Below are 81,570 nucleotides of genomic sequence, written 5' to 3'. Positions count from 1 at the left end.
GGCTGCACACCTACAATCACCACCGCGGACACACAGCGCTCGCAGGCAAACCACCCGCCAGCCGCGTCCCCAACCTCACGGGTCAATACACCTAGCCCGGGCCCTCGGCCGCCACGGGCACCAGGGTGAGGTAGGCGAGCCCGAGGACGCCGCGGTAGGTGAGCCAGGCGGCTCGGTGCCGGTCGGCGCGCTCCCGGGTCTCGGCGGCCAGGGGGTGGCCGGGGTGCCGGGCGAGCCACACCTCGGTGTCCGCGAGGTACGCCGACTCGAACTCCTCCCATTCGTCGAGGCTCGCGGTCTGCGTCCACTCCGGCCGGAACCCCGCGTCGACGGCCAGGCCGACGAGGGTGGCGAGGTCGGGGTGGTCGTCGGCCTTGGCGTCCGGCCACATGCGGGCCAGTTCGGCCGGGGTCGGGGGGCGTTGCCAGAACCCCTCACCGAGCAGCACGCGACCGTCCTCGGAGACGAGCCTGCGGAGTTCTCCGAGGGCCTCGGGGAGTGTGCCGCCCAGGGCTTGGCTCGCGCCGACGCACAGGACGAGGTCGGCGGGGCCGTGCGGGGTGCCGGTGGCGGACTCCTCGAGGAAGCGGACCCGGGCCGTGAGGCCTCGTGCCTCGGCTGCCTTCCGGGCGCGGGCCAGGTCGTCGGCGTTGATGTCGATGCCGGTGCCGGTGGCGTCCGGGGTGGCGGCGAGGATGCGGAGCATGAGCTCGCCCCAGCCGCAGCCGATGTCCACGACGGTGGTCGGGGTGTTGGCGGCCAGGCGCGTCACGAGTTGGTCGGCACGTGCTTCGGACAGGGGGCCGTGGAAGGTGAGGCGGCTGTGGCGGGACGGGGTTGTCATGCGCAGGGACGGTACGTGGGGCGGGGCGTGAGCGGCATGGGGTTTTTGCCGTGCTGGGCGTTGGTGCTGGGGGCGGGTGGGTGCGCAGCTCGGCGCGGCGAGGTGCCGCTGCGCCCACCCGTGCCACCTGGGGGTACCGCCCAGGCCCTTGAGGCACTGGGGGAGGCACGACTGCCCGCAGCTGGGTTACTTGGTCACCGTGAAGTTGTGCAGGATCGCCGCCGTCAGTTCCGGGTCGCCCTCCGTCTTCAGGCGATCGGAGACCGACTCGGGTGTCACGCGGCCGCAGGCCAGGCGGACGTACGTCTCCCAGTCGAGGGTGAGGGTGGCGGCGGGGCCGAGGGCGGGGGCCGTTTCGAGGGTGCCGCGGCCCTGGATGTCGACGCGGATCGTGCGCAGGAACTCGACGGGGCCGTGGACGTCGAAGACGACGGCCGAGCTGCGCGGTGCCTGCGCGTCCTCGGCGACCACGCGCGGGAGTTCGCCGAGCAGCACGTCACGGGCGACGTGCGCGCCGGGGGAGTCGAGGTTGCCGGGCCGGCCGAGGGCCGTGCGCAGGTCCTGCTCGTGCACCCACACGTCGAAGGCGTGCCGGCGCATGGACTCCTCCAGGGTCAGCTCCGTGCCGAGCGGGCCGCGCACCTTGGTGCCCGGGTCGCGCGACTCGTTGCGCAGCTGGCGGTTGCGCCGGATGATCACGTACTCCAGCTCGGAGGTCATCTCCGGCGCCGTGTGGTGACGGCGGACGTCGACCTGCATCTCCATGTAGCGCTGGTGGTCGTTCGTCACGTGGAACAGGTCGCGCGGCAGCGTGTGGATGGGGCGCGGGTCGCCCAGCATCTCGCAGTCCAGGCCGATGACATGGGAGACGACGTCCCGCACCGACCACCCGGGGCACGGCGTCCGCCGGTTCCACTCGGCCTCCGCGAGCGGCTGGAGCAGCTCGGATATCGCTTCGATGGAGTGGGTCCAGGCGTCGGCGTAGGGCTGGAGGGTGGGATGCAGACTCACGGAACGGGACCCCTCGGCGGTCGGTGCACGGGCAGGTGGTGGCGGTTGCCAGTGGGAGGTGGCGGCTGTCGGCGGGTGTCTTGGCAGCTAAGTTACGCTGCTGTGAGGCACCCCGGCAGTGCTTTCGTGTGACGATCGTAGGCCCGTGGGGAACCCCATGTGGACGGGTCGAATGCCAGGACGGTGGTAGTGTGCGCGCCTCTGTGATCCAGATCGCCGTAGACGAGGGCGAATCGGTCGAATCGCGCCGTCGGCGGGTGGCCTCGATGGTGCGGGAGCAGGCCGGGGCCGATCTCGTCGTCCTGCCGGAGCTGTGGACCACGGGTGCCTTCGCCTACGAGGAGTTCGGGCAGGAGGCCGAGCCGCTCGAAGGGCCGACGTACGAGGCGATGGCGAAGGCCGCGAGCGACGCGGGCGTGTGGCTGCACGCGGGGTCCGTTCCCGAGCGTGATCCGGACGGGCCCCTCTACAACACCTCCCTCGTCTTCTCCCCCTCCGGCGACCTCGCCGCCGTCTACCGCAAGATCCACCGGTTCGGCTTCGACAAGGGAGAGGCCGTGCTGATGGGCGCGGGTGCCGAACTGGTGACGGTCCGTCTGCCGGCGACCACCCTGGGCCTCGGCACCTGTTACGACCTCCGTTTCCCCGAACTCTTCCGCGGTCTCGTCGACGCCGGTGCCGAGACGCTCGTGGTCCCGGCGGGCTGGCCCGAGCGCCGCCGGTCGCACTGGACGCTGCTGGCTCAGGCGCGGGCGGTGGAGAACCAGTCGTTCGTCGTCGCGTGTGGAACGGCCGGGACGCACGCCGGAGTTCCCCAGGCCGGTCACTCGATCGTGGTCGACCCGTGGGGCGAGGTGCTGGCCGAGGCGGGCGCCGGCGAAGAGGTGCTGACGGTGGAGTTCGACCCGGGCAAGGTCGCGACGACGCGGGAGCAGTTCCCGGCGCTGAAGGACCGGGTGCTGGGACTCCAGCCGCCTCGCCGGCCCTGAGGACGCCTCGCAGGCCCTGAGACGTCTCCGCCGGCCCTGAGGACGCGCCCTCAGCCCTCCCGCTCCTTCTCCGCCAGGTGGATCACACACACCGCCACCGCGATCAGCAGCGCCGGATCCGCGTCCTCACGGACGACGTCCACGCCGTAGGTGTCCCGTACGGTCAGCCACCGCCGGGAGATCACCGCCAGCAGCTCCCCGTCGTACTCGACGGCGAACTCCCGGTCGAGGATCTTGCCGCTGACGTCCAGTTCGTTGCCGTCGGCCAGGGACACCCGGTAGTGGTTGCGCAGCAGGGACAGCCGTTTGCGGCGGATCGTCGCCAGCGGCTCGCCGCCCCGCTGGAGCACCATCGTGTCGCGCAGGGCGAGCATCTTCTGGTGGATGTCCACCAGGACGCGTCCCTGGGTGTCCTTCAGCTCCCAGGTGTCGCGCAGGCGCAGCGCCTTGCCGTCGACGAGGAACACCTTGGAGCCGCGGTCGTCCTCGATCCAGTAGTCGTCGCCGAAGCCGAGGAGCCGGTCGTACACGAGGAATCTCATGACACCAGGGCTTCCCCGGCGCCGCTGCCGAAACGCCGCCGATAGGCCGACGGGCTGAGCCCGGTCACCCGCCGCAGCCGGTTGCGCAGGTTGGCGGCCGTGCCGAGCCCGCTGCGGGCCGCCACCACGTCCAGCCGTTCCTCGCCCCGCTCGATCAGCCGGCAGGCCAGCGCGACCCGCTCCCCGGTCAGCCACGCGAGCGGCGTCGTCCCGAGCTGGGCCCTGAAGCGCCGGTGGAGCGTGGCCGGGCTGACACGCGCGCGTGCGGCCAGGTCCGCCACCGTCAGCGGCTCGCCCAGCCGCTCCTGCGCCCATGCCAGCAGGGGCGCCAGGGACTCGTCCCGCACGTCCGGGACCGGCCGCTCCACGAACTGCCGCTGCCCGCCGTCCCGGTGCGAGGCGAACACCAGTCGGCGGGAGACGTGGTTGGCGATCTCGGCGCCGTGGTCACGCCGTACGACGTGCAGGCCCAGGTCCAGCGCCGAGGCGCTGCCGGAGGCGGTCAGGATGTCGCCGTCGTCCACGAACAGCACGTCCGGCTCCAGCCGCACCCGGGGGAACCTCGCCCTGAAGGACTCCGCCCACATCCAGTGGCAGGCCGCCCGCCGCCCGTCCAGCAGCCCGGCCTCCGCCATCGTGAAGGCACCCGAGCAGAACCCGATGAGCCGGGCGCCACGCGCGTGTGCCCGGCGTACGGTGTCCAGGACGCGCGGCGCGCGGGGCGTGCCGGTGTCGGGCCGGTTCGGCACGATCAGGGTGTCCGCCTCCTCGGCGGCCTCCAGCCCCGCCACCCCGGTGAGCGTGAAGAAGCCGTCCCGCATCCGCGTGTGCGGCGCGGCGGCGCACAGCCGGACGTCGTACAGCTCCCGCCCCAGTTCGGGCCTGCGCAGCCCGAAGACCTCGATGGCGCAGCTCATCTCGAAGGGGTTCGAGTTCTCGTCCACCATCAGGACGACCCGGTGCGGGCGATGCGAGGATCCTTGCGGCATGTGCGATTTCTAGCACTCGTGCGAGACGCCCGGCACCCCCGAAGATCACCTCATGACCCAGGAACCCGTCTCCCTCGCCCACGCGCTGGCCTCCTTCTCCGAGCAGTGGAGCCCGCGCATCGTCACCGCCGTCAACGACTACGACGTCCGCGTCGCGAAGGTCGAGGGCGAGCACGTCTGGCACGTCCACGACCACACCGACGAGTTCTTCCTCGTCCTCGACGGCGAGCTGCACATCGGCCTGCGCGAGCCGGCCGGGGAGCGGACGGTCGTGCTCCCCAGGGGCAGCGTCTTCACCGTCCCGCGCGGCACCGAGCACAAGCCGTACGCCCCCGTGCCGACCGCGATCCTGATGTTCGAACCCACCGGCACCCTCACGGTCGGCGACCGCCACGACGACGTGCCCGAGCACGTGGACGCCACCACCGGCCATGCCCTGGACCGGCTGTCAGTGCCGGATGACACCCTGGACGCATGAACCACTCCGCACCCTGACGGGCCCGCGTCCGCGCCCCCGAGCTGACCGGCAAGGGCGGCTGGCTGAACACGGGCGGGCAGCAGTACACCCTCGCCGACCTGCGAGGACGCATCGTCATCCTGGATTTCTGGACGTTCTGCTGCATCAACTGCCTCCACGTCCTGGACGAGCTGCGCGAGCTGGAGGACAGGCACCGGGACACGGTCGTGGTCATCGGGGTGCACTCGCCGAAGTTCGTGCACGAGGCGGAGCACCGGGCGGTGGTGGACGCCGTCGAGCGGTACGGCGTGGAGCACCCGGTGCTCGACGACCCCGAGCTGGCCACGTGGAAGCAGTACGCCGTGCGTGCCTGGCCGACGCTCGTCGTGATCGACCCCGAGGGGTACGTCGTCGCCCAGCACGCCGGTGAAGGGCATGTGCACGCCATCGAGCGGCTGGTGGCGGAGCTGGAGGCCGAGCACGGGGCCAAGGGGACGCTGCGGCGAGGGGACGGTCCCTACGTGCCGCCGGAGCCGGAGCCGACGGTGCTGCGGTTCCCGGGGAAGGCGCTGCTGCTGCCCTCGGGGAACTTCCTGGTGAGCGACACGACCCGGCATCAGCTGGTGGAGCTCGCCGAGGACGGGGAGAGCGTGGTGCGCAGGATCGGCCAGGGCGGTCGCGGGCTGACCGATGGCGATCCGGACCGGGCGCGTTTCCAGGAACCGCAGGGCCTCGCCCTGCTGCCCGACGGTTCGGTCGTGGTCGCGGACACGGTCAACCACGCTCTCAGGCGCTTCGACCCGGAGACGGGCCGGACCACCACCCTGGCCGGCACGGGATGGCAGTGGATGCAAGGTGAGGCCACCTCGGGACCGGGACGCGAGGTGAAGCTCTCCTCCCCCTGGGACGTCGCCCACTGGCAGGGCAAGGTCTGGATCGCCATGGCCGGTATCCACCAGTTGTGGGCGTACGACCCGGAGGACGGGACGGTCGCGGTCGCGGCCGGGACGACGAACGAGGGGCTGGTGGACGGCCCGGGGGCCGAGGCCTGGTTCGCGCAGCCCTCCGGCCTCGCCGCCACCCCCGACCGCCTCTGGCTCGCCGACTCCGAGACGTCCGCCCTGCGCTGGGTGGACCCGGACGGCTCCGTCCACACCGCCGTCGGCACCGGCCTGTTCGACTTCGGCCACCGGGACGGCGCCGCCGGACAGGCCCTGCTCCAGCACCCCCTGGGCGTCACCGCGCTGCCGGACGGGTCCGTCGCCGTAGCCGACACCTACAACCACGCCCTGCGGCGCTACGACCCCGCGACCGGCGAGGTCACCACCCTGGCCACGGACCTGCGCGAGCCCAGCGACGCGGTGCTGGCCGGCGACGACATCGTGGTCGTGGAGTCGGCCCGGCACCGGCTGACCCGGCTGCGACTGCCCGAAGAGGCGGTGAAGGTGCCCGAGGTCGCCCACCGCACGCAGCGGGAGGCCACCGAAGTCACCCCGGGGCGGCTCCGCTTGGACGTGATCTTCCAGGCCCCGGCGGGCCAGAAGCTCGACACCCGGTACGGCCCCTCCACGCGCCTGCTGGTCTCCTCCACCCCGCCGGACCTGCTGCGCGGCGGCGAGGGCGCGGGGACGGACCTGTCCCGCACCCTCGAACTCGACCCGTCCGTAAGGGACGGCGTGCTGCACGTGTCCGCGATGGCCGCCTCCTGCGACGACGACCCCGACAACGCCTACCCGGCCTGTCACGTCCACCAGCAGGACTGGGGCGTCCCCGTCCGCCTCACCGAGGCGGGGACGGACCGGCTTCCCCTGGTGCTGGCCGGGATGGACGAGGCGTAGGCCTCACACCCCGGCTTCCTCCGGGACCTCCTCGTCCTCCGGCACCGGCTCTTCCCGGGTGGCCTTCCGGCGCAGGTTCTCCACGTCCGTCTGCAGGCCGATGAGCAGCGTGTGCAGTTCGTCCAGGACGCTCACCGGGACGATGGGGGTGTGGCTGCCCACCTCGGGTTCGAGGAGGAGCAGCCGGTCGAGGGAGTCCCGCGCGGCCGTGATGTTCTGCCGCAGGACCTGCCGGTGTTCGGCGGCGCGCTGGCTGGCGGGCCGGTGTACCTCCCGCGGCCGGCCGTCTTGCGGTTGGTCTTCCTGTGGCCGGGCCTCCTGCGGCCGGCCGCCCAGGTCCGGGCCCGCGAGCCCGGCGGCTTCGCGGGTGCCCGCGTCCTTGCCGTCCGTCTCACCTGGGGGCGGGATCAGGACGGCCTTGGGCGGGTGCGCCTTGAGGGCTCGCTCAGGGTTGGAAGCCCAGACGACATCCCACTGGTGCAGCATCACGGGCACACCGTCGCCGTCACGCTCGATCCGGTCGGGACTGTCCAGGTCGACCTTGAAATGGACGTACGGCGTACTGTCCTGCCCTTCGGTCCTCTGTTTGTGGATGAGCTGGCGCATGGTCACGGCGTTCTCCGGCAGGGCGTCGCTGCGGAACCGGTTCGCGGCCAGCGCGAGGGTCCACAGCCCCAGCTCGTTGTGCTGCTGGGACAGGTCCTCGACGACCTGGTTGACGTCGGCGCGGAACGGGACGCCGCCCTTCTCCTTGGCGGCCATGAGCGCCGAACCGACGTTCCGGGTGAGGAGTTTGTCGGCGATCAGCGCCACGCCCCCTGCCACGGCGAGGGTGCAGCGCGCGTCGGTGTCACCGGCCAGGGCGGGCTCCACCAGGCTCGTGAAGTCGTCCGTGGGGCGGGGCTCCCACTCCTGGATGACGTCGGAGGTCAGGACACCGCCGTTGTTCCAGGCGTTGCGCGCCTGGGTGGTGACGTGCTTCTTGTACGAGCGCCAGGGGAGGTCGATCAGCGGACCGAGCAGTTCCGCGAACCCCTTCAGCCCCATGCGCTTTCCGCCCTTGATGGCCTTGGCCTGGTCCTTCAGGGGCTCCAGCAGCTCCGGGCGGGTCAGGGCGTGCACCAGGTAGACGCTGCGCCACAGGGCGGTGCCGGGCGGCGCCGTGACCGTATCGGTGGCGAAGACCCCGGGGAGCTCCTCGACGGGGATCCGGCCGACCGCCAGACCGTAGACCACCTGCAGATCGTCCTTGGGCACCAGGGAGTCGCCCAGCTGGATCACGCGCTTGAGGGCGCGGGTGGCGACCTCGACGTTCTGGGCGGCCGTGTCCCACTGCTTGAACTCGACGTGCACCGAGGCCAGTACGGAGCGGATGGCGTCGTCGAAGATGTCCTCGGCGGCCAGCAGATGCCCGGGGTGCCCCTCCGCCCCGACGGCGATCTGGGCCGGGAGGACGTAGGTCTGGGCGATCTGGGCGGTGCGGGTCCCGGGCTGCTCCTCGGTGATGCCCTGGGCGAACTCCTCCCGGAGCGTCCGGCGCCACCTCTCCCGGTTCGCGGCGAGTCGCTGCCCGAGCGGGCTGCCGCCCTGCGCGGCCGGTGCGGCGGAGGTCTTGCCGAAGAGGGAGTCCACCGCGAGCCCGGCCGTCTCCGCCGCGTCCGCGTCCGGCCCGGCGAGGACGGCCCAGGCGCTGGCGAGCCGGGTGATGCCGTCCCGTACGACCAGGGCGTGGAAGGGCTCGGTGCCGTCCTCGAAGGTGATCTCCACGGGGTGCGTGATGAGGTTGCGGGTGACCTTGCGGGCCAGGACGGAGGGCGCGTAGCTGTTGAGCGACAGCGTGCCGTGGATCGTCTGCCAGACGTGGTTCCGCAGGTGGGCGAGATCCTGGTACCGGTAGCGCACGATGGCGCAGGGGCGGTCGGCGTCCGTGATCCCCTGGACCTGGGGGTCCGGGATCTCCATGACCTCCATCCCGGTGCGGGGCTGGATGCCGGGCAGCATCTCGCTGAGGTGGACGCGGGTGACGACCGAGTGCAGGGTCGCGCCGTCGACGTTCTCCACCATCAGCAGTCCGGACGGCTCCGCGGCGGTGGGCCTCAGCTGTACGGCGACGCCGTCGGGGCTGGTCGTGGCCCGGGCGACGGCCTGCCAGGCGGCTTCCGGCAGCAGCGTCACCGGGTTGGCCCGGCCCGCCTCGACCACCTTCGCGAGGTCGGCGTCCGCGGTCGCGACCGGCAACTCGGGCTCGACATTGGACACCAGTACGGATTCGGAACCCCACTGCACGGTGAAGGAGCGGGGGGCGGCTTGAACGGGCATGGTGAGTCCTCCGGGACACGGGAGCGGAAAGGGCGGCCCGGCGCGGGGCCGGGAGACGGTGAGTGGCAGGGGCGGGGGGCGGAGGCCGGCGCCGGAGGGATCCCCGACGCCTGGTGGTGACCGGCGGCCGGGGAGGCCCGGCGCCTGGTGGTGACCGGCGGCCGGGGAGGCCCGGCGCCGGGTGCGGAGGCCGGTCGGAGGCCGGTCGGCCGGAAGACTCCGGCGCCGGGCGGTCGAAGCCGGCGCCGGTGAGGTCCGGCACCGGGCGGCCGAGCCCGGCGGCCGGAAGGGAACTCCGGCGCGGGCCCGGCGCTTGGCCGGTGGAGTTCGGTCGGTGGTACTCGTGCCGGTGGCGGTTGGCCGGTGATACTCGCGCCGGTGGTATCCGTGCCGATCATGCTCGGCCGGTGGTCTCGGCCGGTGGTCTCGGCCGGTGGTCTCGGCCGGTGGTCTCGGCCGGTGGTCTCGGACGGTGGTCTCGGACGGCGGTGCTCGGCGGATTCGGCGGGTGCCAGACCCGGCGGGACGCCGGATGCAGGGGGCGCGCCAGATCCGGAGGGGCGCCAGATCCCGACGGGCGCCAGACGCTGGCGAGGCGCTAGATCCGCAGGGGCCGCAGAGCGTCCGGGAGCAGCTCGGGAAGCCACTCCCACAGGAACCGGCGGTTGTGGAACCGGGCGTGGTGCTGGTAGGCGCAGTACGCGACGAACTCCGCCGCTTCCAGCAGGCCGCCCGCCGAGGCCAGGGCGTACGGCGGGCCCTGGACCAGGTCCGGGGCGGCCGGGGCCGGGCGGGGGGTGAGCTCGTACCACTGGGTGACGGCCGTGTTGGTGCGGATGAGTGCCAGGGCGGCGGAGCCGTCCCCGCGGTGGCGGGACGACAGCCCGTCGAGGAGGGCCTCGGTCGTCGCCGTGGCGCTCATCGCGGCTCCGCGGGCGGTGCCCGCCGTGGTCCCGGGCAGCCGGGCGACGACCTCCAGTCCGCGCCGCAGGACGTGCCGGTAGCCCCACTGTTCGGCCCGGCTCGGGCCACGCCGGGCCGACGTGAGGCGCGGTCTGCCCTGCCCGGCCGCGAGTTTCCTGGCGCGAAGCGTGTCACCGCGTCTGACGTTCAGCGCGGGGTCCGCGTACAGCTCCTCGTGGAACTCGGCCCAGGCGTTGACCGGGGCCTTGGACTCCAGGGCCTCGTAGGACAGGTGGAGCCACCCTGCGACGGCCATGTCCGGGCCGCCGGACAGGGCGGCGACGTAGACGCTCCGGGGCGGATGGTTCGCGTTCGCGAACAAAGGGGGTATGTGATCGGTCCCGCCGCCGGCGGCGGGGACGACGGGGTGCTTCTCGGAAGCGCTCAAGGCTCAACTCCGTTGCGTGGCAAGGGATGTCAGGGAGCCTCCGCTGCAACGGCGGTGCTCGCGCGTTGCAGGCGCCTCGCTTCGCGCGCCGATAAAACTACTGGCCCGAGGAGGCCTCACCAAGCCGATTCCGGTACCCGGTCGGACCTGGACCCCTATCGGTCGGAAACGATCCGATCAGGGCATCACGAGGTCAAGTGGGCGCGCGCTTCGGTGTAGTTGTCGAAGAGCCGGGGCAGCGGGCTCTGACCGAGCTTGTCGAGGGCGGCGAGGGTGGACGCGACGGTCACGGTCTGGCCGAGGGCGCTGTCCTTCTCGATCACGAACACGAACTCGTTCTCGGACGTCGGCAGTCGCCGGGGCAGCGTGATGAGCCCGAGCTTGTCGAGTTCCTTGGAGATCTCCTCGCAGAGCTCGGCGCTCAGCCGCTGCCGCTCCGGCGCCGCGTACTTCTTGATGAAGCGCATCGAGAGCCGCTTGATGCCGTGATCCACCTCTACGGCGTGCGCGATAACGGTGAAGTCCATAACTCAGCACATTACTGAGTTAGTTGCTGAGATGAGTGGGTGTTCCTTCGAAAGCCTTCCCAACCCTTGCCGACCCTTCCCGGGCTCGACGGCCCAGAAGGCGGGCCGGGGTGCGGGCCCCGTGGCCCTACACCCCGTACCCGTCGCTGTAGCCGTCACGCGTGTGGTGTCGTCCGTCGTCCACGACCGGCGTCGTGGGCGGCACCACCACGCGCCGCCGCCTGGCGATGCTGCTGAACGTCGTGACGCCGATCAGTCCGACGATCATCAGGATGATGCCGACGAGGTCGAGGTTGACCCCCTGCATGTCCCAGTCGGTCGCGAACGTGAGGATGGCTCCCACGGCGATGAGGATGATGCATCCGCCGAGGCCCATGAGTGTCGCCTCCCTGTACGGTCCGGTCGTTCCGGTCCGCACACCGGGTACCCCCGAGGGGAACACCCATGCGGTGACGGCCTGTTCTACCTCTCCAGGAACGCGGTGAGCGCGTTCGCGAGCAGGAACGGGTCGTCGGCGCCGCACAGTTCGCGTGCGCTGTGCATCGACAGGATGGCCACGCCGATGTCGACGGTCCTGATGCCGTGCCGGGCGGCGGTGATCGGGCCGATGGTGGTGCCGCAGGGCATGGAGTTGTTGGAGACGAAGGACTGGAAGGGCACGTCGGCCGCCTCGCAGGCCGCCGTGAACTCCGCGCGGCCCGAACCGTCCGTGGCGTAGCGGTTGTTGACGTTGACCTTGAGGATCGGGCCGCCGTTGACGCGCGGGTGGTGCGTCGGGTCGTGCCGCTCCGCGTAGTTGGGGTGGACGGCGTGACCCGTGTCGGAGGACAGGCAGACCGTACCGGCGAAGGCGCGGGCCCGGTCCTCGTAGGAGCCGCCGCGGGCGAACACCGAGCGTTCCAGCACGTTGCCGAGCAGCGGACCGTCCGCGCCCGTGTCCGACTGTGAGCCGTTCTCCTCGTGGTCGAAGGCGGCCAGGACCGGGATGGACGCCGGCTGGGACGCGCCGGAGGCCACGGCCGCCAGGGCCGCCGTGCCGGCGTGCACCGACAGCAGGTTGTCCATGCGCGGACCGGCCAGCAGTTCGCGGTCACGGCCCAGGTAGGCGGGCGGTTCCACGGAGTGCGTCATCAGGTCCCAGCCGGTGACCTCGCCCGCCGGGATGCCGGCCGTCTCCTCCAGGAAGGCGATCAGGTCGCCGTCCCGGACGTCATGGCCCAGGCCCCAGACCGGCTGCATGTGCCGCTGCTTGTCGAGCTTGAGGCCGTCGGCCGTCACCGAGCGGTCCAGGTGGATGGCGAGCTGCGGCACGCGCAGCAGCGGCCGGTCGACATCGACCAGGCGGGTCGAGCCGTCGCGCAGGGTGAGCCGGCCCGCGAGGCCCAGGTCGCGGTCCAGCCAGGAGTTGAGCAGCGGCCCGCCGTAGATCTCCACGGCCACCTGGCGCCAGCCGTGCGCCCCGCTGTCGGGGAGCGGCTTGACGCGCAGGTTGGGGGAGTCGGTGTGGGCGCCGACGATCCGGAACGGCGTGTGCGCAGCGGCGCCCTCCGGCACGTACCAGGCGACGATCGCGCCACCGCGCAGCACGTACTTGCCGCCGCTCGTCCCGTCCCAGGCGTCCGTCTCGGCGACCTGCCTGAAGCCTGCCTTCTCCAGCCGCTCGGCGGCGGTGGCCACGGCGTGGTACGGCGAGGGGCTCGCCGCCAGGAAGGTCATGAGGTCGTCGGTGTGGCCGCGGTCGAAGCGGGCTGCTTGGGTCATGGCTTCACCTTAACGACGGACGAGGGCCCGTTCCCCTGGGAAGGGAACAGGCCCTCGAACAGAGGACGTGAGAGATCTAGAACGCGGCCTCGTCCAGCTCCATCAGGTCCAGCTCGACGCCCTCGGCGACCTTGCGGGCCAGGGTGACGCCCGGCAGGACGTTGGCCGCGAAGAACTTCGCCGCGGCGATCTTGCCGGTGTAGAAGGCCCTGTCCTTGGCGGTGGCCGTCTCCAGCTTCTCGGCGGCGATCGCGGCGCCCTTGAGCAGCAGGTAGCCGACGACGACGTCACCGGAGGCCATCAGCAGGCGGGTGGTGTTGAGCCCGACCTTGTAGATGTTCTTGACGTCCTGCTCGGTGGCCGCGAGGTCGGTCAGCATCAGGCCGACGATGGCCTCCAGCTCGACGGCGGCCTTGGCGAGGTGCTCGCGGGCCCCGGCCAGCTCCTCGCCGCCCGTGCCGAGGGCGAGGAACTTCTTGATGTCCTCGGCGAGGGAGTTCAGCGCGGTGCCCTGGTTGCGGACGATCTTCCGGAAGAAGAAGTCCTGGCCCTGGATGGCCGTGGTGCCCTCGTAGAGGGTGTCGATCTTGGAGTCCCGGATGTACTGCTCGATCGGGTACTCCTGGAGGAAGCCGGAGCCGCCGAAGGTCTGCAGCGACTGGGCGAGCTGCTCGTAGCCCTTCTCGGAGCCGTAGCCCTTGACGATGGGCAGGAGCAGGTCGTTCAGCGCGTGCTCGGTGGCGGCGTCCTCGCCGGCGGCCTCCTTGATCTGGATCGCGTCCTGGATCGAGGCGGTGTACATCACCAGGGCGCGCATGCCCTCCGCGTACGCCTTCTGCGTGATCAGCGCGCGGCGGACGTCCGGGTGGTGGGTGATGGTGACCTTGGGCGCGGTCTTGTCCATGAAGTTCGCCAGGTCCGGGCCCTGGACGCGCTCCTTGGCGTACTCCAGCGCGTTCAGGTAGCCCGTGGACAGCGTGGAGATCGCCTTCGTGCCGACCATCATGCGGGCGAACTCGATGATGCGGAACATCTGGCGGATGCCGTCGTGCTTGTCGCCGATCAGCCAGCCCTTGGCGGGGTGCTGGTCGCCGAAGGTCATCTCGCACGTGTTGGAGGCCTTCAGGCCCATCTTGTGCTCGACGTTCGTGGCGTAGACGCCGTTGCGCTCGCCCAGCTCACCGGTCTCGAAGTCGAAGAGGTACTTCGGGACGAGGAAGAGGGACAGGCCCTTGGTGCCGGGGCCGGCACCCTCGGGGCGGGCCAGCACGTAGTGGAGGATGTTCTCCGACATGTCGTGCTCACCGGAGGTGATGAAGCGCTTCACGCCCTCGATGTGCCAGGAGCCGTCCTCCTGCTGCACGGCCTTGGTGCGGCCGGCGCCCACGTCGGAGCCCGCGTCGGGCTCCGTGAGCACCATCGTGGAGCCCCACTGCTTCTCCGTGGCGATCTTGGCTATGTGCTTCTGGACCTCGTTGCCCTCCTCGAAGAGGATGCCGGCGAAGGCCGGGCCCGAGGAGTACATCCACACGGCCGGGTTGGCGCCCAGGACGAGCTCGGCGTACGCCCAGATCAGGGAGCGGGGCGCGGTGGTGCCGCCGATCTCCTCGGGCAGGCCGAGACGCCAGTACTCGGAGTCCATGAAGGCCTGGTAGCTCTTCTTGAAGGAGGCCGGGACCGGCGCGGTGTTGGTCTCCGGGTCGAAGACCGGGGGGTTGCGGTCAGCCTCGGCGAAGGACTCGGCCAGCTCGTTCTCCGAGAGGCGGGTCAGCTCCTCCAGGATGCTCTTCGCGGTCTCGACGTCCATCTCCTCGAACGGGCCGGTGCCGTACACCTTGTCGCGGCCGAGTACTTCGAAGAGGTTGAACTCGATGTCGCGGAGATTCGACTTGTAGTGCCCCATGGCGACGGCTCCCGGCTCCGTAGAGAGATCGGCGAGGCACTGGATCCTCGCGCTAGTTCACGTACCAACAAGTAGCTACGATGATGCTACCCGCCAGTAATAAGTTGCAACCCCTTCCGGTCATCTGTGACAGGTCACACCGGAACGGTCAAGGTCGCGGTGTAGCCGTCCCCCGTACTGCCCGTCATCGTCGCCAGCTGCCGGTCGTGGCCGTCGCTGAAGACGCCGTCGTCCGCCAGGGAGAGGCCGCTCAGGTTCCGTACGCTCGCGCCGTAACCGTCCGTGGCGTACACCGCGTCGCAGACGTCCTTCGGGAAGGCGAGCTGAGAGGTGTTCTTGATCGCCGTGGCCGCCGTGGCGTCGGCCAGGCTGTCGTAGACCTCGAAGTGGACGTGCGGCCAGCGGCCCTGGTAGCAGCCGGGGAAGATGCTGGTGAACGTGACCCGGCCCTTCTCGTCCGTCTCCTGGACGCCGCGCAGGTAGTTCTCCTCGGTGACGCCGTCGGAGTAGAGGGAGTAGGCGCCGTCCCGGTCGCAGTGCCACACGTACACGGCGGCGCCCTGCTTCGGCGTGCCGCATCCGGAGGCCGCCTCCACCACCGTCAGCGTGATCGTGAGCGGGACGCCCTCGGCGGTGCCCCCGGCGAAGTCGCCGAAGCTCCGCGTGATGTCGCCGCGGACGACCCCGCTCTCCTTCAGGACGTTCACGCCGTTCGAGCCGTCTCCGGGGAAGGGCCCGGCCGTCTCCTCGGGGATCTCCGCGCACCCGGCGGCCGGCGAGGAGGTGGACGGGGACGCCGTGGGCGAGTCCTCGGCCGTGCAGCCCACCAGCGGGACCAGGCCCGCGCCCGCCATCAGCCGGATCATCCGGCGGCGGGCGAGGACGGGCAGGTCGTGGGAGAGGCCTCTGTCGTGTTCGTGCGGGCCGTCGTCATGGCGTCCGTTCATGGTCCGACGCTACGAGCGGGGGGCGCGGCGATCCACAGATCCGGCGCTGTCAAGTCGCTGTCGGTTCGCCGGGCCCGCCGTACCGGCCCGATCGCCCGGCCGCGCTCGGTACTCTTGCGCTCATGTACGGCTACGACCAGACAGCGGGCCCGCAAGGGCAGTACGCCCCTCCGCAGCAGCCGATGTCCGGCGGGTACGGACAGCAGCCGCCGCTGTACCCCGAGCCGTCCCCGCCCTCCCTGACGGACGCGGTGCGCGCGTTCACGACCGGGCAGATGTCCGCCGAGGACTTCCAGCAGGTCTTCGCGACGTCGAAGGTCTACTGCCCGCGCGGTGACAACCCGGGCTTCCTCGCCCTGCACAACACCCAGCAGCCGGTGATTCCGATGTTCAGCACGCTCAAGGAGCTGCGCCGGTACGCGGGCAAGGAGTCCAAGTACTTCGTGATCACCGGCGCGGAGGTCCTGGACCTGCTGCCGACCGGCTACGGCTTCGTGCTGGACATGGAGGGCGAGCACCGGATGGTGTTCGACGCGAAGGCCGTCGAACAGATGGTCGAGTTCGCGATGCGCCGGATGTACGGCTAGACGTCATCGCAGACGGCTAGGTGTGCTGCCCGGGCTTCGGCAGGCGCAGTGCCAGGCCGTCCAGGACGACCTCCAGGCCGTAGGCGAACTTCGCGTCGCGCAGGGCGACGGGGTCGGTGGTGGCCTCCTCGACCTCCGCGTGCGGAATGGCCAGGTGGGTGTGGTCGGCCGCGGCCCGCTGCGCTGCGGGCATGAGGCGGGCGATGAAGTCGGCCTCGGCCTCGCCGGACCGGGCGACCGTGGTGAGCCAGGCGGCCTCCGCGTTGCTCATGCCCATGACGTACGAGAAGACGGTCTCGATCGCGCGGCTCGGCTCGGGGAAGCCCGCCGCGGTGAACAGGGCCGCGAGGCGCTCGGAGAAGCTCATGTAGTTGGGCCCGAGGTAGGCGAGTCCGGCCTGGCCCAGGACCAGGGTCAGCCAGGGGTGCCGTAGGGCCGTCGTGCGGAAGGACGCCGCGGCCTCGGTCACCGCCGCGCGCCAGTCGGGGCTGTCGGCCGGCGGGACGTGGATCTCGGCGGCGACCTCGTCGACCGCGAGTTCCATCAGCTCGTCCTTCGTGGCGACGTGCCGGTACAGCGAGGTCGCGCCGGCGTTCAGGCGGGCGCCGAGCTTGCGCATGCTGAGCGCCTCGATGCCGTCCGCGTCGAGCATCGCGATCGCCTCGCGGACGATCGCCTCGCGGCTGAGCGCGGGCTGGTCGGTCCGGCGCTGCTCGCGGGCCCATACGGACGGGATCGGGTTCTTGTCCGTCGTCTTGCCCCGGCTCATCGGCTCCTCCTGCTGGATCTCCGGCACCGTCGTGATCTCCGGCACCTGCTGCGAACAGCGTGCGCAATCAGCGTACAGAACCTGAGTGTTGCGAACACTGTTCTGCTGTGCGTACAGTGTTCGCATCGAAGGAACGGTGTTCGCAGGAGGGGAAGCTGACATGGACACTCGCCATCCACGCCGCTGGTGGATCCTGATCGTGCTGTGCCTGAGCACGCTGGTGCTGGTCGTCGACAGCATGGCGCTCACGGTCGCGGTGCCCTCGCTGACCGAGGACATCGGGGCGAGCGCCCAGGACATGCAGTGGATCCTCGACTCCTACACGCTCGTCTTCGCCGGGCTGCTGCTGACCTCCGGGAGCCTCGGGGACCGGTTCGGGCGCCGGAGGGTGATGCTGATCGGCCTGCTGATGTTCGGGGCGGCCTCGCTGGGGGCGGTGTTCTGTTCCACCCCGGGTGAGCTGATCGCGGTGCGGATCGCGATGGGGGTCGGCGGGGCGCTGATCATGCCGTCGACGCTGTCGATCCTGATCACCGTCTTCGACGAGGACGAGCGGCCCAGGGCGATGGCGGCATGGGGTTCGGTGTCGATGCTGGGGCTGGTCGGCAGCCCGGTCCTCGGCGGTGTGCTGATCGACCACTTCGCCTGGCAGGCGATCTTCCTGATCAACGTGCCCATCGTCGCGCTGGCGCTGCTGGCCGGGGTGCTGCTGATGCCGGAGTCGAAGGCGCCCTGGCAGAAGCCGGACCCGCTGGGCGCGGTGCTGTCGGCGGTGGGCATGACGGCCCTGGTGTGGTGGATCATCGAGATTCCGCAGCACGGCGCGTTCGGCGGCCGTTCCCTGCTCGTCCTGGCCGTCGCGGTGGCCGCCCTGGCCGGTTTCGTGGTCTGGGAGAACGTCACCCGCTCGCCGATGGTCCCACTGGTCCTCTTCAGGCACCGCAACTTCAGCGGGGGCTCGCTCTCCCTGGCGCTCGTCCAGATCGGCAACGCCGGTCTGCTGCTGGTCCTGACCCAGTACCTCCAGTTCGTCCTCGGCTGGTCCGCGGTCAAGGCGGGCCTGGCCTTCCTGCCGCTGGCCGTGGCCGCGCTGGCGGGCAACGCGGCCGGGGCGCAGCTCGCCGTGAAGGCGGGCAACCGGATCGTCATCCTCGGCGGCATGCTGCTGATGGCCGCCTCCTTCGGGCTGCTGACCACGCTGGGCGCGGACAGCGGCTTCACCGTCCCGGCCGTGGCGCTCGGGATCCTGGGCCTGGGTGCCGGGCTGGCGATGCCGGCCGCGGTGGCCGCGCTGATGAGCACCATCCCTCAGGAGCAGGCGGGCGTCGGCTCCGCCCTCAACGACACCGTCCAGCAGTCCGGCACCGCCCTCGGCATCGCGATCCTCGGCTCCCTGCTCTCCGGCGGCTACGCGGACGAGATGCCGGCCGGTGCTCCCGAGCAGGCCAGGGAGTCCATCGGCGGGGCCCTGGCGGTCGCGGGCGGCGACCCGGGCCTGGTGCGGGCGGCCCGGGAGGCCTTCACGGCCTCGATGTCGACGACCTTCGCGATCAGCGCGGTCGGTGTCCTGGCCGCGGCGGCCGTGGCCACGGTGGTGATGCGGGACCGCGAGACCGGGCCGGCCGAGTCCGTCCGGGCCCGGAGCGAGGAGCCCGGGCTGGTCGCCTGACGCGGACCGTGGGAGAGGCCGGCACCCCGATGCGGGGAGCCGGCCTTTCGGCGTGTGCCCGTCCCGTGGTTCGCTGCGCCGTCGCCCGGGAATGCCCACCCGGTTTTCTCCGTTAAGGGTGGCAGAAAGTTCAACGCTCAACTAAACTGGGCGTACACGAGGAGGAACCGACATGCCTGCTGTGACCGTCGAGAACCCGTTGACGCTGCCCCGCGTGACCGCGCCGACCGATGCCGTGGCCCGTCCCGTGCTCGCCGTCACGACCGCCCCGAGCGGTTTCGAGGGCGAGGGCTTCCCGGTGCGCCGGGCGTTCGCGGGGATCAACTACCGCCACCTCGACCCGTTCATCATGATGGACCAGATGGGTGAGGTTGAGTATCAGCCTGGGGAGCCGAAAGGAACCCCGTGGCACCCGCACCGCGGCTTCGAGACCGTCACGTACATCATCGACGGGATCTTCGACCACCAGGACTCCAACGGCGGTGGCGGCACCATCACCAATGGCGACACCCAGTGGATGACCGCGGGCTCGGGTCTGCTGCACATCGAGGCGCCACCGGAGCATCTCGTCATGTCCGGCGGGCTCTTCCACGGCCTCCAGCTGTGGGTGAACCTCCCGGCCAAGGACAAGATGATGGCCCCGCGCTACCAGGACATCCGCGGCGGCTCGGTCCAGCTGCTCAGCACCCCCGACGGCGGCGCGCTGCTGCGGGTCATCGCCGGTGAGCTGGACGGGCACGCGGGCCCCGGCATCACGCACACGCCGATCACCATGATCCACGCGACACTGGCGCCGGGCGCGGAGCTCACCCTGCCGTGGCGCGAGGACTTCAACGGCCTGGCGTACGTCCTGGCCGGGCGCGGCAGCGTGGGCACGGAGCGGCGCCCGGTCCACATGGGCCAGACCGCCGTCTTCGGCGCCGGTTCCTCGCTGACCGTCCGCGCGGACGAGAAGCAGGACTCCCACACGCCGGACCTGGAGGTCGTCCTGCTCGGCGGGCAGCCGATCCGCGAGCCGATGGCCCACTACGGCCCGTTCGTGATGAACACCAAGGAAGAACTCATGCAGGCCTTCGAGGACTTCCAGAAGGGCCGGCTGGGGACGGTTCCGGCGGTGCACGGGATGACCGCGAGCGGCCCGCAGGACTGACGCGGGTGCGGTCCCGGGGCGTCGAACGCGTGGCGCCCCTCCGTCCGGCCTGATGCCGGGCGCTCTCGGGCCGCCCTGGACCGGGCGGTCTTGCGACGCGGGCCTGCGACTTGGCGACCGACGCCGAGGGCGGGCCCGGTCGGTCTGGTGGCGCGGTGGCCGGGTGTGGTCGGGTCGCCTCGGTGGCGCGGTGGCGCGGTGGCGCGGTGGCGCGGTGGCGCGGTGGCCCGGTGGCCCGGTGGTCGGGTGTGGTCGCCTCGGTGCCTCGGTGCCTCGGTGCCTCGGTGCCTCGGTGCGTCGGTGCGTCGGTGCGTCGGTGGCGCGGTGGTCTGGCGGCCCCGGTGGCGCGGTGGTCCGCTGTGGCCCGGTGCTCGTGTGTGGCCCGGTGGCCGCAGTGGTCCCGGGGTCTGGCGGCCCCGTCGTTCGCCGGGCAGAGCCCAGCCCGTGAGGTGGAGGCCGTGGCGTCCGTGACCCTGGCGGCCTGGCGGCCCGGCCTGGAGCGGCGGCCGGTCCCGTGGCGCTGACGCTCCGTCACCCGGGCGGGTCTTTCCGGCGGGACGGTCCGGCCCGGGAGTGGTCGGGTGGAGGGGTGCAGGACTCCGAACCGACCGCTTCCGGACCCGGCCCGGCCGCTTCCGGAGCCCGGCCGCTCCTCCCGGAGCCCCTCCGGCGGCTCGCCGCCTGGTGCGTGCTCGTGTTGCTCGTGTCCGGGGTCGTCTACGTCGGGATCCGGCTGTGTGACGAGTTCCGGGCCGCCGTCGTGCCCGTGCTGCTCGCGCTGCTGGGTACGGCGCTGCTCGGGCCCCTGCACCGGCGGCTGGTGAAGGCCGGGGTGCGGCGGTCGGTCGCCGCCGGGCTCACCTGTGTCGCCGTCGTGGCCGTGGTCGGCGGCGCCGTCTACATCGTGGTCGCCGCGCTCATCGACACGGGCGACGAGATCGTCGCCTCGCTCAGAGACGCCGCGCGGGGCATCTCCGCCCACTTCGGGGCGGCCGGGACCTCGCTGGACGACGTGGCCTCCAACGCCCGGAAGCTCCTCGGCAAGTTCGGCGGCTCCGCCGCGTCCGGCGTGATCAGCGGGGTCAGCGTGGTCGGCGAGACCATCGCCATGGCCGTGCTCGCGCTGCTGCTCGTCTTCTTCTTCCTGCGCGACTCCGACCAGGCCGCCGGGACGCTGCGGGCCCTCGCGCCGCGTGGCTCGGCCGACACCCTGGAAGCCATGGCACGGCGGGCCTTCCACGCCGTCGAGGGCTTCATGCGCGGCACCACCTTCATCGCGCTCATCGACTCGCTGTGCATCACCGTCGGACTGCTCGTCCTCGACGTGCCCGGGGCGGCCGGACTCGGGGCGCTGGTCTTCGTCGGCGCCTACATCCCCTACCTCGGCGCCTTCATCTCGGGAGCCGTGGCCGTGCTGGTCGCGCTCGCCGACCGGGGGTTCGTCATCGCGCTGTGGGCGCTCGGGATCGTGATCGCGGTGCAGGTGCTGGAGGGGCACGTGCTCCAGCCGGTGATCCAGAGCCGGACCGTGCAGATGCACCCGGCGGTGGTGATGGTGGCGATCACGGCCGGGGCCTCCGTCGCCGGAGTGCTCGGGATGCTGCTCGCCGTGCCGCTCACCGCGGCCGCCTTCGGCGTCCTCCGGGAACTCCGCAGCCGCTACGGGGAGCAGGAGCCGCCGGCGTCCGGGGAGTCGTGACCCGCTACGCCGGCCACGACCCGTCGCCCGCGCCGTCCACCGACTCGTAGAGCTCGAACCAGATGCTCTTGCCCTCGCCGCGCGGATCCACCCCCCAGGCGTGCGCGAGCAGTTCCATCAGCACCAGGCCGCGGCCGGAGGACGCCAGCTCCCCGGGGCTGCGCTTGTGCGGCAGGTCGTCGCCGGTGTCGGTGACCTCGATCCGCAGCCGCCGCTCACCCACCTCGCCGGTGATCTCGGCGACGAGCAGCGCGTCGGAGTCGGTGTGCACGAGGACGTTCGTCAGCAGCTCGGACAGCAGCAGCACCGCCGAGTCGCGCTGGTCGGGTGAGGCCCAGTCGTACAGCAGATCGCGCAGTTGCTGCCGGGCCACCGCGATCCGCTCCGGCTCGGCCTGCGCGACCGTCAGCATCGTGCGCCGCACGGGGGCCCGTACGAGCACGGTGTCGCCGCAGCCGCACCCTTCGTCCTCCCGGCTCAGCAGCAGCAGCGCGATGTCGTCCTCACGGCGGTCGATCAGCGGGCCGGTGGTGTGGTGCGACGACGGCCCGTGCACGGCCTGCACCAGGGTGTCGGCGAGTTCCTCCAGATCACCCTTGTGGTCCTCCAGGATCTCGCGCAGCCGCCGCCAGCCGGAGTCCAGGTCGTGGCCGCCGGTCTCGATCAGGCCGTCCGTGCAGATCAGCATGGTCTCGCCGGACTCCAGGGCGAGCCGGGTCGTGGGGTAGTCGGCGTCCGGGTCGATGCCCAGCGGCAGGCCCCCCGACGTCGGCCGCGTCAGCACCGTGCCGTCGGACATCCGGATCGCCGGGTCGGGATGCCCGGCCCGGGCGATGTCCAGCACGCCGTTCGCCGGGTCGACCTCGACGTACACACAGGTCGCGAAGCGCGGGTCGGCGGGGTCCTCGTCGCTGATGCCGTGCAGGAAGCGGGAGGCGCGGGAGAGGACGGCGTCGGGCCGGTGCCCCTCCGAGGCGTAGGCGCGCAGGGCGATGCGCAGCTGGCCCATCAGCCCCGCCGCTCGTACGTCATGTCCCTGCACATCACCGATGACCAGCGCGAACCGTCCGCTCGGCAGCGGGATCACGTCGTACCAGTCGCCGCCGACCTGGAGACCGCCGCCGGTGGGGACGTAGCGGGCGGCGACGCTCATACCCGGGATGCGCTGCGGGCCGAGCCTCGGCAGCATCGTGCGCTGGAGCCCGTCGGTCAGCGCCCGCTCGCTCTCGGCCACGCCCGCCCGGGTCAGCGCCTGGGCCAGCATCCGCGCCACGGTCCCCAGCACGGACCGCTCGTCCGGTGTGAAGGCGACCGGGTAGGTGAAGGCCGCCATCCACGCGCCCATCGTGCGGCCGGCCACGGTCAGCGGCAGGAACGCCCAGGACCGGCGGCCGAAGCGCCGGGCGAGCGGCCAGGTCAGCGGGTAGCGGGCCTTGTACTGCTCGGGGGAGGACAGGTACACCGCCCGGCCGGTGCGCACCACCTCGGCGGCCGGGTAGTCCGTGTCCAGCGCCATGTCGGAGAACGGGCTGTCGTCGCCCTGCTGCTGCCCGTGGTGCCCGATGATCGTCAGCCGGTCGCCCTCCACACCGAACACCGCCAGCCCGTCCGGCGAGAACCCGGGCATCGACAGATTGGCCGTGACCCGCAGGACCTCCTGCGTGGAGCGCGCCTCGGCCAGCGCCCGGCCCGCGTCCAGCAGGAACGCCTCCCGGGAGCGCCGCCAGTCGCCGGTGACCGCGCTGCGGCCGGCCGGCGTGCCCGGCGTCGGCTCGGTGACCTCCTGGAGGGTGCCGATCACCCGGTACGTCTTGCTGGCCCGGTCGAAGGACGGCTTGGAGCGGCTGCGGACGACCCGCACGATACGGCCCTGCTCGTCCATGATCCGGATCCGTACCTCGGCGAGGGTGCCCTCGGCGACGGCGAGCTGGGTCACGCCGGTGATCTCGTTCCAGTCGACCGGGTGCAGCCGGGCCCGAGCCTGGGCCTCCGTGAGGCTGACCTGCTCGGCGGGCAGCCCGAGCAACCGTGCCGCCTCGGCGTCGACCGTGACCAGCCCGGTGGCGGTGTCCCAGTGCCAGAGGCCGGTCGCGAGGGCTGCGAGAGCCTCCCCCACGGCGGGCAGGGGCTCGCCAGTGCGCATTGGCCTACTTTAAGAAGAGGCGCTCGAACGCTGCCACCGAAGAGTGAAGTGTGCTCGATCGTTAACTGAGGAGAGTCGATCTTCGCCTGGCCGGTACGCTGGGGGCCAGTTTCACGTGAAACACAGACCCCGATCAGCGAAGACTGGATGAACGACGATGCATCGGTACAGGTCCCACACCTGCGGCGAGCTCCGCTCCTCTGACGTCGGCACCGACGTCCGGCTGAGTGGCTGGCTGCACAATCGGCGCGACCTGGGCGGCATCCTCTTCATCGATCTGCGCGACCACTACGGCATCACGCAGCTCGTGGCCCGTCCCGGCACCCCCGCCTACGAGGCCCTCGACAAGCTGTCCAAGGAGTCGACCGTCCGAGTCGACGGCAAGGTCGTCTCCCGCGGTGCCGAGAACATCAACCCCGACCTGCCGACCGGTGAGGTCGAGGTCGAGGTCGGTGAGGTCGAGCTGCTCGGCGCCGCCGCCCCGCTGCCGTTCACGATCAACACCGAGGACGGGGTCAACGAGGAACGGCGCCTGGAGTACCGCTTCCTGGACCTGCGCCGCGAGCGCATGCACCGCAACATCATGCTGCGTACGGCGGTCATCTCGGCGATCCGGCACAAGATGACGGCCCTCGGCTTCAACGAGATGGCGACGCCGATCCTGTCCGCGACCTCCCCCGAGGGCGCCCGCGACTTCGTCGTCCCGTCCCGCCTGCACCCGGGCAAGTTCTACGCCCTCCCCCAGGCGCCCCAGCAGTTCAAGCAGCTGCTGATGATCTCCGGGTTCGACCGCTACTTCCAGATCGCGCCCTGCTTCCGTGACGAGGACGCGCGCGCCGACCGCTCGCCGGGCGAGTTCTACCAGCTCGACATCGAGATGAGCTTCGTCGAGCAGGAGGACGTCTTCCAGCCCGTCGAGAAGCTGATGACCGAGCTGTTCGAGGAGTTCGGCGGCGGCCGTCACGTCACCTCGCCGTTCCCGCGGATCCCGTTCCGCGAGGCGATGCTGAAGTACGGCTCCGACAAGCCCGACCTGCGCGCCCAGCTCGAACTCGTCGACATCACCGACATCTTCGAGGGCTCGGAGTTCAAGGCGTTCGCCGGCAAGCACGTCCGTGCCCTGCCGGTGCCGGACGTCTCGGGCCAGCCCCGCAAGTTCTTCGACCAGCTCGGCGACTACGCCGTCTCGCAGGGCGCCAAGGGCCTGGCCTGGGTCCGCGTCGCCGAGGACGGTTCGCTGTCGGGCCCGATCGCGAAGTTCCTGACGGAGGACAACGTCGCGGAGCTCACCAAGCGACTCTCCCTGTCCGCCGGCCACGCGGTGTTCTTCGGCGCGGGCGAGTTCGACGAGGTCTCCAAGATCATGGGCGCGGTGCGGGTGGAAGCCGCCAAGCGTGCCGGGCACTTCGAGGAGAACGTCTTCCGCTTCTGCTGGATCGTCGACTTCCCGATGTACGAGAAGGACGAGGAGACCGGCGCGATCGACTTCTCGCACAACCCCTTCTCCATGCCGCAGGGCGGTCTTGAGGCCTTGGAGAGCCAGGACCCGCTGGACATCCTCGGCTGGCAGTACGACATCGTCTGCAACGGCGTCGAGCTGTCCTCCGGCGCGATCCGGAACCACGAGCCGGAGATCATGCTCAAGGCCTTCGAGATCGCCGGGTACGACCGCGAGACCGTCGAGGAGAAGTTCGCCGGCATGCTGCGCGCCTTCCGCTTCGGCGCCCCGCCGCACGGCGGCATCGCCCCCGGCGTCGACCGCATCGTCATGCTGCTCGCCGACGAGCCCAACATCCGCGAGACCATCGCCTTCCCGCTCAACGGCAACGCCCAGGACCTGATGATGGGCGCGCCGACGGAGCTGGAGGAGGCGCGGCTGAAGGAACTGCACCTGTCGGTGCGCAAACCGCAGCCGAAGTAGGCGGACCTGGAGGGAGTGGCTCGGAACCGGCGTCGGTTCCGAGCCGCTTTCGTACCCAGGGCTCTTGCCCAGCTCTTACTCAGGTTCCTGACAGACGGGCTCCCTAACTTCCCTTCCCATGACCGAACAGGAAGCGGCCCAAGGGCCGAAGCACACCAGGGATCTGACACGCCGCAAGGTCGTCGCCGCGGGTGTCGGCGCGGTGGTCGCGGCGGGCGTCGGCGGTACGTTCGCGACGGGCGCGTTCGCCGACGCGGGGACGGAGGCCGCCCGCGCCGAGGCCACCGGGAGCGCGGGCGAGGCCTGCTACAAGCTGACCTCCGAGACCACCGAAGGCCCCTACTACATCGACGCGGACAAGCTCCGCCGGGACATCACCGAGGACCAGGAGGGCATCCCGCTCACCCTGCGCCTCAAGGTGATCGACGCCGAGACCTGCGAGCCCCTCGCGAACGCCGCCGTCGACGTCTGGCACTGCAACGCGCTGGGTGTGTACTCCGGGTACGAGGCGATGGGCAGTGGCGGGGACGGGGGCGGGGGTGGCGGGGGAGGCACGCCGCCCTCGGGTGCGCCGACCGGCACGCCCACGGGCGGACCCCCGGACGGGGGCGGTGGCGGTGGCGGGCACCAGGAGCCCACCGACGACGAGCGCTATCTGCGCGGGACCTGGCGGACGGACAAGCGGGGCTTCGTCGAGTTCCGTACGGTCTTCCCCGGCTGGTACCAGGGCCGCTGCGTGCACATCCACACCAAGGTGCATGTGAACGGCGCCTGGACCGACGCCGGTTACGAGGGCGGCACGACCTGCCACACCGGTCAGCTCTTCTTCGACGAGGAGGCCGTGCTGGCCTCCGCGAAGGTCGAGCCGTACTCCACCAACACCACGACCCGCACCACCCTCGACGAGGACACGATCTACCCGGGCAACGGCACCCAGGGCGGGCTGCTGAAGCTCCAGTACAGGAAGAACGCCATCGCCAAGGGCGTCGTCGCGAGTCTCACCATGGGCGTGGACCCCACGGCCTGACAGATGGGTGTGGGGCGGACGTGTGCGGTCGCCCGCCCCGCATTCACATATATGTACTTCTGCTCAACCCGTTGACCCGGAAGTTAGGCCTCCATAAAGTCCCTTCGAGAACGCGTACGTGACTGCTGTTCACGTATGTGCACATCGAGGGAGACAACGATGTCAGACGCCGCAACAGCCATACCCGAGGCCGAGCAGCGTGCGGTCGGCAAATTCCTGCGCCGCATGCTTCCGATCCTGGTCCTGATGCTGCTGGTCAACCAGATGGACCGGACGAACGTGGGGTTCGTCCAGAACGAACTGCGGGCCGATGTCGGGGTGAGCGCCACCGCCTACGGGCTCGGCGCGGGCCTGTTCTTCATCGGGTACGCCCTGTTCGAAGTGCCGAGCAACATGCTCCTGGAGCGGTTCGGGGCCCGGGTCTGGCTGACCCGGATCATGATCACCTGGGGTGCGGTGATCGTGGCGATGTGCTTCATCCACAACGTGTGGATGTTCTACGGCCTGCGCTTCCTGCTCGGTGTCGCGGAGGCCGGCTTCTTCCCCGGCGTGCTCCTCTACTTCACCCAGTGGCTGCCGGACTCCAGCCGGGGCCGGGCCAGTGCGATCTTCCTGGGCGGCTCGGCCACGGCGTACATCGTCACCGGCCCGATCACCGGCGCGCTGCTGGAGCTGCACGGTGCGGGCGGTGTCGCGGGCTGGCGGTGGATGTTCGGCCTGGAGGGTGCCTTCTCGATCCTGGTCGGCTTCATCGCCGGGTTCTTCCTCGTCTCCCGGATCCAGGACGCGAAGTGGCTGACGCAGGAGGAGAAGGACGCGCTGAGCGAGGCGGTGGCGCGGGACAAGGAGGCGCGTGACCGGGCGCCGTCGGTGTCGCGGCTGAAGCTGATCTTCCACCCCCAGGTCGCCGTCCTGACCGCGGTCTTCTTCGCGATGGCGCTCACCGGCTACGCGATCACGTTCTGGCTGCCGAGCCTGGTGGAGGAGATCGGCGGGCTGTCGTCCTTCCAGATCGGCCTGCTGTCGGCGATCCCCTGGATCTGCGCGGTGATCGCGATGTACACGATGGCCCACTTCACCGACCGGGCCCCGGACCGTCGCCCCTACCTGGCGATCGCCCTGGTCCTGTCTGCCATCGGCACCTTCCTCGCCACGCTCGGTTCGCCCTGGTTCGGCCTGGCCGCCCTGACTCTCGCCGCGGTGGGCGGCAAGTGCGCGGCCACACTGTTCTGGCCGATGGCCCAGTCGGGCCTCGACCTGAAGATCGCCGCGCCGGGTCTGGCCCTGGTCAACTCCCTCGGAAACCTGGGCGGTTTCGTGTCACCCACCCTCTTCGGCTACCTCAAGGACACGACGGGCAGCACGAACGGGGGGCTGTACACACTGTCGGCGGCGTCGATCCTGGCGGTGGTGGGGGTGGCGTTCGTACGGCACACCCACAGGGGGCCGCAGTCGGGAGCCCGGGACCGGGCGGGGGTGACGGGGAAGTCGGCGGTGAGCTAGACACGCCGCTCCGAGCCGACTGTGCGCCGGGGCCTGCTCCTTTTGTCGAGTGGGCCCCCGCCATTCGCACCAGTACTTCGCTGCGACCAGTGACGATGCGGCCGGCCGGTGTGCGTTCGCGGGTGCGGAGCAGGTAGCCGTGGGTCTCCAGCTCGCGCAGGGCGGCGGTGATACGGGTCGGGCCCTCCGGGAAGCGGGCGGCCAGAGTCTTGATGTCGAGGGGGGAGCCTGCGGGGAGGGACTGGATGTGGCAGGCGAGTCCGATCGCGAGGAGCGACAGGTCCGGGTCTGCGTGAGGTGGTTGCCGATCACCGTGAATCGGGTGGTGTGGCGGGTGTTGTCGTGGATGACGCCCCCGCCGGGGTGGGCGTGCCCGCCGGTGCGCCGGTGCGGGTGGTTTTTGCCGCCGTTACGGGACTGGGCGTGCGGGCGCACGCTAGTGTTTTGGGTGTCCATCGGGAAGGTGTCTGCTTCCTTGGTGGTCAGGCCCTCGCACTGGGATTGCCGTCCCGGCGAGGGCCGTTGCATGTCTGGGGTTGTGCCGTGCTTGGTGTTGCGCTGAGCGTAGGGCAGGCAACCGGGCACGAATCCAGCTCAGTTGGTGATGTTCACTCGGGGGAGTGAGCGTGCGCCGTGGGCGGGAGGGGTGGGGCTTGGTGCGGTTTCCTTCCCTCTCGTGTTCCTTGGAGAAGACCACCGACGGCACCGGAGCACACGCGGCCGGGTCACGGTGCGTGTGTCGTTTTCGCTGGTCAGAGGCTCGGTAGGTCGAGCTCCGCCCATACGGTCTTGCGGGGGGCGGGTTCGAGCCGCACGCCCCAGCGGTCGGCGAGGGCCTCGACGAGGGTGGGGCGGTTGCACAACGTCGTGCTTCAGGTGATGCCGATGAACTACTCCGGCCTGGATGGCCGGATCGAACTGCTGAAGTTCCCGGACGGCACGGCCGTGGGGCGTTCGGACGGCGCGTTCAACGGTCGGCCGATCTCCGAACCCAAGCACCTGCGGATCCTTGAGCTGCGGTATGGCACCATCCGGGCTCAGGCCCTCTCGCCACGGGAGTCGCTGGCCCTCATCGAGCAACTGCTGGGAGAGACATGATCCGCAAGACCACCGCCGGGGACGCCTCCGAGCTGGCGTGGTTCAAGAGCAGCTATAGCAGCGGCAACGACGGCAACTCCTGCGTCGAGCTTGCCATCACCCCCGGCACCGTGCACGTCCGTGACTCCAAGAACGTCGACGGTCCCCGGCTGGCGATCACACCCGGCGCGTGGGCAGCCTTCGTGGCCCACGCTCCGCCTCAGCGGACCGTTGCGCCCAGGTAGTCGAGGGCAGCGCGGGCGAACCCCGATGCGGTACGCGGGCACTGCCAGCGGGCGAGGATCTCGGGTCCGGTGAGGTTCGCGGGTTCGGCCTCCTGGTCTTCGAGTTCATCCAGGTAGCCCTCGGGAAGCAGGTCCTCGGGAAGCAGGTCGTCGAGGGCCTGGTTCACCGGGGAGCTCAGCACCTCGAGGTCGGCGGGAAGGCGCTCGAGCACATCGTCCACGTCGGCCTCGTACGGATGCCAGCTGTGCGCGCATGCCTTGCCGTCGTCACCGTGTGCGACCCGGCTCAGTACGGCGACGACGTTGTCCTCGACTCCCGGACCGGGGTTGCCGAAGGCCACGTAGGGGGCGACCGTGAGCAAACCCAGCGTCCAGAACAGCACGGGATCGCCCTCCGACCCCGGCAACGTCGCGTCGAGCCGGCGGGCGCAGCCTCGCACCGTCTCGTCCTTGTCCCCGGCGTGGTAGCCCTGGCGGAGTTCGTCCCAACTGTGGAAAAGAGGCCGCCAGTTGTCGGGCACAGGTATGACCGTCGACATGCCTTCGTGCTCCCCTCGCGAGGTGGTCCCGGCTCTGCGGCCATTGGATCACACGGGCATGCGCCATGGCCCACCACTCGATGCGGTGAACGGCGAGGGTGTCCCAGCCCCAGTCACACAGAGAGCGGCGACCATCGAATATCCCGATCGAGCACCGCACGCCTGAAGAGGGTCGACGCGGGCCCGCTCCCTCCTCGCCGGGCGGGCCCTGGCCTTCTGGGGCCGCTCACTCCTCGAGGAACAGGTCCTCCGCCGTGGTGGCTGTCAGGGAGCGGTCGAACCAGAGGGTGAGGGTGTCGAGGTCGGTGCAGGTGGTGATGCGGTCGCGGGTGGCTTCGGGGACGGCGATGCCGCGCTTGTCCAGCACGCTCAGGATGGATTCGGCCTTGCCTTCTGCCTTGCCTTCGGCCTTGCCCTCCAGGTAGGTCTCCTCAAAGAGCGTGCCCCTGCCCGGGAAATATGTGGCGACCATTTTCTCCAGTTCCCTCCATGTCTCCCGGACCGGAGTGTCCTCCAGCCCGACCTCAAGCCATTCGCACCAGTATTTCGCTGTTGCCTTGTCCAGCGCCCGCATGCCGCGGGCCACCATGCTCAGTGTGGCGGGGGCATTCGGGCTGTTGCTGTGCACGATGGCCGAGAGGGTGGCCAGGGCTGGCTCCCGGGCCACGGCGGACTCGTCGGTGATCTCCGGAACGTTGGCGGGACCCAGTACGAAAGGGCGGGTGCTCTGTGCCGACCAGGTGCCGACGCGGCACTCGAAGCACGGGCATACCGAACTTCGCGTGCAGGTACGCCACGTGCTAGGACCAACTGCATCCCTTGCCAGGGCCCGAGCAGGGCTCCTGCTCGGTGATGTAGCAAGCTAGGCCCATTGACCATGGCAGCCGGGGCTACCTCGCCACGAACTGGGTCAGGATCGCCTGGACTTCGTAGATGTCGACGCCCTTGGTGAAGGTCTTCTCGATGGGGGTCGGGGTGCCGGAGATCCAGATTTTCAGCTCGGCGTCCAGGTCGAAGGTGCCGGCCGTTTCCACCGCGAAGTGGGTGATGCTGCGGTAGGGGACGGAGTGGTACTCCACCTTCTTGCCGGTGATGCCCTGCTTGTCGATCAGGATCAGGCGGCGGTCGGTGAAAAGGATGGTGTCGCGGATGAGGAGGAACGCGGCGTGGACCTGTTCGCCGTGGCCGAGGAGGCGGGCGTAGTCGTGCTGGGCCGATGCCGGGTCGATGGTGTGGGCGTTGCCGAACAGTGCCATGGGAGTCCCCCGGGTGTGTGATGGCGGCCGGGTGGCCGGTCTCCCGCGATCTTCGCAAAGCGCGGGGCCCGGGAGAAGGTTCTCGTTCCCCCGGGCCCCGCGCTGTAGCGAGTGTGTTACGCCGGTTACGCCGTCGGCTTCTCCTCCAGGCGCGGGAAGAGGACCGCGCCCTTGGTGACCGTCGTGCCGGCCGGGAGCCTGCCCCATTCGCCGGCCTCGCCGGTCTTCTGGTCCGCGAGGGCGCCGAGGGAGGCCTCCGCACCGAGCGAATCCCAGAGCTTCTGGGACGTCTCCGGCATGACCGGGTTGAGGAGGACCGCCACGGCGCGCAGGGACTCCGCGGCCGTGTAGAGGATTGTGGCCAGGCGGGCCTTGCCCTCGGCGGAGGGGTCCTTGGCCACCTTCCACGGCTCCTGCTCCGTGATGTAGCCGTTGACCTGCTTGACGAAGTCGAACACCGCCAGGATGCCGCCCTGGAAGTCCAGCTCCTCGCCGATCCGGCGGTCCGCCTCCGTGACGGCCTTCGCCAGGCCCGCGTGGATCGCCTGCTCCGCCTCGCCGTCGGCCGCCGACGCCGGCAGCTCGCCGCCGAAGTACTTGCCGACCATCGCCGCGACGCGCGACGCCAGGTTGCCGTAGTCGTTCGCCAGCTCGCTGGTGTAGCGGGCGGAGAAGTCCTCCCAGGAGAAGGAGCCGTCCTGGCCGAAGGCGATCGCGCGCAGGAAGTACCAGCGGTACGCGTCCACGCCGAAGTGCGAGGTCAGGTCCTGCGGCTTGATGCCGGTCAGGTTCGACTTCGACATCTTCTCGCCGCCGACCATCAGCCAGCCGTTGGCCGCGATCCTGCCGGGCAGGGGCAGGCCCTGCGCCATCAGCATCGCCGGCCAGATCACCGCGTGGAAGCGGAGGATGTCCTTGCCGACCAGGTGGACGTCGGCCGGGAAGGTCTCCTCGAACTTGGCCTGGTTCTCGTTGTAGCCGACCGCCGTGGCGTAGTTCAGCAGGGCGTCGACCCACACGTAGATCACGTGCTTGTCGTCCCAGGGGACCGGGACGCCCCAGTCGAACGTCGAGCGCGAGATGGAGAGGTCCTGCAGGCCCTGGCGTACGAAGTTCACGACCTCGTTGCGCGCGGACTCGGGCTGGATGAAGCCGGGGTTGGCCTCGTAGTGGGCGAGGAGCTTCTCGCCGTACTCGCTCAGCTTGAAGAAGTAGTTCTCCTCGCTGAGGATCTCCACGGGCTTCTTGTGGATCGGGCAGAGCTTCTGGCCCGCGTACTCCCCCTCGCCGTCGAGGAGCTCGCCGGGGAGCTTGTACTCCTCGCAGCCGACGCAGTAAGGGCCCTCGTAGCCGCCCTTGTAGATCTCGCCCTTGTCGTACAGGTCCTGGACGAACTCCTGGACGCGGTCCGTGTGCCGCTTCTGCGTGGTGCGGATGAAGTCGTCGTTCGCGATCTCCAGGTGCTCCCAGAGAGGCTTCCACGCTTCGGTGACGAGCTTGTCGGCCCACTCCTGGGGGGTGACCCCGTTGGCCTCGGCCGTGCGCATGATCTTCTGACCGTGCTCGTCCGTGCCGGTGAGGTACCACACCTTCTCGCCGCGCTGGCGGTGCCAGCGGGTGAGCACGTCGCCTGCGACGGTCGTATAGGCGTGGCCCAGGTGAGGAGCGTCGTTGACGTAGTAGATGGGGGTCGAGACGTAGTACGCCTTCGCCCCCTGCTTCTCGGATCCAGTGGCCGCCATGGTCGAAATCCTACTGGTCCGTTGAAGATCGACTCACACGTGTTTCGGGGGGTGGACGGCTTGCCGTGTGCTGTCCACCCCCCGGGGGTCTACGGGCGCCAGTTCGCCAGTACGCCCTCGTAGAGCTCGTTGTCCGTGAGCTCGCGGGGGGTTTCGCCGGCGAGGAAGTGGGACGTGTTGGGGGTCTTGAGCTTGCGGAGGTAGTCGAAGGCCTTGTTCTCCGGGTCGCCGAAGGCGACGAAGGAGAAGAAGACGGTGGGATGGGTCTTGGCGGCCTCGGTGAGGGCCTGGGTGGCGGGGGTCTTGGCGTCGGGGGCGCCGTCCGTCTGGAAGATCACCAGGGCGGGGGTGCCGGGGGTTGCTTCCTTGTCGTGGTGGGCGAGGACGGCTTCGACGGCTGCGTGGTAGCTGGTGCGGCCCATGCGGCCGAGGCCGGCGTGCAGGTCGTCGATCTTGGTCTCGTGGTCGGTGAGGGTGATCTCGCCGGTGCCGTCGAGTTCGGTGGAGAAGAAGACGACCGGGACGGTGGCCTCGGGGTCGAGGTGGGCGGCGAGGGCGAGGGTCTGCTCGGCGAGGGCCTGGGCGGAGCCGTCCTTGTAGTACGGGCGCATGGAGGCGGAGCGGTCGAGGACGAGGTAGACCTTGGCCCGGGTGCCGGAGAGGTTGTGCTGCTTGAGGGTGGTGGCGGCGGCCTTGTAGGCGGTGGTGAGGCCTGGGGCGCGGGTCTTGACGCGGGTGAGGGGGACGGCGGGGGTGGGGGTGACGTCCGGTTCGGCCTCGCCTTCGGCTTCGGCCGTGTCGTTCCCACCCGCACCACCCGTGCTGCTTTCGTCGTCGGCTGCGGGTGGCCCCTGTGGGGCGGACTCGCCGCCGGCGGCTGCGGGAGCGTCCACGGCGGCGGCCGTCGGCTCCGCCTCGGCCGACGCGTCCGGCTGCGCTGACGCTTCCGCCTTGGCCTGCGGCTCCGTCTTGGCCGCCGGCTTCGTCTTGGCCTGCGGCTTCGCCTTGGCCGCTGGCTTCGCCTTGGCCGTCGGCTCGGACTCCGCCGTGGGTTCGGCTTCTGGCGTCGGCTCGGTCTCGGTGGTCGGCTCGGAGTCGGCCTTCGGAGCTGCGGGCTCGAGGTCCGGCTTCGCGGCGGTGGCCGGCTGCTGCTGCGGGGTGTCGGGCTCGGCCGTGGGCTGGGGCTCCGCCGCTGCCGGGGGCTCGGTGTCTGCCTGGGCCTCCGGGCCATCCTCGGTCGGCTCGGGGGCCGACGATGATGCGGGCCTCTCGGGCGCTGGGGACTCGGCGTCGGTCGCCTTCTCCGCCGTCGCCTCGTCCGATGCAGTCGGCTCCTCGGTGACCGGCTCCCCCGCCGGGGTCGACTCCGCGGTCTCCGTCGGCTGATCGGCGTCCGCCGACTCGGCCTCAGCCTCTGCCTCCCGCACCACCGCCGCGGGCTTCTCCGCGACCGTCTCCGGCTCCTCTGCGACCTGCGGCTTCTCCGCCACCGCAGGCTTCTGAACAGCCCTCTGCTCCTCCGCAGCCCTCGGCTCCTCCGAAGCCGCAGGCTTCTCAGCAGCCGCACGCTCCTCCGAAACCCCCCGCTCCCCGTCCGCCGGCCGCAGAGGCCCGGGGACCGTCACGCGGTCGAAGGCCAGGGACACGAGGTCGTGTTCGTTTCGGGGTTCGGGGACGTCCGCCGTCGGGGTCGTGGGGGTGGGTTCGGGGGAGGGGGACGGGACCTTCGGGTCCGTCGTCGCGGGCGTCGGGGTTTCGGGCGTCGTCGTCGCGGTCTGCGCCGCACCCTCCGCCTCGGCGGCCCGTGACTTGCGTGACCGTCCGAACGCGTTTCGCAAGAGAGTGAGAATGCCCATGTGCGCGCAACCCTTCGCGTGAGTTGAAGCCCGTCAATCCCTGGCCAGGACGGACACGTAAGGTTAGCGGCCCTCCTGAGTGATCTTGGGCAGGGTCGGGGATGGGTGGTCCGCGCTGTCAAGAGGGACATCCGGCCTGCGAAGGTGTCGCCGTGCTGAATCGCCGTAACTGCCGTAAGGCTGCCGCAGGTTCACCCGCTGTTCACCCCGGCGCCCGGCTGCCGCACATATGTGCCCCTACGGTCACGCTGACACCAAGGGCATCCAAGGAGAGAGCAAAGTGCGCAAGCTGCTGCCGTTGATCGGAACGCCGTCCGGATCGCACCCCGGCGGCCGGTCCGCCCTGACCTGTCGTTTCCGGTGTGGTGACGCCTGCTTCCACGAGGTGCCCAACACCAGCTCCAACGAGTACGTCGGTGACGTGATCGCCGGTGCGCTCAGCCGGCGGTCGATGATGCGGGCCGCGGCCGTGGTGACCGTGGCCGCGGCGGGCGCGGGAGCCGTGGGTGTCGCGCGGGCTCCGCAGGCCGGTGCCGCTCCGGCCAATGGCGCATCGGCCGGTGCCGCCGCCGAGGGCGCCGGGCGGAAGCACAAGGGGGCGCGCGGGCTGCGGTTCGCGCCCGTCGCGCCCAACACCGCCGACGCCGTGACCGTGCCGGAGGGGTACCGGCAGAACGTCGTCATCCGCTGGGGCGAGCCCATCCTGCGCGGTGCGCCCGCCTTCGATCCGGAGAAGCAGACCGCCAAGGCCCAGGCCGGGCAGTTCGGGTACAACTGCGACTTCCTCGCGCTGCTTCCGCTGCCGGGTGAGCGTGGCAGGCAGTTGCTCATCGCCAATCATGAGTACACCGACGAGGTGCTCATGTTCCGGGGGTACGACGCCGCCGACCCGACCCGGGAGCAGGTCGAGGTGGCGTGGGCCGCGCACGGGCTGTCCGCCGTCGTCGTGGAGGGGGACCGGAAGACCGGGAGGCTGACCGCCGTTCCCCGGCATCACCTCAACCGGCGCGTCACCGCCACCACCGAGTTCCGGCTGACCGGGCCCGTCGCCGGGTCCGAGCTCGTGAGGACCTCCGCCGACCCGACCGGCACCAAGGTGCTCGGCACCCTCAACAACTGCTCCGGCGGCGTGACCCCGTGGGGCACGACCCTGCACGGCGAGGAGAACTTCAACCAGTACTTCGCGGGCGGCAGCCGGGCGACCGACAAGCGGTACGGCATCGGGACCGGGGCCAGCGAGCGCAAGTGGGAACGGTTCGACAAGCGGTTCGACGTCGCCCGGGAGCCGAACGAGGCGCACCGGTTCGGGTACGTCGTGGAGTTCGACCCGTACGACCCGAGCTCCACGCCGCGCAAGCACACCGCCCTCGGGCGGTTCAAGCACGAGGCCGCGAACATCAGGATGACGGCGGACGGGCGGCCCGTCGTCTACACCGGCGACGACGAGCGGTTCGACTACTTCTACAAGTTCGTCGGCAGCAAGCGGATGCGGCACGGCAGCGGCAGGGCCGTGCGCGAGCACAACCTCTCCCTGCTCGACGAGGGGACGCTGTACGTCGCCAAGCTCACCGGTGACTCCCCCGCCGTCGAGATCGACGGCACGGGCAAGCTGCCGGCCGACGGCGAGTTCGACGGGAGCGGCGAGTGGATTCCGCTGGCCACCGCCACCGCCGAGGGCGCGGTCTCGCACGTGGACGGGATGAGCGCCGAGGAGGTGTTCGTCTTCACCCGTCTCGCCGGTGACAAGGTGGGCGCCACGAAGATGGACCGGCCCGAGGACATCGAGCCCAATCCCGTCACCGGCAAGGTGTACGTCGCCCTGACGAACAACTCCAACCGCGGTGTCGGCTCCAACGCCAAGGCGGACGAGGCCAATCCGCGCAACGCCAACAAGCACGGGCACGTGCTGGAGCTCACCGAGCGGTGGAACCGGCCCGAGAGCACGAGGTTCGCCTGGTCGCTGTTCCTCGTCGCCGGTGACCCGGACGACCCGGCGACCTACTTCGCCGGGTTCCCGAAGGACGGCGTCAGCCCGATCTCCTGCCCGGACAACGTCGCCTTCGACCCCTACGGCAACCTGTGGATCTCCACCGACGGCGCCCAGCTCGGCTCGCACGACGGCCTGTTCGGCGTGGCGACCCGGGGTGAGCGGCGCGGTGAGCTGAAGCAGTTCCTGACCGTGCCGACGGGTGCGGAGACCTGCGGTCCGATCATCCAGGACCGGCGTGTCCTGGTCGCCGTGCAGCACCCGGGCGAGATCGACGGCGCGTCCGTGGAGAAGCCGGCCAGCACCTGGCCCGACGGTCCCGGGACGTACGTCCGACCGGCGGTCGTGGCCGTGTGGCGTGCCGACGGCTGCGACATCGGCGTCTGAGCCGCAGACGTAGCCAGACGTATCCATGGGGGGCGCCCGCCGGGCGTCCCCCTTCTCGTCCGTGTGCGGCGTCTACTCCCGCGCGTGCAGTGTCAGGTCCGTCACCACCGCCCGGTGGTCCGTGTCGGCCAGGTCCAGGACGCGCGTGCGGTCGGCCGCGAAGTCCTTCGAGACCAGGACGTGGTCGATCTGCGCGCCGAACACCGGCGCGGTCCGGGCCGGCCAGGTGGGCGTGCGGTCGGCGTCGTCCAGGCGGGCGGCGTCGCTCAGGCCGGTGTCGAGGATGCGGCGGAAGGCGGCGTGGTCCTGGGAGGCGTTGAAGTCGCCGGCCAGGACGAGGGGCGTGCCGGGGTCGGTGGCGGCCGCGTCGCGCAGGGCGTCCAGTTCCTTGCGCCACAGGTCGATCTGGCCGGGCAGCGGGGGCATGGGGTGGGCGAGCTGGAGCCGTACGGGATGCCCGTCGACGTCGGCGATCGCCCCGGGCATGCCCATGGTGCCCGGGACGCCGTCGGTGGGCCGCAGCGGGAAGCGGCTGAGGATGACGGAGCCCTCGGAGCCGCCGCCCTCGACGGCCCGGCGGTGTGGATAGTCCTGCGCGAGGTCCTTCTTCAGGCGCGCGTCGCACGCGTAGTCGCACTCCTCCACGAAGAGCACGTCCGGTTCCTCGCGGCGGACGGCGGCGACCAGGGACCCGGTGCCCTGCCCGAACTCGACGTTCGAGGTGAGCACGCGCAGGTCGGCGACCGGGCGGCCGACGGGGTCGCCGACCTTGCCGTACGGCTCGATGAACCAGGCCAGCAGGCCGAGCAGGAGCACGCCCCAGACCGTCCCGAGCCACCACCGGGACAGCAGGGCGAGCAGCAGGGCCAGGCCGGTGGGGGCGAGCAGCCAGGGGAGGAAGGCGAGGATCTGCGGGATGGGCGTGATGCCGTCGCTGTCGGCGGTGCGGAAGCCGACGGGCACGCTGACCCCGGCGAGCAGCAGGGCGGCGCACCAGGCGCCTGCCCGCCGGCGGAGCGGACGGCGGTGCGGCCCGTCGGCGGCGGTCCACTCGGCAGCGGCGGTGTCCAAGGCCCGGCCTTCCGTTCGCGGGGTGGGTGCCCGAATCCTCCCTCAGGGACTCCCGCATCCTCCCTCAAAGACGGGGTGGTGCGGGGGAAGGTCGCCGGGCGTCGACGCGGTCCAGGAATTCCCCGAGTGCCTGGTCGAACTCCGCGGGGCGTTCGAGGTTCGGCATGTGGGCCGCGCCCTCGATGATGTGCAGGGCCGCGTCCGGGAGGGCCGCGTGCATGGCCCGGGCGTCGGAGACGGGGGTGTAGGTGTCGTCGGCTCCGACGACGACCAGGGCCGGGACACGGACCTGGGTCAGCAGGGCGGTGTAGTCGGGGCGCCGGGCGCGGGCGCGCAGGGCGGCGGCGGCGCCCTCGGGGGAGGTGGCCGTCATCATGTGGTGGACGTGGGCCTTGACCTCGGCGGGGGCGTGGGGGGCGACCATGCGCTCCAGGACCTCGTCGGCGTAGCCGCGCAGGCCCTCCCGCAGGAGACGGTCCGCCATGGCGTCGCGGGTGCGGACGCCCTCCGGGGTCTCCGCCGCCGGGAAGGTGTCCGCGAGGACGAGGCCGCGGACACGGCCGGGGAACTGCCGGTAGCAGTCCATCGCGATCTGGCCGCCCATGGAGAGCCCGGCGAGGACGAAGGACTCCACGCCCAGCTCGTCGAGCAGGGCCTCGATGTCCCGGGCGAACCCCGCGAAGTCCGTGAGGGTCGGTGCGGCCGGGGAGGCGCCGTAGCCGCGCAGGTCGGGGGTGACGACGCGGCGGTCCGCGGAGAACGTGCGCAGCTGCGGGGCCCACATGGTGTGGTCGAAGGGGTGGCCGTGGACGAGAACCAGGGGGACAAGGGACTGCCGAGCGGAGTCGGGTCTTTTGTCCTCGTATGCGAGGAAGGGTGCCATGGGACGACCCTAGGCAGCTCCAACTACTCGGTGCAATAAGATCTTTGCTCTCGGTGCAATCCAAGGGGGAGGCCGGCCGATGGGTGACTACCGCCGTATCGCGGACAGGATCGCCGACGACATCGCCGGCGGGCGGCTGAAACCCGGCCAGCGCCTGCCGCCGCAGCGGGCGTTCGCCCGGCGTCGGGGGATCGCCCCGTCGACGGCCGGGCGGGTGTACGGCGAGCTCGTACGGCGCGGGCTGGTCGTCGGCGAGGTCGGGCGCGGCACCTTCGTACGGGCCACGCCGGACGGGCCGACGGGGCAGGCGCTCGCCGAGCCCGGCCAGGCCGACGCCCTCGTCAACCTGGAGCTCAACTATCCCAGCGCCCCCGGCCAGCCGGAGCTCCTCGCCACCGTCCTCGCGCCGCTGCTGCGTCCCGACGTGCTGGCCGAGGCGCTGCTGCCGGCCGCCGCCACCGGTACCGGGCCGGCCCGGGAGGCCGTGGCCACGCTTCTCGCCACCCCCGGCTGGCGCCCCGCCCCGGACCGGCTGCTGTTCACCGGCAACGCCCGGCAGGCCATCGCCGCCGCGCTGGCCTCCCTGGTCCGGCCGGGCGGCCGGGTCGGGGTGGAGCAGCTGACGTATCCGCTGGTCAAGGAGATCGCGGCGCGGCTGGGCCTCACCCTGGTGCCGCTGGCCGGTGACGCGGCCGGGCTGCTCCCCCAGGCCGTCGTCGCCGCGCACCGTTCGGCGCCGCTGTCCGCGCTGTACGTGCAGCCGACGCTGCACAACCCGACGTCCCTGACGACGAGCCGCCCGCGCCTGCTGCAACTCGCCCGGCTGGTGCACGACCTGGACCTGCCGGTGGTGGAGGACCGCATCTGGTCCTTCCTGGACGAGCGGGGTGATCCGTTCGCCGCTCTCGCGCCCGCCCTCACCCATGTCGTCGACGGTCTCTCCAAGCGGGTCGCCCCGGGGCTCACCGCGGGTTTCCTCGTCGTGCCGCCGCACCGGGTCGGGGCCGTGGCCGCTGCCGTGCGGTCGGGAGGGTGGAGTGCGGGGCGGTTCGCGCTGGAGGCAGCCGCGCGGTGGGCCGGGGAGGGGATCGTGGCGCGGCTGGTGGCCGCCAAGCGGGCGGACGCGGCGCACAGGCAGCGGATCCTCGCCGAGGAACTCGCGGGCTTCGCCGTACGGTCCGAGCCGGGCGCCTACTTCGCCTGGTGGGAGCTGCCCGCCCCGTGGCGCGCCGACACCTTCACGGCGGCCGCCGCCGCGCACGGCATCGCCGTCACGCCCGGCCCCGCCTTCGCCGTCTCCCCCGCCCACACGCCCGACGCCGTCAGGATCGGGCTCGGGTCGGTTCCGGAGCCGGTGCTGCGGCGGGCGCTGCGGACGCTCGCGCACGTCGCCGCGCGGCGAGCCGGGGACCGTACCGGCCCGTGAGCCACGAGCCGAGCGCCACGGTCAGGCCGAAGGCGAGCAGCAGCCAGGACACCGCCGACAGGGTGGCCGTCAGGGCGTCGTAGACCGCGCCGGCGGCCGGGCGGTCGAGCGTGTCGGGCAGGTCGGCGAGGGTGAGGCGGCGGCCGATCGCGACGGCCAGGACGAGCAGCCCGCCGCCCAGGGCCGTGCCGAGGCCGAGCGCGGTGACCGCGCGGCGGCGGCACACGGCGAGGGCTGTCCCGGCCACGGCGCACACGGCGGCGGCGAGCGGCAGCCAGAAGGCGGCGGTGTCCAGCGCGTGGTATCCCTTGCGGAGCCGGTCCACGTCGTCGGCCGGGAGCACCGGGACCCGGGTGTCGGGGACCGGGATGCGGTGGGCGAACGACACGTGGTCGGCGGTGAGCCGGTGTTTGACGCGGGTGACGATCGGCGCGAGGTCGACGGTGACGGCAAGGGCCCGGGTGCCGTCGTCGCGCAGGGCGCGCAGCACGGCGTCGTGGACGGCCCGGTTCGCCGCGTCCCAGCCGGTGCGGAACGCCTCGGTCCGGGTGAAGGAGCGCGCCGCGTCGTGCACGAAGTGCCCGACCGTGCCGGGCGGCGGACCGGTGCCGAGCTCCTGCCCGGCCTCCCGCATGACCCCGTCCCCGAGGGCGTCCGCGACCGCCCGCCGCACGTCCGGGTCGGCGGCCAGCGGCGCCATCGTACGGACGTAGCGGCCGGTGTCGGTCAGCCCGTGCGCCGCCCAGGAGGCGAGCGTCGCGAACGGCACGAGCAGGCACGCCAGGGCCAGCAGAACGGCCGACAGGGCGTTCCGCGGCCGGAAGGGCGCCCGCTCGGGCAGGGGCGCACGGTCGCGCTCGGACACCCTTCAAGGCAAGGGCCCGCGGGCCCGTCCCGCGACCGGCGTGACTGCATTCGGCCCCGCGGGACGAGCCGAACGTGTCGTGCCGGTACCGAGTCAGTCGAGCGGCCGGCCGGCGGCGTCCTCGTGCGTGTAGTAGCGGTAGAACATCGCCACGAAGACGCCCACCCCGACCCCCACCCCCACCCCGGTGGACTGCAGCACGGACTCGCCGGTCTGGCTGTAGAGGAAGCCGATCGCGCAGCCGGTGAAGGCGAACCAGAGCAGCGCGTGCGCCTCGCGCCCCAGCCACGGGGAGAGGCGCCACACGGCGGCGAACAGCACGGCGAACACGAGCGCGGTGACGAAGCCGAACAGCAGGTTCCAACCGGTGACGGGCCCGGCGTCACGCCGGATGGCCGCGGCCCAGTAGCCGTAGACGAGCCCGAGGACGACGGGCACCGCGACCTTCGCCATCGCGTGGGTGCGCGGGCCGAAGACATCGGGTGTACGGCGTTGCCTGGTCATCCTGCGCGAGGCGGGTGCCGCATGAGCCATGAGAGCTCTCCTCTCTCTCCCTGCCCCTGCCTCCCAGGGCACACCGCCGGGAACCGCCTGGCAAGTCGGCGGACGCGACGCGCTGCCCGCCCTGTGCCGCCGGACCGTCGCCGAGGAGCGGGCGAAACCCTCGAAGGCGGACGTTTAGGGGCCTGGGGCCCCCCTTTGCAGCCGCAGCGGTTACCGTGCTGACGTACGTGATCGACAGGGGGAGGGACCAGATGCCCGGAACCGTGCTGCTGCTGGCGGCCTCGCCGGTGGGCAAGGGGCGCCTGGTCGACGCCGCGTCCGTGCTCCCCGTCCTGGCCGCCGTCCAGCCCGGCGTGCTGGCCGGCACGGACACCGCGAACGTCGTCGAACTCGCCGACCCGCTGGAGCCCCAGGCCGTCCTCACCCGGCTCCGCGCCGCCGCCGCGGCCCCCGGACCGCTCACCGTGTACGTCACCGGCCAGCTCCAGCTCGACCGCCGCCAGCGCCTGCCCCACCTGGCGCTGGCCCGCACCACCGCCTCCACCGCCCGCTACACGGCCTTCCCCTGGCACTGGTTCCGGGACGAACTGCGCCTCAGACCGGCCGGCGCCACGACCCTCCTGCTCGACCTGCACGCGGACGCCGAGACCTGGGAGCTGCTGCGCGGCACCCCGCTGGACTCGGGCCGCGGCAACGCCGTGTACGGCCGTATCGCACCCCCGCCGTCCAGGCGCACGGTCGCGGCACCGGCGTACATGAAGGCCGTCGCGACGATCCTGCGCAGCGGGTTCCGGCCGCCGCCGGAACAGTTGCACCAGCAGGCGCTGGCCCGGATCGCGCCGGAGAGCGCGGGCACCGACCTGGTGCTGAGCACGCCGGGCCCCGCGGCCGGTGACCCGCACGCCGCCATCACCGCCGCCGTCCAGTCCGGCCGCCACGCCGACGCCGACGCGCTCGCCGCCCGGCACGAGCAGGCGGCCGTCGCCGCGCACGGGCCGGCCTCCGAGGAGGCCCTGCACTGGGCCGAGGTCCGGGCCGACCTGGCGATGTTCGCGGGGGACGCGGGCCGCAGCTGCCACACCTGGCTGACGGTGGCCGCCGTCCGTCTGAACGCCGGTCAGGCACCGGACGCGCCCGCCGTCGAGGCCGCCGTGGACCGCGCCCACCACCAGTGGGGCCAGGTCCGCGACCCCGCCCGCGCCCGCGAACTGGGCGCGGCGCTCGCCGACTTGCGCGGCCGGGTCCCCGGGCGCCGTGAGGGGGCGCTCGACCATGTGCAGCGGCAGCTGAGGCAGTTGCAGACCCAGGCCTAGGGTCGCGTGCGCCGTCTGCGCCTGGCGTGACGGGGGCGTGCAATCGCTTGCTCATGTCGCGTCAAAGGTCTGCCGCCGAGGCCTGACCTGGTGTCATGATGTGGGGATGACAGAGGGGGACGAAGTGGCTGTCTTAGGCGTGCGCGTCCGGCTGGGCGCCGGCGGGACCGTGGACGATGTCAGAGCCCTGAAGACGTGGCTGGAGCGGGAAGAGCCGCTCGCGGAACTGCTGTCCGAGAAGAAGCTGAGCATCGAGGCGCAGACCAGCGCGGAGGCGACCAAGGGGCGGCTGGGACCCGACCTCGAACTCGTCCTCAAAGTGCTCGGTGACGTCGTCACGATCGCGTCACTGACCGAGTACACCGCACGCGCGGTGAAGACCTGGACGAACAACCGCCGCAGGCTCCAGGGCGGCGATCCCCAGCCGCAGATCCGCCCGCTGGACACCGACGGGGAGTAGGCCGGTGAGCCGCTTCGACCCGCGCGGCGAAGTGAACCGGGCGCTGCTGGTCGGTGTGTCCGAGTACGACCACACGGCACCGGATCCCCAGGGCGTCACCGGCCAGCTCCCCGCCGTGCGGCACAACCGGAGGACACTCGAGGACGCACTGCACCGGGGCAGCGTGTTCGATGCGCACGAGGTGCGGGCTCTGGCCTCGCCGACCCCGGACGAGTTCACGGGGGCACTGCGCCGCGCCTGCCAGGACGCCAGGGGACTGCTGCTGCTCTACTTCGCCGGGCACGCCGTCACCTCCACCTCCGGCAACGAACTGCACCTCCAACTGCGCACTGCCCGCGTGCTCACGGGCGACGGGCTGCCCGGCTCGGTGAGTTTCAGCGAGGTGCTGGGCGAACTCGTCGAGAGCCGCGCCCAGCAGGTGGTGGTGATCCTCGACTGCTGCTACGCGGGCAACGCCGCGGAGATCTGGCACCGCTTCGACGATCCGAAGCGGAAGAAGCACAAGGTGCTGCTGCTGATGAGCGTGCAGCCCAACCGCTGCATCCTGGGCGGCGACGCCGACGCCCCGACGCCCTTCACCCGGGAACTCGTGCACGTCCTCGACGAGGGCGGCGAGGTGTGGCTCTCCCGGCTGTACGCCGCGGTGAAGCAGCGGATGGCCGAGGCGAAGTACAAGGCGGAGGACGACGACTCGCAGCGGCCGCAGGCGCTGGCTCCCCCCTGGGACCCGGACGCGGACGTGCTGCTGGCGGCGGGCCCGGTGATCACGCCCGAGCCGGACCCCCCGCCTCCCCCCTGGGCCCTCTGGCTCCGGCGCATGCTCGGCCGTGCCCGAAAAGCCCTCCAACGGCTCGGACGTACCGGCCTGGCGGTGCTGCTGGCGCTGCTCGCCACCGGCGCCGGCGGCTACGGCGTCCTCGTCCTGACCGGCGACTCCGGCCCCTGCGCCCCGGCACTGGAGCTGCGTCTGCTCACCGACCCCGACCTGGAGCAGGCGATGAAGGCGGCCGCGGACGCCTACGTCGCCTCGGACGCCAACACCACGAAGGACGGCTGCCGGCGCAGCGGCGTCACCGTCTACAGCGCCGGTGCCGCCGGTGTCGTGACCGCGCTGGGCAAGCGGACCGACGCCTGGCAGCAGCCGCGCGACGACGACAACCCGCAGCGGGACATCGGCCCGCAGCCGGACGTGTGGATCCCCGGCACCCGCGCGGACGTCCGCCGGGCCACCGCGGCCCAGGAGGACCGCTTCTTCGCCCGGCTGTACCCGGACACCGGGCCGTTCGTGTACTCGCCGGTCGTCCTGGCCGTCCCGGAGGGCCTGGACGACGCCGTCGAGCCCACCGGGCAGTCGCTGTCGCAGCTGGTCACCGACCTCGAACAGGCGCCCGGCGAGGCCGAAGTGCACCGACCCGACCCGGAGTTCGCCGACGCGGCGCTGCTGGCGACGACGGGCCTGTACGGCGGCGGAGCAGACGCGCGCCGCGCGGAGCGGCTCCTCACACGGTCCGGCCGGCCCGAGCCCTCCGCCGCCCGGCTGCTGTGCACGCTGCCCGACGTCGACGCCGTCGACGACCGCAGCGCGGCCCTGGTCCCGGAGTTCCTGCTGCGCAGCGGCGTCGGCTGCCACCCGGCCACGCGCGCCCCGCGCACCGCCGTCTACCCCGACGACGTCCCCGGACTGGAGCCGACGTTCGTGCGGGTGCGCTGGGAGGACGGCGAGCGGGACGCCGACGCGCGGGACGCCGAGGTGGACCGCTTCCGCTCCTGGCTGACCGGCGACGAGGGCCGCGGGGTGCTCGGCGAGCAGGGCTTCCGGTCCGCGCACGGCGAGCGACGCCTGCTGGATGCGAAGTCGGCCCCCGAGGGACTGACCGACGAGGTCCCGCCCGCCCACTCCGCCGACCCGTCGGCCATGGACACGGCACTGGAGCGCTACGGCAACGCCCACGGCCCCGGCCGGGTCCTGTACCTCCTCGACAGCTCCGGCTCGATGGCCGGCCTGTGGGACGGACCCAGCGGCGGCCCGGGCATTCTCCGGCAGACCCTGACGGGCCTCGGCGGGGAGGACGAGTACGGGGTGTGGGCCGTGCACGGGCTCAAGGGCCGTACGCACACCGACCTCCTGGGCTTCGGCACGCACGCCCGCCGGGAGGCCGAGCGGTCCCTGGGCGCCGCCCGGGTGCGGGACGCGGAAGCCGATCCGTCCGCCGCCCTGCGGGACGCCCTGGCGTTCATGCGGGAACGCGGCGCCGACGGGCGGCCGCAGCTGATCGTGTACCTCACCGACGGCGAGGACGACAACCGCCTGACCGGTGACGGACTGCGGAAGGTGGTCGACAGTGCCGGGGCCGCCGGCGTGCCCGTGGCCATGGTGACGCTGAAGAACGGGGCCTGCGACCGGGACCGCCCCGGCACGCTGATCGCGGACGCCGGCCGGGGCCGCTGCCTGGACGCCGGGGACGACCTCGTGCCCGCCCTGCGCGACGAGGTCGCCCGCACCGGAACGGGGGAGGAATGATGGCCCGACGCCTGACGGCCGCCGCGCTGTCCCTGCTGTCGCTGCTGACGTTCACGGCCTGCACCGGCGGTGAAGCGCAGCAGCAGCCGGGCGTCGACCCCTCCCCCCGGATCGTGGTGGCCAGCGGCCAGGACGTCACCGGCAAGAACGGCATCCGCCAGCAGCTCATCGACGCCTGGAACGCCAAGGAGGGCGACCACGGCTATCGGGCCCGCCTGGTGGAACTGCCCGGCTCCGCCGACCAGCAGCGCAGCCAGCTGCTCGGCGCCCTCCAGTCCGGCAGCGCCGAGTACGACGTGGTGAACCTGGACGTGACGTGGATCCCGGAGTTCGCCGAAGCCGGCCTGATCCGCCCGCTGAGCGACTCGGCGGTCGAGGACCCCGAGGACATCGTCAAGTCCGTGGACAGCACGTCGTACTGGGACGGCAAGCGGTACGCGGTCCCCTTCAACAGTGACGCGGGCCTGCTGTATTACCGCAAGGACCACCTGGTGAAGGCGAGTGCCTCCCGCACCGACCTCGGCGAAGACGTCACCTGGGACGAACTGCGGGAACTGCTCGGCCCCCTCGACGAAGCCGGGATCAAGGACTACGAGGCGATCTGGACCACCCAGCTCGCCCCCTACGAGGGCCGCACCGTCAACGCGATCGAGGCCTTCGCCTCGGCCGTACCGGGCTTCCGGCTCACCGACGACGACGGCGAGTACGTCGCGACCGAGGAGCAGTTGACGGCCGGGGTGAGCGAACTGCGGGAGCGCACGGCCTCGCCGTACACCCTCGACGGGACCTCCGAGTCCCGCGAGGCCGAGTCGCTCAGCGCCTTCGCCGAGGGCCGCACGACGTTCCTGCGGCACTGGCCGTACGTCTACCCCACCCTGCACGAGACCTTCGGGGCCAACCTCGGGGTGGCCCGGCTGCCCGGCAAGTCCGTGCTCGGCGGCCAGAACCTCGCCGTCACCTCCTCCACGTCCGAGCAGCGCGCCGCGAAGGCCGCCGAACTGATCGCGTTCCTCACCGACCCCGACAGCGAACGCTGCCTGCTGCGCGCCGGGTTCGCCGCGACCCGCACCTCGGCCTACCAGGAGCCCGGCACGGCCCCGGCATGCGGGCACGCCCCCGCGTACGCCGAGGGCCCCTCGGCGTCGCCCGGCGGCGAGAGCACGGCCCGTCTGGCCCCCGACCGGATGGCCGACGGCACCAGCTACTCACGCGACATCCTGCTCCCGGCCCTGAGCGAGGCGGTGCACCGCCCCCGCACCCCGCTCTACGGCGCGGTGACCCACACCATCACCACCGAACTCGACGCCCTGTACGGCCCGCCGAAGGGGCCGGGCGGCAGCCGGCCGGGTGACGCGGAGGTAGCGAAAAGCCTTGACGAGGCACTGAGGAAGATTTTGCCCGGTTGAATCTCCTCCCGGTGATGTTCACATTTCCTCCATTGCTTACGTGTGCCCCCGTGGGTAGCGTCGTTTTCGCACTGACCATGCAATCCGGCCAAGCAATCCGGCCATGCAATTCAAAAAACGGGGATGGACTTCGTGACCATACGAAGCAAGGGAATTTCTGCTGTCATCACCTTCGCCATGACCGGCGCGCTGTGCGGCGTCGGGGCGCAGGCGGCACAGGCCGCTCCGGCACAGCCGGAACTGCGCGCCGGAGCGGACGAGATCTGCGCGGTCCTCGGGATCGGCAGCGGCGCGGCGGGCCTCACCAAGGCGCTGGCCAAGGGTGCCTCGTGGGTGGGCATCGGCGCCAGCATCGGGTGCTACGCGTACACGAAGGCCAAGGAGGCCACGCCGGCGGAGAGGCGGGCCGCGATGATCGCCTCCTACAAGAAGTACCAGGCGATGAGCGACATCAAGAAGCTCGATGCGCTGGGCTACTACTGCCGCAAGAAGAGCGGCGGTGGTGGCGGCGGCACCGATGTCGCGCCCGCCGACCCGACCGTGAAGGTGGGGTACCGCGACATCAGGATGAAGGGCGTGACGTACAAGTGCACGGCGACCGGGGACTGACCGGCCGGCGCGGCCCGGGCTATGGAGAACGCCTGCTGTTCTCCATAGCGCTGGTCGTGGTGAGCCTGCTGTGGATCACACGGGACATGGCGACGTGGGCGACGGCGACCTGTGCGGTCGGCGCCGCCGGTGGAGCGGTCGGGGTTTTTTATTTCGGCTGGCGTTATCTGCGTTCCCGTGAGAATTCGCATTGACTGAATCCGCGCGCTGAATTCACTCGCCGAATTCTTTGCTCACGTCGCACTCGAACCAGACGGTCTTGCCGGGCCGGTCGGGGAGGGGAGTCCATCCCCACCGGTCCGTGACGGCGTCGACGATCAGCACGCCGCGTCCGTCCTCGGCGAGTTCGTCCACAGCTGTGGACAGGGGCGGTCGCGGGCACGTGTCCGTGACCTCCACCCGCACCCCACGCCCGTCCGGCCGCCGCGTCATCAGCACCGCGGCGCGCCGGTCGGGCGTGTGGCGCACGACGTTGGCGACCAGCTCGGTGAGGGCGAGCGAGGCGGAGTCGCACAGTTCGGCCATCTCCCAGGCGGTGAGACAGACCCTGAGGATGCGGCGCAGGTGCCGGGCGGAGTGCTCACCCAGGGTGAAGTCCGTGCCATACCTGGTGCCAAGTCCGCCCGCCTGGTCGGCAGTTACATGATTCATGCCACCAGCGTGAAGTCAAGTGGTTACTCTCGGCTACAGACCGAAATGAACGCCGCGCGGCGTTCGGACCCAGGGGTGACCTCTCATGCCCAACATCCGCCGACTCGACCCCACCGCCTCGCCGTTGGACTACTTCGGCTCGGAGCTCCGCCGGTACCGGGAGAGTGCGGGGCTGTCCCAGAAGGAACTCGGGGACTGCATCTTCTGCACGGGCTCGCTGGTCGGCCAGATCGAGACCGCGCACAAGGTCCCGACCAGGGAGTTCGCGGAGCGGGCGGACGTGGCCCTGATGACCGACGGTTTCTTCTCGCGGTTGGTGGGGCTGGTTCTGCGGAGCCAACTCCCTACGTGGTTTCAGGCATATGCGGAGATGGAGGGCAACGCCTCCTACATCTCTACGTACCAGTGCCAGCTGGTGTACGGGCTGCTCCAGACGGCGGACTATGCCCGGGCCGTACTGGGTGTCGAGCAGAAGGAGAAGCTCGACGAGATGGTGGCGGCCCGGATGGAGCGGCAGCGCATCCTGGAACGCGAGCAGCCGCCGGTGGTGTGGACGGTGCTGGACGAGGCCGTGCTGTACCGGCAGATCGGCAGTCGCGACATCATGCGAAACCAACTCGCCCACCTGTTGGGTCTCATCGGGCAGCCCTGGACGCACCTCCAGATCCTGCCGTTCTCAGCCGGCCAGCACTCGGCGATGATGGGCTCCTTCAATCTCCTCCGGTTCGACGGCGACCCAGACATCCACTACAGCGAGAGCTATGACCAAGGCCATATGACGGCCAATCCAGAGGTCATCAGGGAACGTTCGGTCGGTTACGCTCGCCTCCAGGCCGATGCCCTCTCCGAGAGAGGGTCGGCGGAACTGATCGCCCGCGTGATGGAGGAACGCTATGGGGAGCACCCTGGATCTGACGCGCGCTCGGTGGCGTAAGTCGTCGTACAGCGGCAGCAGCGGCGGCGATTGCGTGGAGGTCGCCGACCTCGAAGCCAGGGTCGCAGTCCGAGACTCCAAGTACCCGGAGGTCGGGGTCCTCACTGCCTCTCCGGAGGCTTACGGCGCCTTCGTGAGGTACGTCCGGGCGTCGAAGACGCGCAGAGTGTAGACGTCGCTGCCGTTTCTCGACGGCGAGGCCGGCGGGGGCAAGGATGTCGGAGTCGCCGCTGACCATGACGATGTCCCTGCCGTCCATCTGGTGGTCAGATCTTGGAGGTTGCTGCCGCCGGTGTCGCAGGTCTGGCTACCCGAGGAGCCCGCACACAGCACGTAGCCGGGCCATGCGGTCGAAGTCGAGCCTCACGTCGAACTCGACCAGGTGTCCCTGTTCAGAGAATACGAACACCACTGCCGGGTCACCGACTGCCCGCGCCGTCGCACTCTCCTGCCCGAAACGGACACGTAGCCCATCCGCGTACAAGCGGACGCCACCCGCAGAACTGTCCTGGCTGGACTCGGTGTACGACATCAGTGGAACACCGGATTCGATGGTGCCGGGCACGCCCAGAGGGAGCTCGCTGTCTTCTGGCCGGACGACGTGGACCAAGATGAGTTCCACCACCTCGCCGCTGTCGTGGTCCGTCTTGATCTCGACCAAGGAGGCCGCGACATCGAGAACGACGGAGTGCGGTGCCTGTTGAAGGCGTGCGTAGCCCGGCCACTGGATGGCCATGGGGACGTACTCGTCGATCTCAACGACGTGGCCTTCGTGCGGCTGAACGCCCTGAATTGTGAACGGCACTGGGCCTCACCTGAGCCGATTACGCGCCACGTACCGGACTTCCTCCCAGGTATCCGTACGCAGCTGTTTCAGAACGTCTTTCGGCACACTCTTGTGGTGGGCGACGGCGAGCCTGACGGATTCGTCGAGGTCCGCTGCCACCATGGTCAGGAGGTCGGGGGTTAGCTTTCGCTTGCTCGCCACCATGGACCGCACCCTTGAGTCTCGATCATTGGCCAGCACCCGGAGGGTCTCCAAGGGAACCGTCTTGTTGTGGGCGACCCAGAAACGGGCTTCCGGGTACCGTTCGATGACCTCCCGCCGCACGCCGGGAGCCGCGGGCTCGGAACTCGCCCTGCCGTATTCCTGATTGCCGCTTCCTGCCTGAGTCGGGGAAGCTGAGAGCGGTCGTGTTTGCTCAGTTGTACGTCCCACCGGAAACCCTCACCTCGTTCATGATGCCACTAGTGCCGAGAGTCGGAGTACGTCCGGGTTCTCGCCCCATTGCCGCGCACGGCAGGCATCGAGAAGGTCCCCTCCTTCCGCTGCGGCACGCTTGGCTCCGCCTGTTACCGGGAAGGGCACCATGCTGCCGTACAGGCCGACGTTGTAGGCCGGCGGGCAGACGACTTCGGCTCCGGTCAGGTAGCTGAAGCCGCCGAGGCTGAGGCCGTCGAGGAGGCCGAGGCTGGTCTGGCCGATGACCTCGATGGCTTTGTTGGTGACCTTGTGCGCTACACGCGCGGAGTGGAGGTACCGGCGGCGGCGCCTGGCGGCATTGCGCTGTCTGGCCTGCCCATGGCGTTGATCGACTCCGCTGACGGCGAGGGCGCACGACAATCCGGTCGACCGTGCTGCAGGCGGCGTACGCCTCCTGGTCAACCGGGAAGATCGGCTGAATCTGGTCGAAGATCCCTTATCGCGTCAGCGGCTGTCCGCGACCGTCCGCGGGCCCTGCTGGGGATCATCCGCTCTCGCCGGTCCCGCGTTCGCCGCGAGCAGTAGGGTCGCGACGGCGACGACGGCCGCGGCGAAACCTCGGGCGTACCGCTCGGCGGTGCGTGTGCGTTCGAGCACGGCGACCTCGCAACTGGGGCGGTGGCTACGACAGCAGCGTGTTAAGCACGCTTAACTCTCGGTTTAACCTAGGGGCTGTCCGAGCCGAACGGCAAGAGGGGCAGGGGGAGCCGGCGTGGGGGAGCGTGACGATCCGGGGACCATCGGGCGGCGGGTGCAGCGATTACGTGTCGAACAGGGGCTGACCCAGAGGCAGTTGGCGGAACCTGTGTACACCCCCGCCTACATCTCCACCCTGGAGTCGGGCCGGGTGCGGCCCTCCGACGACGCCCTGCGGCATCTCGCCGGACGGCTCGGCGTCGCCTTCGACGAACTCGCCACCGGCCGCTCGGCGCGGCGCGTGACCGAGCTGCGGCTGCGGCTGACCGAGGCCCAGCGCGTCTTCGCCGTCGGAGAGGCCGAGGCGGCGGCGGAGCAGTACGCCGAGCTGCTCGTCGAGGCCGAGGCACAGGGGCTGGCCGGGGAACAGGCCGCCGCGCTGCTCGGGCTCGGCGAGTGCGCCCTGGAGACGGGCGAGCTCGGGGCGGGGCGGCGGTACTTCGAGCGGGCCGAGGCCTGTCTCGCCGGCGCGCCGCTGCCCGCACGGGTCCCGGCGCTGCGGGGGCGGGCCGTCGCGCACTACCTCGCAGGCGAACTCCGGTACGCCGTCTATCTGCTGGAGACCACCCTCGATGAGCTGAACCGCGGTGGGCTGCACGATCCCGACGCGCTCCTGTTGCTCTACGCCAGCGCCATCGGGCCCTACATGGACATGGGCGCGCACGCCCGCGCCGCCCAGGCCGCCGAGTTCGCCCTGGCGCTCGCCCCGCAGTCCGGCGACCCGGCCCTGGTCGCGCGCATGCACCGGTCCGTCGCCCGCACCCTGGTCGCCGAGGGCCGTCTCGCCGAGGCCGACGCCTCGCTGGCCAAGGCCGCCGAGCTGTACCGGAGCCTGCAGATCCGCACCGAACTCGCCAACTGCCACTGGATGCGCGGCTACGTCTACGCCCAGGACGGCCAACTGGAGCGGGCCGAAGGTGAGTTACGGGAGGCCCTCGGCATGCTGTCGGCCAAGCGCGCCGCCCTCTACAGCAGCCAGGTCGCCGTCGAACTGGCCGACGTGCTGCACCGGCGCGGAAAGTCGGACGAGGCGGCGGCCCTGCTGCACGGCGTCCTCGACGACCTGTCCTCCGAGCGCGGCGCCGTCCACTCCGCCGCCGCGCACCGCCTCCTCGGCATCATCGCCGAGGACGCCCGCCGCACCGAGGACGCCGAGGAGCACTACGTCCGCGCCCTGAGCCTGCTGGAGCGGGCCGGCGCCGCGGGGGACCTGGCCGACCTGTGCCGGCTGCTGGGCGACCTGCTGCGCCGCACCGGTCGGGTGGAGGCCGCGCTGGACGCCTACCGGACGGGTCTCGGACACCGTACGGCTCCCGGCACCACCACCCTCGGGCCCGCGCCCGCCCAGCCCCCGCTGTGAGGGGACAGCGGGTACGGCAGCCGGACACCCCGCACGACAAGCCCTGAGGCCAGGCCGGGGCGACGGGCCCGGCGCGCGGGTTTCGCACCCCCCGCCTCGGGTAGTCGGGCGACGATTCCGGGAGGGCTCGGTGCATGATCCGGGCGGGCGCCGGGCTCGGGCCCTGGGAGGCGCCGGGTCGGTCGCCGTAAGCCGGCCGACCGGGCGGTCGCCGTCACGGCGACCGGCCGCGCGGGCGTCGCGCAGCGGGTCGTCCCGGGCGGGTGGTCGTGCGCCGGCCCACCTCGCGTCCGTGGCAGGGCGGCCCGGAAGAGCGTCGATGGTGAAGGCCGGTGGTGAAGGAGGCGGTGGTCGTGCGGCCCAGGGACGATCCCCGAGGCTCCCCCGGCGGTGACCCGGGTCCGCGCCGCACCGGGGGCGGTGACCTGGACCTGGACGGGATCCGGGCCGCCGATGTGATCGCGATGGGCGTGCGCGGCGTCGAGCCCTCACAGGTCCCGGGCCGGTTGTGCGAGGTGGCGGTCGAGTTGCTGCCGGTGACCGGCGCGAGTGTGTCGCTGCGCAGCGAGGGCATGCCGGTCCAGCTCAGCGCCAGCAGCGCGCAGGCCGCGCACCTGGCGGAGATCCAGGCGACGCTGGGTGACGGCCCCTGCCAGAGCGTGCTGGAGGAGGGGGCGCCCGTGCTCGCCTGCGATCTGACGACCGGCCGGGACGCGGGCCGCTGGCCGGTCTTCGCCCAGCAGGCGACGGAGGCCGGGGTACGGGCGGTGTACGCGGTGCCGCTGGGCAGCGACGCGGTGTGCGTCGGCACCCTCGACCTGTACCGCGACAGCCCGGGCGGGCTCACCGACCGCCAGCTGCACGTGGCCCGGCTCGTGGCCGGTGTGATGACGGTGGCCCTGATGGCACTGCCCCGCGAGACCGAGGCCGAGCCGCGGGACGAGGAGACCTGGCTGAGCGGGCTGGCCGCGGACCACGACGAGGTCTACCAGGCCGTGGGCATGATCATGGCGCAGCTCGGCACCGGCGCCGACGACGCGCTCGCGCGGCTGCGGGCGGACGCCTTCGCGCGCGGCCGCACGGCCCTGGACGTGGCCCGCGAGGTGATCGCCCACCGCAGGCATTTCGAGAGGTAGCCAACCGCCGCCGATCCGGTACCGGGTTCAGATCCGTGCCCGCCCCTGCTTCGTGATCTCGGTCAGGCGCCGCGCCCCGACATCCACCATCTGCTGCGTGAGCTCCGCGTACACCTCGTCGAGACCGGCGTTGGTGAGCGTGATCGTCTCCTGTCCCACCCGTACGGCCGCGAGGTCCACCGTGAGGTACGTCAGCTCCCCGTCCTCCGTCTCACCGGCCAGGGTGACCCGCAGGGCCTGCCGGGCGTCCCCCGCCGGCGGCAGCGGCATGTCGCTGACCTGGACGGTCTGGACGCCGCCGCGCGTGGTCGCGGCCGGGAACTCGCCGCACGTGCCCGGCAGCGACTTCAGCCAGGCCAGGGTGCGGTCGACGTCCGCCGGCGGATGGGCGGCGACCTGGTAGCGCACCTGGGCGTCGGTGTCGGCGTCGTCGAACGCGGCCGTCGCCCGTGGCCCGGCCGGGGTGCCGAAGAGTTCCTCCGTGTAGAGGGCGTCGAGCAGCCGCTGGCAGTCGAGGTGCTCCGTGGTCGCCTTGAGCAGCCCGTCCCGCCAGGTACTGGCACCCCGCGTCGGTCCCCACGGCTCCCCCAGGTCCGCGTGGGTGATCAGCGCCGCCTGGGCCTGGGCCTCGGTGAGACCGGCCCCGGAGCTCGCGGGCCGCTCGACGGCGGGTGACGCGCCGGTGCCGGTCGGGGAGGCGGAGAACCACCGCGGCCGCGGCTCGTCCCGGAGGGAACAGGAGGCCGTGACCAGCAGGGCGGTCACGGACAGCGCGCAGGCGAGGAGGGCGCGGGCACCTGGGCCGCGCCGGCCGGCCGGAGGGTGGGGCATCGCAGGCCTCCTGCGGGAGTTCATGGAGGTGCCTCCCGACGGGGCGGGCTCTCCAAGATCGGGTACCTGCTCTTACGGCACCACCGCGACGGGCGGCACACCAGTGCGACGGGCTGTTCGAGTGAGGGGAAACCGCACTGCGGGCCCTGGGAAAAAGCCGTGGCTCCGCGCGCCACGCCCCTGCTACGGTCACGCCCATGAAGCGCGCCCAGCCGTTCCCGTCTCTCACGACGACGCCGGAGAGTGTCCCGGCGCGCTGACTGCTGACGCAGATGTCTTCAAGCCCCGGGGTGAGTGCCCCGGGGCTTCTTCGCGTGGTGCTCGCCTCCGACCCGAGGAGCCCACCATGCACGACCACCGACGGCTCGGCCGTGAACTGAACCTCTTCGACACCGACCCGCTGATGGGGGCGGGGCTGCCGTACTGGCTGCCCGACGGCGCCATCGTGCGGCACACCCTGGAGGAGTACATCCGCGAGGCGGAACGGCGGGCCGGCTACCGGCACGTGTACTCGCCCGTCCTCGGCAAACGCGAGCTGTACGAGATCTCCGGGCACTGGGACCACTACAGCGAGGACATGTTCCCGCCGATGGACCTCGGCTCGGAACAGGTCCTGCTGCGCCCGAGCCTGTGCCCCCACCACGCCCTGATCTACCGCTCCCGTTCCCACAGCTACCGCGAACTGCCGCTCCGCATGGCCGAGTTGGGTGGCATGTACCGCTCGGAGCTGTCCGGCGTCCTCGGTGGTCTGACCCGGGTGCGGGCCATCACCCTCAACGACGCGCACATCTTCTGCACCCTGGAGCAGGCCGTCGAGGAGGCGCGTGCCGCGCTGGAGCTGATCGGCCGGGCCTACGCGGACCTCGGCATCCGCGCGGTCCGCCACCGTCTCTCGCTGCCCGGCGAGGGCGGCAAGTACGTGGCGGACCCGGACCTGTGGCGGCGGGCCACCGCCATGCTGCGCGAGGTCCTGGACGGCTCCGGCATCCCGTACGAGGCCGTCGAGGGCGAGGCGGCCTTCTACGGCCCGAAGATCGACGTGCAGATCGCCGACCCGGCCGGGCGGGAGTCGACCCTGTCCACCGTCCAGATCGACTTCCACCAGCCCGAACGCTTCGACCTGCACTACATCGGCGCGGACGGGGCCAAGCACCGCCCGGTCATGGTGCACCGCAGCGTCATCGGCAGTGTGGAGCGCGCGGTCGCCCACCTCGTCGAGGCCCACGGCGGGGCCTTCCCGCCCTGGCTGGCCCCGGTGCAGCTGGCGGTGCTCCCGGTCGGGGACGACCAGGCGGATCATGCTCACGAACTCGCGGCCCGCGCCGGTGACCTCGGCCTGCGCGCCGAGGTCCGCGGCCCCGAGCAGGGCACCCTCGCCGCGCGCGTCCGGGAGGCTCGGCTGGTCCCGTACCAGGCGGTGATCGGCGGGCGGGAGGCCGAGGCGGACCGGGTGGCACCGCGCCTGCGGGACGGGCGGCGGCTGGAAACCCTGCCCGCCGCCGCGTTCCTGCGGGGGGTCGCCGACCGGGTGGCGGCGCGCGGCACCGAGCTGTGGGAGGCGGCGTAGGAGCGGTTCCCCCGTATGCGCAGGTGCCGCAGGCCGTAGGGTCGAGCGTGCGGAGCCCGGTTCGAAGCCAGGTTCGAAAGCCCAGTGCGGGAACAGTGGAAGGAGCCACCGCCGTGACGGACGGTCAGCGTATTCCGGTGATCATCGACTGCGACACCGGCGTCGACGACGCCCTCGCCCTGCTGTTCGCCGTACGGCATCCGGCGCTCGACGTGCGGGCCATCACCTGCGTGGCCGGGAACACGGACGTGGACGGCGTGGTCCGCAACACCCTGACGGTGCTGGAGGTGGCCGGTGCCGGCGACATTCCCGTGGCCCGGGGCGCCGAGCGGCCGCTCATCGAACCCGTGCGGACGGCGCGGCATGTGCACGGGCAGGACGGGATGGGGGACCTGGGGCTGCCCGCGCCGACCCGTGTGCCGGTGGACGTGGACGCGGTGACGCTGCTGCGGCGCGAGATCCTCGCCTCGCCGAGGCCGGTGACACTGATCCCCATGGCGCCCCTGACGAACATCGCGCTGCTGCTGCGGACGCACCCGGAGGTGACCCGCAACATCGAGCGGATCGTGTTCATGGGCGGTGCGGTGGCGACCGGGAACGCCACGCCGGTCGCGGAGTTCAACGTGTGGCACGACCCGGAGGCGGCGGCGGTGCTGCTCACCGCGGGGGTGCCGATCACGATGTACGGGCTGGACGTGTTCAAGCAGGTCCTGGTCCCGGCGGCCGATGTCCAGCGCCTGCGCGCGGGCACCGACCCCAGCCTCCGCCTGGCCGGCGAACTCCTCGCCCACCGTGACCCCGCCACCTCGGGGGACCCCACCCCGACGGGCGGGCTCGGCGACGCGGGCGCGGTGTGCGCGGTGGTCGACCCGGGCGGCCTGACCACCGAGCGGCTGCCCGTCGAGGTCGCCCTGGCCCCCGGACCCACCCGCGGCCAGACGATCGTCGACCGCCGCCCGCTCCCCGGCGAGTCCGAGATCCACGAGGGAACCCGCGCCCAGCCCCTGGTGGACGTGGCGCTGGGCGTCGACGTGGAGCGGTACGTGAAGCTGTGGCTGACGGTGGTCGAAGGGGCTTAGTTTCCGGGGACTGGCCGACCAAAAGGGCCCGGGGCCGTGGAAGCCCCGGGCCCGTCATGGCGTCAGGAACGCGTCGCGCGCTTCCTGCGGGTCAGGACCACCATGGCCGCGCCGCCCGCGAGCAGGACACCCGCGCCGATGGCGATCGGGCCCGTGCTGCTGTCGGCGCCCGTTTCCGCGAGGTCGCCGCCGCCGCCGTTCGGCTTGGGGGCCGGGGGCGTCGTCGACTCGGAGGCGGACGGGGTGGGGGTGTCCGTGTCCGTGGCCGGGGGCGACGAGGGCTCGGACGGCTCGGACGGCGCCGGGGGCGTCGTCTCCTCGGCCGGCTTCGAGGGGCTCGCGGGCGGGGTGGACGGGGGCTGCGACTGAGTCGGCGGAGGCGTGAGCTCGCACTCCTTCGAGCCGCCGTTCCAGGCCGCGATCAGCTTGTCCTTGATGACCGGGCGGTCGGGGCCCTTGGGCAGCTCGCCGTGCTCGAAGCCGTCCTTCGCGTCGAGCACGCCGTCGAACTTCACGGCGCCCCGGTAGAGGTCGATCTGCCCGAAGCAGCCCTTGTCGGGGATGGCGATGTCAAGCGAGTCGGTGCCGCCCGGCTTGACCGTCACCGTGTCGAAGTCGACGAACACCTGCTCGCCGGAGGTCGCGAAGGTCGCGCCGTGCGCGAGGTAGGAGGCCAGGGAGGCCGTGCACGTCGTCGCGTCGCCGGCCGTGCGGACCTTGATGTGGACCTTGCCGTCCTCGGTCGGCTTCAGGTTCTGGTCGTCGACCTTCACCGAGTCGAAGAAGTTCGAGCCGTCGAGCGAGAACTGGCAGCGGTCGGTCCCGGTCTCCGTGCCGGCGCCGGTCCCGGGCTTGTAGGTGCCGCCGGACGACCAGCCGTCGCCACCGGGCGTACCGGTGGCGAACGCGGTGGTGGCGGAGGCGGCGCAGAGGGCGAGGGCCGCGGCGCCCGTCCCCAGCAGGCGTCGCGCGGTGACACGTCTCGCTATGGACATGCGGATCCCATTTCTTGGCTGTGCCGAACCCGGGTGACGGCAGGCGGGCAGCGCGCGGCACACGGCTGCCGGGGCCGCACCGGATGAGTGGTCGAAGAAACACTGGGCCCATTGGTCACATGCGCCTCAGTGCGCCCCCATCGTGGCCGTGCCGCAGCAAGCTGTCAACCTGCGGGTATGGAAAGGAAGTTGCTCCGCCATCACACTTTCATCACAGCAGGAATGGATTGCTCCGATCGACGCGATGGTTCCTCTTTCCGGCATTCTGGACAGATTCAGTGCTGTCGCTGTTGTCGATGCCGCCGCCCGTATGCCCCGCACAAGGAGACCGCGTGACCGATCGCTCCACCCTCGACCTGTCGTCCCGGGACCCCGACTGGTGGCGCCAGGCCGTCGTCTACCAGGTCTATCCCCGCAGCTTCGCCGACGCCGACGGCGACGGCCTCGGCGACCTGCGCGGCATCACCCGCCGCCTCACCCACCTCGCCGCCCTGGGCGTGGACGCCCTGTGGCTGAGCCCGTTCTACCCGTCCGAGCTGGCCGACGGCGGCTACGACGTCGCCGACCCCAGGGACGTCGACCCGCGCCTGGGCACCCTCGACGACTTCGACGCCCTGGTCGCCGAGGCCCACCGGCTGGGTCTGAAGGTCATCGTCGACCTCGTGCCCAACCACTCCTCGCACCAGCACGTCTGGTTCCAGGAGGCCCTGCGCTCCGGACCCGGCTCGGCGGCCCGCGACCGGTACGTCTTCCGCGACGGCCGCGGCGAGCACGGCGAGCTCCCGCCCACCGACTGGCAGTCCGTCTTCGGCGGCAGCGCCTGGAAACGGGTGCCCGACGGCCAGTGGTACCTGCACCTGTTCGCCCCCGAGCAGCCCGACCTCAACTGGGAGAACCAGCAGGTCCGCGCCGACTACCGCACCACCCTGCGCTTCTGGTCCGACCGAGGGGTCGACGGCTTCCGCGTCGACGTCGCCCATGCCCTCGTCAAGGACCTGAGTGAACCGCTGCGCGACCTCGGCGCTCCCGAGCTGAGCCGCGAGGACGCCCTCACCGCGATGCCGCCCGGCACGCACCCGTTCTACGACCGCGACGACGTGCACGAGATCTACCGCGACTGGCGCAAGATCCTGGACGCCTACCGGCCGCCCCGCATGGCCATCGCCGAGGCATGGGTGCCCGGCGCCCGGCGCGCGCTGTACGCCCGCCCGGACGAGCTCGGCCAGGCCTTCAACTTCGAGTACCTGGAGGCCGGCTGGGACGCCGGCGAACTGCGGCAGATCATCACCGACTCGCTCGCCACCGCCCGCGCGGCCGGCGCCTCGGCCACCTGGGTGCTGTCCAACCACGACGTGGTCCGCCACGCGTCCCGCCTGATGCTCCCGCCCGGCACCGACGAGAACGCCTGGCTGCTCTCCGGCGGTCACGCCCCCGCCGTCGACGAGGCGGCCGGGCTGCGCCGGGCCCGGGCGGCCACCCTGCTGATGCTGGCGCTGCCCGGCTCGGCGTACGTCTACCAGGGCGAGGAGCTGGGCCTGCCCGAGGTCGCCGACCTGCCCACCGAGGTGCTCCAGGACCCGATCTGGGAACAGACCGGCCATGTCCGCAAGGGCCGCGACGGCTGCCGGGTGCCGCTGCCGTGGACGACGACCGGACCGTCGTACGGCTTCGGGCCGGGCGGCGCCTGGCTGCCGCAGCCGCCCGGCTTCGCCGCCCACGCCGTCGAGGCGCAGGACGGCGTCGAGGGCTCGACCCTGGAGCTGTACCGCACGGCCCTCAGGCTGCGCCGCAAACTGCTCGACGGCGAGGAGCTGACCTGGGCGGAGGACACCCCGGACGGCGTCCTGCAGTTCGACCGCTGCGAGGGCTGGCGGTGCGTGACGAACCTGTCCGGCACGGCGGTCCCGCTGCCGGCCGGTGAGGTCCTGCTGGCCAGCGCCCCCCTGGAGGACGGCCGGCTCGGGCCGGACACGACGGTGTGGCTCGCGCGCTAGGAGTTCCCGCATCCCGTCCCCGGCCCCGGGGCGAGCCCCCGCGGCCGGGGTCCGGGCCCACCCGCACGGCCCAGCAGTACACGCCACCTGCGGGAACGACATCCGACATCTCGGTGGCGGACGCCGGCTCCGGTCAGTAGCGCACGGCCCGCGCCACCACGGCCCGGACCTCGCCGGACAGATCGTGGGTGCTGCGGGCGGTGGCCGTGGCCACGTCGCCCGCCTGCACATGCTCCACCGTGACGATGACCGTGTCGGTCAGCCGGCCCCCGGCGTCGGTGAAATCGACCTGGACGGCGAAGGACCGTTCCGAGTCGTCGGTGTTGGTGACGGTGATCTCGGACCGGGCCCGGCCGTCGGAGCCGACCGTGGGCCGGGCGGCCTTCACATCGCCCTTGACGTCGATGCCGCCCCGGATGTCGTCGAGCCTGCGTCCGGCCTCCGCCGTGGCCGACTCCACCGCCTCGGACGCTTGCGAGGCGAACGACCCGACCGCCGACTCCGCCTCGCGGGCGGCGTCCCCGGGGCTGTCGCCGCCGCAGCCGGTGAGTACGGCGGCCAGGGCGAGGGGCAGCACCGCCCCGCCCGCCGCCCAGCGCGTCAAGCGCGTCAGGCGGCGGGCCGGGGCCGTGCCGCCGCGTCCTGTGGTCCTGCCGCGTCTCATGGCCTCAGGTGTGGCCGAGGCCGCCGCCGCCGAAGGAGCCGCTGGATCCGGGCAGCCAGCGGCGGGGCTTTTGGTCCTTGCCCGTCCTGGTGCTCGCGTGGTGCAGCTCATGGGGCAGGAGCCGCTCGCCGTCGCGCGTCACGACCGGCATCTCGTCGGGCTCCCGCATCTCCCGCATCTCATGGACCGGCCCGCCGTCCGGGAGGTGCGGCTGTTCCTCGGGGCTGGGGTGGTGCGTGTCCTTGTCCATGACGCGCATCCCGACCAGCACGGCCCAGATCAGCGCGAGGGCGATGATCGACCCGCCGACGAAGGCGAGGGTCACGGCGACCGCGTGATCCGGCGAAGCCGCCAGCCATTCATACGTTGCCGTAGTCATGCTCCGATTATCGCTGACGTAATGGGATAAAGCGCCCGCTATATCCACACCCGGGCATCTGTCTCGACAGCCCGGGCAACGTTTGCGGGGCCTGTGACGACCTGCCGGTGATACCCCGTCCCCCACACGAGGGAGATCACCATGCGCAGACACCTCGCACGGCTGCTCGCCGTGCTCGCGGTGCTGGCGGCGGCGTTCGCCACCCCCGGGATGGCGAGCGCCAAGGCGCAGGCCGCCGACGAGTGGAACCCGCCCGCGAACCTCGTCCAGCCCATGAACGAGGTGTGGAACCACGTCGAGTCGACCTACGGCAACCTGTACGGCTTCCGCAACTACGGCTGGGACCAGGTCATGGCCAACCGCGGCAGCGTGAACTACTGCGTCCGCTGGGAGTCCGACGCCCCCGTCAGCGCCGCCCTGCGCGACCGGATCCACGCGGCGCTGAAGAAGCAGTTCGGCAAGTGGATGACGGCCATGACCGAGAACGGCAAGGGGCACAACGCCTGGCCGTACACCAATGTGCCCGTCAACATCGTCGGCTGGGCGGTGAAGGACCGCTCCACCCTGCAGTGGAACGACAACTCCGTCGACATCTACACCGGCATCCTCGACAGCGGCGGCGCCCCGCATTGCGCCCCGGACTGCGGGCGCTTCTTCCACCAGGACGGCAACTACTCGAAGTGCCCGGGCGGCGCCGCCCGCCACTACGACCAGTCACTGTGGCTGACCAAGGGCTTCGGCGGCGGCGCGGGCGGCGACTGGGGCCAGCGCATGGGCCAGGAGTACTTCACCGGCGCCCTGAGCCAGGAGAACATCCACATCTACCTGCACGAGGTCGGCCACACCTTCGGCCTGGACGACTTCTACGACTGGTCGCCGACCGGCCAGTGCTGCTTCCTGATGAAGGCGGGCAGCGCCACGCAGATCACGGAGTTCGACAAGTGGATGGCGCGTGACTTCTGGCGCCATCTGAAGAGCCGCTACGGCCTCTGACCGGCGCGGGGCGGCGCGGGCGGCCCCGGCTCCCGTGCCGCTCTGCGGCGTACGGTGGAAGAACCGGGGGTATTCCGCAACCGGTGGCCGACGGCCTCCTGGCCACGCCCCCCCGTTCCAGCAGGAGCCCTGATGACATCCACCTCCTCGCCACCGCCGCCCCTCCCGGCACCCTCCGAGGTCCGGCTGAGGCTCGCGACCCAGCCCCGCCTCGGCCGCACGGCCCGCCGTATCGACGGGGCGTGGTGGCCCCGCTCCTACGACCTGACGGCGGAGCTGCCCGGGCTGCTGGCCGTGCTGCCGCGCGCCTGGGGCCAGGTCAGCAGCGTCCTGGTCCACGGGGACACCTGGCTGCCCTGCCCGGAGCGGCTGGACGTCGCCGGCCGGGAGGTCCATGTGGGCCGCAGGGAGTCGCCGGCCACCCCGGACACGGTCTGCCTGCTCACGCCCGGCCGGGGCCGCTGGGACCTGCTGGTGGTCCCGCCCGCGACCGCGGAGGCGGAGGCGGTCGCGCTCATGGAGCAGACCGTCACCCAGGACGCCTGACGCCGCGCCCTAGTGCGCGATCAGCACCAGGGCCAGGGCGATCAGCGCCGGGACGGTCTGCACGAAGAGGATCTTCCGGCTGGCCGTCGCGGCGCCGTACACCCCCGCGACCGCGACGCACACCAGGAAGAACACCGAGACCTGGAAGCCGACCGGGTCGGACGCCACCGCGCCCCAGAGCAGTCCGGCGGCGAGGAAGCCGTTGTAGAGGCCCTGGTTGGCGGCCAGGGCCTTGGTGCCGTCCGCGAACTCGGCGGTGGTGCCGAAGGCGGCGCGGGCGCGCGGCGTGGTCCACAGGAACATCTCCAGCACCAGGATGTAGGCGTGGAGGGCGGCGAGGGCCAGCACCGCGAGGGTGGCGAGTATTGACATGTGCCGCATCATCCCAGGCCCGCCGGGCCGGTCCTCGCCCGGCCGGTTCCCGTTCGGCCGGTCCTCGCCCGGCCGGTTCCCGTTCGGGCCCGCCCGGGAGGCGGAGCGGGGCGCCGGGTGGGAGATTGCGGGCAGTGGAAGGCCGGTCCGGGCCGTCGCGTCCCCGCGTGTGCCGCTCGGGAGCCCGGCCCGGCCTTCCCGCCCGTCGGTGCCGTCGGCCCGGTGCGGTCAGTAGCCGATGCGGAACGTCGCGTCCGCACGGTCCGTGGCCGTGGAGACGGGGTCGATGCGCAGGGCGTAGCCGGAGTGGCGGATGTAGCGCGTCGGGTGGTTGTGCGAGCGGAACGACGTCCAGGCGGAGTCCGCGAGCCCGGCGACCTTGTGGAACGTGGCGTCCTGGGCGAACACCGACGTGCCGTCGTTGACGTCCAGCCGCAGCTCGTAGCTGTAGTGCCGCAGATACCGGTCCGGGTAGTTGACCGACCGGAAGGACACCCCGGAGGCGTCGGCGAGGCCGGGGACGAGCTTCCACTGGGCGTCGGTGTACGGGTCGAAGGGGTAGGGATCGATCCGGCCCGCGAAACCGGCGTGGCGGACGTAGCGGTCCGGGTGGTTGTACGACTTCAGCCGGTTCCACGCCGGTGCCCCCCAGTGCGCGAGGAGGTTGTCGTACTGCGTGCCCGTGAGCGGTGCGATGCTGCCGTGCTTGGAGTTCACCGGCTGGGTGTAGCGGCGCTGGTCGACCGGCGTCCAGGTGCCGGAGGCCAGGTCGCCGGTCTGCCAGGCGTAGAAGACGCCGTTGGGCGTGTAGGTGTCGCCCCAGAGGTACCAGGTGCCGGACGACGGCGACTTCACCAGGATCGGCGCCTCGGTGCCGCCGTGGGCCACCGGCGTGCTGAAGACCTGCCAGCTGCCCGGGGCGAGGGTGGCGGACCGGGCGCCGACCAGGGCCTGCTTCGAACTGTCCTTGAAATACAGGTAGTTCGTGCCGCCGACGCCCAGGGCGAGGCTGCCGTCGATCACGTCGTAGCCGGGGTCGAAGAAGACCTGCGGCGCGGACGCCGTGCGGAAGTCGGTCGTGTAGTTGACCATCAGCACGTTGTGGCCGCTGGAGTTCACGGACGAGTAGACGATGCCGTACTGCCCGCGCGAGGCGTCCCAGAACGCTTCCGGGGCCCAGCTGTGCGTGGTCATGTCGTGCAGCTTGAGCCTGCGGTAACCGGTGAGGGAGCGCAGGTCGGCGGAGTCCCAGGCGTGGATGTACTGGCTGTTGTAGCTCCAGTCGGTGCCCTTCAGGTCGGTGGCCAGCACCGTGAACGTGCCGTCCTGCCTGCGCAGCACGAACGGGTCGCGCAGGCCGCCGGCGCCCTGGGTGGGGGTGGCGACCGGCTTGTTCTGGTTGAGCGGCGTCCACTCCAGACCGTCGAGGCTGACGGCCAGGTGCAGGCCGTAGTCGGTGCCGAGGCCGTCGGGGGACTCGGTGAAGTAGGCCATCACGAACGCCGGACCCGTCGCCGCGCCGGCCGGACCGGCGCCCAGGGCCAGATCGGCGGTCAGGGCGAGCGGCACGGTTGCGGCCATGCCGAGGACACGGCGGCGTGAGGGTCTGCGGGGGGTGGTCATGGCGGCTCGGCCTTCCGTCGGGGGGTTACGGAGCGAAGCGTGTTCGGTATTGCGAACGCAGTTCGGCAATTCGGCCAGACCGTAGGGGCGGGAGACGTGTGGCGTCAATGAGTCGGACGCGACGAAGACTCCAGTGGAATCAAGGCCACTTGTGGTCAACTCTGCCCTCGACCGGCCGATAAACGATCATCCCCCAGGCGGATGTAAGGCGCATCCGCTTCCCGTGACGATGACCCCGACCTTGTCGAACACCGAGGAAGGGGAAGGCCGTTGCGTATCGCCCGGCTTCTCGGAACCGTCCTGGGCACCACGTTGCTGACGACCACCGCCGTGCTGACCGCCCCCGCTCACGCCGGGCCGGCCGCGCCGCCCGCGGGGCCCGTGGACGGCACGTCGCTCGACAGAACCGCCCTGCGCGACTCGCTGGAGGCCATCCACGAGGCGGGCATGTACGGCGTCTTCTCGTCCGTCAGGGACGGCGGCCGGCGGTGGACCGGAGCCTCCGGCGTCGCCGACGTCGAGACCGGACGCCCCGTCACCCCGGGCATGCGGCACCGCGTGGGCAGCATCAGCAAGACCTTCACCTCCGTCGCCCTGCTCCAGCAGGTGGAGCGCGGCCGGCTCCGCCTCGACGCGCCCGTCGGCGACTACCTCCCCGACCTCATACCGGGGGAGCGCGGCCGGCAGATCACCGTTCGTATGCTCCTCAACCACACCAGCCACATCGGCGACTACATCGTGGGCGCCTTCCCCTCCCTCGCCAAGGGCTCGACCGCCAGCCTCGACGAGGAGCGCTTCCGCTCCGTCCGCCCCGGGGAACTGGTCCGGCTGGGTCTGGCGGCCCCCGCCACCGGACGCCCGGGCGAGCTGCCCGGGTCCTACTCCAACACCAACTACGTCATCGCCGGGCTGCTCCTGGAGAAGATCACCGGCCAGGACGCCGAGAAGCACATCACCCGCAACGTCATCGACCGGGCCGGGCTGCGCCACACGTCCTTCCCGCGCACCCCGTACATCAAGGGCCCGCACCCGCGGATGTACGAGTCGTGGTACGGCCTGATCGACCCGCCGCGCGACTACAGCGTCTACGACATGTCCTGGGCGTACACGGCGGGCGCGGTCGTCTCCACCACCGACGACCTGAACCGCTTCTACCGCGCCCTGCTCGGCGGGAAGCTGATCGGCAAGGCCGCCCTGGACGAGATGACGCGCACGGTCCCGGTGAGCGGCTTCGACTACGGCCTCGGCATCTATGCGCAGGAACTGCCGTGCGGCCGCTTCTGGGGCCACGACGGCGCGGTGTTCGGCGCCGGCATGACCGCGCTGTCCAGCCGGGACGGCAAGCGCCAGGTGGCTCTCGCGCAGAACCTGATGAAGTACCAGAGCCTCGACGAGAACGGCCGCCCGAAGGCGCACGCGATCGACTACGCCCTCTACACGTACGTCGTCCGCGCCCTCTGCCCGGCCGGTTCCGGGACCGCTGCCGGGTCCGCTCCCGAGGCCGGTCCGGCGAGCCCGGACGCCCGTGGGGAGTTCGGCAAGCGGTTGCCCGGAATCGACCATTCTCAGTTGACCAGCGGCCTCAAGTTTGGTCAGCTGCCCCACTAGTCGTGTTCGATTCTGATCGAGCTGTTCATGGCTCCCTGGGGGGAGCTTGTGACAAGTGGGGGAGTTTCCTTGATGGATCACGGTTCCGTCGTGCTGCGCCGCGCCAGATTCCGGCGCGGTGCGGCGGCCCTGGGCTTCGTGGCGTTGACCGCCGGCACGGCCCTGACGGGCGCGCCGGCCGCCACGGCGGCGGGCAGCGCGGTCCTCGCCGGGAAGACCTGCACACCGACGGAGGGCTTCTCCGGCTGCCGGCTGTTCGATCCGACCGGCGCCCGCGAGGAGTTCCAGGTCCCGGCCGGTGTCACGGCGCTGGACGTACGGGCCTGGGGCCAGGGCGGCGAGGGCACCCCCTTCGCAGCCGGCGGCGCGGGCGGCTACACCGCGGGCGCGCTCAGCGTCACGCCCGGGGAGCGGCTGTCGCTCGCGGTCGGCGTGCAGCGCTTCGGTGACGCGCTCGGCGGCGCGGGCGGCGACAAGTACGGCGCGGTCGGCGGCAACAGCAGCGGCGTCCGCACCAGCGGCGGCAAGCCGCTGCTCATCGCCGCCGGTGGCGGCGGCGGTGGCTACGGCAGCCTGGACGCGGGCCAGGGCGGCCCCGGTGGCGGCGAGCGCGGCCAGGACGACACCGAGTCCGAGCGCGGCGGCAAGGGCGCGGCAGGGGACACCGGCGGCGCGGGCGGCGGCAACGGCTCCTCCGGCGCCGACGCGTCCGGCGGCGGCAAGGGCGGTGCGGGCGGCTCCGGTTCGGGCGGCGCGGGCGGAGGCGGCGGCGCCGGCTACGCGGGCGGCGGCGGTGGCGGCGGCACGGACGACGACCGGGGAACCACCGGCAGCGGCGCGGGCGGCAGCAGCTACGTCGCCCCGGACCGGGTGACCGGCGCGCGGCTGCTCAGCGGCGACCGCACGGTGGCCCCCGCCAGGACGGACCCCTTCTGGCAGCCCTCCGACGAGCCGGTGCGCGGCGGCATCGCCGAGGGCGGCGTCAACACCGACCGCTCCGGCAACGGGCGCATCGTGTTCCAGTGGAGGACCCCCGCGATCGCGGAGCTGACCCAGGTCTCCGGAGCCGGCCAGACCACTCAGCCGGGCGGCGGCGCGGACCCGGTGGCCGTGGTGGTCCGGGACAAGGCGGGCCACCCGGTCGAGAACGCCTCCGTCACGTTCACGGTCGAGGACCCGGACAAGCTCGGAGCCTTCTTCTTCATCAAGGACGGCGCCGACACCACCAAGCTCGCCGTGCCGACCGACGCGCGGGGCCGCGCCCAGTCCGCGCCGCTTCAGACGGGCATCGGCAAGGAGGGCGAGTTCGCGGTCCGCGCCGAGGCGGGCGGCGTTTCCACGGTCTTCACCGTGAAGGTGCGCAAGTCGGCCTACACCGTGAGCGTCGCGGGCGGTGACGACCAGCGCGCCGAACAGGGCGAGGCCTTCGAGGAGGCCCTCCAGGCCCGTGTGGTCACGTCGGGCGCCACGGCACCGGCCGGTACGGAGGTCGAGTTCCGGGTCGAGGACGACAGCGACGACGCCCCCCGCTTCGAGGACGGCGAGCAGGCCGTCCGCGTCAGGACCGACGACTCGGGCAAGGCCACGGCCCCGGCCCTGACCGCCGGTGAGGGCACGGGCACGTACACGGTCGCCGCGTCGGTCGGCGACGCCATGACCCAGTTCGCCGTCGAGGTCGTCCCCGGCGACGCGTCCGCATCGCCGTCCCCGAGCCCCTCGACCGATCCGAGCCCCTCGGCCGACCCCAGCCCGTCGCCCAGCGCGAGCACGTCCGGCACGACCGGCGGCACCGGCTCCTCGACCACGGGCGGCACGTCGACGAACCTCGACAGCGGCAGCCTCGCCTCGACGGGAGCCGGCGGCATCGGCATCCTCCTCGCGGCGGCCGCGGCCCTGGCCGCCGCGGGCTTCGTGGCGTTCCGCTTCGGCCCGCGCCTGAAGCTCCTCTCACGCGACGGCGCGTGACACCACGTCATCCCCACTGCCCGCACCCGATCACCGGGTGCGGGCAGTCGCCGTGTGGGCGCGGTGAGAGAAACACAGGGTGAGAGAGGGCGCGTTTTGCGGAACCTTTGCCTGGGGGTCGGGCGTTGATCGGGTGAGCGCGCGGGAGCGGGTTCGCGAGATGACTCCGACTAATACCGAGGTGACTCAATGGCAGTGTGGGACAAGCTCAAGGACCAGGCCAAGGCTCTCCAGCAGAATCAGGCCGGGCGTGGCGCCACGGCTGGGCACAGCGGGGGGTCGAGGTCCGGCGGTGGCGGCAAGGCCCAGCTGGTCGGCTTGTTCAAGACGCAGCTCGGCTCGCTGAAGGCCGAGCTGAAAAGCGGTGCGTACCGGGACGCGAGCATGGCGGTCTGCGCCCTGGTCGCGGCGGCCGACGGGCAGGTGGACCCGGCCGAGCGGCAGCAGGTCGAGTCGATGATCCTCAGCAACGACGTGCTCCAGAACTTCCCGCCGGAGCAGCTGCGGCAGCGTTTCAACAAGCATGTGGACCAGCTGACGATGAACTTCCAGCACGGCAAGGCCGAGGCCATGCAGGAGATCGCCAAGACCGCCAAGAAGCCCACCGAGGCCAGGGCCGTGATCCAGACCGGCATGGTCATCGCCGGTGCCGACGGCCACTTCTCCCAGGCCGAGGCGCAGGTCCTGCGCGAGGCCTGCGCGGCGCTGGGCCTGTCCCCGGCGGAGTTCCAGCTCTGAGTCGCGGCCCTCGGCTCCCCGCTCTCGGTCACCGCTGCGATCGGTGACCCGGCCCGGTCCCGCGCGGGCCCGCCCGGAGAGCACGCAGCGCGTCCACGGCCAGGCGGGCCGCCGTGCCGATGACCGCGTCGGCGGCGGGCTGGAGGGCGGAGGTGCGGGCCGTGCGCGTGAAGACGGCGACGGCGTAGCGGCCCCCGTCGGGGTACTCGACGACGCCCACCTCGTTGCGCACGGTCGGCAGGCTGCCCGTCTTGCCCGCCACATGGACGTCGTCGAAGGGGAACCCGGACGCCAGCCGGTGCGGCCACACCTGGAGCCCGAGAATCCGCCGGATGGCCGCGCCGTGCTCGGGCGTGCACGCCTCGTCCCGCCAGACGGCGGCGAGCAGACGCGTCATGTCGCGCGGGGTGCTGTGGTTGGTGCGGGCCGGGTCCAGTGCCCGCAGCCGGGCGACGACGTGCGGGTCGGCCAGCGAGCCCGCGCCGCCGGGGCCGGCGTCCTCCTTGATGGTGGCGAGGAGTTCGCCGAAGGTGTGGACGGCGTAGGTGCCGGTGAGGCCGAGGCGGGCCGTGGTGCGGTTCACGGCGTCGAGACCGAGGCGTGCCAGCAGCAGGTCGGCGGCGGCGTTGTCGCTGACGGACATCATCAGATAGGCGATGTCGCGCAGCGACAGGCGGGCGCCGTCGAGCATGGCGGCGAGCCCCGTCGGGCCGGTGGTGCGGCTCTGAGGCGGGCACTCGACCTGCTCGGTGAGATCCAGGAGCCCCGCCGCGGCCTGCTCGTGGAGCGTGACGAGCAGACAGAGCTTGTGGACGCTGGCGGTGCAGACCGACTGGTCCGCCCCGGCGTCGAGCTGCGCGCCGCTGTCGATGTCGACGGCGTGCAGCCGGCCGGTGACCCCGGCGTCGGCGAAGGCGGCGTGGATGCGGGCGAGGGCGTCGGTCACAGCCAGTACTCCGATGCCGGGCGCAGGTGCAGCGGGCGGGAGGGCAGGTCGGGGGTCGCGCCGGCGGTGCCGCGCAGCGCCTGCGTGGCGGCGTCGGCGAACGCGGACACGGCGGCGTCCCCGCGCCCCGCGGGCCAGGCCACGGAGTGCCGCAGGGCCAGCGGTGCGCCGGAGAGGGGCCGCCATACGACGCCCCCTTCCGGGGCCGCGTCCTCTTGCGCGTGCCCGTGCGTGTCCCTGGGGCTGAGCGCCACCGCCTCCGTCGACAGCACCAGTCCGCGCACGAAGCTGGCGCCCTGGGCGTGGCGCACGGCGGGCGGGGTGTAGCCGTTGCGGGCGCAGGTGGTCAGGAGGTCGTCGTAGACGGCGGGGGCGCCGGCGCGGGGGAAGAGGATCAGGTCGTGGCCGGTGAGGGAGGCGAGCGGTACCTCGCCGAGCCCGGCCGCCGCCGCCCCGCGGGGCAGCAGCACCCCCAGCTCGCGCCGCAGCACAGGGCCCAGCTCCAGCCCGGAGACGTCACACGGGTGGTGGATGAGCCCGACGTCCAGGTCGTGCGCGGCGAACCGCTCCAACTGCTGGGCGGTGGACAGCTCGTGCAGCTCCAGCTCCAGGCCGCTCGTGCCCGCGCCGGTGAAGCCCGCCAGCAGCGCGGCGACGGTTTCCCCGGAGAGGTCCGGCGGCAGCGCGGCACGCAGCAGGCCGGTCTCGCCGTCCCGGATGCGGCGCGCGGTGGCCATGAACGCCTCGGAGCGGGCGAGCACCTCCCGGGCCTCCGCCAGCAGCAGCGCCCCGGGCTCGGTGAGGGCCACCTGCCGGCTGGTGCGTTCGAAGAGCCGGACGCCCAGGTACCGCTCCAGGCGCTGGATGCGCTGCGAGAGCGGCGGCTGGGCCATGCCCAGACGAGCCGCGGCACGGCCGAAGTGTGACTCTTCTGCAACAGCCACGAAGCACTCCAAGTGCCGCACCAGGTCCACGAGCAGGGAGCATATCCGTTCGGTATTGATCCGAGATCGATACCGGACTTGGACAGGGTGCCCGGCCCGCTGCTGTTCTCGGCGCATGGATCACCACGACCACTCCAGCGACATCACCGGGGGCCGCAGTCCGCGCCGGACGGCCGTGCGGGCCGTCACCGCGGGCGCGGTGGTGCTGGCCGCCGCCGCGGGCGGAGCGTACGCGGCCGGTCTCGGCCCCTTCGGACGGGACGCCGGACCCGACCCCGCGGCCGTGCGACAGGCCCGCGCGTTCCTCGCCGACTGGGCCGCCGGCCGGCTGCCGAGCGCGGCCGGCCGTACGACCAGCCCCGGCCCGGCACAGCGGGTGCTGGACAGCTTCACCGCCGGCCTCGACATCAGCGGACCGAAGCTCACGGCCGAGTCGGCCGCCGAGGCCGAGGACGGCACGGTCACCGTCCCGTTCACCGCCCGGATGCCCGTCGAGGGCCTGGGCACCTGGACCTACGAGTCGAAGCTGCCGCTGCGCGAGCAGAGCGACGGAAACTGGAAGGTGGACTGGAAGCTGTCCGTCGTCCACCCGCGCCTGAGCGACACCGAGAAGTTCCGCCTCGAACGCGAGGAGACCGAGCCCCCCGAGGTCACCGACCGGGAGGGCACGGCCCTGTCGGGTGCGCAGTTCCCTTCCCTGGGGCCGGTCATGGGGCGGCTCGGCGGGGGTGGCGGGGGCACCGGCCCGCGCGGGGCGATCCACCTGGTCGACCGGTCCACCGGGAAGGTCGAGCGCACGGAGGCCAGGTTCGGCGCGCGGACGGTCCGGGAGGAGGGCCCGGTCCGCACGACCCTCGACGCCGGCTGGCAGGCCGCCGCCGAGAAGGCCCTGGCCGCGCACGCCGACGGCAAGAACGCCGCGCTCGTCGCCCTGCGCATCGACGACGGCGAGATCCTGGCCGTGGCGAACTCCCCGTCCTCCGGCTTCAACCGCGCGCTGTCCGGCACCTACGCGCCCGGCTCCACCTGGAAGATCGTCACCAGCAGCGCCCTGCTGCTCAAGGACGCCGTCGCACCGGACGACGTGGTGGACTGCCCCAAGTACCTCACGGTGGGCAAGAGGTTCCAGAACGTGGAGCTGTCCGAGCACCCGGGCGCCACCTTCCGCAAGGACTTCACCGAGTCGTGCAACACCGCGTTCATCAGCCTGCGCGACCGGCTCGACGACGGGGAACTGGGCGAAGTGGCCCGTACGTACTTCGGCGTCGGCCAGGAATGGCACGTGGGGGCTCCCTCGTACGACGGCTCGGTGCCGGTGCCGAAGGACGAGACGGAGAAGGCCGCCTCGATGATCGGGCAGGGCCGGGTGCAGGCCAACCCGCTGATCATGGCGTCCGTCACCGCGACGGCCGTCTCCGGCACCTTCCATCAGCCCTCGCTCACCGAGGGGAACGAGGACACGACCCGTACGACTCCGCTGCCGCGGGGCGTCGTCGCGCAGCTGCGCGCGATGCTGCGCGCCACCGTCACCGACGGCACCGCGCGTGTCCTGTCCGGCCTGCCCGGCGAGATCGGCGCCAAGACCGGCACCGCCGAGGTCTCCGACGACCAGGCCAACAACGGCTGGCTCGTCGCGCACCGCGGCAACGTCGCCGTCGCCTGCGTCGTCGAGGAGGGCGTCACCGGCGGCGGCTCCGCCGGACCGGTCGTCCGCGGTCTGCTGGCCGCCGTCCCCGCCGACTCCGAGTGAGCGGGAAGCCCCTGGTGAAGAGGGCCTCCCAGTGATCCGAGCGAAAGGAGCACCACGCATGTCCGCAGACGGGCCCGCCTCGTCCCGCCGCGCCTTCCTGGCCGCCGCGGCGTTACTTCCCCTGGCCGGCTGCGGCACGGCCGGCCGGGACCCCGACCGCGCGGACCGCGCCGCCGCGAGTGCCCGGCCCACCCCGGGGCCGAGCCGCCGCACCCCCGCCCCGCCGGTCCACCGCCCGCGCCTCGCCGACCTGGAGCGCGCGTACGGCGCCCGCGTCGGCGTCTACGCCCTCGCGACCGCCACCGGCGCCACGGCGGTGCACCGGGCCGACGAGCGCTTCGCCTTCTGCTCGGTCTTCAAGGCCCTGGCCGCGGCGGCGGTCCTGCACCACCGCTCCCTCGACGGCCTGGACCGGCGCGTCACCTACACACGGGCCGACCTCAAGTCCACCTCGCCGATCACCGGACGCCACGTCACGACCGGCATGACCCTGCGCGACCTCTGCGCCGCCGCCGTCCGCTACAGCGACGGCACGGCAGGCAACCTGCTCATGCGCGACCTCGGCGGCCCCGCGCAGCTCACCGCCTATCTGCGCGAACTGGGCGACACCGTCAGCCGCATGGACCACTACGAGCCCGAACTGCACGACGTACGGCCGAAGGACCCCAGCGACACCACCACACCCCGCGCCGTCGCCACCGACTTCCGCGAGCTGCTCCTGGGCACGGCCCTGCCCGCCGGGGAACGCGCCCTGCTGACGGACTGGCTCTCGCACAACGCCACCGCGGTCGGCGCACGCCGCATCCGGGCCGGGCTCCCCAAGGACTGGCAGGTGGCCGACAAGACCGGCACGGGCAACTACGGCAGGGCCAACGACATCGCGATCGTCCGGCCGCCCCGCACCTCACCGCTCGTCCTGGCCGTCATGACCGACCGCCCCGGCTACGACGCCGAACCCTCCGACGCCCTGATCGCCGAAGCCACCGCACGCACCGTCACCGCCCTGGGGCTCTAGAGGCCCCGGCCCCCCGGCCCCCCGGCCCCTCAGCCCCCCCCCAGCCCCCCGGTGGCCTATAACGGGGCAATGATCTACCACTCCGTACCGCTCACCGACTGGCACGCCGCCCCCGACGGGCCGTACGCGCCCGCCTCCCTCGCCGAGGAGGGCTTCGTGCACTGCTCACCGGACGAACAGACCACCCTCGCCGTCGTCAACGCCTTCTACCGGGACGCGCCCAGGCCCCTGCTGGTGCTCGCCCTCGACGAGACCCGCCTCACCGCGCGGGTGGCATGGGAGGCCGCGGACCCCGCCCCGCCGCCCGGCGTCGCCGAGGACACGCTGTTCCCGCACGTGTACGGCCCCCTCGACCGGGACGCCGTCGACCACGTCCTGGAGGTGCGGTGGGACGAGCAGGGCCGGGCAGGGGGGCTGCGGAACACGAACGGTTGAGCGGTACGGCAGGATGACCCGGTGAGCGAACAGGAAACCCCCCACCCCACCCCCGCCCCCGCCCTGCGCCCGGTCCGTGGCGCGGCCCGCTGCGCCGTCGCCGGGCTCGCCCTCGCCGCGCTGGCGTGGGCAGCCCGGGCGGTCTGGCACCTCCGGCTCGCCATGGCCGGACAGCCGGCCTCCGGCCCGCCGGACCAGGGGGACGGCGTACACCGCCCGCTGACCGCGCTGGAGGACTCCTACCACCTGGTCAACTCCGTGGGCGCCGCCGTCACGGTGGTCTGCGCTCTCGCGTTCCTGTCCTGGCTGGACCGCGTGCGCGACAACGCCCGTGCCCTCTCGGGCGCGGAGCCGCAGTACGCGTATCCCTGGCTCTTCGCGGGCTGGATCGTCCCCGTGGTGAACCTGTGGATACCCCGGGGCATCGTCGCGGACGCCCACCGGTCCCTCTTCCCCGACCGGCGGCTGCCGGCCGTCGTGAACTGGTGGTGGGGCCTGTGGCTGGTCGGCCTGGCCGGCGACCTGGGCCTCATCCACGCCGGCTCCACGGACGAGGTCATCGCCCGCGCCTACACCGACGTCCTGCCCCTGCTCGCCGCCGACATGGTGATCGTGGCGGCGGCCGGGACCGCCGCCCTGATGATCCGCACGCTCACCACGGCCCAGCAGCAGCGCATGGACGAGACCGCACGGCCCGCCACCTGACCCGTCGCCTAACCTTCCCGAGGCCGGTACACGGACACCACGAACGAGGCGGTCACCCGCACAGGCACCGCCAACGCCGCCACCCGGCGCCGCAGTTCCGCGTCACCGACGTGATGTGCCGCCGGACTCATCGTCACCAGACCGGCGACGTCCCCGGCGGTGAGGCTCATGGCGTACTCCAGCGGCTCGGCCCGCTCGTGCCGGAAGCGGTCCGCCAACGCCCGGCGCAGGCGCTCCTCCTTCCTGGGGTCGACGTCCAGCAGCCCCACGGACCCGCGCAGTTCGCGCAGATGCCGGTCGCTGGGGGTGACGACGAGCAGGGCGCCGTCCGGCCGCAGGACACGGTGGAACTCCGGCCCGTTGCGGGGCGCGAACACGTTGAGCAGGAGGTGGGCGCAGCCGGACCGGACCGGCCACGGCTGCCAGACGTCCCACCCGGCGGCCTCTCCGCGGGCGTGGGCCCGGGCCGCGGCGCGCAGGGCGTGGGCCGAGCTGTCCAGCCCGAGCCCCATGGCCCCGGGGAGCGCGTCCAGGACGGAGGCGAGGTAGTGCCCGGTGCCCGCACCGGCGTCCAGCACGACGGCGTCGGGCGGGGCGAGTTCCGCGGCGAGCCTCGCGAGGGTACGGGCGAGCGGGTCGTAGTGCCCGGCCCGGAGGAACGCGCCGCGGCACCTGACCATGTCGGCCGAGTCGGCGCTCGGGGCCCGCCGGTGGCCGGTCAGCAGACCGACGTAGCCGTGCCGGGCGATGTCGAAGGCGTGCCCGGCCGCGCACCGCAGCGTGCCGTCGGCACGCTCCAGGCCCGAGGGACACAGGGGGCAGGTCAGCACGGTCAGCAGCCGGTCGGACGGGCGGTGTCGGCCGGTTCCCGCAGGGGTGGTCGGCATGGATGCTCCTCGACGGCTCAGCGGGACAGAGCTCGGCGCTGAGCCGGATGCAGGCGGTGAACGGGGAGTCGTCGGCGCCCGCGGACGGCGGGCACGCCGAGGACGGCGACGTGATCCGCTCACGTCGCCGTCCTCACCGCGGTGTCAGAGGAAGCAGTGCGGCAGGCCGTTGCATCCCAAAGCCATACGGCGAGTCTACTGACCGCCGCCGAACGTCACGACGAGCCGCCCGTCCGAGCCGAACGACCAGTGCAGGGCCCCGGCGTAGGAGGAGCAGCGGGAGCCGTTGGAGCCGGACCAGAACTGGTTGGAGCTGTCGGAGTTGCCGATGATCCGGTCGTTCGACCCGCTGTCGCACGAGGTGTTGTTCCGGAACACCGACGTGCTGCCCGAGTCGAAGTTGAAGTTGCGCTGCTCGTTGCCGATGCTCACGTTGTCCGAGATCTGCATCGCGCCGGTGTTGCTGTTGTAGGTGAAGCCGTGCTTGCCGTTCTGGTAGGCGATGCTGCGCCGGACGACGTGGTTGACGCCGATGTCGTCGCCGCCGAGCTTGTAGCCGTTGCGGTCGCCGTTGCCGGCCTGGGAGCCGTCGCTGAGGGTGCCGTTGTCGTAGGCGAGGGAGTCCTCGATGGTCACCGCGCCGATGGGGCCGGTGTCCGTCTTGGTGTAGAGGTCGTAGCCGTCGTCGATGTTGTTGTGGGAGACGGTGTAGCGGAAGACGTTGCCGGGGCCGACGGTGAGCTTCGGGGCGAAGCCGTCGGCGTCCTCGCCGTCGGAGTCGACGTTGTCGTGCGATTCTGCGCTCAGGATCAGGTTGTTCGACGGCCACTGGTCCTTGGGCGTGCTGGACAGCGCCCGCGAGAGCTGCAGCCCCGAGTCGCGGTTGAAGCGGGTCACCGTGCGCTCGATGACGTTGTTGCTGCCGCTGAGGAAGATGCCGTTGTCACCGGCCCGTTCGACGACGATGCCCTTGACGTGCCAGTACGACGCGTTGACGGCGAGACCGCGGCCCGCGGGGTCCTCGCTCTGGGCGGAGAAGTTCAGCACGGGGGTCTCGCCCGGGTAGGCGAACAGTTCCGTACGGTCCCCGGACGTTCCGTTCCTGCCCGCCGGGATGGTGACGGTCTGGGAGTAACGGTAGGTGCCGCCGCGCAGGTAGATCGTCCCGCCCGAGGAAATGCGGCTGATCGCCGAGGTGAGGGTCGTCGGGTTCGACTCCGTACCGGCCGCGCCGTCCGTGCCGCTGGGTGACACGTACAGGACCGGGCCGGTGGGCTGCGGGTCGCCGCCGCTCGTCTCGACGTCGGTGTAGTCGATGTTGGGCAGGCCGGCGGAGGTGGTCGGGGCGAGGCGGATGGTGTTGCTGCCCGACCGCAGCGGCACGGTGAGCGTCTTGGTCGCCCAGGTGTTCCAGGCGCCGGTGCCCTCGAAGGACGCGGTGGTGGCCGTGGAGCCGTTGACCACGATGTTCGCGGCGCGTGCGGAGGTCGTGCCGTTGGCGAAGCGGACCTTCAGGGTCGCGGTGCCGGCGGTGGACGCGGTGACGGTGAACTGGGCGTAGCCACCTGTCGCGTTGTCGCCGTTGCAGAACCCGCTGCCGGAGTATCCGGCCCAGTTCGATTCGATGGCGCCGGCGCACACGGCCGGCGATGTCTCGGCCTCGTACCGGGTGGTCGCCGCCTGTGCCGCGTTCCCGGACAGCGCGACGAGGCTGCCGGCCAGGAGGCCGACGGACGCGATCACTGGTCTCAGGTGCATCGTTCGTCTCCAAGGTGAGATCGGACGCATGGGACTGGCTGGGGTAAGCGCTTTCTGGGAACGTAAGAGGTTGCCGTGGACGCGTCAATAGTCGCGTACATGATTCTCATTCACGTTGATGAACACGCTTTGGGTCGGGTCCTTAACTTCGACGGCTACCGTCCGCCCGGTGAACGAACTGTCGGCTGTGTACCTGCCGGAGCTGACCGCCGGGCGGCTGCTGGGCTCCTGGCGGCTGGACGTGCCCGCGCTGCTGCTCGTCGTCGTCCTGGGCGGGCTTTACGGCTGGGGTGTCGCCCGGGTCCGCGGCCGGGGCGGCTCCTGGCCCCTCGCGCGCCTCACCGCGTTCGCCGTGCTCGGGCTGGGCGCGATCACCGGGGCCACGATGTCCGGGCTGGCCGTCTACGACCATGAACTGTTCTGGCCCGCCGCCGTGCAGAACGTCGCCCTCGATCTGCTCGCGCCGCTGGGCCTCGCCCTCGGCGACCCGCTGCGGCTCGCGGTCGAGGCGCTGCCGGAGGGCGCTGCGGGCCGGGTGCGGCAGGTCATGACCGGCCGGCTGGTCAGGACCCTGACGTTCCCCCTCGTCAGCACGGTCCTGGTGCTGGCCACGGAACTGACCGTCTACTTCACGCCGTACTTCGCCACCGCGCTGCGCGTCGGCTGGCTGCACGAGCTGATGTACCTGCACCTGCTGGCGGCGGGCTGCCTCTTCGTCCTGCCCGTGCTCACCCGCGAACAGGCCCTGCCCGCCTGGTGCACCCACCCCGTGCGGGCGGCCCTGGTCTTCCTGGACGGCATCGTCGACGCCCTCCCCGGCCTGGTGGTCATGACGCACGGCACCCTGATCGCGGGCGCCTGGTACCTCCACCACGCCCCGCCCTGGTCGCCCGACGTCCGCCACGACCAGCAGATCGGCGGCGGTGCCATGCTCGGCATCGCCGAACTGACCGCCCTGCCCTTCCTGTTGACGATCCTCGCCCAGTGGGCCCGCGCCGAGCGTGCCCAGTCGGCGGCACTGGACCGCAGACTGGACGTCGAACTCGCCCCGGCCTCACCGGAGTCCGAGGGCGGCCCGGCTCCCGGCCTGGTGCGGCCCTGGTGGGAGACCGAGCAGAGCGAGGTGGCGGAAAGGGTGCGACGCCAGGGCCACGGCGCTGGCTGACCCGTATGGCGGCCTATGACACGCCCGGCACGGCCTACGCCCGGACGCGGCGGCCGATCCGCGGATCGCCGCGCGGATCCGTGCCGCGCTCGGCGACGACCTCACGAGCGTCCCGAACGTCGGAGCGGGCACCGGTTCGTACGAACCACCGCAGACGGTCCTAAGGCGTGTCAAGCCGGGGAATGCTCGACCAGCGGCCACCGGGAGCCGCACCCGGCGTGCGGGCCGTCGCGGAACGCCTGCCGCTGCGGGACGGCGCCATCGACGCCGCCATGGCCCTGCCGACCGTGCGCCACTGGTCCGGCCCGGCGGCCGGGATCCGGGAGCTGCGCCGGGTGGCCCGCCGCCGTGTCGTCGTCCTGACCTGGGACCAGGACGTCTTCCGGAAACGCTTCTGGCTGGTACGGGAGTACCTCCCCGAGGCGGGGCCGCCTTCGACGACACCCGTGCCGTCCCAGCTGCCCGCCCGCCCGCCCGGCCGGCCTGCTCGGCGGCGAACGGCAGGAGACGGTCCCTGTCCCCCACGACTGCGCGGACGGGTTCGCCGCCGCGTACTGGCGCCGTCTCCACGCCTACCTCGACCCGCGGGTACGTGCGCGGATCTCCCTGCTCGCCCAGACCGGCGAGGAGGTCATCGCCCCGGCCTGGCCCGGCTCGCGGACGACCTGACGAGTGGCCCCCGGTGCACCCGGCATGCCGGGCTGTTCGCGCTCGACGCCGTGACATGGGCTACCGGCTGCTGGAGGCCGACCTCTGATCCGGGTCCGGCGCAGTCGCCGACGGGACCGGCCGGGCCGGGGTCGGTACGGCCGACGGGGTGCGGGGCGCGGCCGTCGGGCGGGTGGCGTCGCCCGGGGTGTCCGTGCGGGGGCGGGTCGTGGCCGGGGCCGGGGTCTTGGACGGAGGTGCCGGGGAAGGGGGAGACGCCGAGGGAGTCGGCGTAGGGGTCGCAGGCGCCGTGCTCGCGAGGGGCGGGGCCATCGGGATCGTCGGGGAGCGGGCGGGATCCGGGGCCGTGGAGCGCAGGGGGAGGGCGATGAGGGCCGCCGCCGCGCAGCACAGACCGGCCCCGGCCGCGGCCCGCAGCACCCGCCGCCGGGTCGCCCTGCGGCGGATCACCTCGTACTGGCCGGGGGGCGCGCCCAGGTAGTCGGGGGAGGAGGGCCGCAGGATCACGGCGAGCGGGTCGTCGGGCCCGGACTCCCGGTCGCCCGGATCGTCGTCAAGGCGTGTGGTCAAGGCTTCTCCTCAGGTGGACGCGGAGCAGTTCCCGGGCCGCGTGCAGGTCGGCCTTGACGGTTCCTTCCTTGCGCCCGGTCAGCACGGACACCTCCCGGATCGGCATGTCAGCGTAGTAGTGGAGGAGGATCGGGACGCGGAGTCGTTCCGGGAGCGACTGCACGATCAGACGCACCGACGGGTCGGCCTGCTCGGGGTGGGCCCGTACGGCGGCTTCCGAGGTGACCCGGTGCATCGCCCTGCGCTCGCGCTCCAGTTTGCGCCAGTGGTCCCGGACGAGGTTGGCCGCGGTGACGTAGAGGAAACCGCGGGGCTCCTCCACCTTCGTCCAGCGGGCCCAGAGCCGGGTGAACGCCTCCGAGGCGATCTCGTGCGCCGTCTCGTCGTCGTCGACGAGCCGGCGGCACCAGCCGGCCAGGCGCGGGTAGAGGGCGGCGAACAGCTCGGACGCGGCCTTCTCACGGGACCGTTTCAACGCTCTCCAGGGGTGGGGGTCTCGGTGCCGCTCAGCGCCGCGAACACGATCACGTTGTCCGCGTATCCGTCGCCGGTACGCGCTCCGCCGCACGTGATCAGCCGCAGCTCCGGGCGGTCCACGTTCCCGTAGACGTCGTCCGCCGGGAAACGGGTTCTGGGGACGGTCCGTACCGCCGTGACGGCGAACTCCGCCGCCGCGCCGTTCTCCAGGCGCGCCACGATCCGGTCACCGCGGTGCAGCTCGGCGAGGTGACGGAAGACGCCGTCGCCGTACCTGCCGACCGTGACATGCCCGAGGATCACCGACGGGCCGGTCTGGCCCGGCGTCGGCGAGTGCCGGTACCAGCCCGCCCGGTCGTCCGCCGTCACCGGCGGCACGCCCGCGGTGCCGTCCGGGGCCAGGCCCAGCCGGATGACCGGGGTGTCGACACCGATGGCCGGGATCCGCAGCCGGACCGGGACCGAACGGGCCAGGGGGCGCGCCCCCGCGGCCGGCACCGTCCGGTGCGGGGACCGCGCCTGTGGCGCGCCGGCCCCGGACTCCGGTGCCGTGCCCTTGGCCCCGGGGCCCGCGCAGGCCGTGAGCAGGGACGCCAGCGCCGCCGTGGTGAACGCGCGCCTGGAGAACGTGGTCATGCCCCGCTCGCCCGGCGACGCCGCACGACGACCAACGTCCCGCCGCCCAGCGCGAGCACCGCGGCGGCGCCCGCGCCGATCGCCGTGCCGCCGGCGCCGGAGTCCGAAGACGCCTCGGACACACC

General features: G+C 72.0%; 77 protein-coding genes and 2 pseudogenes (1 of these 79 only partly in view). 37 read left to right on the top strand and 42 right to left on the bottom strand.

Annotation, left to right across the window (positions count from 1 at the left end; all coding sequences use genetic code 11):
• Positions 1-91: 91 nt before the first annotated feature.
• Both ACFZDA_RS38160 and ACFZDA_RS38155 read right to left on the bottom strand, forming a co-directional pair.
• Positions 92-844 (bottom strand): methyltransferase domain-containing protein, encoded by a 753-nt coding sequence (locus tag ACFZDA_RS38160; RefSeq protein ID WP_391090525.1) that lies wholly within the window; start codon positions 842-844, stop codon positions 92-94.
• A gap of 186 nt (positions 845-1,030) precedes the next feature.
• A complete protein-coding gene (locus ACFZDA_RS38155) occupies positions 1,031-1,855 on the bottom strand; it encodes a maleylpyruvate isomerase family mycothiol-dependent enzyme (protein ID WP_391090523.1) in 825 nt (274 codons plus the stop codon).
• Positions 1,856-2,046: 191 nt separating this feature from the next.
• Here ACFZDA_RS38155 and ACFZDA_RS38150 point away from each other — a divergent pair, with 191 nt between their 5' ends.
• On the top strand, positions 2,047-2,844 hold the full coding sequence (locus ACFZDA_RS38150; protein ID WP_391090521.1) for a nitrilase-related carbon-nitrogen hydrolase: 798 nt from the start codon (positions 2,047-2,049) through the stop codon (positions 2,842-2,844).
• Between the two features lie 50 nt (positions 2,845-2,894).
• On the opposite strand, the gene ACFZDA_RS38145 is transcribed toward ACFZDA_RS38150, so the two are convergent.
• Positions 2,895-3,386, bottom strand: a complete 492-nt coding sequence (locus ACFZDA_RS38145) for an LURP-one-related family protein (protein WP_391090519.1) — start codon at positions 3,384-3,386, stop codon at positions 2,895-2,897.
• On the bottom strand, positions 3,383-4,375 hold the full coding sequence (locus tag ACFZDA_RS38140; RefSeq protein ID WP_391090517.1) for a helix-turn-helix domain-containing protein: 993 nt from the start codon (positions 4,373-4,375) through the stop codon (positions 3,383-3,385). The genes ACFZDA_RS38145 and ACFZDA_RS38140 overlap by 4 nt, the downstream gene beginning before the upstream one ends.
• Positions 4,376-4,427: 52 nt before the next feature.
• Here ACFZDA_RS38140 and ACFZDA_RS38135 point away from each other — a divergent pair, with 52 nt between their 5' ends.
• Together ACFZDA_RS38135 and ACFZDA_RS38130 are read left to right on the top strand one after the other, a co-directional pair.
• Positions 4,428-4,853 (top strand): cupin domain-containing protein, encoded by a 426-nt coding sequence (locus ACFZDA_RS38135; RefSeq protein WP_086564871.1) that lies wholly within the window; start codon positions 4,428-4,430, stop codon positions 4,851-4,853.
• A 41-nt stretch (positions 4,854-4,894) separates the two neighbouring features.
• Positions 4,895-6,670 (top strand): thioredoxin-like domain-containing protein, encoded by a 1,776-nt coding sequence (locus tag ACFZDA_RS38130; RefSeq protein ID WP_391090537.1) that lies wholly within the window; start codon positions 4,895-4,897, stop codon positions 6,668-6,670.
• A 3-nt stretch (positions 6,671-6,673) separates the two neighbouring features.
• On the opposite strand, the gene ACFZDA_RS38125 is transcribed toward ACFZDA_RS38130, so the two are convergent.
• From ACFZDA_RS38125 to ACFZDA_RS38095, 7 genes are all read right to left on the bottom strand, one after another.
• Positions 6,674-8,989: a hypothetical protein gene (locus tag ACFZDA_RS38125; RefSeq protein ID WP_391090515.1), complete on the bottom strand. Its 2,316-nt coding sequence runs from the start codon at positions 8,987-8,989 to the stop codon at positions 6,674-6,676.
• Positions 8,990-9,587: 598 nt separating this feature from the next.
• On the bottom strand, positions 9,588-10,340 hold the full coding sequence (locus ACFZDA_RS38120) for a hypothetical protein (RefSeq protein ID WP_391090513.1): 753 nt from the start codon (positions 10,338-10,340) through the stop codon (positions 9,588-9,590).
• Positions 10,341-10,525: 185 nt separating this feature from the next.
• Entirely contained in the window at positions 10,526-10,867 is a 342-nt protein-coding gene (locus ACFZDA_RS38115) for a hypothetical protein (protein ID WP_391090511.1), read from the bottom strand.
• 127 nt (positions 10,868-10,994) lie between these two features.
• Positions 10,995-11,243, bottom strand: coding sequence for a DUF6458 family protein (locus tag ACFZDA_RS38110; protein WP_010032488.1), 249 nt, complete (start codon positions 11,241-11,243; stop codon positions 10,995-10,997).
• Between the two features lie 86 nt (positions 11,244-11,329).
• A complete protein-coding gene (locus ACFZDA_RS38105; RefSeq protein WP_391090509.1) occupies positions 11,330-12,628 on the bottom strand; it encodes a M18 family aminopeptidase in 1,299 nt (432 codons plus the stop codon).
• A 76-nt stretch (positions 12,629-12,704) separates the two neighbouring features.
• Positions 12,705-14,531, bottom strand: a complete 1,827-nt coding sequence (locus ACFZDA_RS38100; protein ID WP_391090507.1) for an acyl-CoA dehydrogenase C-terminal domain-containing protein — start codon at positions 14,529-14,531, stop codon at positions 12,705-12,707.
• Between the two features lie 134 nt (positions 14,532-14,665).
• Complete coding sequence (locus tag ACFZDA_RS38095) at positions 14,666-15,478, bottom strand: intradiol ring-cleavage dioxygenase (RefSeq protein ID WP_391090505.1); 813 nt, start codon at positions 15,476-15,478, stop codon at positions 14,666-14,668.
• 122 nt (positions 15,479-15,600) lie between these two features.
• Between ACFZDA_RS38095 and ACFZDA_RS38090 the strand changes: the two genes are divergently transcribed.
• On the top strand, positions 15,601-16,065 hold the full coding sequence (locus tag ACFZDA_RS38090; RefSeq protein ID WP_086560757.1) for an SseB family protein: 465 nt from the start codon (positions 15,601-15,603) through the stop codon (positions 16,063-16,065).
• 16 nt (positions 16,066-16,081) lie between these two features.
• Here ACFZDA_RS38090 and ACFZDA_RS38085 read toward each other — a convergent pair whose 3' ends face one another.
• Positions 16,082-16,834 carry a TetR/AcrR family transcriptional regulator C-terminal domain-containing protein gene (locus ACFZDA_RS38085; RefSeq protein WP_391090535.1) on the bottom strand — a complete coding sequence of 251 codons (753 nt, stop codon included), beginning with the start codon at positions 16,832-16,834 and terminating at the stop codon, positions 16,082-16,084.
• Between the two features lie 160 nt (positions 16,835-16,994).
• On the opposite strand from ACFZDA_RS38085, the gene ACFZDA_RS38080 reads away from it, so the two are divergent.
• The 3 genes from ACFZDA_RS38080 to ACFZDA_RS38070 all read left to right on the top strand — a co-directional run bounded on the left by ACFZDA_RS38080 (position 16,995) and on the right by ACFZDA_RS38070 (position 21,352).
• A complete protein-coding gene (locus ACFZDA_RS38080; protein WP_391090502.1) occupies positions 16,995-18,503 on the top strand; it encodes an MFS transporter in 1,509 nt (502 codons plus the stop codon).
• 172 nt (positions 18,504-18,675) lie between these two features.
• Entirely contained in the window at positions 18,676-19,653 is a 978-nt protein-coding gene (locus tag ACFZDA_RS38075) for a pirin family protein (RefSeq protein WP_391090500.1), read from the top strand.
• Between the two features lie 589 nt (positions 19,654-20,242).
• Positions 20,243-21,352, top strand: a complete 1,110-nt coding sequence (locus tag ACFZDA_RS38070; protein ID WP_391090498.1) for an AI-2E family transporter — start codon at positions 20,243-20,245, stop codon at positions 21,350-21,352.
• Positions 21,353-21,356: 4 nt separating this feature from the next.
• Here ACFZDA_RS38070 and ACFZDA_RS38065 read toward each other — a convergent pair whose 3' ends face one another.
• Complete coding sequence (locus tag ACFZDA_RS38065; protein WP_391090496.1) at positions 21,357-23,495, bottom strand: SpoIIE family protein phosphatase; 2,139 nt, start codon at positions 23,493-23,495, stop codon at positions 21,357-21,359.
• A 157-nt stretch (positions 23,496-23,652) separates the two neighbouring features.
• Here ACFZDA_RS38065 and aspS point away from each other — a divergent pair, with 157 nt between their 5' ends.
• The 3 genes from aspS to ACFZDA_RS38050 all read left to right on the top strand — a co-directional run bounded on the left by aspS (position 23,653) and on the right by ACFZDA_RS38050 (position 27,946).
• Positions 23,653-25,416 (top strand): aspartate--tRNA ligase, encoded by a 1,764-nt coding sequence (aspS, locus tag ACFZDA_RS38060; protein ID WP_391090494.1) that lies wholly within the window; start codon positions 23,653-23,655, stop codon positions 25,414-25,416.
• Positions 25,417-25,534: 118 nt separating this feature from the next.
• Positions 25,535-26,443 (top strand): intradiol ring-cleavage dioxygenase, encoded by a 909-nt coding sequence (locus tag ACFZDA_RS38055; protein ID WP_391090492.1) that lies wholly within the window; start codon positions 25,535-25,537, stop codon positions 26,441-26,443.
• A gap of 159 nt (positions 26,444-26,602) precedes the next feature.
• The gene (locus ACFZDA_RS38050) at positions 26,603-27,946 is read left to right on the top strand and encodes an MFS transporter (protein ID WP_391090490.1); all 1,344 of its coding nucleotides are present in this window, start codon (positions 26,603-26,605) and stop codon (positions 27,944-27,946) included.
• A gap of 752 nt (positions 27,947-28,698) precedes the next feature.
• On the opposite strand, the pseudogene ACFZDA_RS38045 reads toward ACFZDA_RS38050, so the two are convergent.
• Positions 28,699-28,791: pseudogene (locus ACFZDA_RS38045) on the bottom strand (ATP-binding protein); the annotation flags it as partial.
• 1 nt (position 28,792) lies between these two features.
• Between ACFZDA_RS38045 and ACFZDA_RS38040 the strand changes: the two are divergent.
• Together ACFZDA_RS38040 and ACFZDA_RS38035 are read left to right on the top strand one after the other, a co-directional pair.
• Positions 28,793-29,044: pseudogene (locus tag ACFZDA_RS38040) on the top strand (Scr1 family TA system antitoxin-like transcriptional regulator); the annotation flags it as partial.
• Positions 29,041-29,268, top strand: a complete 228-nt coding sequence (locus tag ACFZDA_RS38035) for a DUF397 domain-containing protein (protein ID WP_391090488.1) — start codon at positions 29,041-29,043, stop codon at positions 29,266-29,268. The pseudogene ACFZDA_RS38040 and the gene ACFZDA_RS38035, both read left to right, overlap by 4 nt.
• Here the strand turns inward: ACFZDA_RS38035 and ACFZDA_RS38030 are convergent.
• The 5 genes from ACFZDA_RS38030 to ACFZDA_RS38010 form a co-directional block, all read right to left on the bottom strand.
• Positions 29,244-29,807 (bottom strand): hypothetical protein, encoded by a 564-nt coding sequence (locus ACFZDA_RS38030; RefSeq protein ID WP_391090486.1) that lies wholly within the window; start codon positions 29,805-29,807, stop codon positions 29,244-29,246. The two genes, ACFZDA_RS38035 and ACFZDA_RS38030, sit on opposite strands and share 25 nt — an antisense overlap.
• Positions 29,808-30,033: 226 nt before the next feature.
• Positions 30,034-30,435, bottom strand: coding sequence for a hypothetical protein (locus ACFZDA_RS38025; RefSeq protein WP_391090484.1), 402 nt, complete (start codon positions 30,433-30,435; stop codon positions 30,034-30,036).
• A 262-nt stretch (positions 30,436-30,697) separates the two neighbouring features.
• Positions 30,698-31,063 carry a PH domain-containing protein gene (locus tag ACFZDA_RS38020; protein WP_020270419.1) on the bottom strand — a complete coding sequence of 122 codons (366 nt, stop codon included), beginning with the start codon at positions 31,061-31,063 and terminating at the stop codon, positions 30,698-30,700.
• Positions 31,064-31,188: 125 nt separating this feature from the next.
• Positions 31,189-32,805, bottom strand: coding sequence for a methionine--tRNA ligase (gene metG, locus ACFZDA_RS38015; RefSeq protein ID WP_391090481.1), 1,617 nt, complete (start codon positions 32,803-32,805; stop codon positions 31,189-31,191).
• Between the two features lie 89 nt (positions 32,806-32,894).
• Complete coding sequence (locus ACFZDA_RS38010; RefSeq protein WP_391090479.1) at positions 32,895-34,661, bottom strand: VWA domain-containing protein; 1,767 nt, start codon at positions 34,659-34,661, stop codon at positions 32,895-32,897.
• A 280-nt stretch (positions 34,662-34,941) separates the two neighbouring features.
• Between ACFZDA_RS38010 and ACFZDA_RS38005 the strand changes: the two genes are divergently transcribed.
• Positions 34,942-37,035 carry an alkaline phosphatase PhoX gene (locus ACFZDA_RS38005; RefSeq protein ID WP_391090477.1) on the top strand — a complete coding sequence of 698 codons (2,094 nt, stop codon included), beginning with the start codon at positions 34,942-34,944 and terminating at the stop codon, positions 37,033-37,035.
• A gap of 72 nt (positions 37,036-37,107) precedes the next feature.
• Here ACFZDA_RS38005 and ACFZDA_RS38000 read toward each other — a convergent pair whose 3' ends face one another.
• Both ACFZDA_RS38000 and ACFZDA_RS37995 read right to left on the bottom strand, forming a co-directional pair.
• Positions 37,108-38,106 (bottom strand): endonuclease/exonuclease/phosphatase family protein, encoded by a 999-nt coding sequence (locus tag ACFZDA_RS38000; RefSeq protein ID WP_391090476.1) that lies wholly within the window; start codon positions 38,104-38,106, stop codon positions 37,108-37,110.
• A gap of 64 nt (positions 38,107-38,170) precedes the next feature.
• A complete protein-coding gene (locus tag ACFZDA_RS37995) occupies positions 38,171-38,989 on the bottom strand; it encodes an alpha/beta fold hydrolase (RefSeq protein WP_391090474.1) in 819 nt (272 codons plus the stop codon).
• Between the two features lie 79 nt (positions 38,990-39,068).
• Here ACFZDA_RS37995 and ACFZDA_RS37990 point away from each other — a divergent pair, with 79 nt between their 5' ends.
• Positions 39,069-40,415 carry an aminotransferase class I/II-fold pyridoxal phosphate-dependent enzyme gene (locus ACFZDA_RS37990; protein ID WP_391090472.1) on the top strand — a complete coding sequence of 449 codons (1,347 nt, stop codon included), beginning with the start codon at positions 39,069-39,071 and terminating at the stop codon, positions 40,413-40,415.
• Here the strand turns inward: ACFZDA_RS37990 and ACFZDA_RS37985 are convergent.
• Both ACFZDA_RS37985 and ACFZDA_RS37980 read right to left on the bottom strand, forming a co-directional pair.
• A complete protein-coding gene (locus ACFZDA_RS37985) occupies positions 40,312-41,280 on the bottom strand; it encodes a hypothetical protein (RefSeq protein ID WP_391090470.1) in 969 nt (322 codons plus the stop codon). The two genes, ACFZDA_RS37990 and ACFZDA_RS37985, sit on opposite strands and share 104 nt — an antisense overlap.
• Before the next feature lie 93 nt (positions 41,281-41,373).
• Positions 41,374-41,814: a hypothetical protein gene (locus ACFZDA_RS37980; RefSeq protein WP_391090468.1), complete on the bottom strand. Its 441-nt coding sequence runs from the start codon at positions 41,812-41,814 to the stop codon at positions 41,374-41,376.
• A 221-nt stretch (positions 41,815-42,035) separates the two neighbouring features.
• On the opposite strand from ACFZDA_RS37980, the gene ACFZDA_RS37975 reads away from it, so the two are divergent.
• From ACFZDA_RS37975 to ACFZDA_RS37950, 6 genes are all read left to right on the top strand, one after another.
• Positions 42,036-43,097, top strand: coding sequence for a hypothetical protein (locus ACFZDA_RS37975; protein ID WP_391090466.1), 1,062 nt, complete (start codon positions 42,036-42,038; stop codon positions 43,095-43,097).
• A 124-nt stretch (positions 43,098-43,221) separates the two neighbouring features.
• On the top strand, positions 43,222-43,557 hold the full coding sequence (locus tag ACFZDA_RS37970) for a hypothetical protein (RefSeq protein WP_391090464.1): 336 nt from the start codon (positions 43,222-43,224) through the stop codon (positions 43,555-43,557).
• A gap of 4 nt (positions 43,558-43,561) precedes the next feature.
• On the top strand, positions 43,562-46,078 hold the full coding sequence (locus tag ACFZDA_RS37965; protein ID WP_391090462.1) for a caspase family protein: 2,517 nt from the start codon (positions 43,562-43,564) through the stop codon (positions 46,076-46,078).
• Positions 46,078-47,484: an extracellular solute-binding protein gene (locus ACFZDA_RS37960; RefSeq protein WP_391090460.1), complete on the top strand. Its 1,407-nt coding sequence runs from the start codon at positions 46,078-46,080 to the stop codon at positions 47,482-47,484. The genes ACFZDA_RS37965 and ACFZDA_RS37960 overlap by 1 nt, the downstream gene beginning before the upstream one ends.
• 123 nt (positions 47,485-47,607) lie before the next feature.
• Positions 47,608-48,093 carry a hypothetical protein gene (locus ACFZDA_RS37955; RefSeq protein WP_391090458.1) on the top strand — a complete coding sequence of 162 codons (486 nt, stop codon included), beginning with the start codon at positions 47,608-47,610 and terminating at the stop codon, positions 48,091-48,093.
• On the top strand, positions 48,072-48,287 hold the full coding sequence (locus ACFZDA_RS37950) for a hypothetical protein (RefSeq protein WP_391090456.1): 216 nt from the start codon (positions 48,072-48,074) through the stop codon (positions 48,285-48,287). The genes ACFZDA_RS37955 and ACFZDA_RS37950 overlap by 22 nt, the downstream gene beginning before the upstream one ends.
• A 19-nt stretch (positions 48,288-48,306) precedes the next feature.
• On the opposite strand, the gene ACFZDA_RS37945 is transcribed toward ACFZDA_RS37950, so the two are convergent.
• The gene (locus ACFZDA_RS37945) at positions 48,307-48,744 is read right to left on the bottom strand and encodes an ATP-binding protein (protein WP_391090454.1); all 438 of its coding nucleotides are present in this window, start codon (positions 48,742-48,744) and stop codon (positions 48,307-48,309) included.
• Positions 48,745-48,829: 85 nt separating this feature from the next.
• On the opposite strand from ACFZDA_RS37945, the gene ACFZDA_RS37940 reads away from it, so the two are divergent.
• Both ACFZDA_RS37940 and ACFZDA_RS37935 read left to right on the top strand, forming a co-directional pair.
• Entirely contained in the window at positions 48,830-49,678 is an 849-nt protein-coding gene (locus ACFZDA_RS37940) for a Scr1 family TA system antitoxin-like transcriptional regulator (RefSeq protein WP_391090452.1), read from the top strand.
• Complete coding sequence (locus ACFZDA_RS37935; protein ID WP_391090450.1) at positions 49,638-49,850, top strand: DUF397 domain-containing protein; 213 nt, start codon at positions 49,638-49,640, stop codon at positions 49,848-49,850. Before ACFZDA_RS37940 ends, ACFZDA_RS37935 begins: the two co-directional genes overlap by 41 nt.
• A gap of 135 nt (positions 49,851-49,985) precedes the next feature.
• On the opposite strand, the gene ACFZDA_RS37930 is transcribed toward ACFZDA_RS37935, so the two are convergent.
• The 4 genes from ACFZDA_RS37930 to ACFZDA_RS37915 form a co-directional block, all read right to left on the bottom strand.
• Positions 49,986-50,483, bottom strand: coding sequence for a hypothetical protein (locus ACFZDA_RS37930; RefSeq protein WP_391090448.1), 498 nt, complete (start codon positions 50,481-50,483; stop codon positions 49,986-49,988).
• A gap of 6 nt (positions 50,484-50,489) precedes the next feature.
• Positions 50,490-50,789 (bottom strand): hypothetical protein, encoded by a 300-nt coding sequence (locus ACFZDA_RS37925; RefSeq protein WP_391090446.1) that lies wholly within the window; start codon positions 50,787-50,789, stop codon positions 50,490-50,492.
• A gap of 126 nt (positions 50,790-50,915) precedes the next feature.
• Positions 50,916-51,302 carry a hypothetical protein gene (locus ACFZDA_RS37920; protein WP_391090444.1) on the bottom strand — a complete coding sequence of 129 codons (387 nt, stop codon included), beginning with the start codon at positions 51,300-51,302 and terminating at the stop codon, positions 50,916-50,918.
• A gap of 84 nt (positions 51,303-51,386) precedes the next feature.
• Positions 51,387-51,539: a hypothetical protein gene (locus tag ACFZDA_RS37915; RefSeq protein ID WP_391090442.1), complete on the bottom strand. Its 153-nt coding sequence runs from the start codon at positions 51,537-51,539 to the stop codon at positions 51,387-51,389.
• 115 nt (positions 51,540-51,654) lie between these two features.
• Between ACFZDA_RS37915 and ACFZDA_RS37910 the strand changes: the two genes are divergently transcribed.
• Both ACFZDA_RS37910 and ACFZDA_RS37905 read left to right on the top strand, forming a co-directional pair.
• Positions 51,655-52,998 carry a tetratricopeptide repeat protein gene (locus ACFZDA_RS37910; protein ID WP_391090440.1) on the top strand — a complete coding sequence of 448 codons (1,344 nt, stop codon included), beginning with the start codon at positions 51,655-51,657 and terminating at the stop codon, positions 52,996-52,998.
• Positions 52,999-53,345: 347 nt separating this feature from the next.
• Positions 53,346-54,134, top strand: coding sequence for a GAF domain-containing protein (locus ACFZDA_RS37905; RefSeq protein ID WP_391090533.1), 789 nt, complete (start codon positions 53,346-53,348; stop codon positions 54,132-54,134).
• Between the two features lie 27 nt (positions 54,135-54,161).
• On the opposite strand, the gene ACFZDA_RS37900 is transcribed toward ACFZDA_RS37905, so the two are convergent.
• Entirely contained in the window at positions 54,162-54,965 is an 804-nt protein-coding gene (locus tag ACFZDA_RS37900) for a hypothetical protein (RefSeq protein ID WP_391090438.1), read from the bottom strand.
• 256 nt (positions 54,966-55,221) lie between these two features.
• Here ACFZDA_RS37900 and thrS point away from each other — a divergent pair, with 256 nt between their 5' ends.
• Together thrS and ACFZDA_RS37890 are read left to right on the top strand one after the other, a co-directional pair.
• Positions 55,222-56,532 (top strand): threonine--tRNA ligase, encoded by a 1,311-nt coding sequence (gene thrS, locus ACFZDA_RS37895; protein ID WP_391090531.1) that lies wholly within the window; start codon positions 55,222-55,224, stop codon positions 56,530-56,532.
• 113 nt (positions 56,533-56,645) lie between these two features.
• Positions 56,646-57,611 carry a nucleoside hydrolase gene (locus ACFZDA_RS37890; RefSeq protein WP_391090436.1) on the top strand — a complete coding sequence of 322 codons (966 nt, stop codon included), beginning with the start codon at positions 56,646-56,648 and terminating at the stop codon, positions 57,609-57,611.
• Between the two features lie 62 nt (positions 57,612-57,673).
• Here the strand turns inward: ACFZDA_RS37890 and ACFZDA_RS37885 are convergent, their stop codons facing one another.
• On the bottom strand, positions 57,674-58,606 hold the full coding sequence (locus ACFZDA_RS37885; RefSeq protein WP_391090434.1) for an LAETG motif-containing sortase-dependent surface protein: 933 nt from the start codon (positions 58,604-58,606) through the stop codon (positions 57,674-57,676).
• A 296-nt stretch (positions 58,607-58,902) separates the two neighbouring features.
• Between ACFZDA_RS37885 and ACFZDA_RS37880 the strand changes: the two genes are divergently transcribed.
• Positions 58,903-60,600 carry an alpha-amylase family glycosyl hydrolase gene (locus tag ACFZDA_RS37880; RefSeq protein ID WP_391090431.1) on the top strand — a complete coding sequence of 566 codons (1,698 nt, stop codon included), beginning with the start codon at positions 58,903-58,905 and terminating at the stop codon, positions 60,598-60,600.
• 133 nt (positions 60,601-60,733) lie between these two features.
• On the opposite strand, the gene ACFZDA_RS37875 is transcribed toward ACFZDA_RS37880, so the two are convergent.
• The gene (locus tag ACFZDA_RS37875) at positions 60,734-61,264 is read right to left on the bottom strand and encodes a hypothetical protein (RefSeq protein WP_391090429.1); all 531 of its coding nucleotides are present in this window, start codon (positions 61,262-61,264) and stop codon (positions 60,734-60,736) included.
• A 4-nt stretch (positions 61,265-61,268) separates the two neighbouring features.
• The gene (locus ACFZDA_RS37870) at positions 61,269-61,643 is read right to left on the bottom strand and encodes a DUF6479 family protein (protein WP_391090427.1); all 375 of its coding nucleotides are present in this window, start codon (positions 61,641-61,643) and stop codon (positions 61,269-61,271) included.
• A gap of 141 nt (positions 61,644-61,784) precedes the next feature.
• Between ACFZDA_RS37870 and ACFZDA_RS37865 the strand changes: the two genes are divergently transcribed.
• Complete coding sequence (locus ACFZDA_RS37865; protein WP_391090425.1) at positions 61,785-62,636, top strand: hypothetical protein; 852 nt, start codon at positions 61,785-61,787, stop codon at positions 62,634-62,636.
• 132 nt (positions 62,637-62,768) lie between these two features.
• Positions 62,769-63,182, top strand: a complete 414-nt coding sequence (locus tag ACFZDA_RS37860) for a DUF5994 family protein (protein ID WP_391090423.1) — start codon at positions 62,769-62,771, stop codon at positions 63,180-63,182.
• A gap of 9 nt (positions 63,183-63,191) precedes the next feature.
• On the opposite strand, the gene ACFZDA_RS37855 is transcribed toward ACFZDA_RS37860, so the two are convergent.
• Together ACFZDA_RS37855 and ACFZDA_RS37850 are read right to left on the bottom strand one after the other, a co-directional pair.
• Positions 63,192-63,554, bottom strand: coding sequence for a DUF1304 family protein (locus ACFZDA_RS37855; protein ID WP_391090421.1), 363 nt, complete (start codon positions 63,552-63,554; stop codon positions 63,192-63,194).
• 228 nt (positions 63,555-63,782) lie between these two features.
• Positions 63,783-65,177, bottom strand: a complete 1,395-nt coding sequence (locus ACFZDA_RS37850; RefSeq protein WP_391090419.1) for an AbfB domain-containing protein — start codon at positions 65,175-65,177, stop codon at positions 63,783-63,785.
• Between the two features lie 270 nt (positions 65,178-65,447).
• Here ACFZDA_RS37850 and ACFZDA_RS37845 point away from each other — a divergent pair, with 270 nt between their 5' ends.
• The 3 genes from ACFZDA_RS37845 to ACFZDA_RS37835 all read left to right on the top strand — a co-directional run bounded on the left by ACFZDA_RS37845 (position 65,448) and on the right by ACFZDA_RS37835 (position 69,488).
• A complete protein-coding gene (locus ACFZDA_RS37845; RefSeq protein ID WP_391090417.1) occupies positions 65,448-66,785 on the top strand; it encodes a serine hydrolase in 1,338 nt (445 codons plus the stop codon).
• A 72-nt stretch (positions 66,786-66,857) separates the two neighbouring features.
• Positions 66,858-68,750 (top strand): hypothetical protein, encoded by a 1,893-nt coding sequence (locus tag ACFZDA_RS37840; RefSeq protein WP_391090415.1) that lies wholly within the window; start codon positions 66,858-66,860, stop codon positions 68,748-68,750.
• 189 nt (positions 68,751-68,939) lie between these two features.
• Complete coding sequence (locus tag ACFZDA_RS37835; RefSeq protein WP_391090413.1) at positions 68,940-69,488, top strand: TerB family tellurite resistance protein; 549 nt, start codon at positions 68,940-68,942, stop codon at positions 69,486-69,488.
• Positions 69,489-69,516: 28 nt separating this feature from the next.
• Here ACFZDA_RS37835 and ACFZDA_RS37830 read toward each other — a convergent pair whose 3' ends face one another.
• Together ACFZDA_RS37830 and ACFZDA_RS37825 are read right to left on the bottom strand one after the other, a co-directional pair.
• Positions 69,517-70,434 carry a serine hydrolase gene (locus ACFZDA_RS37830; RefSeq protein WP_391090411.1) on the bottom strand — a complete coding sequence of 306 codons (918 nt, stop codon included), beginning with the start codon at positions 70,432-70,434 and terminating at the stop codon, positions 69,517-69,519.
• The gene (locus ACFZDA_RS37825) at positions 70,431-71,408 is read right to left on the bottom strand and encodes a LysR substrate-binding domain-containing protein (RefSeq protein ID WP_391090409.1); all 978 of its coding nucleotides are present in this window, start codon (positions 71,406-71,408) and stop codon (positions 70,431-70,433) included. Before ACFZDA_RS37825 ends, ACFZDA_RS37830 begins: the two co-directional genes overlap by 4 nt.
• A gap of 85 nt (positions 71,409-71,493) precedes the next feature.
• On the opposite strand from ACFZDA_RS37825, the gene ACFZDA_RS37820 reads away from it, so the two are divergent.
• From ACFZDA_RS37820 to ACFZDA_RS37805, 4 genes are all read left to right on the top strand, one after another.
• Complete coding sequence (locus ACFZDA_RS37820) at positions 71,494-73,128, top strand: penicillin-binding transpeptidase domain-containing protein (RefSeq protein WP_391090407.1); 1,635 nt, start codon at positions 71,494-71,496, stop codon at positions 73,126-73,128.
• A 58-nt stretch (positions 73,129-73,186) separates the two neighbouring features.
• Positions 73,187-74,143 (top strand): class A beta-lactamase, encoded by a 957-nt coding sequence (gene bla, locus ACFZDA_RS37815; protein WP_391090405.1) that lies wholly within the window; start codon positions 73,187-73,189, stop codon positions 74,141-74,143.
• Between the two features lie 69 nt (positions 74,144-74,212).
• Positions 74,213-74,578 (top strand): DUF952 domain-containing protein, encoded by a 366-nt coding sequence (locus tag ACFZDA_RS37810; RefSeq protein ID WP_391090403.1) that lies wholly within the window; start codon positions 74,213-74,215, stop codon positions 74,576-74,578.
• Between the two features lie 21 nt (positions 74,579-74,599).
• Positions 74,600-75,283 carry a DUF4328 domain-containing protein gene (locus ACFZDA_RS37805; protein ID WP_391090401.1) on the top strand — a complete coding sequence of 228 codons (684 nt, stop codon included), beginning with the start codon at positions 74,600-74,602 and terminating at the stop codon, positions 75,281-75,283.
• 8 nt (positions 75,284-75,291) lie between these two features.
• Here the strand turns inward: ACFZDA_RS37805 and ACFZDA_RS37800 are convergent, their stop codons facing one another.
• The gene (locus tag ACFZDA_RS37800) at positions 75,292-76,170 is read right to left on the bottom strand and encodes a putative RNA methyltransferase (protein WP_391090399.1); all 879 of its coding nucleotides are present in this window, start codon (positions 76,168-76,170) and stop codon (positions 75,292-75,294) included.
• 195 nt (positions 76,171-76,365) lie between these two features.
• A complete protein-coding gene (locus tag ACFZDA_RS37795) occupies positions 76,366-77,928 on the bottom strand; it encodes a carbohydrate-binding protein (RefSeq protein WP_391090397.1) in 1,563 nt (520 codons plus the stop codon).
• 169 nt (positions 77,929-78,097) lie between these two features.
• On the opposite strand from ACFZDA_RS37795, the gene ACFZDA_RS37790 reads away from it, so the two are divergent.
• On the top strand, positions 78,098-79,093 hold the full coding sequence (locus tag ACFZDA_RS37790; protein WP_391090395.1) for a cytochrome c oxidase assembly protein: 996 nt from the start codon (positions 78,098-78,100) through the stop codon (positions 79,091-79,093).
• 729 nt (positions 79,094-79,822) lie between these two features.
• Here ACFZDA_RS37790 and ACFZDA_RS37785 read toward each other — a convergent pair.
• The 4 genes in view from ACFZDA_RS37785 to ACFZDA_RS37770 are tightly spaced (each overlapping or abutting the next) and all read right to left on the bottom strand, a layout consistent with a single transcriptional unit that may run on beyond the window.
• Complete coding sequence (locus tag ACFZDA_RS37785; protein WP_391090393.1) at positions 79,823-80,332, bottom strand: hypothetical protein; 510 nt, start codon at positions 80,330-80,332, stop codon at positions 79,823-79,825.
• Positions 80,316-80,807, bottom strand: a complete 492-nt coding sequence (locus ACFZDA_RS37780) for an RNA polymerase sigma factor (RefSeq protein WP_306965323.1) — start codon at positions 80,805-80,807, stop codon at positions 80,316-80,318. Before ACFZDA_RS37780 ends, ACFZDA_RS37785 begins: the two co-directional genes overlap by 17 nt.
• Positions 80,804-81,445, bottom strand: coding sequence for a class F sortase (locus tag ACFZDA_RS37775; protein ID WP_391090390.1), 642 nt, complete (start codon positions 81,443-81,445; stop codon positions 80,804-80,806). The genes ACFZDA_RS37780 and ACFZDA_RS37775 overlap by 4 nt, the downstream gene beginning before the upstream one ends.
• Positions 81,442-81,570 carry the final stretch of a sortase-dependent protein gene (locus tag ACFZDA_RS37770; RefSeq protein ID WP_391090388.1) on the bottom strand. Its footprint extends 276 nt past the window's final position, so the window shows 129 of its 405 coding nt (coding positions 277-405); its start codon lies off the right edge, out of view; it ends in the stop codon at positions 81,442-81,444. Before ACFZDA_RS37770 ends, ACFZDA_RS37775 begins: the two co-directional genes overlap by 4 nt.

Source organism: Streptomyces sp. NPDC007991 (assembly GCF_042958445.1).
Classification (GTDB): Bacteria; Actinomycetota; Actinomycetes; order Streptomycetales; family Streptomycetaceae; genus Streptomyces.
This window is presented reverse-complemented; position numbering and strand designations above follow the sequence as displayed.

Bases quoted from the DNA above. Each gene is read 5' to 3' on its own strand.
- ACFZDA_RS38160 (WP_391090525.1), bottom strand. From the start codon at position 844: ATGACAACCCCGTCCCGCCACAGCCGCCTCACCTTCCACGGCCCCCTG.
- ACFZDA_RS38145 (WP_391090519.1), bottom strand. From the start codon at position 3,386: ATGAGATTCCTCGTGTACGACCGGCTCCTCGGCTTCGGCGACGACTAC.
- ACFZDA_RS38140 (WP_391090517.1), bottom strand. From the start codon at position 4,375: ATGCCGCAAGGATCCTCGCATCGCCCGCACCGGGTCGTCCTGATGGTG.
- ACFZDA_RS38135 (WP_086564871.1), top strand. From the start codon at position 4,428: ATGACCCAGGAACCCGTCTCCCTCGCCCACGCGCTGGCCTCCTTCTCC.
- ACFZDA_RS38125 (WP_391090515.1), bottom strand. From the start codon at position 8,989: ATGCCCGTTCAAGCCGCCCCCCGCTCCTTCACCGTGCAGTGGGGTTCC.
- ACFZDA_RS38115 (WP_391090511.1), bottom strand. From the start codon at position 10,867: ATGGACTTCACCGTTATCGCGCACGCCGTAGAGGTGGATCACGGCATC.
- ACFZDA_RS38110 (WP_010032488.1), bottom strand. From the start codon at position 11,243: ATGGGCCTCGGCGGATGCATCATCCTCATCGCCGTGGGAGCCATCCTC.
- ACFZDA_RS38105 (WP_391090509.1), bottom strand. From the start codon at position 12,628: ATGACCCAAGCAGCCCGCTTCGACCGCGGCCACACCGACGACCTCATG.
- ACFZDA_RS38100 (WP_391090507.1), bottom strand. From the start codon at position 14,531: ATGGGGCACTACAAGTCGAATCTCCGCGACATCGAGTTCAACCTCTTC.
- ACFZDA_RS38095 (WP_391090505.1), bottom strand. From the start codon at position 15,478: ATGAACGGACGCCATGACGACGGCCCGCACGAACACGACAGAGGCCTC.
- ACFZDA_RS38090 (WP_086560757.1), top strand. From the start codon at position 15,601: ATGTACGGCTACGACCAGACAGCGGGCCCGCAAGGGCAGTACGCCCCT.
- ACFZDA_RS38085 (WP_391090535.1), bottom strand. From the start codon at position 16,834: ATGAGCCGGGGCAAGACGACGGACAAGAACCCGATCCCGTCCGTATGG.
- ACFZDA_RS38080 (WP_391090502.1), top strand. From the start codon at position 16,995: ATGGACACTCGCCATCCACGCCGCTGGTGGATCCTGATCGTGCTGTGC.
- ACFZDA_RS38075 (WP_391090500.1), top strand. From the start codon at position 18,676: ATGCCTGCTGTGACCGTCGAGAACCCGTTGACGCTGCCCCGCGTGACC.
- ACFZDA_RS38065 (WP_391090496.1), bottom strand. From the start codon at position 23,495: ATGCGCACTGGCGAGCCCCTGCCCGCCGTGGGGGAGGCTCTCGCAGCC.
- aspS (WP_391090494.1), top strand. From the start codon at position 23,653: ATGCATCGGTACAGGTCCCACACCTGCGGCGAGCTCCGCTCCTCTGAC.
- ACFZDA_RS38055 (WP_391090492.1), top strand. From the start codon at position 25,535: ATGACCGAACAGGAAGCGGCCCAAGGGCCGAAGCACACCAGGGATCTG.
- ACFZDA_RS38050 (WP_391090490.1), top strand. From the start codon at position 26,603: ATGTCAGACGCCGCAACAGCCATACCCGAGGCCGAGCAGCGTGCGGTC.
- ACFZDA_RS38035 (WP_391090488.1), top strand. From the start codon at position 29,041: ATGATCCGCAAGACCACCGCCGGGGACGCCTCCGAGCTGGCGTGGTTC.
- ACFZDA_RS38030 (WP_391090486.1), bottom strand. From the start codon at position 29,807: ATGTCGACGGTCATACCTGTGCCCGACAACTGGCGGCCTCTTTTCCAC.
- ACFZDA_RS38020 (WP_020270419.1), bottom strand. From the start codon at position 31,063: ATGGCACTGTTCGGCAACGCCCACACCATCGACCCGGCATCGGCCCAG.
- metG (WP_391090481.1), bottom strand. From the start codon at position 32,805: ATGGCGGCCACTGGATCCGAGAAGCAGGGGGCGAAGGCGTACTACGTC.
- ACFZDA_RS38010 (WP_391090479.1), bottom strand. From the start codon at position 34,661: ATGGGCATTCTCACTCTCTTGCGAAACGCGTTCGGACGGTCACGCAAG.
- ACFZDA_RS37995 (WP_391090474.1), bottom strand. From the start codon at position 38,989: ATGGCACCCTTCCTCGCATACGAGGACAAAAGACCCGACTCCGCTCGG.
- ACFZDA_RS37990 (WP_391090472.1), top strand. From the start codon at position 39,069: ATGGGTGACTACCGCCGTATCGCGGACAGGATCGCCGACGACATCGCC.
- ACFZDA_RS37980 (WP_391090468.1), bottom strand. From the start codon at position 41,814: ATGGCTCATGCGGCACCCGCCTCGCGCAGGATGACCAGGCAACGCCGT.
- ACFZDA_RS37975 (WP_391090466.1), top strand. From the start codon at position 42,036: ATGCCCGGAACCGTGCTGCTGCTGGCGGCCTCGCCGGTGGGCAAGGGG.
- ACFZDA_RS37960 (WP_391090460.1), top strand. From the start codon at position 46,078: ATGGCCCGACGCCTGACGGCCGCCGCGCTGTCCCTGCTGTCGCTGCTG.
- ACFZDA_RS37955 (WP_391090458.1), top strand. From the start codon at position 47,608: ATGGACTTCGTGACCATACGAAGCAAGGGAATTTCTGCTGTCATCACC.
- ACFZDA_RS37945 (WP_391090454.1), bottom strand. From the start codon at position 48,744: ATGAATCATGTAACTGCCGACCAGGCGGGCGGACTTGGCACCAGGTAT.
- ACFZDA_RS37940 (WP_391090452.1), top strand. From the start codon at position 48,830: ATGCCCAACATCCGCCGACTCGACCCCACCGCCTCGCCGTTGGACTAC.
- ACFZDA_RS37935 (WP_391090450.1), top strand. From the start codon at position 49,638: ATGGGGAGCACCCTGGATCTGACGCGCGCTCGGTGGCGTAAGTCGTCG.
- ACFZDA_RS37900 (WP_391090438.1), bottom strand. From the start codon at position 54,965: ATGCCCCACCCTCCGGCCGGCCGGCGCGGCCCAGGTGCCCGCGCCCTC.
- ACFZDA_RS37885 (WP_391090434.1), bottom strand. From the start codon at position 58,606: ATGTCCATAGCGAGACGTGTCACCGCGCGACGCCTGCTGGGGACGGGC.
- ACFZDA_RS37880 (WP_391090431.1), top strand. From the start codon at position 58,903: ATGCCGCCGCCCGTATGCCCCGCACAAGGAGACCGCGTGACCGATCGC.
- ACFZDA_RS37875 (WP_391090429.1), bottom strand. From the start codon at position 61,264: ATGAGACGCGGCAGGACCACAGGACGCGGCGGCACGGCCCCGGCCCGC.
- ACFZDA_RS37870 (WP_391090427.1), bottom strand. From the start codon at position 61,643: ATGACTACGGCAACGTATGAATGGCTGGCGGCTTCGCCGGATCACGCG.
- ACFZDA_RS37865 (WP_391090425.1), top strand. From the start codon at position 61,785: ATGCGCAGACACCTCGCACGGCTGCTCGCCGTGCTCGCGGTGCTGGCG.
- ACFZDA_RS37860 (WP_391090423.1), top strand. From the start codon at position 62,769: ATGACATCCACCTCCTCGCCACCGCCGCCCCTCCCGGCACCCTCCGAG.
- ACFZDA_RS37855 (WP_391090421.1), bottom strand. From the start codon at position 63,554: ATGTCAATACTCGCCACCCTCGCGGTGCTGGCCCTCGCCGCCCTCCAC.
- ACFZDA_RS37850 (WP_391090419.1), bottom strand. From the start codon at position 65,177: ATGACCACCCCCCGCAGACCCTCACGCCGCCGTGTCCTCGGCATGGCC.
- ACFZDA_RS37840 (WP_391090415.1), top strand. From the start codon at position 66,858: ATGGATCACGGTTCCGTCGTGCTGCGCCGCGCCAGATTCCGGCGCGGT.
- ACFZDA_RS37835 (WP_391090413.1), top strand. From the start codon at position 68,940: ATGGCAGTGTGGGACAAGCTCAAGGACCAGGCCAAGGCTCTCCAGCAG.
- ACFZDA_RS37820 (WP_391090407.1), top strand. From the start codon at position 71,494: ATGGATCACCACGACCACTCCAGCGACATCACCGGGGGCCGCAGTCCG.
- bla (WP_391090405.1), top strand. From the start codon at position 73,187: ATGTCCGCAGACGGGCCCGCCTCGTCCCGCCGCGCCTTCCTGGCCGCC.
- ACFZDA_RS37810 (WP_391090403.1), top strand. From the start codon at position 74,213: ATGATCTACCACTCCGTACCGCTCACCGACTGGCACGCCGCCCCCGAC.
- ACFZDA_RS37800 (WP_391090399.1), bottom strand. From the start codon at position 76,170: ATGCCGACCACCCCTGCGGGAACCGGCCGACACCGCCCGTCCGACCGG.
- ACFZDA_RS37795 (WP_391090397.1), bottom strand. From the start codon at position 77,928: ATGCACCTGAGACCAGTGATCGCGTCCGTCGGCCTCCTGGCCGGCAGC.
- ACFZDA_RS37775 (WP_391090390.1), bottom strand. From the start codon at position 81,445: ATGACCACGTTCTCCAGGCGCGCGTTCACCACGGCGGCGCTGGCGTCC.